At 71.0% G+C, this 109974-nt stretch carries 109 protein-coding genes, 1 tRNA gene and 1 riboswitch (2 of these 111 only partly in view); of the genes, 59 read left to right on the top strand and 51 right to left on the bottom strand.

The genetic code is table 11. The annotated features are described in order from the left end of the window. Together ACFZB3_RS18875 and ACFZB3_RS18880 are read left to right on the top strand one after the other, a co-directional pair. On the top strand, positions 1 to 197 hold the end of the coding sequence (locus tag ACFZB3_RS18875) for a hypothetical protein (protein ID WP_391376750.1). 469 nt of this gene lie to the left of the window's left edge; 197 of the gene's 666 nt are visible here — the last part of the coding sequence; its start codon lies beyond the left edge, outside the window; the stop codon is at positions 195 to 197. Positions 198 to 207: 10 nt separating this feature from the next. Then, positions 208 to 1278 carry a GNAT family N-acetyltransferase gene (locus tag ACFZB3_RS18880; RefSeq protein WP_391376751.1) on the top strand — a complete coding sequence of 357 codons (1071 nt, stop codon included), beginning with the start codon at positions 208 to 210 and terminating at the stop codon, positions 1276 to 1278. A gap of 49 nt (positions 1279 to 1327) precedes the next feature. Here the strand turns inward: ACFZB3_RS18880 and ACFZB3_RS18885 are convergent, their stop codons facing one another. Next, positions 1328 to 1600 carry a DUF4031 domain-containing protein gene (locus ACFZB3_RS18885; RefSeq protein ID WP_391376752.1) on the bottom strand — a complete coding sequence of 91 codons (273 nt, stop codon included), beginning with the start codon at positions 1598 to 1600 and terminating at the stop codon, positions 1328 to 1330. A 50-nt stretch (positions 1601 to 1650) separates the two neighbouring features. After that, complete coding sequence (locus tag ACFZB3_RS18890) at positions 1651 to 2034, bottom strand: hypothetical protein (protein WP_391376753.1); 384 nt, start codon at positions 2032 to 2034, stop codon at positions 1651 to 1653. Positions 2035 to 2089: 55 nt separating this feature from the next. On the opposite strand from ACFZB3_RS18890, the gene ACFZB3_RS18895 reads away from it, so the two are divergent. The 3 genes from ACFZB3_RS18895 to ACFZB3_RS18905 all read left to right on the top strand — a co-directional run bounded on the left by ACFZB3_RS18895 (position 2090) and on the right by ACFZB3_RS18905 (position 5559). After that, a complete protein-coding gene (locus ACFZB3_RS18895) occupies positions 2090 to 3028 on the top strand; it encodes an SIS domain-containing protein (RefSeq protein WP_391376754.1) in 939 nt (312 codons plus the stop codon). 139 nt (positions 3029 to 3167) lie between these two features. Continuing rightward, the gene (gene murQ, locus ACFZB3_RS18900) at positions 3168 to 4097 is read left to right on the top strand and encodes an N-acetylmuramic acid 6-phosphate etherase (protein WP_391376755.1); all 930 of its coding nucleotides are present in this window, start codon (positions 3168 to 3170) and stop codon (positions 4095 to 4097) included. 16 nt (positions 4098 to 4113) lie between these two features. After that, a complete protein-coding gene (locus tag ACFZB3_RS18905) occupies positions 4114 to 5559 on the top strand; it encodes a PTS transporter subunit EIIC (RefSeq protein WP_391376756.1) in 1446 nt (481 codons plus the stop codon). Here the strand turns inward: ACFZB3_RS18905 and ACFZB3_RS18910 are convergent. The 3 genes from ACFZB3_RS18910 to ACFZB3_RS18920 form a co-directional block, all read right to left on the bottom strand. Continuing rightward, on the bottom strand, positions 5510 to 7042 hold the full coding sequence (locus tag ACFZB3_RS18910) for a subtype B tannase (RefSeq protein ID WP_391376953.1): 1533 nt from the start codon (positions 7040 to 7042) through the stop codon (positions 5510 to 5512). The genes ACFZB3_RS18905 and ACFZB3_RS18910 overlap by 50 nt on opposite strands. A gap of 172 nt (positions 7043 to 7214) precedes the next feature. Continuing rightward, positions 7215 to 8132 carry an acyl-CoA thioester hydrolase/BAAT C-terminal domain-containing protein gene (locus ACFZB3_RS18915; RefSeq protein ID WP_391376757.1) on the bottom strand — a complete coding sequence of 306 codons (918 nt, stop codon included), beginning with the start codon at positions 8130 to 8132 and terminating at the stop codon, positions 7215 to 7217. Positions 8133 to 8194: 62 nt separating this feature from the next. Next, entirely contained in the window at positions 8195 to 8587 is a 393-nt protein-coding gene (locus ACFZB3_RS18920) for a hypothetical protein (RefSeq protein ID WP_391376954.1), read from the bottom strand. Positions 8588 to 8704: 117 nt separating this feature from the next. Between ACFZB3_RS18920 and ACFZB3_RS18925 the strand changes: the two genes are divergently transcribed. The 9 genes from ACFZB3_RS18925 (at position 8705) to ACFZB3_RS18965 (ending at position 16055) form a co-directional block, all read left to right on the top strand. Next, a complete protein-coding gene (locus ACFZB3_RS18925; RefSeq protein WP_391376758.1) occupies positions 8705 to 9544 on the top strand; it encodes a Scr1 family TA system antitoxin-like transcriptional regulator in 840 nt (279 codons plus the stop codon). Beyond that, positions 9528 to 9731, top strand: a complete 204-nt coding sequence (locus ACFZB3_RS18930) for a DUF397 domain-containing protein (RefSeq protein ID WP_391376759.1) — start codon at positions 9528 to 9530, stop codon at positions 9729 to 9731. The genes ACFZB3_RS18925 and ACFZB3_RS18930 overlap by 17 nt, the downstream gene beginning before the upstream one ends. Positions 9732 to 9755: 24 nt before the next feature. Beyond that, positions 9756 to 10127 (top strand): nuclear transport factor 2 family protein, encoded by a 372-nt coding sequence (locus ACFZB3_RS18935; protein WP_391376760.1) that lies wholly within the window; start codon positions 9756 to 9758, stop codon positions 10125 to 10127. Between the two features lie 280 nt (positions 10128 to 10407). Beyond that, on the top strand, positions 10408 to 11247 hold the full coding sequence (locus ACFZB3_RS18940) for a hypothetical protein (RefSeq protein WP_391376761.1): 840 nt from the start codon (positions 10408 to 10410) through the stop codon (positions 11245 to 11247). Between the two features lie 58 nt (positions 11248 to 11305). Next, positions 11306 to 11977 (top strand): Uma2 family endonuclease, encoded by a 672-nt coding sequence (locus ACFZB3_RS18945; RefSeq protein WP_391376762.1) that lies wholly within the window; start codon positions 11306 to 11308, stop codon positions 11975 to 11977. A 43-nt stretch (positions 11978 to 12020) separates the two neighbouring features. Further along, the gene (locus ACFZB3_RS18950) at positions 12021 to 12596 is read left to right on the top strand and encodes a hypothetical protein (RefSeq protein ID WP_391376763.1); all 576 of its coding nucleotides are present in this window, start codon (positions 12021 to 12023) and stop codon (positions 12594 to 12596) included. A 42-nt stretch (positions 12597 to 12638) separates the two neighbouring features. Next, the gene (locus ACFZB3_RS18955) at positions 12639 to 13538 is read left to right on the top strand and encodes a GNAT family N-acetyltransferase (protein WP_391376764.1); all 900 of its coding nucleotides are present in this window, start codon (positions 12639 to 12641) and stop codon (positions 13536 to 13538) included. A 58-nt stretch (positions 13539 to 13596) separates the two neighbouring features. Next, positions 13597 to 14214: an NUDIX domain-containing protein gene (locus ACFZB3_RS18960; RefSeq protein WP_391376765.1), complete on the top strand. Its 618-nt coding sequence runs from the start codon at positions 13597 to 13599 to the stop codon at positions 14212 to 14214. A gap of 257 nt (positions 14215 to 14471) precedes the next feature. Next, complete coding sequence (locus ACFZB3_RS18965) at positions 14472 to 16055, top strand: peptidoglycan-binding protein (RefSeq protein WP_391376766.1); 1584 nt, start codon at positions 14472 to 14474, stop codon at positions 16053 to 16055. A 102-nt stretch (positions 16056 to 16157) separates the two neighbouring features. On the opposite strand, the gene ACFZB3_RS18970 is transcribed toward ACFZB3_RS18965, so the two are convergent. The 4 genes from ACFZB3_RS18970 to ACFZB3_RS18985 all read right to left on the bottom strand — a co-directional run bounded on the left by ACFZB3_RS18970 (position 16158) and on the right by ACFZB3_RS18985 (position 20131). Further along, positions 16158 to 16766: a TIGR03086 family metal-binding protein gene (locus ACFZB3_RS18970; protein WP_391376767.1), complete on the bottom strand. Its 609-nt coding sequence runs from the start codon at positions 16764 to 16766 to the stop codon at positions 16158 to 16160. 77 nt (positions 16767 to 16843) lie between these two features. Then, entirely contained in the window at positions 16844 to 17488 is a 645-nt protein-coding gene (locus tag ACFZB3_RS18975; RefSeq protein ID WP_391376955.1) for a TetR family transcriptional regulator C-terminal domain-containing protein, read from the bottom strand. 86 nt (positions 17489 to 17574) lie between these two features. Beyond that, positions 17575 to 19137, bottom strand: coding sequence for a carboxylesterase family protein (locus tag ACFZB3_RS18980; RefSeq protein WP_391376768.1), 1563 nt, complete (start codon positions 19135 to 19137; stop codon positions 17575 to 17577). Between the two features lie 121 nt (positions 19138 to 19258). Further along, a complete protein-coding gene (locus tag ACFZB3_RS18985) occupies positions 19259 to 20131 on the bottom strand; it encodes a metallophosphoesterase (protein WP_391376769.1) in 873 nt (290 codons plus the stop codon). Positions 20132 to 20471: 340 nt separating this feature from the next. Between ACFZB3_RS18985 and ACFZB3_RS18990 the strand changes: the two genes are divergently transcribed. Beyond that, a complete protein-coding gene (locus tag ACFZB3_RS18990; protein WP_391376770.1) occupies positions 20472 to 20936 on the top strand; it encodes a hypothetical protein in 465 nt (154 codons plus the stop codon). Continuing rightward, positions 20927 to 21331: a hypothetical protein gene (locus ACFZB3_RS18995; protein WP_391376771.1), complete on the top strand. Its 405-nt coding sequence runs from the start codon at positions 20927 to 20929 to the stop codon at positions 21329 to 21331. Before ACFZB3_RS18990 ends, ACFZB3_RS18995 begins: the two co-directional genes overlap by 10 nt. 20 nt (positions 21332 to 21351) lie before the next feature. Here ACFZB3_RS18995 and ACFZB3_RS19000 read toward each other — a convergent pair whose 3' ends face one another. Then, positions 21352 to 22479 carry an NADH:flavin oxidoreductase gene (locus ACFZB3_RS19000; protein WP_391376772.1) on the bottom strand — a complete coding sequence of 376 codons (1128 nt, stop codon included), beginning with the start codon at positions 22477 to 22479 and terminating at the stop codon, positions 21352 to 21354. Positions 22480 to 22697: 218 nt separating this feature from the next. On the opposite strand from ACFZB3_RS19000, the gene ACFZB3_RS19005 reads away from it, so the two are divergent. Further along, positions 22698 to 23483 (top strand): alpha/beta fold hydrolase, encoded by a 786-nt coding sequence (locus ACFZB3_RS19005; protein WP_391376773.1) that lies wholly within the window; start codon positions 22698 to 22700, stop codon positions 23481 to 23483. A gap of 108 nt (positions 23484 to 23591) precedes the next feature. Here ACFZB3_RS19005 and groL read toward each other — a convergent pair whose 3' ends face one another. The 4 genes from groL to thrC all read right to left on the bottom strand — a co-directional run bounded on the left by groL (position 23592) and on the right by thrC (position 27813). Further along, positions 23592 to 25214 carry a chaperonin GroEL gene (gene groL / locus ACFZB3_RS19010; RefSeq protein ID WP_391376774.1) on the bottom strand — a complete coding sequence of 541 codons (1623 nt, stop codon included), beginning with the start codon at positions 25212 to 25214 and terminating at the stop codon, positions 23592 to 23594. Positions 25215 to 25535: 321 nt separating this feature from the next. Then, positions 25536 to 25742, bottom strand: a complete 207-nt coding sequence (locus ACFZB3_RS19015; protein WP_019057200.1) for a cold-shock protein — start codon at positions 25740 to 25742, stop codon at positions 25536 to 25538. 468 nt (positions 25743 to 26210) lie between these two features. Further along, positions 26211 to 26486: a ubiquitin-like small modifier protein 1 gene (locus tag ACFZB3_RS19020; RefSeq protein ID WP_362591580.1), complete on the bottom strand. Its 276-nt coding sequence runs from the start codon at positions 26484 to 26486 to the stop codon at positions 26211 to 26213. Positions 26487 to 26529: 43 nt separating this feature from the next. Beyond that, a complete protein-coding gene (gene thrC / locus ACFZB3_RS19025; protein ID WP_391376775.1) occupies positions 26530 to 27813 on the bottom strand; it encodes a threonine synthase in 1284 nt (427 codons plus the stop codon). A gap of 18 nt (positions 27814 to 27831) precedes the next feature. Further along, a riboswitch (SAM riboswitch) is annotated at positions 27832 to 27993 on the bottom strand. A gap of 157 nt (positions 27994 to 28150) precedes the next feature. Here thrC and ACFZB3_RS19030 point away from each other — a divergent pair. Both ACFZB3_RS19030 and ACFZB3_RS19035 read left to right on the top strand, forming a co-directional pair. Then, a complete protein-coding gene (locus tag ACFZB3_RS19030; RefSeq protein WP_361295569.1) occupies positions 28151 to 29095 on the top strand; it encodes a glucosyl-3-phosphoglycerate synthase in 945 nt (314 codons plus the stop codon). Between the two features lie 161 nt (positions 29096 to 29256). Continuing rightward, positions 29257 to 30696, top strand: coding sequence for a trehalose-6-phosphate synthase (locus tag ACFZB3_RS19035; protein WP_391376956.1), 1440 nt, complete (start codon positions 29257 to 29259; stop codon positions 30694 to 30696). A gap of 104 nt (positions 30697 to 30800) precedes the next feature. Here the strand turns inward: ACFZB3_RS19035 and otsB are convergent, their stop codons facing one another. The 3 genes from otsB to ACFZB3_RS19050 all read right to left on the bottom strand — a co-directional run bounded on the left by otsB (position 30801) and on the right by ACFZB3_RS19050 (position 33241). Then, positions 30801 to 31652 carry a trehalose-phosphatase gene (otsB, locus tag ACFZB3_RS19040; protein WP_391376776.1) on the bottom strand — a complete coding sequence of 284 codons (852 nt, stop codon included), beginning with the start codon at positions 31650 to 31652 and terminating at the stop codon, positions 30801 to 30803. A 66-nt stretch (positions 31653 to 31718) separates the two neighbouring features. Continuing rightward, on the bottom strand, positions 31719 to 31952 hold the full coding sequence (locus tag ACFZB3_RS19045; protein WP_391376777.1) for a DUF3263 domain-containing protein: 234 nt from the start codon (positions 31950 to 31952) through the stop codon (positions 31719 to 31721). Between the two features lie 17 nt (positions 31953 to 31969). Next, positions 31970 to 33241 (bottom strand): extracellular solute-binding protein, encoded by a 1272-nt coding sequence (locus tag ACFZB3_RS19050; protein ID WP_391376778.1) that lies wholly within the window; start codon positions 33239 to 33241, stop codon positions 31970 to 31972. Positions 33242 to 33373: 132 nt separating this feature from the next. Here ACFZB3_RS19050 and ACFZB3_RS19055 point away from each other — a divergent pair, with 132 nt between their 5' ends. The 3 genes from ACFZB3_RS19055 (at position 33374) to ACFZB3_RS19065 (ending at position 36577) form a co-directional block, all read left to right on the top strand. Then, positions 33374 to 34315: an ROK family protein gene (locus tag ACFZB3_RS19055; RefSeq protein WP_391376779.1), complete on the top strand. Its 942-nt coding sequence runs from the start codon at positions 33374 to 33376 to the stop codon at positions 34313 to 34315. Then, positions 34315 to 35541 carry an N-acetylglucosamine-6-phosphate deacetylase gene (nagA, locus tag ACFZB3_RS19060; protein WP_391376780.1) on the top strand — a complete coding sequence of 409 codons (1227 nt, stop codon included), beginning with the start codon at positions 34315 to 34317 and terminating at the stop codon, positions 35539 to 35541. The genes ACFZB3_RS19055 and nagA overlap by 1 nt, the downstream gene beginning before the upstream one ends. 106 nt (positions 35542 to 35647) lie before the next feature. Beyond that, on the top strand, positions 35648 to 36577 hold the full coding sequence (locus ACFZB3_RS19065) for a hexose kinase (protein WP_391376781.1): 930 nt from the start codon (positions 35648 to 35650) through the stop codon (positions 36575 to 36577). Positions 36578 to 36582: 5 nt separating this feature from the next. On the opposite strand, the gene ACFZB3_RS19070 is transcribed toward ACFZB3_RS19065, so the two are convergent. Both ACFZB3_RS19070 and cdgB read right to left on the bottom strand, forming a co-directional pair. Next, positions 36583 to 37539 carry a carbohydrate-binding protein gene (locus tag ACFZB3_RS19070; RefSeq protein WP_391376782.1) on the bottom strand — a complete coding sequence of 319 codons (957 nt, stop codon included), beginning with the start codon at positions 37537 to 37539 and terminating at the stop codon, positions 36583 to 36585. A gap of 118 nt (positions 37540 to 37657) precedes the next feature. Continuing rightward, positions 37658 to 39328: a diguanylate cyclase CdgB gene (gene cdgB, locus ACFZB3_RS19075; RefSeq protein ID WP_391376783.1), complete on the bottom strand. Its 1671-nt coding sequence runs from the start codon at positions 39326 to 39328 to the stop codon at positions 37658 to 37660. Between the two features lie 380 nt (positions 39329 to 39708). Between cdgB and ACFZB3_RS19080 the strand changes: the two genes are divergently transcribed. Further along, positions 39709 to 40227, top strand: coding sequence for a flavin reductase (locus ACFZB3_RS19080; protein WP_391376784.1), 519 nt, complete (start codon positions 39709 to 39711; stop codon positions 40225 to 40227). Between the two features lie 65 nt (positions 40228 to 40292). Further along, a complete protein-coding gene (locus tag ACFZB3_RS19085; protein WP_391376785.1) occupies positions 40293 to 40757 on the top strand; it encodes a GNAT family N-acetyltransferase in 465 nt (154 codons plus the stop codon). A gap of 200 nt (positions 40758 to 40957) precedes the next feature. On the opposite strand, the gene ACFZB3_RS19090 is transcribed toward ACFZB3_RS19085, so the two are convergent. The 5 genes from ACFZB3_RS19090 to arfB all read right to left on the bottom strand — a co-directional run bounded on the left by ACFZB3_RS19090 (position 40958) and on the right by arfB (position 46130). After that, positions 40958 to 41572 carry an ATP/GTP-binding protein gene (locus ACFZB3_RS19090; RefSeq protein WP_391376786.1) on the bottom strand — a complete coding sequence of 205 codons (615 nt, stop codon included), beginning with the start codon at positions 41570 to 41572 and terminating at the stop codon, positions 40958 to 40960. Next, positions 41553 to 41951, bottom strand: coding sequence for a DUF742 domain-containing protein (locus ACFZB3_RS19095; protein WP_391376787.1), 399 nt, complete (start codon positions 41949 to 41951; stop codon positions 41553 to 41555). Before ACFZB3_RS19095 ends, ACFZB3_RS19090 begins: the two co-directional genes overlap by 20 nt. Continuing rightward, the gene (locus ACFZB3_RS19100; protein WP_391376788.1) at positions 41948 to 42379 is read right to left on the bottom strand and encodes a roadblock/LC7 domain-containing protein; all 432 of its coding nucleotides are present in this window, start codon (positions 42377 to 42379) and stop codon (positions 41948 to 41950) included. Before ACFZB3_RS19100 ends, ACFZB3_RS19095 begins: the two co-directional genes overlap by 4 nt. Beyond that, positions 42376 to 45111: a nitrate- and nitrite sensing domain-containing protein gene (locus ACFZB3_RS19105; RefSeq protein WP_391376789.1), complete on the bottom strand. Its 2736-nt coding sequence runs from the start codon at positions 45109 to 45111 to the stop codon at positions 42376 to 42378. Before ACFZB3_RS19105 ends, ACFZB3_RS19100 begins: the two co-directional genes overlap by 4 nt. A gap of 590 nt (positions 45112 to 45701) precedes the next feature. Further along, complete coding sequence (gene arfB, locus ACFZB3_RS19110) at positions 45702 to 46130, bottom strand: alternative ribosome rescue aminoacyl-tRNA hydrolase ArfB (RefSeq protein ID WP_351703163.1); 429 nt, start codon at positions 46128 to 46130, stop codon at positions 45702 to 45704. 184 nt (positions 46131 to 46314) lie between these two features. Between arfB and ACFZB3_RS19115 the strand changes: the two genes are divergently transcribed. Further along, positions 46315 to 46890, top strand: coding sequence for a TerD family protein (locus ACFZB3_RS19115; RefSeq protein ID WP_089101822.1), 576 nt, complete (start codon positions 46315 to 46317; stop codon positions 46888 to 46890). Between the two features lie 174 nt (positions 46891 to 47064). Here the strand turns inward: ACFZB3_RS19115 and ACFZB3_RS19120 are convergent, their stop codons facing one another. Further along, entirely contained in the window at positions 47065 to 47904 is an 840-nt protein-coding gene (locus ACFZB3_RS19120) for an NAD(P)H-binding protein (protein WP_391376790.1), read from the bottom strand. 92 nt (positions 47905 to 47996) lie between these two features. On the opposite strand from ACFZB3_RS19120, the gene ACFZB3_RS19125 reads away from it, so the two are divergent. From ACFZB3_RS19125 to ACFZB3_RS19150, 6 genes are all read left to right on the top strand, one after another. Next, positions 47997 to 48368: a winged helix-turn-helix transcriptional regulator gene (locus ACFZB3_RS19125; RefSeq protein ID WP_391376791.1), complete on the top strand. Its 372-nt coding sequence runs from the start codon at positions 47997 to 47999 to the stop codon at positions 48366 to 48368. A gap of 350 nt (positions 48369 to 48718) precedes the next feature. Further along, the gene (locus ACFZB3_RS19130) at positions 48719 to 49576 is read left to right on the top strand and encodes a helix-turn-helix domain-containing protein (protein ID WP_391376792.1); all 858 of its coding nucleotides are present in this window, start codon (positions 48719 to 48721) and stop codon (positions 49574 to 49576) included. A gap of 174 nt (positions 49577 to 49750) precedes the next feature. Then, positions 49751 to 51418, top strand: coding sequence for a hypothetical protein (locus ACFZB3_RS19135; protein ID WP_391376793.1), 1668 nt, complete (start codon positions 49751 to 49753; stop codon positions 51416 to 51418). A gap of 94 nt (positions 51419 to 51512) precedes the next feature. Further along, on the top strand, positions 51513 to 52052 hold the full coding sequence (locus ACFZB3_RS19140; protein WP_391376794.1) for a GNAT family N-acetyltransferase: 540 nt from the start codon (positions 51513 to 51515) through the stop codon (positions 52050 to 52052). A gap of 79 nt (positions 52053 to 52131) precedes the next feature. Then, positions 52132 to 52632 carry a hypothetical protein gene (locus ACFZB3_RS19145; protein WP_391376795.1) on the top strand — a complete coding sequence of 167 codons (501 nt, stop codon included), beginning with the start codon at positions 52132 to 52134 and terminating at the stop codon, positions 52630 to 52632. A 117-nt stretch (positions 52633 to 52749) separates the two neighbouring features. Beyond that, positions 52750 to 57996, top strand: coding sequence for a hypothetical protein (locus ACFZB3_RS19150; protein WP_391376796.1), 5247 nt, complete (start codon positions 52750 to 52752; stop codon positions 57994 to 57996). A gap of 56 nt (positions 57997 to 58052) precedes the next feature. On the opposite strand, the gene ACFZB3_RS19155 is transcribed toward ACFZB3_RS19150, so the two are convergent. Beyond that, positions 58053 to 58739: a pentapeptide repeat-containing protein gene (locus ACFZB3_RS19155; RefSeq protein ID WP_391376797.1), complete on the bottom strand. Its 687-nt coding sequence runs from the start codon at positions 58737 to 58739 to the stop codon at positions 58053 to 58055. Positions 58740 to 58887: 148 nt separating this feature from the next. Here ACFZB3_RS19155 and ACFZB3_RS19160 point away from each other — a divergent pair, with 148 nt between their 5' ends. From ACFZB3_RS19160 to ACFZB3_RS19170, 3 genes are all read left to right on the top strand, one after another. Next, on the top strand, positions 58888 to 59862 hold the full coding sequence (locus tag ACFZB3_RS19160; protein WP_391376798.1) for a zinc-binding dehydrogenase: 975 nt from the start codon (positions 58888 to 58890) through the stop codon (positions 59860 to 59862). 294 nt (positions 59863 to 60156) lie between these two features. Beyond that, a complete protein-coding gene (locus ACFZB3_RS19165; protein ID WP_391376799.1) occupies positions 60157 to 60813 on the top strand; it encodes a rhomboid-like protein in 657 nt (218 codons plus the stop codon). 9 nt (positions 60814 to 60822) lie between these two features. Continuing rightward, a complete protein-coding gene (locus tag ACFZB3_RS19170; RefSeq protein ID WP_391376800.1) occupies positions 60823 to 62241 on the top strand; it encodes an FAD-dependent oxidoreductase in 1419 nt (472 codons plus the stop codon). A gap of 3 nt (positions 62242 to 62244) precedes the next feature. On the opposite strand, the gene ACFZB3_RS19175 is transcribed toward ACFZB3_RS19170, so the two are convergent. Next, positions 62245 to 62318 (bottom strand) — tRNA-Thr (locus tag ACFZB3_RS19175). A gap of 229 nt (positions 62319 to 62547) precedes the next feature. Here ACFZB3_RS19175 and ACFZB3_RS19180 point away from each other — a divergent pair. The 3 genes from ACFZB3_RS19180 (at position 62548) to ACFZB3_RS19190 (ending at position 65224) form a co-directional block, all read left to right on the top strand. After that, positions 62548 to 63684 (top strand): sn-glycerol-3-phosphate ABC transporter ATP-binding protein UgpC, encoded by a 1137-nt coding sequence (locus ACFZB3_RS19180; protein WP_391376801.1) that lies wholly within the window; start codon positions 62548 to 62550, stop codon positions 63682 to 63684. Between the two features lie 261 nt (positions 63685 to 63945). Beyond that, a complete protein-coding gene (locus ACFZB3_RS19185) occupies positions 63946 to 64407 on the top strand; it encodes a hypothetical protein (protein WP_391376802.1) in 462 nt (153 codons plus the stop codon). Between the two features lie 85 nt (positions 64408 to 64492). After that, positions 64493 to 65224 carry a sugar phosphate nucleotidyltransferase gene (locus ACFZB3_RS19190; RefSeq protein WP_391376803.1) on the top strand — a complete coding sequence of 244 codons (732 nt, stop codon included), beginning with the start codon at positions 64493 to 64495 and terminating at the stop codon, positions 65222 to 65224. Between the two features lie 288 nt (positions 65225 to 65512). Here the strand turns inward: ACFZB3_RS19190 and ACFZB3_RS19195 are convergent, their stop codons facing one another. From ACFZB3_RS19195 to ACFZB3_RS19220, 6 genes are all read right to left on the bottom strand, one after another. Next, the gene (locus ACFZB3_RS19195) at positions 65513 to 67180 is read right to left on the bottom strand and encodes a DoxX family membrane protein (RefSeq protein WP_391376804.1); all 1668 of its coding nucleotides are present in this window, start codon (positions 67178 to 67180) and stop codon (positions 65513 to 65515) included. A gap of 117 nt (positions 67181 to 67297) precedes the next feature. Continuing rightward, a complete protein-coding gene (gene rlmB / locus ACFZB3_RS19200) occupies positions 67298 to 68239 on the bottom strand; it encodes a 23S rRNA (guanosine(2251)-2'-O)-methyltransferase RlmB (RefSeq protein ID WP_391376805.1) in 942 nt (313 codons plus the stop codon). A gap of 99 nt (positions 68240 to 68338) precedes the next feature. After that, entirely contained in the window at positions 68339 to 69736 is a 1398-nt protein-coding gene (gene cysS, locus ACFZB3_RS19205) for a cysteine--tRNA ligase (RefSeq protein WP_391376806.1), read from the bottom strand. Positions 69737 to 69853: 117 nt separating this feature from the next. Beyond that, on the bottom strand, positions 69854 to 70348 hold the full coding sequence (gene ispF / locus ACFZB3_RS19210) for a 2-C-methyl-D-erythritol 2,4-cyclodiphosphate synthase (protein ID WP_391376807.1): 495 nt from the start codon (positions 70346 to 70348) through the stop codon (positions 69854 to 69856). Further along, entirely contained in the window at positions 70338 to 71114 is a 777-nt protein-coding gene (ispD, locus tag ACFZB3_RS19215) for a 2-C-methyl-D-erythritol 4-phosphate cytidylyltransferase (RefSeq protein ID WP_391376808.1), read from the bottom strand. Before ispD ends, ispF begins: the two co-directional genes overlap by 11 nt. A gap of 274 nt (positions 71115 to 71388) precedes the next feature. After that, complete coding sequence (locus ACFZB3_RS19220) at positions 71389 to 71871, bottom strand: CarD family transcriptional regulator (protein ID WP_003953493.1); 483 nt, start codon at positions 71869 to 71871, stop codon at positions 71389 to 71391. A gap of 648 nt (positions 71872 to 72519) precedes the next feature. On the opposite strand from ACFZB3_RS19220, the gene ACFZB3_RS19225 reads away from it, so the two are divergent. After that, positions 72520 to 73203: a DUF461 domain-containing protein gene (locus tag ACFZB3_RS19225; protein WP_391376809.1), complete on the top strand. Its 684-nt coding sequence runs from the start codon at positions 72520 to 72522 to the stop codon at positions 73201 to 73203. A gap of 305 nt (positions 73204 to 73508) precedes the next feature. Here ACFZB3_RS19225 and ACFZB3_RS19230 read toward each other — a convergent pair whose 3' ends face one another. Further along, positions 73509 to 74189 carry a response regulator transcription factor gene (locus ACFZB3_RS19230; RefSeq protein WP_010358452.1) on the bottom strand — a complete coding sequence of 227 codons (681 nt, stop codon included), beginning with the start codon at positions 74187 to 74189 and terminating at the stop codon, positions 73509 to 73511. Further along, complete coding sequence (locus ACFZB3_RS19235) at positions 74186 to 75442, bottom strand: ATP-binding protein (protein WP_391376810.1); 1257 nt, start codon at positions 75440 to 75442, stop codon at positions 74186 to 74188. The genes ACFZB3_RS19230 and ACFZB3_RS19235 overlap by 4 nt, the downstream gene beginning before the upstream one ends. 222 nt (positions 75443 to 75664) lie before the next feature. Between ACFZB3_RS19235 and phoU the strand changes: the two genes are divergently transcribed. The 3 genes from phoU (at position 75665) to ACFZB3_RS19250 (ending at position 77064) form a co-directional block, all read left to right on the top strand. Continuing rightward, positions 75665 to 76354 carry a phosphate signaling complex protein PhoU gene (gene phoU / locus ACFZB3_RS19240; RefSeq protein ID WP_351703228.1) on the top strand — a complete coding sequence of 230 codons (690 nt, stop codon included), beginning with the start codon at positions 75665 to 75667 and terminating at the stop codon, positions 76352 to 76354. Between the two features lie 156 nt (positions 76355 to 76510). After that, complete coding sequence (locus ACFZB3_RS19245; protein WP_177233040.1) at positions 76511 to 76666, top strand: hypothetical protein; 156 nt, start codon at positions 76511 to 76513, stop codon at positions 76664 to 76666. 149 nt (positions 76667 to 76815) lie between these two features. After that, positions 76816 to 77064 (top strand): SCO4226 family nickel-binding protein, encoded by a 249-nt coding sequence (locus ACFZB3_RS19250; protein ID WP_391376811.1) that lies wholly within the window; start codon positions 76816 to 76818, stop codon positions 77062 to 77064. Positions 77065 to 77166: 102 nt separating this feature from the next. Here the strand turns inward: ACFZB3_RS19250 and ACFZB3_RS19255 are convergent, their stop codons facing one another. Beyond that, on the bottom strand, positions 77167 to 78168 hold the full coding sequence (locus ACFZB3_RS19255) for an alpha/beta fold hydrolase (protein ID WP_391376812.1): 1002 nt from the start codon (positions 78166 to 78168) through the stop codon (positions 77167 to 77169). 180 nt (positions 78169 to 78348) lie between these two features. Here ACFZB3_RS19255 and ACFZB3_RS19260 point away from each other — a divergent pair, with 180 nt between their 5' ends. Further along, positions 78349 to 79647 (top strand): lanthionine synthetase LanC family protein, encoded by a 1299-nt coding sequence (locus ACFZB3_RS19260; protein ID WP_391376813.1) that lies wholly within the window; start codon positions 78349 to 78351, stop codon positions 79645 to 79647. Here ACFZB3_RS19260 and ACFZB3_RS19265 read toward each other — a convergent pair. The 3 genes from ACFZB3_RS19265 to ACFZB3_RS19275 all read right to left on the bottom strand — a co-directional run bounded on the left by ACFZB3_RS19265 (position 79644) and on the right by ACFZB3_RS19275 (position 82187). After that, positions 79644 to 80009 carry a hypothetical protein gene (locus tag ACFZB3_RS19265; RefSeq protein ID WP_391376814.1) on the bottom strand — a complete coding sequence of 122 codons (366 nt, stop codon included), beginning with the start codon at positions 80007 to 80009 and terminating at the stop codon, positions 79644 to 79646. The genes ACFZB3_RS19260 and ACFZB3_RS19265 overlap by 4 nt on opposite strands. A gap of 186 nt (positions 80010 to 80195) precedes the next feature. After that, complete coding sequence (locus ACFZB3_RS19270; protein ID WP_391376815.1) at positions 80196 to 81377, bottom strand: CapA family protein; 1182 nt, start codon at positions 81375 to 81377, stop codon at positions 80196 to 80198. A 321-nt stretch (positions 81378 to 81698) separates the two neighbouring features. Then, complete coding sequence (locus ACFZB3_RS19275) at positions 81699 to 82187, bottom strand: GIY-YIG nuclease family protein (RefSeq protein WP_391376816.1); 489 nt, start codon at positions 82185 to 82187, stop codon at positions 81699 to 81701. Positions 82188 to 82957: 770 nt separating this feature from the next. On the opposite strand from ACFZB3_RS19275, the gene ACFZB3_RS19280 reads away from it, so the two are divergent. After that, positions 82958 to 84994, top strand: a complete 2037-nt coding sequence (locus ACFZB3_RS19280; protein WP_391376817.1) for an AAA family ATPase — start codon at positions 82958 to 82960, stop codon at positions 84992 to 84994. 274 nt (positions 84995 to 85268) lie between these two features. Here the strand turns inward: ACFZB3_RS19280 and ACFZB3_RS19285 are convergent, their stop codons facing one another. From ACFZB3_RS19285 to ACFZB3_RS19300, 4 genes are all read right to left on the bottom strand, one after another. Continuing rightward, complete coding sequence (locus ACFZB3_RS19285) at positions 85269 to 85847, bottom strand: hypothetical protein (protein WP_391376818.1); 579 nt, start codon at positions 85845 to 85847, stop codon at positions 85269 to 85271. Positions 85848 to 86950: 1103 nt separating this feature from the next. Next, the gene (locus ACFZB3_RS19290) at positions 86951 to 87352 is read right to left on the bottom strand and encodes a hypothetical protein (RefSeq protein ID WP_391376957.1); all 402 of its coding nucleotides are present in this window, start codon (positions 87350 to 87352) and stop codon (positions 86951 to 86953) included. Next, the gene (locus tag ACFZB3_RS19295; protein ID WP_391376958.1) at positions 87352 to 87780 is read right to left on the bottom strand and encodes an ATP-binding protein; all 429 of its coding nucleotides are present in this window, start codon (positions 87778 to 87780) and stop codon (positions 87352 to 87354) included. Before ACFZB3_RS19295 ends, ACFZB3_RS19290 begins: the two co-directional genes overlap by 1 nt. 46 nt (positions 87781 to 87826) lie before the next feature. Then, positions 87827 to 88243 carry an NUDIX domain-containing protein gene (locus ACFZB3_RS19300; RefSeq protein ID WP_391376959.1) on the bottom strand — a complete coding sequence of 139 codons (417 nt, stop codon included), beginning with the start codon at positions 88241 to 88243 and terminating at the stop codon, positions 87827 to 87829. A gap of 107 nt (positions 88244 to 88350) precedes the next feature. On the opposite strand from ACFZB3_RS19300, the gene ACFZB3_RS19305 reads away from it, so the two are divergent. The 11 genes from ACFZB3_RS19305 to ACFZB3_RS19355 all read left to right on the top strand — a co-directional run bounded on the left by ACFZB3_RS19305 (position 88351) and on the right by ACFZB3_RS19355 (position 96280). Beyond that, positions 88351 to 89142 carry a GntR family transcriptional regulator gene (locus ACFZB3_RS19305; RefSeq protein WP_089100239.1) on the top strand — a complete coding sequence of 264 codons (792 nt, stop codon included), beginning with the start codon at positions 88351 to 88353 and terminating at the stop codon, positions 89140 to 89142. A gap of 170 nt (positions 89143 to 89312) precedes the next feature. Further along, positions 89313 to 89669, top strand: coding sequence for a hypothetical protein (locus ACFZB3_RS19310; protein ID WP_031059703.1), 357 nt, complete (start codon positions 89313 to 89315; stop codon positions 89667 to 89669). Beyond that, positions 89669 to 91045: an FtsK/SpoIIIE domain-containing protein gene (locus ACFZB3_RS19315; RefSeq protein ID WP_391376819.1), complete on the top strand. Its 1377-nt coding sequence runs from the start codon at positions 89669 to 89671 to the stop codon at positions 91043 to 91045. Before ACFZB3_RS19310 ends, ACFZB3_RS19315 begins: the two co-directional genes overlap by 1 nt. Before the next feature lie 88 nt (positions 91046 to 91133). After that, entirely contained in the window at positions 91134 to 91766 is a 633-nt protein-coding gene (locus ACFZB3_RS19320) for a DUF2637 domain-containing protein (protein ID WP_391376820.1), read from the top strand. Between the two features lie 264 nt (positions 91767 to 92030). Then, positions 92031 to 92222, top strand: a complete 192-nt coding sequence (locus ACFZB3_RS19325) for a mobile element transfer protein (RefSeq protein WP_391376821.1) — start codon at positions 92031 to 92033, stop codon at positions 92220 to 92222. Between the two features lie 16 nt (positions 92223 to 92238). Next, a complete protein-coding gene (locus tag ACFZB3_RS19330) occupies positions 92239 to 92433 on the top strand; it encodes a hypothetical protein (protein ID WP_132888888.1) in 195 nt (64 codons plus the stop codon). A gap of 24 nt (positions 92434 to 92457) precedes the next feature. Continuing rightward, positions 92458 to 92706, top strand: a complete 249-nt coding sequence (locus ACFZB3_RS19335) for a SpdD protein (RefSeq protein WP_361343408.1) — start codon at positions 92458 to 92460, stop codon at positions 92704 to 92706. 124 nt (positions 92707 to 92830) lie between these two features. Next, positions 92831 to 94147, top strand: a complete 1317-nt coding sequence (locus tag ACFZB3_RS19340) for a replication initiator (RefSeq protein WP_391376960.1) — start codon at positions 92831 to 92833, stop codon at positions 94145 to 94147. Next, the gene (locus ACFZB3_RS19345; protein WP_391376822.1) at positions 94140 to 94379 is read left to right on the top strand and encodes a helix-turn-helix domain-containing protein; all 240 of its coding nucleotides are present in this window, start codon (positions 94140 to 94142) and stop codon (positions 94377 to 94379) included. Before ACFZB3_RS19340 ends, ACFZB3_RS19345 begins: the two co-directional genes overlap by 8 nt. Next, positions 94379 to 95611 carry a tyrosine-type recombinase/integrase gene (locus tag ACFZB3_RS19350; RefSeq protein WP_391376823.1) on the top strand — a complete coding sequence of 411 codons (1233 nt, stop codon included), beginning with the start codon at positions 94379 to 94381 and terminating at the stop codon, positions 95609 to 95611. Before ACFZB3_RS19345 ends, ACFZB3_RS19350 begins: the two co-directional genes overlap by 1 nt. Positions 95612 to 96091: 480 nt before the next feature. Beyond that, complete coding sequence (locus tag ACFZB3_RS19355) at positions 96092 to 96280, top strand: hypothetical protein (RefSeq protein ID WP_391376824.1); 189 nt, start codon at positions 96092 to 96094, stop codon at positions 96278 to 96280. A gap of 86 nt (positions 96281 to 96366) precedes the next feature. Here ACFZB3_RS19355 and ACFZB3_RS19360 read toward each other — a convergent pair whose 3' ends face one another. Next, positions 96367 to 97128 (bottom strand): phosphoglyceromutase, encoded by a 762-nt coding sequence (locus ACFZB3_RS19360; protein ID WP_391376825.1) that lies wholly within the window; start codon positions 97126 to 97128, stop codon positions 96367 to 96369. Between the two features lie 233 nt (positions 97129 to 97361). Between ACFZB3_RS19360 and ACFZB3_RS19365 the strand changes: the two genes are divergently transcribed. Next, positions 97362 to 98669, top strand: a complete 1308-nt coding sequence (locus tag ACFZB3_RS19365; protein ID WP_391376826.1) for an MFS transporter — start codon at positions 97362 to 97364, stop codon at positions 98667 to 98669. Between the two features lie 180 nt (positions 98670 to 98849). Here the strand turns inward: ACFZB3_RS19365 and ACFZB3_RS19370 are convergent, their stop codons facing one another. Next, positions 98850 to 100010 carry a right-handed parallel beta-helix repeat-containing protein gene (locus ACFZB3_RS19370; protein WP_391376827.1) on the bottom strand — a complete coding sequence of 387 codons (1161 nt, stop codon included), beginning with the start codon at positions 100008 to 100010 and terminating at the stop codon, positions 98850 to 98852. A gap of 101 nt (positions 100011 to 100111) precedes the next feature. Next, entirely contained in the window at positions 100112 to 100597 is a 486-nt protein-coding gene (locus ACFZB3_RS19375) for a DUF2000 family protein (RefSeq protein ID WP_391376828.1), read from the bottom strand. On the opposite strand from ACFZB3_RS19375, the gene ACFZB3_RS19380 reads away from it, so the two are divergent. Next, on the top strand, positions 100596 to 101402 hold the full coding sequence (locus ACFZB3_RS19380) for an AraC family ligand binding domain-containing protein (protein ID WP_391376829.1): 807 nt from the start codon (positions 100596 to 100598) through the stop codon (positions 101400 to 101402). The two genes, ACFZB3_RS19375 and ACFZB3_RS19380, sit on opposite strands and share 2 nt — an antisense overlap. Here the strand turns inward: ACFZB3_RS19380 and ACFZB3_RS19385 are convergent. From ACFZB3_RS19385 to mshA, 3 genes are all read right to left on the bottom strand, one after another. Then, positions 101381 to 103048 (bottom strand): glycosyl hydrolase family 28-related protein, encoded by a 1668-nt coding sequence (locus ACFZB3_RS19385; protein WP_391376830.1) that lies wholly within the window; start codon positions 103046 to 103048, stop codon positions 101381 to 101383. The genes ACFZB3_RS19380 and ACFZB3_RS19385 overlap by 22 nt on opposite strands. A gap of 155 nt (positions 103049 to 103203) precedes the next feature. Next, a complete protein-coding gene (locus ACFZB3_RS19390; RefSeq protein WP_391376831.1) occupies positions 103204 to 103713 on the bottom strand; it encodes a YbjN domain-containing protein in 510 nt (169 codons plus the stop codon). Continuing rightward, the gene (gene mshA, locus ACFZB3_RS19395) at positions 103706 to 105043 is read right to left on the bottom strand and encodes a D-inositol-3-phosphate glycosyltransferase (RefSeq protein WP_391376832.1); all 1338 of its coding nucleotides are present in this window, start codon (positions 105041 to 105043) and stop codon (positions 103706 to 103708) included. Before mshA ends, ACFZB3_RS19390 begins: the two co-directional genes overlap by 8 nt. Positions 105044 to 105290: 247 nt before the next feature. On the opposite strand from mshA, the gene ACFZB3_RS19400 reads away from it, so the two are divergent. The 3 genes from ACFZB3_RS19400 (at position 105291) to ACFZB3_RS19410 (ending at position 109070) form a co-directional block, all read left to right on the top strand. Then, positions 105291 to 106085: a class I SAM-dependent methyltransferase gene (locus ACFZB3_RS19400; RefSeq protein WP_391376833.1), complete on the top strand. Its 795-nt coding sequence runs from the start codon at positions 105291 to 105293 to the stop codon at positions 106083 to 106085. A 206-nt stretch (positions 106086 to 106291) separates the two neighbouring features. Further along, positions 106292 to 107416 carry an NlpC/P60 family protein gene (locus ACFZB3_RS19405; RefSeq protein WP_391376834.1) on the top strand — a complete coding sequence of 375 codons (1125 nt, stop codon included), beginning with the start codon at positions 106292 to 106294 and terminating at the stop codon, positions 107414 to 107416. Positions 107417 to 107759: 343 nt separating this feature from the next. Next, a complete protein-coding gene (locus ACFZB3_RS19410) occupies positions 107760 to 109070 on the top strand; it encodes a SpoIIE family protein phosphatase (RefSeq protein ID WP_391376835.1) in 1311 nt (436 codons plus the stop codon). A gap of 119 nt (positions 109071 to 109189) precedes the next feature. On the opposite strand, the gene ACFZB3_RS19415 is transcribed toward ACFZB3_RS19410, so the two are convergent. Together ACFZB3_RS19415 and ACFZB3_RS19420 are read right to left on the bottom strand one after the other, a co-directional pair. Beyond that, complete coding sequence (locus ACFZB3_RS19415) at positions 109190 to 109540, bottom strand: DUF2516 family protein (RefSeq protein ID WP_391376836.1); 351 nt, start codon at positions 109538 to 109540, stop codon at positions 109190 to 109192. Between the two features lie 109 nt (positions 109541 to 109649). Then, on the bottom strand, positions 109650 to 109974 hold the 3' portion of the coding sequence (locus ACFZB3_RS19420; protein ID WP_391376837.1) for a hypothetical protein. The gene runs 308 nt beyond the window's last position; only the last 325 of its 633 coding nucleotides appear in the window; the start codon falls outside the window, past its right edge — the gene reads right to left on this strand; its stop codon occupies positions 109650 to 109652.

The following is a 109974-nucleotide window of genomic DNA, read 5'->3' on the forward strand; positions in this document are numbered from 1 at the left end:
CAGAGGTACGCGAGGAGTACCACTTCGTCCCGAACGACGCCTTCCGTACGGGCCGTTCCGCGATCCTGCGCCAACTCCTCGACCTGCCCCAGCTGTTCAGAACGCCGCACGGCCGGTCCGAGTGGGAGCCGACCGCCCGTTACAACCTCGCCGCGGAGCTGGAAATGCTGTCGACCGCCGAGGATCCGGCGTCCTAGGGTGCGAGCCATGCGGGAAATGGGCGGGGACCAGGTGGAAGAGGCCGTCGCGGGCTGTGTGGCCGCGCTGCGGCCCGCGGTGACGAGGGACTGGACGGCGGTACCGGCCGGCCGGCTGGACTGGAACTGCCACGAGACGGCGGTCCATGTCGCCGACGACCTCGTCGCGTACGCCGCCAATCTGGCCGGACGTGCCCAGGACGCGTACGTGCCCTTCGAGCTCAGGCTCGACGACGGGACCGACAACTCCGGTCTGCTGCACGTGATCGAGACGACCGGCGCCCTGCTCGCCGCCACCGTCCGCACGACTCCCCGCGAGGTCCGCGCCTTCCACCCGTACCCCTTCCGCAGCGCGGACCGCGCCGGGTTCGCCGCGATGGGCATCGCCGAAGTGCTGCTCCACACCCACGACATGGCCACCGGCCTCGGGCTCCCCTACCGGCCCTCCGAGGAGCTCGCCGAGTCCGTCCTGGCCTGGCTGTTCCCGCACGTCCAGCCCGGCCCCGCCGCCTGGCCGACCCTGCTGTGGGCCACCGGCCGCGGCGAGCTGCCCGGCCGCGCCCCGGTCACCGGCTGGCGCTGGCACAACAACCTGGTCATCCCCGCCGAGCGCCTCGACCTCGTCGGCATCCGCCCCGCCGAGGCCCGTGACCTGCGCCTCGGCGGCGACGGCGGCTTCGAGTGGGTCGACGGCGGCCCCTACGAGGGCACCCGGGACGCCGCCGGCTTCCTGCTGAAGGCGTACGAAGGGGGCGTCCACCGGCCGGAGTTCGGCGTCTTCGCCCTGGTCCGCAGGGCGGACGGCCGCGCGGTCGGCGGCATCGGCTTCCACTCCGCCCCGGACGAGGAGGGCCGGGTGGAGATCGGCTACGACCTGGCCGAGGCCGCCCGCGGCCACGGCTACGCGACGGAAGCGCTCCGCGCGCTGGCCGGCTGGGCCCTGGCCCGCGACGACGTACGCACCCTGTTCGCCACCGTCGAGACCGCCAACACCGCCTCCCAGGCGGTCGTCACCCGCGCCGGGTTCGGCAAGGTGAGCGAGGGCGAGAAGGAGCTGGCCTTCGCGCTGCGGGCGGAATAGGGCCGCCGGACCTCAGGAGCCGCCGGACCTCAGGAGCCGTCAGGGGACGTCACCCGCGGGGCACGTGGGTCTTGCGCCGGCGCAGCCCCGCCCCGTGCAGCAGCCGCACCACCTCGCGGCTGCTGACCTCCACGGCACCGGCCCGGACCGCGTCCGGGTAGCGGTGCGAGGGGATGTCGTAGTGGTCGCGCTCGAAGGCGCGGCGCAGCACGCCCATGTCCGCGGCGAAGGCGTGCAGTTCGGCGTACGAGACGTCGCTGACCAGGTGGGACCACATCCGGCCGTGGCCCGGCCAGTTCGGCGGGTCGATGTACACCGTCATGAGAACTCCGTCATGAGAACCCCGTCATGAGTACCCCGTCATGAGCACCGTCACGAGGACGACATCCCGCCCATGGCGCCGCCCAGGGAACCGACGGAGGCAACCTTCACGCCCGCCTTGTGGCACACCCAGTGCGGGTCCGGGCCGAGTTCCGGTTCGACGTCCAGGGCGTGCGGGTCGCCGGAGCCGCACACCGGGCACAGCGGCCAGCGGCCGTACCGCTCCAGGAGCGCGTCCTGTACGTCCTGGGCCACCAGCCCCGCCACGTACCCCGCGCCCTCCGGCCACTGCTCCACCCACCAGCGGCGCTGTACGACGGAGTCCTCGACCAGCGAGACCACGTCCGCCTCGGCGACCTCGCCCGCGACCAGGTCGGCGAGCACGAGGGCGCGGGCTGCGTGCAGCGCCTGTTCCAGGGGGCTTACGGGGTCCATGGTCCTATTGTGCGCGGTCTTGACCGAGTACCCGAAACGAAAATATCTTTCAAGGGTGACCGAGGATGTGAAGGAAATTTTCGGCGGCCGTGGCAGCCGGGGAAGCGGTGACGCGCCGCCGGCCCCCGCCGCCCTCGCGGCGAAGGTGCGGACCCTCGCGCCCTCCATGACCCGTTCCGTGCAGCGCGTCGCCGAGGCCGTCGCGAGCGACCCGGCCGGCTGCGCGGCCCTCACGGTCACCGGCCTCGCGGAACTGACCGGCACCAGCGAGGCGACCGTCGTCCGCACGGCCCGGCTGCTCGGTTATCCCGGCTACCGCGACCTGCGGCTCGCCCTCGCCGGGCTGGCCGCGCAGCAGCAGTCGGGGCGGGCGCCCGCGATCACCACCGACATCGCCGTCGACGACCCGATCGCCGACGTCGTCGCGAAACTGGCCTACGACGAGCAGCAGACCCTCGCGGACACGGCGGCCGGCCTCGACACGGTGCAGTTGGGGGCCGCGGTGAGCGCGCTCGCCGGGGCGCGGCGGACCGATGTGTACGGCATCGGGGCGTCGGGGCTGGTGGCGCAGGACCTCACGCAGAAGCTGCTGCGGATAGGGCTGATAGCGCACGCCCACAGCGATCCGCATCTCGCGGTCACCAACGCGGTGCAGTTGCGGGCCGGGGACGTGGCGATAGCGATCACGCACTCCGGGTCGACCGGGGATGTCATAGAGCCGCTGCGGGTGGCGTTCGAACGGGGGGCCACGACCGTCGCGATCACCGGGCGGCCGGGGTCTTCGGTGACGCAGTACGCCGACCATGTGCTGACGACGTCGACGGCGCGGGAGAGCGAGCTGCGGCCGGCGGCGATGTCGTCGCGGACCGGGCAGTTGCTGGTGGTGGACTGTCTGTTCGTGGGGGTGGCGCAGCGGACGTACGAGGCGGCTGCGCCGGCGTTGGCGGCGTCGTACGAGGCGTTGGCTCATCGGCACCGGAGTGTGCCTCGATAGACCGTAGGGGTGCGTGTGGTCGAGCGGCTGCGGGTCCGTCGTGGCTTGTCGCGCAGTTCCTCCCCCGGCCTTCGGCCGGGGGTACCCCCAGCGCCCCTAAGCAAGTGCACTCGTCCGCGTTGAAAAGAGCCGTATCCGAATGACCACCGAACACCGCTCCCTTCGCAGCGAGCTCGAAACGCTCACCACCGAGGCGTTCCGCCCCGAGCTGGCCGAGATCGACACCCTTCCCACCCTCGACATCGCTCGGCTCATGAACGGCGAGGACGCCGGGGTGGCCGCTGCCGTGGCTCTGCGGTTGCCGGAGATCTCGGCGGCGATCGACGGCATCGCCGCCCGGATGGCCCAGGGCGGCCGGCTGGTCTACGCCGGGGCCGGTACCGCGGGGCGGCTCGGGATCCTGGACGCGTCCGAGTGCCCGCCGACCTTCAACACCCGGCCCGGTCAGGTCGTCGGGGTCATCGCGGGCGGGCCGGCGGCCATGGTCACGTCCGTCGAGGGGGCCGAGGACTCGGCGGAGCTGGCCCGTGCGGACCTCGGCGCGCTCGGGATCGGCGCGGCCGACACCGTCGTCGGCATCTCGGCCTCCGGCCGCACCCCCTACGCCGTCGGCGCCGTCGAGCACGCCCGCGCCCTGGGTGCCCTGACCGTCGGCCTCTCCTGCAACGCGGGCAGCGCGCTCGCGGCCGCGGCCGAGCACGGGATCGAGGTCGTGGTCGGCCCCGAACTGCTCACCGGCTCCACCCGCCTCAAGGCCGGCACCGCCCAGAAGCTCGTCCTCAACATGCTGTCGACGATCACGATGATCCGGCTCGGCAAGACCTACGGGAACCTGATGGTCGACGTCCGCGCCTCGAACGAGAAGCTGCGGGCCCGTTCGCGGCGGATCGTCGCGCTCGCCACGGGCGCCCCGGACGACGAGATCGAGGCGGCGCTCACCGCCACCGACGGCGAGGTGAAGCCCGCCGTCCTGGTGATCCTGGCCGGTGTCGACGGGCCCACCGCAGCCCGCCTTCTGGAGGAGTCCGGCGGTCATCTGCGCGCGGCGCTCACCGCGACGGGCGGCTGACGCGCACGCTCGGGGGGTGCAGAGATCGTCGTACGACACCGCCACCGCGCTGCTGCCCCTGGTCGGCGGCCCCGGGAACGTCACCTCCGTCGCCCACTGCATGACCCGGCTGCGGCTCGGCATCGCCGACCGGGAGAGGGTCGACGCGGAGGCGGTGCGGGCGGTGCCCGGGGTGCTGGGGGTGGTGACCGACGGGGACACCCTCCAGGTGGTGATCGGCCCGGGTGCGGTGGTGGCGGTGACCGCCGAGTTCGAAACGCTGCTGGACGCCGCCGCGACGGCCCGGCGCGCGCCCGGCGACGCCCGGCCGGACGGCTTCGGCGCGGATCTCGCCGCCCGTGGCGCCGAACTGAAAGCTGCCCGTGCCCGGCGCAACGCGACCCCCGTCAAGACGGCCCTGCGCCGCGTCGCCGACATCTTCGTGCCGCTCATCCCCGCGCTGATCGGCTGCGGGGTGCTCGCCGGCCTCAACGGGCTCCTCGTCAATGCCGGTTGGCTGCCCTGGCTGACCCCCGCCCTCGCCGCCGTCGCCTCCGGCTTCATGGCCCTGATCAGCGTCTTCGTCGGGTACAACACGGCGAAGGTGTTCGGCGGGACGCCCGTCCTCGGGGGTGCGGTCGCGGCGGTCGTCGTCTATCCGGGCGTCGCGAAGGTGACGGCGTTCGGGGTGGCGCTGGCGCCCGGTCAGGGCGGGGTCCTCGGGGCGCTGGCGGCGGCGCTGCTCGCCGTCGGCGTCGAGAGGTGGTGCCGGGGGCGCGTCCCGGACGCCCTGGACGTGCTCCTCACCCCCACCGTCACCGTCCTCGTCGCGGGCCTCGCCACCCTCTACGGCCTCATGTACGCGGCCGGTCTCGTCTCCTCCGCCATCGGCACCGCGGCCAACTGGCTGCTCGCCACCACCGGCCCGCTCGCCGGCCTGGTCCTCGGCGGCCTCTTCCTCCCCCTCGTGATGCTGGGCCTGCACCAGGCCCTGATCCCCATCCACACCACCCTCATCCAGCAGCAGGGCTACACGGTCCTGCTCCCCCTCCTCGCCATGGCGGGCGCGGGTCAGGTGGGTGCGGCGATCGCCGTCTACGCCCGCCTCCGCCACGACACCGCACTCCGCACGACCATCAGATCGGCGCTCCCGGCGGGCCTGCTGGGCGTCGGCGAGCCCCTCATCTACGGCGTCTCGCTCCCGCTCGGCCGCCCCTTCCTGACCGCCTGCGCGGGCGGGGCGGCGGGCGGCGCCTTCGTCGGCTTCTTCGCGGTGCTCGGCGACCGGGTGGGCGCCACGGCGATCGGCCCCTCGGGCTGGGCCCTGTTCCCGCTTCTCACGGGGAACAGGGGCCCGACCCTGGCGGCGGCGATCTACGCGGGCGGCCTGCTGACCGGTTACGCGGTCGGCTTCCTGGCCACGTACATCGGGTTCAACGGCTCCGGTACGCCGGGTGACCCGTCACCTCGGCGATCCAGGTGATGAAGTCACCGGGGTCGTCGTCGGCGCCGTGCCCGGCGTCCCAGTAGTACTTGATGTCGACGTCGTCGCCGAGGTTCTTCAGCCTGGCGGCGAAGTTGGCGGCAATGGTGAGCGAGGTGTCGCTGTCCTTCGTGCCGAGCCGGATCCACCAGTGCCGGGCCCGGTGCGGGTTGACCTGCCGCGCCACGTGGTACATGGCGTTCATCTGGTCGAGCTTCTTCGGGATGTCGGCGTCCAGGCGCGCGCTGTCGCCCTCCGCGTGCCGCAGGCTGTAGACGGTGAAGTGGCGGGTGGCGGTGGTGTCGGTGCCGAACTCGTTGCACTCCGGGGTCGACAGGTCGAAGGCGTCGAAGGCGGGCGCGCTCTTCCTGCGGGCGCCGACGTGGGTGAGGAAGTCCGCCCAGGAGAAGGTGGCGCTGGTGCCGTCCCAGGTGATGAAGGTGTTCGCGGCGAGGTAGGCGTCCCGGTCGGTGTCCGACAGGGCCGCCAGGTAGCGGGTGGCGGACGGCTCCAGGTGGGTGGTGACCAGGTACGCGTCGAGGTTCCGGTCGGTCAGCCGCCCGAACCCCGGCGCGGTCAGCCGCAGCGACGCCAGATACTCGGTGAACTGCGCCTTCAGATCGGCCGACACGCTCTGGTCGACACTCGAACCGTCGGCGAGCGGGTTGCCGCCCCAGCACCACTCGTACGACATGTCGGAGTGTTCGAGGTCGGTGATCGGGCACCAGTCGCCGCTCGCGAACACCGCGTCACTGGCGTCGGCCGCGCCGAGCGCCGCCAGTTCCGCCGCGTAGAGGGGGCTGTCGCCGGAGGAGCCGAGCAGGGCGGAGAGCGCACCACCCGCGCTCGTCCCGGCCGAGACGATCCGGTCGACGTTGCCCGGTATCAGCCCCCGGTTGGACTTCACGTACCGCACCGCCGCCTTGAGGTCGACGATGGCGGCGGGCGCACAGCCGTAGTAGACGCCGTTCGCGTCGACGAGGGTACGGCCCCGGGCCCCCGGCTCGACGACGACATACCCGGCGAGCAGCGCCAGCATCGTACGGTTCGGCCCGCTGTCCCCACCGCCGGGCCCACCAGGCCCACCAGGCCCCCCGGGCCCACCGGCTCCCCCGCCTCCCCCGATCCCGGTCGCGCTCGCCACCGACGAGGGCATGTACCCGCCCACGTTGTTGGCGAGCAGCACCGGCGCGTGGGTCGCATCCACGGCGACCCCGTCGACCGACACCGGCACGCTGACGTTGAGCCCCTGGTACGTGGCGTCCACCGGGTTCGCCACATAGCTGCTGACCTTGTAGAAGTGGTACGTCACATCGTGGGCGGTGCCCGCGGTGTCGGTGATGCTGGTGGTCAGCTCGGTGTAGGCGGTGGGGTCGAAGACCAGGGCCGAGTCCGTGTCCGTGCTCTCCTCGCGGGTCGCGGCCTGCGCGACGCCCGATCCGAACCCGACGGCCGGGACCGCAGTGGCCGCGGTGAGCCCCATGACCACAGTTCTGCGCTTCACTCGCTTCACTTCCGTCTCTTCTCTGGGCGGCTCATGCGGGCATGAGTGCAACAGCGGTTACTGAAGAGTTGCTGTGAAGTCGATGAGTTGCCGCCAGGATTGTTGACACCACCTGGTCAGGAGACAGCCGGCACACAGAAGTTGGCCAGTTTCAGCGGTCGCCGGCAGCGGCTCCTCCGGCGCCGAGCGCGTCGAGGATGTGCGGCCAGGCGGCCCTGCCGAGGAGCGCGTCCGCTTCGGGAGTGCCTCCGTACCTGAACCGCGGGGACGCCGTCGCGGGGCTCTCACCGGGAAGGCGTTGCCGGTGGCCGGCGTCGTCGCGGGCGATCAGACGCACGGCCGCCCCGGCCGACCGTCGGCGTTGCGCCAGCTGCTCGGCGAAGGGGAGCGACGGCCACATCGCATCATCGCCGCCCGCCACCAGGAGGAGATCCGCTCTGGCCGTGTCCACGGGGATCTCCGTCGGTGCAAGCGAGTGGGCGAAGGTCCGCTCGCTCAGTTCGTACCATCCCCGGATGGCGACCGGACCGCCGTCCGGCTCCGCGGGAACCCAGGAATCGTCCATCGGGACGAACGGCAGCGGGCGGTCCCGCCAGGTCCACGACGAGCGATACGGGTGCTGCGCTCCGTCGCGGCCCGGGCCGACATTGCACCAGACCCGCGAGGTGGGCGACAGCGCGATGGCCACGTCCACACGCGTGTCACGCACGGCCGTGAGCAGAGCGGCCTCAGCCCCCTTGGAGAAGCCGAGAATCCCGATGCGTCGCGCTCCGCCCTGCCGGAGGAGGTCGACGGCGGCGGTGAAGGTCTCCAGGGGAACCTCGCAGATCCCCGGCGGCTGCCCGGGCCCACCGAACCAGCGGATCGCCAAAGCCGCGAAGCCCTGCTGGGCGAGGATGCGCGCCCGCTCACGCTCGACGCGCCCACTGGACCCCGACAGGACCAGCACGCCGACCTCGCTCCCGTGCGCCGGCGCGATCAGAACCCCTTCCCAGGGACGGGCCAGCTCGCGCTCGGTCAGAGCACCCCCGACACCCTGCCCCCGCGCGGTCGCCGCCTCAACGCTCATGACTACGACACTACAGAGCGGGCTTACTCTCGCGGCGGCGCTCGCGCCGGGCATCCCATACGTCAACAGGGCAACCGCCGCGCCCCGTTGACCCGCCGCACCTGCGCCCGCAGCACCTCCTCGGGCGGCGCCGGCTCCAGCGACTCGGGCGGGCAGTCCCACTCCTTGCCTCCGACGACGGGCCGCACCTGCACGACACCGCCGACATGCCCCCTGACCTCGCCGATCCGCCCGTCCCGCACATCCGTCACGTACGTCCCGAACGGCGGCCGTTCCCCCCGCACCACCGACGCCAGCCGCTCCGCGACCCGCACGTTGCACCGCCCCAGCTCCACCAGGGCGAACGGCTCGTCGCTCGCGCCGGTCACCGGGTCGACACACAGCGACGGCAGCACGACACCGGCGCCCCGCAGGGCCAACCGCAGCGTCTCCACGACTTCTTCGGTGGGTCGCAGCACCATTCCCTACCTCCACGCTGAGTTTTCGGTTCGCCACACAGCGTGTCCGTCACGCCTCTAGCCTGGCTAGATACGGCATCCCAACAACGTCGGCTGTTGGACAGGGGCGTGCACATGGCAGGACCGAAAGACCTGGACCCGTCCTCGTCTCCGCGCGCCCTGCTGGGGGCGGAGTTGCGGCATGCGCGGGAGCGGAAAGGGTTGAGCCAGGCCGAATTGGGTCAGCTGGTGTTCGTCAGCGGGTCGTTCATCGGGCAGTTGGAGGCGGGGACGCGGCGGATGCAGCCGGATCATGCGCGCATGCTGGATGAGGTCCTCGACACAGGAGGCTTCTTCACGCGGAACTGCAAGGCAGCGGCCAAGTCCGAGTACCCGGAGCACTTCGCGGAGGTCGCCGAGTCCGAGGCTCAAGCCACGGCGATCAGGCAGTACACACCGCTACTGATCCCAGGGCTGCTCCAGACGCCCGCGTACGCACGAGCCGTTAACCGTGCACACGACCCGACGATCCCAGACGGGACCATCGAAGAATGGGTGGAAGGCCGGATGACGAGGGCCCGCCTCCTGGACCATCCAACAAAGCCGTTGTTGTGGGTGGTACTTGACGAGGCGGCATTACGCCGGGAGACCGGCGGCCGAGCGGTTATGGCGGAGGCGTTGCAGCACATCACCGAGTTGGCGCGACGGAGCCGGGCCATCGTGCAGGTGCTGCCGTTCAGTGCGGGTGCGCATTCGGCGATGGGAGGTGCTCTCAAGCTGATGGAGTTCGAGGATGCCCCTCCGCTCGTCTACTTCGAGGGAGCACACACCGGACGCTTGGAGGACGCCCCGGCCACCGTCACTCAACTGAGGTTTGTGTTTGATCTCCTCGTTGCCTCGGCACTCTCGCGCGAGAAGTCCCTGGCCCTGGTCGAGGCGTTGGCGGAGGATTACGCCCATGCGGAACATCCCTGACGACGACCTGAGCACGGCCATATGGCACAAGTCGAGCTACAGCGCCGGGGGCGGCGATGACTGCCTCGAAGTCACCCACGCCTTCCCCACCCTCATCCCCGTCCGCGACTCGAAAAATCCCCTCGGCCCGAAGCTCGTGTTTCGGTCGGCTGCCTGGTCGGCCTTCGTGGAGAGTGTCAAGAAGTGACCTCCCCGACCCGAAGGGCCGCCCATGACCAGCACCGTCGCCGACCTGATGCGCCGTAACCTGCTCGACGTCTTCAACGAACCGGACGCCGGGCGCCGCAACGCGGCCATCGCCGAGACGTACGCCGAGGACGTGGTGTGGCACGAGCCCGACCGCGTCGTCCGCGGCCGCGAGGCTCTCGCCGTGCGCGCCGCGGAGCTGCACGCGGAGCAGCCGGGCTGGGTCTTCCGGCCCGAGGGTCCCGTCTCCGTCACCGACGACCTCGGCCACCTCGGCTGGGTGTACGGCCCGGCCGGCGAACCACACGTCGCGACCGGCATGGACAGCGCCCACTGCAAGGACGGCGTCATCGTGGAGCTCTACACACTCATCTCCGGAGCCCCCCAGCCGTCCTGAACCGCCCCCCGAGGCTCAAGCGCCCAGCCCCGAGCCCTCTTTTCAAGGAACGGGTGGAGGGCCTCAACCCACCCTCCCACCCCGCGAGTTGACGGCACGCGTTCGACTTGCCACGCACAGTCACGATCGTCTAGCGTGCCCGCATACCGAACGAAACAGCCCCCGTCAGGCGCTACCAACACCTGCGGGGGCTTGACCAAAGAGATCGGAATCAGCGATCCCCATGGCTGACAGCCAGCTTAGTGCTGCCCCCTCGCCCACGCACGCCACCCCGCACCCCATGGCAAACCCGGGGTACGGAAAGCGGTCCGCGCCCGGCCAACAACGCCGTACCGCGCACGACTTCGCCCACCTCCCACCCCGCGAAGCCGCCATCGCCGCGTACGTCGACCGGCTCCCCAACGGCGCCGACATCTCCGTGAAGACGCTGGCCAAGCAGCTTCCGTACGGCCAGTGCGCCCTCCGGACTGCTCTCAACAACCTCCAGCGGGCCGGGCACTTGAGGCGGGGACGGGAACATCTGGCCGACTCGGGGAGCCGACGCTGGATCACCCGATCGTGGTTCTCCCGTACCGCACGCGACGATGACTGGTGGGCCGCGTTCACGCGAGGCGCCGTAGCGGAGCCGGAGCCGGAGCAGCCTCCCGACCGGGCCCGCCCCGCCGCCCCCACTCGCAGCCGGGCCCACATCCTCCTCGCCGCCCTCGGCCGTACCGCCCCGGCCCTCTCCCTCTCCCAGGCCGACTGCGTCGCGCTCGCCCCGCTGCTCACGGAGTGGTTCGCCCGCGACGCCACCGACGAGTACGCATTCCAGGCCCTCACCAGCGGTCTCCCCTCTCCCGTCCACCACCCGGCCGCCCTGCTCCGCAAACGCCTCACCGACAAGATCCCGCCCGAGCCGGTACGGCCGCCCGCCCGGCCGCCGCTGCGGATCCTGGAGTGCGCGAAGTGCGGGACACCGGGCCGTCCGGAGGCCCTGCCGGGCGGCATCTGCAGCGCATGCCGGGGCGAACGCGCCCCCAGCAGCCCCCACACGCCCCTGTCGCCTTCCGAGGTCCAGTCCCGCGTAGCCAAGATCCGTGGCGCGATGAATCAACGACGAGAGAGGACACCCGCATGACGGCTCCTACGGTCCGCCGACGCCACCCCGGGCACGATGGAGGGAAGGAGGCAACGCCATGACCCCTGGTACCGCTGAACGCCCGCAGATGCCTGTCGAGGACTTCGAAGACCTTGCTGCCGCGGCTCCCGAACACGTGCGGCTCGAATTCGTCGACGGTCGGGTCCGCACGAAGGACCCGCTCAGCGTCGAGGACTTCGAGGAACTGGAGAGCCGGGCTCCGGAGACGGTCCGGCTTGAGTACATCAACGGAAAACTAGAGGTCAAGGCAATGCCGGACGGCAACCACCGCGAGATCTTCATGTGGCTGCTGCGGCAATGCCTACTCCAGCGGCCCGATCTGAACCTCGTTCCCGAGTCCGGCGTCAAGGCAGAGGCCTATCGAAAAGGCCGCGCTCGTACCGACGGGACACTCGCACCTGTCGGCCGATTCAGGGGCGACGGCGAATGGTCAGACCCCGACGGCTCCCTCATGGCGGTGGAAATCACCTCCCACGACCGCGACACCAACAAGCGCGACCGCATCGACAAGCCCGTCGGTTACGCCGAGGCGGTCATCCCCGTCTACCTCCTCATCGACCGCGACGACAACACGGTCGTCGTCCACAGCGAACCGAAGGACGGCCGCTACCAGCAGTCCTCGTCCCACCCGTGGGGCGTGACCGTCGAACTTCCGCCCCCGGTGGGCATCACCCTCGACACCGAGACGCTGAAGGACTACGCCGACTGAACTCACCGCCGCGTTGTCAGCCCCCTGTGCAACCCTGGTCCTCATGAACCACTCCCAGCTCACCGCCCTGGGCCGGGCCCTTCGTCTCCTCGGCGAGCACGGGGAGGCCCTGACCGGGGACACCACCGACGGCAAGTTGCACGAGGTCAAGGACGATCTGCGGCGCGCTCTGGATCTGCTGGAGGAGAGCGTCAGCGGTGCCGCGCCGACCACCCGGTGTGCCGAGCATCCGCAGGGGCCCGTGGACGAGAGCGCACCCGATCTGTGCCTGCTGTGCGAGACGCGGCGGCGGGCCGCGCGGCGGTCGGAGTACGGCGGCGGGCCCCGGCCGGTGCCGGGCGAGGCCGTCAGCGCGTCCATGTCCCGGTACGGGGTGCGGGGCGACCGCCCGCAGCCCCAGCAGCGCTGGCTGCCGGAGGCGTGGAACGGCCGGGAGTGGGAGCTGTGCGGCACCCCCCGGCGCGACCGGCAGGAGGCCGAGCTGTACCTCGCCGCCCAGCGGCGCGGGTCCCGGCCCGCCATGGCCTACCGGCTGGTGCACGAGTTCACCGACTACGAGGTGCTCCGGGTGTGGGGCACGCCGGTGCAGGTGGACATCGAGCCGCTCGGCAACCTGTAGCGACTGCTGGCGCACGCCAGATTCTCTGACTAAAGTCAGAGAATGGATGCGGCGCAGATCGAACAGGTACGACGGTTCAACCGCACCGTCACCGAACGCGTGGGCGTGCTCCACGACCGCTACCTGGGCCGCGACCGGCCGATCGGCGAGGCCCGGCTGCTCTGGGAGATCGGCGAGCAGGGCCAGGACGTCCGGCACCTGCGGGAACGGCTCGGGCTCGACTCCGGGTACGTCAGCCGGCTGCTGCGCTCCCTGGAGGCCGCCGGGCTGGTGGCGGTGGAGCCGCACCCGCAGGACCGGCGGGTGCGTACCGTGCGGCTGACGGAGAAGGGCCGGGCGGAGCGCGCCCTGCTCGACGAGCGCAGCGACGACCTGGCCGGTTCCATGCTCCAGCCGCTCAACGCCGCACAGCGCGCCCGGCTGGTCGCGGCCATGGCCGAGGTCGACCGGCTGCTGACCGCCGGGACGGTCACCCTGGACGTCGTCGACCCCGGCCATCCCGACGCCCGGCACTGCCTGCTGGCCTACTTCGCCGAACTGCAGGAGCGCTTCGACACCGGCTTCGATCCCGCGCGCAGCCTGCTGCCCGACGCGGGCGAACTCCGGCCGCCGCGCGGCCTGTTCCTGGTCGCCCGGCTGCACGGCGAACCCGTCGGCTGTGCGGGGGTGAAGCTGCCGACCGGCGCTCCGGCGGAGATCAAGCGCATGTGGGTCGCCCCCCAGGCCCGCCGGCTCGGCCTCGCCCGCCGGTTCCTGACCGAGCTGGAGACGCGGGCGGCCCGGCACGGCCACGACACCCTGCGTCTGGACACCAACAAGACGCTCAGCGCCGCGATCAGCCTCTACCACTCCTTCGGCTTCCAGGAGGTCGCCGCCTTCAACGACGAGCCCTACGCCCACCACTGGTTCGAGAAGCGGATCACCGCGGCGCCGCCGGAGTGACGCACCCGCCCGAACGGACGGACCGGCACCTGTCAGTGCCCCCTGACAGGATGCGGGGATGACCTCGACCGGCCGCCTGCCGACCGACAACGGCGATCAGCCCCGTGCCCGCCTTCTGGAACTGGTCGCCGCCATCGAACCCTGGGACGGCCTGGAGCGCACCCACCTGAGGACCGCCGCGCGGTGGATCTCCAGCGGAGCCCCGCTCCACCGGGTGCGCAAGCCGGACGTTCCCGCGACGCACTTGGTGAGCTACTTCGTCGTCCTCGACGACACACGCGGGCAACTGCTGCTCGTCGCGCACCGCAAGGCGGGCCTGTGGCTGCCGCCCGGCGGACACGTCGAGCCGGGTGAGGACCCGTGGGCCGCGGTGGTCCGCGAATGCCGTGAGGAGCTGGGCATCGAGGCCACGGCATCGTCGGTCACCGGCGAACTCCCCCTCTTCCTGACCGTCACCGAAACGCGGGGGCCGGGCACCCACACCGACGTCTCGCTCTGGTACCTCCTCACCGCCGGCGCCGACACCATCACCTCCTACGACCGGGACGAGTTCGACGCGATCCGGTGGCTGACCGACGAGCAGGTGCTCGACGAGCCGGCCGAGCTGCTCGACCCCCACATGCACCGCTTCACCCGCAAGCTGCAGCACGCCCGGGCCGGAGGGCCCAGCCGGTAGCCTCTCCCCCGGCCATCCGCGGTGCCGTACGTGCCGGGCCCCGGGCCGGCGGCCGCGCCGGAACTGTCCCGTCCGTCCGTCACGCCGCCGCGGATCCCGGCAGGTCGGTGCCGGTGCCGTCCCGCGATCCCGCCATCTCCCGACTCGCCGTGGACACGGGCCGGACCGGGACCCAAAGATCGCCTGCAGCGCCGCTTCGTCCTCCAGCGGCTCCCGCCTTGCTCACCGCAACCAGATGCCAAGGATTGGAATATGTCATGAACCTGCCTGACGAGAGCCGTCGGATGTCCCGCCGCAGGCTGCTGACGCTCGCCGGCGGCGCCGCGGTGGCCACCGCGGCCGGCATCGGAATCGCCCCGTCGGCTGCCGCGGCGTCCTCGGCGACCGGCTACGGGATCGACTACTCCGACGCGTCGCTCACCGCCGCCTCGGTCGCCGCGGCGGGCTACGGCTTCGCGTGCCGTTACCTCAGCTGGCTGCCGAACTCGAAGGTCCTCACCCTGTCCGAGGCCCAGGCGCTGACCGCCGCGGGTCTGGGCATCGTCTCCAACTGGGAGTCCGACGGACTGCAGTCCTGGCAGAGCAGCGTCCCCTCCGACCCCTACTCCCAGGGGGCCGGGCATGCCACCGAGGCGCAGCGGCAGGCGCTGGCCAACGGGATGCCGTCGTCGCGGCCGATCTACTTCAGCGTCGACTTCGACCTTCAGTCCTCGATGTACTCCGCGCTCAACTCCTACTTCGACGGCGTCGCCTCGGTGATCGGCCGGTCCCGGACCGGTGCGTACGGCGGCTACCACGTGATCCAGGAGCTCTTCAACAACGGGAAGATAGCCTGGGGCTGGCAGACGTACGCGTGGTCCGGCGGGAACTGGGACAGCCGCGCGCAGTTGCGGCAGGTCCAGAACGGCATCACGGTCGCCGGGCACGACGCGGACCTCGACCAGGCGATGGCCGCCGACTTCGGGCAGTGGGGCGGCACGGGCGGCGGCGGTGGCGGTGTCATCCTGCCGTCCTGGCCGAACATCACCGACGGCATGACGGGCCCCAGCGTGCAGGCGGCGCAGTACCTCCTGCGCTACCACGGCGCCTCGATCACCGCCGACGGCCAGTTCGGATCGGCCACCCTCGCCGCGACCAAGAGCTTCCAGTCCGCCCACGGCCTCGGCGTCGACGGCCAGATCGGCCCGCAGACCTGGTCCGCACTGATCGTCCAGGTCCAGCAGGGTTCCAGCGGCGACGACGTCCGGGCCGCCCAGGTGGAGCTGAACCGGTTCGGCTACGGCCTCACTGTCGACGGCAACTTCGGCTCGGGCACCGACAGCGCCGCCCGCGCCTTCCAGTCCGCGCACGGCCTGGGCGTGGACGGGCAGGTGGGGCCGCAGACCTGGCAGATGCTCGTGGGTACCGGGAGCGGCGCCTCGGGCGGCGGCACCGTCGCGCCGCCCTGGCCGAACGTCATCGACGGCGACACCGGGAACAACGTGCTGGCCGCGCAGTACCTCCTGCGCTACCACGGTGCCTCGATCACCGCCGACGGCCAGTTCGGATCGGCCACCCTCGCCGCGACCAAGAGCTTCCAGTCCGCCCACGGCCTCGGCGTCGACGGCCAGATAGGCCCGCAGACCTGGTCCGCACTGATCGTCCAGGTCCAGCAGGGCTCCAGCGGCGACGACGTCCGGGCCGCCCAGGTGGAACTGAACAAGTTCGGCTACGGCCTCACTGTCGACGGCAACTTCGGCTCGGGCACCGACAGCGCCGCCCGCGCCTTCCAGTCCGCGCACGCCCTGGGGGTGGACGGCCAGGTGGGACCGCAGACCTGGCAGATGCTCGTCGGCAGCTGACCGCCGGGAGCCCCTCCGGTGGCGCTTGTGCGGGGCGGGGGGACCGCGACGGTCCGCTCGTCCCGCACAAGCGCACGGGCGCACAAGCCGTGGCCGCGGCCCTCACCCGCGCACCGGCCAGCGCTCCGGTTCCCTCCCCAGCAGCCGCAACGTCTCCTCCAGCGGCCCGGCGCCCGCCGGAACCTCCCCAGCGGGCGCGAAGGCGAACCCCGGCCCCCGCCGCGCCGGGTCGGCCGGCACGAGGCGCGCGACGGCGAGCGCCGCGCCGAGCACGTCGTCCGGCAGTTCCACCGCCGCGCCGAGGGTGGCTGCCACGTCCCAGGCGTGCACCACGTAGTCGACGAAGTGGAAGCTGATCGCCAGCCGTCCGGGAAAGCTCCCGCCGAGCTCCGGCAGTGCGAACTCCCGCTCGCCGGCCCCCGGTTCGCCGAACGCGCCGAGCGCCTCCGCGGCGGCCTCCCGGTGCACCCGCGACGGCTCGCCCATGTCCCGCGGCTCCCGCCACCGGGCTTCGTCCTCCCCGGCACCCCGTGCGGCGGCCGCGAAGCCGTGGTGCTGGGCCGCCATGTGCGCCACCAGCCGGCGCAACGTCCACCCCGCACAGGGGGTGTCCCGCTCCCAGTCCGCTCCGCCCGCCAGATCCACCACCCGCACCGCCTCACGCACGGCGATCCGGTCCAGCCCGACGATGTCCGCTCCGGTGACAGTCATGGCAGCGACCCTAAAACTGTGCGAACGATCGTGCTAGTTGTTTTCGCGCCACCCGCTCCCGTCAATTCGCCGTCGGTTCAGGAGACTTGCGGCACCCGCAGCGGATCCGCCGCAACCGCCCGCAGCCGTGCCGCTATCCCGACGCGGGCCCGCCGGTAGGCGGTCTCCTCGCCGCGCAGCACCGCGACCCCGTTGGCCGCCTCCATCAACGCGATCAGCTCGAAGGCAAGTTGGGGCACGTCGACGTCGGCCCGCAGCTCACCCGCCTCACGCGCCTCGGCGACGGTACGCTCCACGCAGGCCGACCAGTCCTGCTGGGCCCGGACCACGGCGTCGTGCACCGGCCCCGAGCGGGCGTCGAACTCGGCGATGACCTCGTAGAAGAAGCAGCCGCCCGGGAAGACCCGCCCGCGCGAGTACTCAAGCCATGCCTCGCACAGCCGCCAGACCCGCAGGACCCCCGCGGGGTCCGCCGCCAGCGGACGCATCACCCGCTCGGCGAAGACGCGTCCCGCCTCGCGCACGGTGGCGAGCTGCATCTCCTCCTTGGACCCGAAGAGCGCGAACACCCCGCTCTTGCTGAGCCCCAGCTCCGCGGCCAGCCGCCCGACGGACAGGGCCTCCAGCCCCTCCACGGACGCAATCGCGACGGTCCGGTCCAGCACCAGGCGCCGTGTCCGGTTCCCTCGCTCGACCCGTCCGTCCGGCTTTGCCGTGGATATGCCCTCGCCGCCTGTCACGCGGGGAACAGTAGCGCGCGGCATCGGTGATCCGGGGCCCCTCTCCGCCGGCCCCCGGCCCCGGGCCGTCAGCCGAGCAGCGGTGACGGGCTGAAGTCGTACCCCTCCCAGAGCCGGCGGGCCGTCTCCTCCGGATACGCCGTCACCGTCGGCACCGCGTCCAGGACCTGGGTGGCGCGGGCCTCGGTGTCGTAGGCCGGCCAGCCCGGGTCGCCGGTCGCCGCGAAGGACGTCCACGCGGTGCGGAAGCGGGCGGAGAGGGCCTCGGCCTCGGAGGTGACTCCGGTGCCCGCCCAGAGGAGGTTGGCGAGGTCCGCCTCGAAGGTGCCGAACAGGAGCGGGATGTCCAGGCCGTGGCAGGCGCCGAGGAGCCCGCCGTTGCCCGGGGCGCCCCAGGTCAGTTCGTAGAGGTGGGCCCGGCCGCCGCCCGCGGTCTGCGCCTCCGCCAGCCGCAGGGACGGTATGGCGAACAGCCAGTCGGTCTGCACCCGTTCGTACAGGTCGCTCGGCGAGGCGTCGGGGTGGGCCGCGCGGTAGGCGTGCTCGCCCGCCGCGCCGCCCGGTGCGAACAGGCGCAGGGCGCCGGTCGCCTGCTCCTCCGTGATCTTGCCGTACATCCCGCTCATGACCAGGAACAGGCGGAACTCGTCGCGGTTGTGGCCGACGAGGAGGTCCACGTCGCGGGCGGAGCCGGATGCCAGCGCCTGCCAGGGGGTGGTGGGGAGCACCTCGCCGTCGACCACCGGGGAGAAGGGGGTGACCGTCGGCGCGATCTGGCCCCAGCGGTCCACGTACTGGGGCATCTTGGCGCCGAGCGCCTGCCCGGCCTCCGTCAGCCGGCGCGGATCGGTCGTCGCCAGGTCGGCCGCCGTGGGGCGCAGACCGGCCTCGGCGGCGAGGGCCCTGCCGATGTCCTCGGCCAGGTCGGGGGAGAAGAAGGTGCCCGGGACGCTCTGCGCGATCGCCCGCCGGAACAGCCCGCGCGCCCTCGGCATCGCCAGCAGGGAAGCCACCGATCCGGCGCCCGCCGACTCGCCGAAGACCGTGACCCGGCCGGGGTCGCCGCCGAACGCCGTGATGTTCTCCCGCACCCACTCCAGCGCCGCCACCTGGTCCAGCAGGCCCCGGTTGGCGGGCGCCCCCTCGATCTGGGCGAAACCCTCCATGCCGACGCGGTAGTTGAGGGAGACCACGACCACGTCGCCGTCGCGGGCGATGCGCCGGGCGTCGTAGCCCGGGCTGCCGGAGTGGCCCAGTTTGTAGGCGCCGCCGTAGATCCACACCATCACCGGGCGCCGGGCGGCCGGGTCCGGGGCGGGTGTCCACACGTTCACCGTCAGCCAGTCGTCGCCCTCGGGGGCCTCCAGGACACCCGTGCGCCCCTGGATGCCCAGGTCCTGCGGGGGCGGCGGGCCGAAGGCGTACGCCTGACGCGTCCCCTCCCACGCCCGCGCCGGTCGTGGCGCGGCGAACCTGGCCGCTCCCACCGGGGGTTCGGCGAACGGTATCCCCCGGAAGACCGCCAGGCCGTCCTCCCGCAGGCCGCGCACGGCACCGGCGGCGGTGCGCACGACGGGGCCCTCGGCGGTGGAAGCCGGTTCGCGGGGCTCGGGGGACTCGCTCGTGGTCATGATCGCTCGCTTTCGACGGCTGGGTGCTGCCACTTCACGGCCGGTCACTGATGAAACGTCCGGCACTTCGCACTAGTGCCGAACACCCCTCACCCGTTGGAGTGAATCAAGGTCATCCACGTCAGCCGTGCCGGGCCACGAACGCCCTGACCTCCGCCTCGTCGATCTCGTACACCGTCTCATGGGCCCGCGGATCCCGCGCATGGAAGGTGTGGAACATCGGGCTCGCGGGCCCGCCCAGCTCCACCAGTGACGCCGACGCCCCGCGCACCGCCCGCTCACCGCCGGGCGCCACGGCCAGGTCGATCCGGTTGACCACCCCCGGCGTCACCCACACCGGCACCGACTCCAGCATCCCGCAGAGCTGGAGGTGGTAGTGGCCGGTGAGGATCACCCGTACGTCGCTCCCCCGGATCACCGCCGCCAGGTCGCCCGGATCGCGCAGCCCGAACGCCTGCTGGGTCAGCGACATGCCGAGGGCGAGGGGCGGGTGGTGGAGGGCGAGGACCGTGCCTCGCCCGGCCGGGGCGCGCAGCACCTCGCGCAGCCACTCCAGCTGGGACGCGCCGAGCCGGCCGTGGACCTTCCCGGGCACCAGCGAATCCAGGGTGACGAAGCGCCAGCCGCCGACCGTGCTCACGGCGGCGCGCTCCTGCTCGCCGAACACCAGCTCGGCCCGGTCGGTGCCGTCGGCGTCCAGATGCCCGCTGCCCAGCACCTTGGCGAACGCCCCGCGCTCGTCGTGGTTGCCGGTCGTGCACAGGACGGGGATGTTCCGGGCCTGCGCATAGGCGCCGACCAGAGTGCGCAGCGCCGTATAGGCCTCCACCGCGCCGTCGTCGGCGAGGTCACCGGTGACGACGACCGCGTCGAGGCCCTGGAGATGACGGAGTTCGTCGAGCATCAGCCGCAGCGACGCGGTGGCGTTGACGCCGCGTGCGTTGGGGGCGTCGGTGCGGTCCAGGTGGGTGTCCGAGAGATGGAGTATCCGCATGCCGGGACGGTACCGGTGGCCTCGGCGGCCGTCACGAGCGCATAACGAAGTGCGTGCGGCAGGCGGGCTGGTCCCGCACCCGACTTGAGTCGTTTTGGCAGCTCGGAACCGGTCCGCCGGACAGCCGGCGCACGGCCCGTGCATAGAATGCGCACCACTTGGAACGACGGTTTTCGGCCAGGTCAAGGGCCAGGAACACGCACCGGCCGTTCCTTGGGCATCTCGTGACCGTTCCCGGGAGACACCCTCACAGGTTCCTGGCGTCCCATGCCCCGGACAGCCACCGACCGGAGAGCCCAGCCGTGACGACACACACCACCTGCGCGACAGGCGAAGGACGATGAACGGCCTGCTCAGGCAGTTGCGCGTCTCGCTCCTGATCACCCTCGGGTTCGAGGTCTACACCTCGCTGGGGGACCTCGTATCGGGACTGATAGAGGGGAACTTCCTCGCAGCCCTGGGCGACCGGGCCTCGGACGCACTCGTCATCTGCACCCTCGTCGCCGCCATCCACTCGGTGATCTACGGCGCGATGCGCTTCGGCCGGCCGGAGACCCGCGAGGCGCGGGGCGTCCGGGCCGGGATCGGGGTGCTGATGGCGCTCGACGTGGCCCCGCTGTTCGCGACGGGCCATGTCGTCCTGGCCCTCATCCCGCTCCTGGCCGCCGTCGGCGGCTGGGTCTGGGGGAGGGAACAGGGCTCGGAGGCGGACGCCGGGCGCTGGGGCGCCCTGGTCTTCGGCGTCCTGTCCCTGTTCGTGCAGGGCGTGGTCGCCCTGGTCATGAGCATCGCGGGGTGGCTGTGAGCGTCTCCGCGGACACCGGCGCCATGTGGGCCACCCTGCTGCTGCTCGCGGGCCTGCCCGCGATCGGGTACGCGCTCTTCACGAGGCTCACCGGCCGGGGGCGCGGCGGGGCCGCCCCCTGGCGGGTGCAGGACGACCCGACGACCTGGGCCGGGGCGGCCGCGGCGGCCGCGGGCCATGCGCTCGCCGCGGTCGCCGTGGTCGGCGAGTGGGGCAGGGTGTTCGGGTTCCTGTCGACGGCGTACGGCGGCGGGTGCATCGCCGGCGCCCTCGTCTACGTGTACGACACCTGGGTGCGCGGGGGCGAGCAGCGCCGGAGTGCGCTGCGCCCCGCGCTCCTGCTCGTGGTGGCGTACGCGTTCGCCCTCGGGTTCTTCGGCCGGATCGCCGGCTGACCCGAGGGCGAACGGCGGGGTCAGCTCAGGGTCTTGAGCGCCGCCGCGTCGTACGACGCGAGCTCGTCCGTGCGGCCGGCGAGGACCTTCGCCGCCCACTCGGGGTCCTGGAGCAGGGCACGGCCGACGGCGACCATGTCGTACTCGTCGCGCTCCAGGCTGTCGAGGAGGTCCTCGATGCCCCTGGTCGCGGAGCCCTCGCCCGCGAAGGCCCTGATGAAGTCGCCGTCGAGACCGACCGAGCCGACGGTGATGGTGGGCCGGCCGGTGAGCTTCTTGGTCCAGCCGGCCAGGTTCAGGTCGGAGCCGTCGAACTCGGGGAGCCAGTAGCGGCGGGTGGAGGCGTGGAAGACGTCGACGCCGGCGGCGGCCAGCGGGGTGAGGATCGCCTCCAGCTCCTCGGGGGTCTCGGCGAGGCGGGCGTCGTAGTTGTCGGACTTCCACTGCGAGTAGCGGAAGACGATCGGGAACTCCGGGGAGACCGAGTCGCGTACGGCGGCCACGATCTCCGCCGCGAACCGGGTGCGGGCGACCGGGTCGCCGCCGTAGGCGTCGGTGCGGCGGTTGGTGCCGGCCCACAGGAACTGGTCGAGCAGGTAGCCGTGGGCGCCGTGCAGCTCGACGCCGTCGAAGCCGATGCGCTCGGCGGCGGCCGCGGCCTCGGCGAACGCGCGGATGACGTCGTCCAGGTCCTGGGAGGTCATCGCCCGGCCCTCGCCCTCGGTGCCGTCCAGGCGGATGCCGGAGGGGCCGACGGCGGGGGCGTCCGCGTAGGGCGCCTGGCCCTGCTTGCGGACCATGCCGATGTGCCACAGCTGCGGGACGATCGTGCCGCCGGCCGCGTGCACCCCCTCGGCGACCTTCGCCCAGCCCGCCAGCTGCTCCTCGCCGTGGAACCGCGGGACGCGGCTGCTGCCCCCGGCCGAGTCGTGGCCGACGTACGTCCCCTCGGTGACGATCAGACCGACACCCGCGGCGGCCCGGCGGGAGTAGTACGAGACCACGTCCTCGCCGGGAACGCCGCCGGGGCTGAACTGGCGGGTCATCGGCGCCATCACGATCCGGTTGGGGACCGTGAGCCCGTTCAGGGCGATGGGACGGGAGAGGATCTCGGCCGCGCGGGAGGCGGAGGGCGTGGTGACGGTCACGTGGGGGGCTCCTCGTGAGTAGGTCGGGTGCCGGGGGTGGTGGCACCCGAGTGCGTAGACCGAACGGTATGTGCACGCGCATCGAGTGCACGCGTGTGCACAACGATCTGCCCGGACGCGCACATTCCCCGCTCCCGCGCCGAAGCCGTGTGACCCCCGCCACGGAGCCCCGTCCTCATCCGACGACACCCGCACCGGCGTCGTGGGAGCATCCGGGGATGCTGACGCTCGCCGACGATCTCGGCCACCTCTCCTATGCCGTCGACGGTGACGGACCGCCGGTCGTGCTCGTGCACGCCGGTGTGGCGGATCACCGCATGTGGGACGCGGTCGTGCCCGCCCTCGCGGCACGGCACACGGTCGTCCGGTACGACCTGCGCGGCTTCGGCGAGTCCGCGCCCCCGGCCGGGCCGTTCGGCGAGACCGACGACCTGCGCCGCCTCCTCGACCACCTCGGCCTGGCACGGGTCCGGCTGGTCGGCGCCTCCTGGGGCGGCCGGGTGGCCGTGGAATTCGCCCTCGCCCACCCGGACCGGGTGCACTCCCTGGCGCTGCTCGCCCCGCCCTGGCCGGGATACGACTGGTCCGCGGAGATGGTCGCGTACGACGAGGCCGAGACGGCGGCCCTGGCCGCGGGCGACCTGGACGCCGCGGTCCGGGTGAACCTGGACATGTGGCTGCGCGGGCCGGCCCGCGGGTGGCACGAGGTGGCCGCGGGACTGGCCGACGGACTCCGCGGACCGCTGCGGACGTCGCTGGTGAACCAGGACGTCGTGGGCAGGTACTCCCGGGGCACGACGGCCGGGGACATCGGCGCCGTCTCCGTCCCCACCCTGGTGGGGATCGGCAGGCTCGACGTCCCCGACTTCCAGGACATCGCCCGCCGGTACGCCGCCGGGATCCCCGACGCCACCCTGGTCGAGTTCGCCGCCGCCGCGCACCTCGTCGCGCTGGACGCACCCGCCGAACTCACCGCGGTACTGGAGCCGTTCCTCGCGCGCTGACCCGGCGGCCGGGACCGGGGCCCGGCCGGGTACGCCGAAGGGCGGCACCCCCTGCCGAACAGGGGGTACCGCCCTCGGTGCTGCGTCGGAACTGCCGAGCCGTCAGGCTCAGAAGTCCATGTCACCGCCCGGCATGCCGCCCGGAGCGGCCGCGGCGGCCTTCTCCGGCTTGTCGGCGATGACGGCCTCGGTGGTGAGGAACAGCGCGGCGATGGAGGCGGCGTTCTGCAGGGCAGAGCGCGTCACCTTCGCCGGGTCGATGATGCCCTCGGCGATCAGGTCGACGTACTCGCCGGTCGCGGCGTTGAGGCCGTGACCCGGGGTGAGGTTGCGGACCTTCTCCACCACGACGCCGCCTTCGAGGCCGGCGTTGACGGCGATCTGCTTCAGCGGGGCCTCGAGCGCGAGCTTCACGGCCTGTGCGCCGGTCGCCTCGTCACCGTCCAGCTCCAGCTTCTCGAACACCTGGGAGGCCTGCAGCAGGGCCACGCCACCACCGGCGACGATGCCCTCCTCGACGGCCGCCTTGGCGTTGCGCACGGCGTCCTCGATGCGGTGCTTGCGCTCCTTGAGCTCGACCTCGGTCGCGGCACCGGCCTTGATGACGGCGACGCCACCGGCGAGCTTCGCCAGGCGCTCCTGGAGCTTCTCGCGGTCGTAGTCCGAGTCGGACTGCTCGATCTCGGCGCGGATCTGGTTGACCCGGCCGGCGACCTGGTCGGACGAGCCGGCGCCGTCGACGATGGTGGTCTCGTCCTTGGTGATGACCACCTTGCGGGCCTTGCCCAGCAGGTCGAGGGTCGTGTTCTCCAGCTTGAGACCGACCTCCTCGGAGATGACCTCGCCGCCGGTGAGGATGGCGATGTCGTTCAGCATCGCCTTGCGGCGGTCGCCGAAGCCCGGGGCCTTGACCGCGACGGACTTGAAGGTGCCGCGGATCTTGTTGACGACCAGGGTCGACAGGGCCTCGCCCTCGACGTCCTCGGCGATGATCAGCAGCGGCTTGCCCGACTGCATGACCTTCTCCAGGAGCGGGAGCAGGTCCTTGACGGAGCCGATCTTCGAGTTGGCGATCAGGATGTACGGGTCGTCGAGGGACGCCTCCATACGCTCCATGTCGGTGGCGAAGTACGCCGAGATGTAGCCCTTGTCGAAGCGCATACCCTCGGTGAGCTCCAGCTCCAGACCGAAGGTCTGGGACTCCTCGACGGTGATGACGCCTTCCTTGCCGACCTTGTCCATGGCCTCGGCGATGAGCTCGCCGATCTGGGTGTCGGCGGCGGAGATGGAGGCCGTGGAGGCGATCTGCTCCTTGGTCTCGACGTCCTTCGCCTGCTCCAGGAGGGCACCGGAGACAGCCTCGACGGCCTTCTCGATACCGCGCTTCAGGGCCATCGGGTTGGCGCCGGCGGCGACGTTGCGCAGGCCTTCCTTGACCAGGGCCTGGGCGAGGACGGTCGCGGTGGTCGTACCGTCACCGGCGACGTCGTCCGTCTTCTTGGCGACTTCCTTGACCAGCTCGGCGCCGATCTTCTCGTACGGGTCCTCCAGCTCGATCTCCTTGGCGATGGACACACCATCGTTGGTGATCGTGGGGGCGCCCCACTTCTTCTCAAGGACGACGTTGCGGCCCTTGGGGCCGAGGGTGACCTTGACGGCGTCGGCGAGCTGGTTCATACCGCGCTCAAGGCCGCGCCGCGCCTCCTCGTCGAACGCGATGATCTTGGCCATGTGAAGTGGTCCCTCCAGGACTGGGGGTGAGTCTTCAGGACCGCGCCCGCGCCCGCGACGGACGGCTCGCCGACCCGTGGGTTCCTTGCCCCACCCGGCCCGCGGGCCTCACCGACCCGGTCCTTCGTTGTCACTCTCACCTTCAGAGTGCTAACGCCAATGATTAGCACTCGGCCTAGGCGAGTGCAAGCGGCTCTCGCGGACTGGGGGCGCGGGACACGAGGACCGGAGGGTCCGGGACATGCCGAAGGGCCCGTACCCCGGGAGGCACGGGCCCTTCGAACAAGTACAGAAGAACGTCGCTGTCAGTCGGCGCGTGCTTCAGCTGGTCGCCAGCCGGACCATGTCCGCCTGCGGCCCCTTCTGGCCCTGCGAGATCTCGAAATCGACCCGCTGGCCTTCTTCCAGGGTGCGGTAGCCGTCCATCTGAATCGCGCTGTAGTGGACGAAAACATCCGCACCACCGTCGACCGCGATGAAGCCGTACCCCTTCTCCGCGTTGAACCACTTGACGGTGCCCTGAGCCATGCCTAACTCCCCTATTACTGGCCCTTGCACAGATCCACACTTCGCGGATCCGGGTCAGACCTCACCCCCCATTGGTTGGGGGCGTGCGCCGGAACGCGTCGACCGCGGCTGAATGTATCTGTCCAACTGCCGTCTGCAACAGGTCAATCGGACGAGAATTCTGGACGGAAGGGGTCCGGAATGTAGCAAGAATTCGGCCGAATTCAGGGCAAGTCGGGCCCCGTAAAGGTCACAAAAGCCGCATATAACCCGCATACTTTGGCTACTTCTTGCCGGGCTCGCGGTATCGAATACGGGGCTCCCGACCTGGAGATCGGGACCGTGTTCCCCAACTGTACCGCGCTCAACCACACAGAATTGCCCCCTCCGCTTCTCTCACGGAGGGGGCAATCAGATGAACAGTCGGTGATCGGCGTTACCGAAGGTAATGTTCGGTCATTCGATCAGCCTGTCATGCAGGTCAGCAGGTCAGCCGCCGGCGACGGCCGGGATGATGGAGACGCCGGCGCCGTCCGGGGTGGCGGTCTCCAGGCCCTGCTCGAAGCGGACGTCGTCGTCGTTGACGTACACGTTGACGAACCGGCGCAGCTTGCCCTGGTCGTCGAGAACGCGTGCGGAGATCCCGGTGTGCTTCTTCTCCAGGTCCGAGATGACCTCGCCGAGGGTGGCCCCTTCGGCGGCGACTTCGGCCTGACCACCGGTGTAGGTGCGCAGGATGGTGGGGATGCGAACGGTGACGCTCACGTTTTTACCTCCGGTCTGGGCAACGCCCTAATTCTCGGGGGACTCAGGCGAGCCCGGCTTCGCGGAAAGACTCCAGATTCGGGCGAATGGTCGCGGTGAGCCCGGTTCCCGCAACCGCGTCCAGCGTCTTCAGTCCATCACCGGTGTTGAGTACAACGACCGACTTCGCCGGATCAATCAGCCCATTCTCAATGAGCTTTTTGGTGACTCCAACCGTCACCCCGCCGGCCGTTTCCGCGAAGATTCCCTCGGTCCGCGCAAGCAGCTTGATCGCGTCGACGACCTGTTCGTCGTTCACGTCCTCCACCGCACCGCCGGTACGCCGCGCGATGTCGAGCACGTACGGCCCGTCGGCCGGGTTGCCGATGGCGAGGGACTTGGCGATGGTGTTCGGCTTCTGCGGGCGGACCACGTCGTGGCCCTCCTTGTAGGCCACCGACACCGGCGAGCACCCCTCGGCCTGGGCACCGAAGATCTTGTACGGCCTGTCCTCGACCAGCCCGAGCTTGATCAGCTCCTGCAGACCCTTGTCGATCTTCGTGAGCTGCGAGCCGGAGGCGATCGGGATGACCAGCTGGTCCGGGATCCGCCAGCCGAGCTGCTCGCAGATCTCGTACGCCAGGGTCTTGGAGCCCTCCGCGTAGTACGGCCGCAGGTTGACGTTGACGAAGCCCCAGCCCTCGCCGGCCGGGTCGCCGATCAGCTCGGAGCAGAAACGGTTCACGTCGTCGTAGTTGCCCTCGATGCCGACGAGCTCGCCGCCGTAGATCGCGGCCATGACGATCTTGCCCTGCTCCAGGTCGTGCGGGATGAACACACAGGAGCGGAAGCCGGCCCGGGCGGCGGCGGCACCGACCGCGCCGGCCAGGTTGCCGGTGGACGAGCAGGAGAGGGTGGTGTAGCCGAAGGCGCGGGCGGCCTCGACGGCCTGGGCGACGACGCGGTCCTTGAAGGAGTGCGTCGGGTTGCCGGAGTCGTCCTTCACGTACAGCCCGCCGGTGACCCCCAGCTCCTTCGCCAGGTTGTCGGCCTTGACGAGCTTGGTCCAGCCGGGGTTGATGTTCGGCTTGGTCGCCACGTCCGCGGGGACGGGCAGCAGCGGCGCGTAGCGCCAGATGTTCGCGGGACCCGCTTCGATCCGCTTCCGCAGCTCCTCGGTGTCGTAGGCCGAGAAGTCGTACGCGATCTCCAGCGGGCCGAAACACTCCTCGCACGCGAACACCGGACCGAGCGGGACGCGGTGACCGCACTCGCGGCAGCTCAGGGCAGCGGCGGGGCCGAGGTCTACGGTGGATTCCGTGGTGCTTGCAACAGTCTGCACAGCCATGTGAGGCGAGGCCCTTTCTCCTCATCTTCCTCACGACGCATCTCGCCGTGAGACGGATTTGGCACCTTCCCTAGCCGGGAGCCTCGCGAGCGATCGACACTGATCGGCGATCTACGAGAACCGACTGGAGGGTTGCCGGGGCTTCAACGGGCCGTTTCCCTCTGCCCCTCTGGATGAGCGGTATGTGGTTGTCAACGCCGGGTGACCCCAGGACATGCGATGGTCATCGGCGTTGTTCAAGACTGTAACCGAAGGCCAGGACAGTTGAGTGAGTCGTCCGAACCGCGAGATGGATCACACGTCGCCGTGTGGCCGTGACAGTGAGGAGCCGCTGACCGTGCTGGAAGAAGTCGAGCGCTGGCTGGCCACCCGCTCCTGGTCCGTAACCGACCGTCCGCTGCACCGGATCATGGCCGCCAAACGGTCCTCCGGGCAGACGGTCAGCGTCGTGCTGCCCGCGCTCAACGAGGAGGAGACCGTCGGCGACATCGTCGCGATCATCCGCCACGACCTCATGCAGCAGGTGCCGCTCGTCGACGAGATCGTGGTCGTCGACTCCGGCTCCACCGACCGCACCGCGGCCGTCGCCGCGGCGGCCGGCGCCCGCGTCGTGCACCGCGACGCGATCCTGCCCCGCATCCCCGCCGTCCCCGGCAAGGGCGAGGTCCTCTGGCGCTCCCTGCTGGTCACCACCGGGGACGTCGTCTGCTTCATCGACGCCGACCTGCGCGACTTCTCCTCCGACTTCGTCACCGGCATCGTCGGCCCGCTCCTCACCGACCCGGACGTGGACCTGGTCAAGGCGATGTACGACCGCCCGCTCGGCGGCGCCGCCGGACAGGGCGGCCGGGTCACCGAGCTGATGGCCCGCCCGCTGCTGAACATGCACTGGCCGCAGCTGGCCGGCTTCGTCCAGCCGCTCGGCGGCGAGTACGCGGCCCGCCGCTCGCTCCTCGAACAGCTCCCCTTCCCGGTCGGCTACGGCGTCGAGCTGGGCATGCTGGTCGACGCCCTGCACCTGGTCGGCCTCGACGCCCTCGCCCAGGTCGACGTCGGCGTCCGCAAACACCGCCACCAGGACGGCCAGGCCCTCGGCCGGATGTCCGCCGCGATCTACCGCACCGCCCAGCTCCGCCTGGCCCGCGGCCACCTGATCCGCCCCTCCCTCACCCAGTTCGAACGCGGCGAGGACGGCTTCGAACCGCGCACGTACTCCGTGGACACGGAGGAACGGCCGCCGATGGCGGAGATCGCGGAGTACGCCGAACGCAAGGTGGCGTGACGTCGCCGCAGGGCCGCGCACCGAGTGGCGTGACGCCTTCGTACCGGGCGGGCACCGGATGGCGCGTCTTCGCCGTACGGCCGTATACGGCGGCGCGTCGGGCCCGGCCGTACGTTTGAGCGTTTACGGGCCGGGCTAGGTTGACGCGTATGGCTTCCCCCATGGCTTCCACCGGCGGTGCCGAGGTGCTGGTCGCGTCCAACCGCGGCCCGGTCTCGTACGACCTGCGCGAGGACGGTTCGCTGCACGCCAAGCGGGGCGGCGGCGGACTGGTCTCGGGGCTGTCGGCGATCGGGCCGGACGCGAACGCGGTGTGGGTGTGCGCGGCGCTGGGCGACGGCGACCGGGAGGCGGTGCGGCGGGCCGGGGGCGGCCGGCTGCCGGCCGAGGACAGCGGCGGGCAGCAGGTCCGGATGCTCGACATCGACGCGGACGTGTTCTCCGACGCGTACAACGGCATCGCGAACTCGGTCCTGTGGTTCGTCCACCACATGCTCTACCAGACCCCGCTGGAGCCGGTCTTCGACGCGGAGTTCCGGCGCCGGTGGGCGTCCTACCAGGCCTACAACCGCGCCTTCGCGGAAGCGCTGGCGCAGGAGGCGGCCGACGGCGCGGTGGTGGTCATCCAGGACTACCACCTGGCGCTGGCCCCCCGGATGCTCCGCCGGCTCCGCCCCGACCTGCGGATCGGCCACTTCTCCCACACCCCCTGGGCGCCGCCGGACTACTTCCGCCTCCTCCCCGACGACATCGCGGCGGAGCTGCTGACCGGGATCCTGGGCGCGGACCACGCGGCGTTCCTGACGCGGCGGTGGGCGGACGCGTTCGTCGCCTGCTGCCACGCGGTGCTGGGACCGGGGATCCCGGCCGCCGATCCGTCGTCGGGCGGGACCCGGATCGGGGTGCACGGGCTGGGGGCCGACGCGGACTTCCTGCGGAAGCGGTCGCACGAGCCGGACGTCGGCGAGCGGATGGCCGCTCTTCGGGAGGAGATCGGCGGCGAAGGGCGGAAGACGATCGTCCGTGTCGACCGGACGGAGCTGTCGAAGAACATCGTGCGGGGGCTGCTGGCGTACCGGCAGCTGCTCGACGACCACCCCGAGTGGCGGGAGCGGGTGGTGCATGTCGCGTTCGCGTACCCGTCGCGGCAGGACCTGTCGGTGTACCGCGACTACACGGCGGAGGTGCAGCGGGTCGCGGACGAGATCAACTCGGTCTACGGGACGCCCGGTTGGACGCCGGTGGTGCTGCACGTCAAGGACGACTTCGCACGGTCGCTGGCGGCGTACCGGCTGGCCGACGTGGCGCTGGTGAACCCGATCCGGGACGGCATGAACCTGGTGGCGAAGGAGATCCCGGTGGTGTCCGACGAGGGGTGCGTGCTCGTGCTGTCGCGGGAGGCCGGGGCGTACGAGGAGCTGGGCGAGGACGCGGTGGTCGTGAACCCGTACGACATCGGGGGGACGGCGAAGGCGCTGGCGCTGGCGCTGGGCATGCCGGTGGAGGAGCGGGCGGAGCGGTGCAAGAGGTTGGCGGAGGCGGCTACGGGGTTGCCGCCGGCGCGGTGGTTTCTTGAGCAGGTGGAGGCGTTGGGCGGGTAGCCCCGGGTAGTGGTTCGGCTGCGGGCCGGTGGGGGCTGGTCGCGCAGTTCCTCCCCCAGCCTTCGGCCGGGGGTACCCCCAGCGCCCCTGAAGGGGCGCCACGGCTAGGGGGCGCTCAGAGCTGCCAGGCTTCTCAGCAGCCGTACCACTCCTTCCGGGCCCTCCGCCACCACGTCCGCGCGGTCTGCCAGGTCTGTCACCTCTGTGCTGCCGCTGCATACCAGCAGGCCCGGGACGCCTTCCTCGCGGAGTTTCTCTACGGCGGCGAAGGCGGGGATGTCGCCGAGGTCGTCGCCCGCGTAGAGGACCGCGCCCGCGGAGATGTGCCTCGCGTACTCACTGAGCGCCACGCCCTTGTCCATGCCCGGGGGGCGGAGTTCCAGGACCAGGCGGCCCGGTTCGACGATCAGGGCGTGCCGGGTGGCGAGGTCGGTGAGGGGGGTGCGGAGGGTTTCGAAGGTGGCCTGGGGGTCGTCGGCGCGGCGGGTGTGGACCGCGATCGCCCGGCCCTTCTCCTCGATCCAGGTGCCGTGCGAGGCTCCGGCGCGGTGGAGGACGGCGGGGAGTTCGGCGCGGACGGCGGCGATGCCGGGGTGCGGGGGCGGGGCGGTGATCTCGCCGGTGGCCGCGTCCCAGCGTTCGGCGCCGTAGTGGCCGAGGACGACGAGGCGTTCCAGGCCGGGTACGCCCGCGAAGCCGCCGTAGCGGACGGCCACCTCGGCCGGGCGGCCGGTGACGACGGCGACGGCGGCCACCTTCGGCGCGAGCGCCGCCAGCACCGGTACGGCGTCCGGGTGGGCCCGCGCCTGCTCGGGGTCGGCGACGATCGGCGCGAGCGTGCCGTCGAAGTCGAGGCCGACGAGCGCGGAGCCGGGCTGCGCGAGCAGTGCGGCGAGGCCGTCACGCCCGGCGGCGGTGCGGGGCGTCGGAAGGGGTTCCGTGATGTGGGTTCCCATACAGCCGACAGTATCGGCAGCACCCCGTCAACTGCGCGACCAGCCCCCACCGGCCCGCAGGTCAGGTCAGCGCTCCCCCCGCCGCGCGTCCCGCACCCTCCGCAGCCGGTTCACCGTCACCGGGTCATGGGCCAGCGCCCGCTCGTCGTCCAGCAGGGCGTTCAGGAGCTGGTAGTAGCGCACCGGAGCCAGGTCCAGTTCCTCGCGTATCGCGCGTTCCTTCGCGCCGGGGCTCGGGAAGCCCCGGCGTTCGAGGGCGAGGACGGCCCGCTCGCGCTCGCCCAGTTCATGCCGGTCCATGGCGAGAACGGTAGCGCTCAGCCGGTCGCCGCCGCCGTCCGGCTGTCCGCCGTCGCCGCCTCGGCCTGGAGCCGGGTGAGGACGCCGGTGGGGTTGCCGGCCGGGCTCACCGCCGTACCGATCTGCTTCTTGACGTCGGCGCTGATCGCGGCCCAGGAGGTCTTGCCCGCGGGGTAGAGCTCCGAGGTGGGCAGCTGTTCCAGGAAGGGGCGCAGCTGCTTGTCCTCGGCCCGGGTGGAGTCGGTCATCGCCTGGGACGCGGAGGTGGTGACGGGCAGCAGGCCGTACTCGCGGGAGAAGGCGAGGACGTTCTTCTCGCTGTAGACGTAGTTCAGGAAGTCGCCGACCTGCTCGGCGTGGCCGTTCTGCTTGAACGCCGCCATCCAGTCGGCGACGCCCATGGAGGCGGTGCCGGTGCTCTGGCCGGCGCGGGCGGGCATCGGGACCGTGCCGAACTCCACGCCCTTCTTCTCGGCCTGCTTGATGAGCGTGGGGTGGCCGTTGAGCATGCCGACCTGGCCGTCGGCGAAGGCGGCGAACGCGGTCGCGCGGTTCAGCCTGCCGGGGGCCACCGGGCCGGTCAGGTCCTTGCCGACCAGCTCGTCCTTGAGCCAGGTGAGGGTGTCGATGTTCTGCGAGGAGTCGATCGTGTACGTGCCGGTGTCGTCGGTGTAGCCGCTGCCGCCGCTGAGCAGCCACTGCATGGTCTCCGCCTGCGCCTCCTCGGGGCCCAGCGGCAGCGCGTACGGGTACTTCACGCCGTCCGCCTTGAGCGCCTTCGCGTCGGCCGCGAGCTCGTCCCAGGTGGTGGGCGGGGTGGTGATGCCGGCCTGGGCGAAGAGGGTCTTGTTGTAGAAGAGGACGCGCGTGGACGCGGCGAAAGGTATGCCGTACTGCGCGTGGTTCCACTGGCCGGCCTCGGCGAGCTGGGACGGGAAGTCGGCCTGGACCGGGATGGAGAGCAGGTCGCCGGCCTCGTACAGCTTGCCGGCGGCCGCGTAGTCGGCGTACGCGCCGATCTGCGCGAGGTCGGGGGCCTTGCCGGCGGCGACCATGTCCTTGACCTTGCGGTCGACGTCGTTCCACGAGTAGACGGTGACGTCGACCTTCACGCCGGAGTGCTGGGCCTCGTACGCCCTGGCCAGCTTGTCCCAGTACTTCTGGGAGCCGTTGGCGGCGGAGTCCCCGTAGTCGGCGGCGACGAGTCTGAGGGTGACGTCCGAGGATCCCGTCGTCCCGCATCCACCGAGGACCGCCGTCATGCCCGTTGCGGACACCACCGCGATCATTCCTGCCCTACGCCGCCGCACGTGTACTGCCCCTGTTCTCTTACTGTCTCGCCGTTCAATATGTGGACCCATAAGGTCTACACCACGTAAGTGGACTAGACCTCTTGCGGGTCGGAGGGCCACACTGTTCCCGTGAGACATGTCATCGCCCTGGACGTGGGCGGCACCGGAATGAAGGCCGCGCTGGTCGGCCCGGACGGCGAGCTGCTCCACCGGGACCGCCGGGCGACCGGCCGGGACCGCGGCCCCGACGCCGTCGTCACCGCCATCCTCGACTTCGCCGCCGAACTGAAGGCGTACGGCGAGCAGCGCCTCGGCGAGCCGGCGTCCGCGGCCGGGCTCGCGGTCCCCGGAATCGTGGACGAGCGGGCCGGCGTCGCGGTCTACGCGGCCAACCTCGGCTGGCGCGACGTCCCGCTGCGCGCCCTCCTCGCCGACCGCCTCGGCATCCCGGTCGCCCTCGGCCACGACGTCCGCACCGGCGGCCTGGCGGAGGGCAGGCTCGGCGCGGGCCGGGGCGCGGACCGCTTCTTCTTCGTGGCCCTCGGCACCGGGATCGCCGGCGGCTTCGGCCTGGACGGCCGGGTGGAGTCCGGTGCGCACGGCTTCGCGGGCGAGATCGGCCATGTCGTCGTACGGCCGCAGGGTGCCCCCTGTCCGTGCGGGCAGCGCGGCTGCCTGGAGCGGTACGCGTCGGCGGCCGCGGTGAGCGAGGCGTGGTCGAAGGCGGCCGGCGACCCGGACGCGGACGCGGCGGACTGCGCGAAGGCGGTCACGTCCGGTGACCCGAACGCCGTCCGGGTCTGGGGCGAGGCGGTGGCCGCCCTGGCCGACGGCCTGGTCACGGCTCTCACCCTGCTGGACCCGCGGGTGCTCATCGTCGGCGGCGGTCTGGCGGAGGCGGGGAGCGTCCTCTTCGAGCCGCTGCGGGAGGCGGTGGAAGCCCGGGTGACGTTCCAGAAACTGCCGGCGATCGTCCCGGCCGAGCTGGGGGACACGGCGGGTTGTTTGGGGGCGGGCCTGCTCGCCCAGGACTTGTTGAAGACGACGACTACTGCGGAGGTAACCCCCTGATGGCTGCGAAAGAGCCGCACTACAGCGCCCCTTCGGGGGCGCGGGGAACTGCGCGACCAGCCCCCACGGACCCGCAGCCCGCAGACCACGGACTGATCCTCTCCGGTGCCCGGGCCGTCCTCCCCACCGGAGTCGTCGAAGACGCCCGACTCGCCGTCGAGGGCACCCGGATCACCGCGAGCCCCGCTGCGAACGCCCAGGTCGTCGACCTCACCGGCCACTGGCTCCTGCCCGGCTTCGTGGACATCCACAACCACGGCGGCGGCGGAGCCTCCTTCAGCTCCGGCACCGCCGAACAGGTCCTCACCGGCGTCCGCACGCACCGCGCGCACGGCACGACCACCCTGGTCGCGTCCACCGTCACCGACGACATGGACGTCCTCGCCCGCCAGGCCGGTCTCCTCTCCGAGCTCGCCGAGCAGGGCGACATCGCCGGCATCCACTTCGAGGGGCCCTTCATCTCCCCGTGCCGCAAGGGTGCGCACTCCGAGGCGCTGCTGCGGGACCCGGACCCGGCGGAGGTCCGCAAGCTGGTCGACGCGGCGCGCGGGCACGCGAAGATGGTCACGCTCGCCACCGAACTCCCCGGCGGCATCGAGTCGGTACGGCTGCTCGCGGAGCACGGCGTGATCGCCGCCGTCGGCCACACGGACGCGACGTACGAGCAGACGGTGGCGGCGATCGACGCGGGCGCCACGGTCGCCACCCACCTGTACAACGCGATGCCGCAGATCGGCCACCGCGCGCCCGGCCCGATCACCGCGCTCCTGGAGGACGGGCGGGTGACGGTCGAGCTGATCAACGACGGCACGCACCTGCACCCCGCCGCCCTGCAACTCGCCTTCCACCACGCGGGTCCGGACCGGGTCGCGTTCATCACGGACGCGATGGACGCGGCCGGCAGCGGTGACGGCCGCTTCCTCCTCGGCCCCCTGGAGGTCGAGGTCACCGACGGGGTGGCCCGGCTGGTGGACGGCGGTGCCATCGCCGGCTCCACGCTGACGCTGGACCGCGCGCTGCGGCGGGCGGTCACCGTCGACAGGCTCCCCGTCGAGCACGCCGTCGCCGCCCTGTCCGCCAACCCGGCGCGGCTGCTGGGCCTGCAGGACCGCGTCGGCTCCCTGGAGCCCGGCAAGGACGCCGACGTTCTCGTGTTCGACGAGGACTTCACGCTGAAGGGCGTGCTGCGGCAGGGTGCGTGGGTGGTCGCACCGGAACTGTCCTGATCCCTCCCCTCGTTGAGAGACGGCGACCCTAGGCCGGTCGCCGTCTCTTTGGCATGATCGAGGCCCCCCGACCGACGGCACGGGCATGCGCGAGGGAGGTCGCCCGGTGATCCTCACCGTCACACTGAACACCGCCCTGGACATCACCTACCGGGTCGGCGCCCTGCGCCCGCACGCCTCGCACCGCGTCTCCGCCGTGACCGAACGGCCGGGCGGCAAGGGGGTGAACGTGGCCCGGGTGCTGGCCGCGCTGGGCCACGAGACGACGGTGACCGGGTTCGCGGGCGGCGCCACCGGGCGGGCGCTCCAGGAGCACCTCGCGGCCACCCCGGGCGTGCGGGACGCGCTGCTCCCGGTCACCGGTCCGACCCGGCGCACCGTCGCCGTCGTGGACGAACTGACGGGCGACACGACCCAGTTGAACGAGCCGGGCCCGCAGATAGCGCCCGCCGAGTGGGGCGCCTTCCTCGACCACTACGAGGAACTGCTGGCCGGGGCCTCGGCGGTGGCACTGTGCGGCAGCCTGCCGCCGGGAGTGCCGGTGGGTGCGTACGCGGGGCTGATAAAGGCCGCGCGGTCCGCCGCCGTCCCGGTCCTCCTCGACACCAGCGGGGAGCCGCTGCGGCGCGGGGTCGCGGCCCGCCCCGACCTGGTCAAGCCGAACACCGACGAACTGGCCGAACTCACCGGCTCCCACGACCCGGCCCGCGCCACCCAGGACGCCCGCCGGCGCGGCGCCCGCACGGTGGTCGCCTCGCTGGGCGCACAGGGCCTGCTGGCCCTCACCCCGGAGGGCCGCTGGCGTGCCGTCCCGCCCGGCCGCGAACGCGGCAACCCGACGGGCGCCGGCGACTCGGTGGCCGCCGGCCTGCTCTCCGGCCTGGTCGAACAGCTCCCCTGGCCGGACCGCCTGACCCGCGCGGTGGCCCTGTCGGCGGCGACGGTACGGGCCCCGGCGGCGGGTGAGTTCGACCGCCTCGCCTACGAGAAGCTGCTCGGCCGTGTCACGGTGACCACCGACGTGTCAGTGGCGTGACTCCGTCACTCCTTGACCTGGCCCTTCTTCAGCCACAGCTGGTCGAGAAGGACGTTGCACTTGTCGCCGTCCTGGCAGGAGATCGAGATCGTGTTGGTGCCCTTGTTGAGGGTCGGCCACGAGTAGGTCTTCGTCCAGCCCTTGGCGAAGTCACCGTCGGCGGCATGCGCGAAGTTGCCCAGGTTGACCTTGCTGCCGAAGGTCTTGCCGTTGATGGTGAGCGTCATCGACTGGTCCTCGCCGGCCGCGCTGTAGTGCGCGAAGACCGTGTACGTGCCGTCCGAGGGGATGCCGTTGACCGTCCAGGTGACGCCGGCGCCGGTCTGGTTGAGGTTCGTGACGTATATGCCGCCCTCGGCCTGGGCGCCCTTGACGTCCGAGGCCAGGTTCGCGCCGCCGTCCAGCCGCAGCGCCTTCGCGTCGATGGTCGGCAGTTCGCCCGACGCCGACACCGAGCTGGTGCTCGACGGCGACGGCGACGCGCTCTCCGACTGGGTCGGGGAGGTGGAGACGTCGCTGCTTGCCTTGTTGTCGTCGGAGTTGCCGTTGATCATCGCGAAGCTGATGCCGATGACGACGGCGGCGACCACCGCGACGGCGCCGATGAGGAGGCCCTTGGTGTTGGGACCCCGGCCGCGGCCCGCGGGCGGCATCGGCGCGCGGGTGGTCTCGGCGCCGCCCGGGAAGGTCTCCGGGGCCTGGTAGGCCGCGTTCGGCTGCTGGCCGTAGCCGGCGCCGGGCTGCTGCGGGATGGTCTGGCCGCCGTACTGCGACTGCGGTGCCTGCTGCTGGCCGCCGTACGTACGCTCGCCGACCGAGCGCACTCTGCTGACCTGATGCGGGTAGCCGTAGCCACCGGAGCCGGACGGCGGCTGGGCCCCTCGGGCCTGACCATCGGCATAGAGGTAGCCGAACGGGTCGTCGTCCTCGGGCGTGCTCGCGCCGTTGTCGCCGGGCGTCATCCCTTGGTACTCCTCAACAGGTGCGGGCGGATGCAATACAGGTATTGAGTGTCGAGCGTACCCGGTCCGGCTGAGCCAAACGGGTGACTCGGATCGCATCAGCGCGATGACCTGCGGATCATCCGGCGCGGCGATGTGCTTTGGGACGAGATCGTTTCTCTACGTACATCCGCTCGTCGGCGGATTTCAGGACTTCGTCCGCCGTCATGCCGCAGTGCGCCCATCCGATGCCGAAACTGGCGCCCACCCGGACGGCCCGGCCCTCGGCCCGGATCGGCTGGATGATCTCGTTGCGCAGGCGTACGGCCAGGTCCTGGGCGTCGGCCTTGCCGAGGCCGTCGGCGAGGATCACGAACTCGTCGCCGCCGAGCCGGGCCACGGTGTCCCCGTCGCGGACGCCCCTGCTCAGGCGTCTGGCGACCTCGATGAGGACCGCGTCGCCCGCGTTGTGGCCGAACCGGTCGTTGATCGACTTGAAGCCGTCGAGGTCGCAGAAGAGCACCGCGAGCCCCTTGGCACCGTCGTCGCGGCCCTCCTCGGGGGCGACGGTGTGCACGTGGTGGTCGTAGCCGTCGTACGACGTTGATCCGCCCGCCACGCCCGCCGAGCCCGCGAAGTCGAAGCCGTGGCCGTTGGCGTCGTAGGCGGGGTGGCCGTAGGCCGCGTCCAGGGACTCCAGCTCCCCGGCGTGCCCGGCGCGCCGGCAGAGCCGGGAGGAGAGCCGGGAGCGCAGCTCCGCGGAGTTCGGGAGGCCGGTGAGGGAGTCGTGGGAGGCGCGGTGGGCGAGCTGGAGCTCGCGGCGCTTGCGCTCCTCTATGTCCTCGACGTGGGTGAGGAGGAAGCGGGGGCCGTCGGCGGCGTCGGCGACGACGGAGTTGCGGAGCGAGACCCAGACGTAGGTGCCGTCGCGGCGGCCCAGGCGGAGTTCGGCGCGGCCGCCCTCCGCGGAGGTGCGGAGCAGGGTGCCGATGTCCTCGGGGTGGACCAGGTCGGAGAAGGAGTAGCGGCGCATCGCGGAGGCGGGGCGGCCCAGCAGGCGGCACAGGGCGTCGTTGCTGCGCAGTATTCGGCCGTGCTGGTCGCCGCCCATCTCGGCTATCGCCATGCCGGAGGGGGCGTACTCGAAGGCCTGCCGGAAGCTCTCCTCGCTGGCCCGCAGCGCCTGCTGCTCGCGCTCCAGGCGAACCAGGGCGCGCTGCATGTTGGCGCGCAGCCGGGCGTTGCTGATCGCGATCGCGGCCTGGAAGGCGTACATCTGCAGGGCCTCGCGGCCCCAGGCGCCCGGGTGGCGGCCGTTGCGCGGGCGGTCGACGGAGATCACGCCGAGCAGTTCGCCGCAGGAGCTGCCCGATATGCCGGGCGTGTACATCGGGGCGAAGAGCCGGTCCGAGGGGTGCCACTCGTCCTCGAAGCGCGGTGCGGGGCCGTCGGTGTACCACTGCGGGACGTCGTCGTCGTCGAGGACCCAGCCCTCGGTGTGCGGTATGAAGACGAGGTCGCCCCAGTTCTCGCCCATGCCCAGCCGCCGGTCCCAGGAGTCACGGGAGCCGACCCGGCCGGTGATCAGGGCCTCGGCGGCGGAGTTTCCGGAGAAGGCGGCGACCACGAGGTCGCCGTCGGGGCGTACCAGGTTGACGCACGCCATCTCGTAGTTCAGAGCGGTGATCACGCCGTCGGCGACGGTCTGCAGTGTGTCCGCCAGGCTGCGGGCCGTGTTCATGTCGGCCATGACCTGGTGCAGCTGTCGCAGGGACGCAAGACGGACGTAGGGCTCCGAGTCGGCCTCCATGCTCGCCCTCCCCCCGAGACCTCGTAGCGAATCAAGGGTCTGCTTCGGCGCTACTTTTCCCCGCCACTGAATCACAGCGCGCTGCCCACTCGGTACACAGGGTCAACAATTAACGCCCCTTGTGACTCAAGTCACAGGAGAACGTGAACAATTGCGTGGAGATTCCGCGTTTTCCCTGTGCGTTTACTGAACACAGCCTTTGTGGGTGTGCGCACATGATGCACGTTACGGCCTTTCGCCGCGCCGCACCCCGCCGTTGGTCCTAGGACCCGGCTCGGGCCGATGGCCGATGCGGCCGTACCGGGTCCGACACTAGCGTTTCCGGCGTGCTGAAGACTCCCTCCCCCACCGCCGCAGAAGCCACCGGGCATGCTGTGGGGGTGAGCAACGAAGCGTTCAAGGCCGCCCTCTCCCGGCTCGCCGCCGGCGTGGTCCTGGTGACCGCTCAGGAGCCGCCGCTGGACCCGGACGACCCGCTGGCACCGGCCGGCGAGGACGTCGGCATGACCGCCACCGCGTTCCTGTCGGTATCGCTCGACCCGCCGTTGGTGCTGGTCAGCCTGCGTGAGGGCTCCCGGATGGACGACCTCCTCGACGAACAGCCGCGGTGGGCGGTCTCCGTGCTCACCGAGAGCCAGCGCCACATCGCCGGCCGCTTCGCGATGAAGGGCCGGATCAGCGACCGCCTGCTCTTCGAGGACATCCCGTACGTCCGCGGCGAGGCCAGCGGCGCCCCGCTGGTCGGCGGCGCCCTCGCGACCCTGGAGTGCCGCACCGAACAGCGCGTCACGGCCGGCGACCACACCCTCGTCATCGGCCGCGTCCTCACCGCCGAACTGCCGAGTGCGGAAGGCGGGCCGCTGATGTATTTCCGGGGGCGGTACCGGCAGTTGGGATGAGACCGCACGGTCGGTTTTGCAAAATTCCGACGGCGGCCGCCGAATGGGCCTTCTATAGTGCGCGGATGCGTTCTCTGCCCCGCCTCGAAGAATTGACCACCGCAAATTTGACGGCGGCACTACGCATTCGCGTCCGGCCCGAGCAGGAACACAACGTGGAGCCGGTCGCCGAGTCCCTCGCCGAGGCGTACGTCCACGCGCCGGGGGTCGCCTGGCCGCGGCTGATCGTCGACGGAGACCGCACGGTCGGCTTTCTGATGGCCTTCCTCGACATCGACTGGCGCACCGACGGCAGCCTGTTCCGCTCCGGCCTGTGGCGCCTCAACATCGACGCGGCGGAACAGGGCAGGGGCTACGGCCGGTTCGCGGTCGAGGCGGTGGCCGCGGAGATCCGCCGCCGGGGCGGCAAGGAGATGTACGTCACCTGGCATGCGGGTCCGGACGGGCCCGAGGAGTTCTACCTGCGGCTGGGCTTCCGCCGGACCGGCGAGGTCAGCGGGGACCAGCCGGTGGGGGTGCTGGCCCTCTGAGCGGGCCGTAGGGACAGGCCAGGACGGGCCAGGACGGGCCAGGACGGGCCAGGACGGGCCAGGACACGGGCCAGGACGGGCCAGGACACGGGCCAGGACGGGCCAGGACACGGGCCAGGACGGGCCAAGGAGGCAGGCGGCCGGGGGCAGGCCCGGGGAGCAGGCCCAGGCGCCCGGTGCCCGCCCCCCCGCGGACGTGCCTACACGGCGGTGGTGGTGGACTGAGCCGCCATCAAGTGGTCGACGAGCGCCAGCAGCACATCGCGGCCGTCCGCCCGGTCGCGGGCGTCGCAGAGCACCAGCGGCACCTGGGGGTCGAGGGCGAGCGCCGCGCGGATCTCCTCCGCGGTCCGGTCGCGGACCCCGTGGAAGCAGTTGACGCCGACGACGAAGGGGATGCCCCGGCTCTCGAAGAAGTCGATCGAGGCGAAGCTCACCTCCAGCCGCCGGGTGTCGACCAGGACCACCGCGCCCATCGCCCCGTTGACCAGGTCGTTCCACATGAACCAGAAACGCTCCTGGCCGGGGGTGCCGAACAGGTAGACCACGAGGTCGTCGCTGATGGTGATCCGCCCGAAGTCCAGCGCGACGGTGGTGGTGAACTTGCCGTTCACCCCCTCCAGGTCGTCGACACCGACGCTGGCCCGGGTCAGGTACTCCTCGGTGTGCAGCGGGGCGACCTCGCTCACCGCGCCCACCAGAGTCGTCTTCCCGACGCCGAACCCGCCGGCGACCAGGATCTTCACCGCCAGGGGAGCCGCCGGGGGAGCGGTGTCCGTACGGCCCGCCGTGTGGTCAGAGCTTGCGTAGTCCATCTCTCACCGCCTCGAGAACAGTCATGTCGGGATGGCCGCCGGCCGGGGTGAGCGGCTGCGGCGAACGGGCCCACATATAGCCGGAGTCGACCAGATCGCCGATGAGGATCTTGGTCAACGACACCGGGAGGCCCAGCTTGGCGGCGACTTCCACCACCGCCTTGGCCTCCCGGCAGAGCCCGAGGATCGTGCGGTGCTCCGGCTGCATCCTGCGCACCGCGAGCGCCGCCTGTGTGCTGACCTCGGGCAGCGTCGTCACCAGCGTGATCAGCGTCAGATCCGCCCGCTCCGGGGTGGTGCGCCCGCTGGTGATCGTGTACGGACGGACCAGTTGCTCGTCGGCGTCACCGTCGTCGAACCCCTCGGTCCAGTGCCTCATCCGGCTCTCCCCGCGTCATCGGACGGCGGGGTACGCGCGTCGGTGCCCAGCCGCTGGCCGACCTGCTGGACCAGGGTGTGCATCGCGACGCTCATCAGCTCGGCGTCGACCTCCTGGGAGGCGGTCACCGCCAGGTGGGTGCCGCGGCCGGCGGAGATCACGAACAGCCACAGGCCGGCCATCTCGACGATCACCTGGTGCACCGGGCCGCCGCCGAAGAGCTGCCCGGCGCCGCGGGCGAGGCTCTGCTGGCCGGTGGCGATCGCGGCGAGCCGTTCGGCGTCCGAGCGGTCGATGGTCCGCGAACGGCTCATCACCAGGCCGTCGTCCGACAGCACGATGGCGTGCCGGGTGCCCGTGACCTGGTCGACCAGGCCGTCCAGGAGCCAGTCCAGATCCACGTCGGTGGCCGTCGTGCGCTGCGTCATTCTCGATCATCCGTCCTAGGAGAGCCGGAACGGTTCGGCAGGGCGGGCCCTTCGCCCTTGCCGCCGCCGAAGCCGGTACCGTCACCGCTGCCGTCGTTGTCACGGCTGCCGTCGTTGCCGCCGCCGTTGTTGTCGCCGCCACCGCCGTTGTCGCCGCGACCGCCGTCGTCGCCGCGACCGCCGTTGTCGCCGTCGTCGTCGCCGCCGTGGCCGTGGTTGCGGTCGTAACCGTGGCCGCGGCCGTAGCCGTGGTTGCGGCCGGTGCCGTAGCCGGTGGCGCCGCCGCCGGTGCCGTCGTCCGGGTCGCCCTCGCTGCGGGCCAGCCGGGACTGCCGCTGGAACGCGCCGATCGTGGCCCCGGACCGGCCGGGCCGGTCCGGGATCGTCCAGAGCTCGGGCTCATGCGGTTCCGCCGGCTCCGCCGGGGTCTGGAGTTCGGGCGCCAGGCTGGCCTGGCGGACCCGCTGGGGCAGCGGCCGCGCCGTGGCCGACGGGGACGGGGACGGGGACAGAGCTGCCTCGACCTCGTTCACGATCTCGGCCTCGATCTGGGCCTCGATCTGGGCCTCGACCTCGGTCTCGTTCACGTCCGGCGGCTGGAGACCGGAGGCGGTGACGTTCGCCATCGCGTGTCCCCTGGCGCGGGTGGGCAACCGCCCGCCCTCGTACGGCGCCCGCGGACCGGTACCGGCGTCGTGCGGGTGCGGCCGCGGACCGACCGGCTGCGGGAGGGCCTCCGGGAGGACCTCCGGGGGGAGCGCGCCCGGCTGGGACGCCGTGCGGGGCTCCTCCACCACCACCTGTTCCGGCAGCAGTACGACCACCCGGGTGCCGCCGAAGGCGGACGGCCGCAGCTCCACCCGCAGGCCCAGGCCCGCCGACAGCCGGGCGACCACGTACAGGCCGAGCCGTACGTCGTCGGCCTGGGTCATCACGTCGAGCTGCGGCGGCGCCTCCATCAGCGCGTTGGCGGCGGCGTAGTGCTCGGGCTCCATGCCCAGGCCGCGGTCCTCGATCTCGACCGCGACGCCCCGGCCGACCCGCGCGGCCCGTACCTCGACCGGCGTCGGCGGCTTGGAGAAGGCGGCGGCGTTCTCCATCAGCTCGGCCAGGATGTGCACCAGCGTGCCCACCGCCCGCTCGGACACCCACGGCTCGTCCTCGACGTCGATCGAGATCCGGCGGTAGTCCTGCACCTCGCCCTGCGCGGCGCGCAGCACGTCGAGCAGCCGGACCGGCTTGCGCCAGCGGCGCTGCGGCTGGCCGCCGCCGAGGATGACCAGGTTCTCCTCGTAGCGGCGCAGCCGGGCGGTGAGGTGGTCCAGGTCGAACAGGCCCTCCAGAACCTCGGGGTCCTCGTGCCTGCGTTCCAGCTCGTCCAGCTTCCGCAGCTGGAGGCCGATGAGGATCTGGGTGCGCCGGGCGATCCGCTGGAGCAGCCGCTCGAAGCCGCGGTGCTGTTCGGCCTGGCGCACCGCGGTGGCCACGGCGCTGCGGCTGGCCGCGTTCAGGGCTCGCCCGAGCTCGCCTAGCTCGTCGGGGGTGGACTCGACCAGCCGGACCTCGCGGTCCACGTCGACGTTCTCGCCGCGCTCCAGCCGGGACACCACGTCGGGCAGCCGCTGCTGGAGTCCCACGGCTTCCTCGCGCAGGGCGTAGATCCGCCGGCGCAGGAGGACGGTGAGACGCCAGCTGGTGAGGATGACCAGGACCACGGCGAGCAGGCCGACGGCGCTGATGCTGATCAGGATCCACTGGAGCCGGCCGACGCTGTCGGCGGAGACCTTGTCGAGGTGCGCGACCCGGACCAGCACCAGGTTCATCAGCCGTGGGCGGTTGGCGTCCACCGATGCGCGCCACTGGGTGTGGATCTGGCCGAGCACCAGCTCACCCTGCGAGTGGTGGGGGCCGGCGACGATGACCTGCTCCTCCAGGCTCTGCTGGGTCTTCCACGACTTGGCGGACGTCGTCTTCTCGTACGCGTCGCGCTCGGCACCGGTGAGGCCGAGGGCGACCCGCTGGAGCAGGTACTCCTGAGCGCCGACGGCATCGACGAACACGTCGTACTCGTCGACCTGCAGATGCCCGGTCTGCCAGTCGCGGCCGAGCAGGGCGTCCTCGCGTCCGATCCGGTCGATGGCGCCGTAGAGGTCGACCAGGGTGTTCGCCAGCAGGGCGGCCTCGGCGTTGCTGCGGCGGCCGAGCGCGGTGAAGACGGTGATCAGCGAGTCGATGGTGCCGCTGTAGTAGTCGAAGCTCGCCTTCTGACCGGCCGACCCGGCGTCCACCGCCCGGCGCTGCGCGGCGAGCCGGTCGAGATCGCGCACGGCGGCGGACAGGGCCGCGCCGAGTCCCTGCTGCCCGTGCGAGGTGCTCTCGCCCGCCACCGGGCGGAACCCGGTCACCGCCTTGTCGGTCGCCGCCCGCGCCGCGGCCAGCCTGCCGCGGGCCTTGGCGCCGGGGTCGGCCTGCAGCTCCGCGGTGAGCCGCCGCTCCTCGTCGAGGGACTGGAAGAGGACGGACGACGGCCGGCCCAGCGAGGCGGACAGGTCGCTCTGGGCCTTCTCCGACTGCCAGCGGGTGGCCAGCTGATACGTGCTCAGGCCCCACAGGGGCGCCAGCGCGAGGCTCGGTACGACCACGAGGATGATCAGAACGGTGCGCAGGGGCAGTCGGCCGGAGCTGCCGCCCGAGCCGGCCGGCCCGGAGAGAAGGTCGGCTGACGCCGGCACAGCAGCGTCCGATGGCTGGTTCTCGACGGCCGCGACCCTGGCCCGTCTGCCCCCAAACCTGCCAAATCCGGTCACCTTAGGGACACTCCCCCCACCGTTCGGTGCATCCATGAGGAAAAAATCGCCAAAGTCCGGCGACTGGTGGCAGATAGTAGCCACATTGAGTGAAGCCCGTAAGCGTTTTGCCTTCACCCCGCGGATCCACCGGGTGGCGGAGCGGAGTCCTGGCCGGCCGGTCCGGAACCGCCGTCCGGCCGCGACTGCGAACGACGGACAGCGACCGACGGCGACCGACAGGGCCATGACCGGGGCGGCGACGATCCGCCCGGCGCCCGTCCGGTTCTCCGGGCAGCCGTCGCGCCGCGGCCACGAACCAGCCACCTGGCAGGATTTCAGCAGCTCAGACGCGGTTGACGGCGCCTCAGCGGCCCCGTCCGCCACCGCGGCTCCGGATTCCGGCGGCGAGCGGTCCACGGGCAGGCCGGCAGCCTCGCCGCCGGACGCCACGAACAGATCTTCGTTCTCGACTGCGTATACCGGCAGGCGGACCGGCCGGAAGGCCGGAAGGCCGGCAGTCCACGGAGCCGGCGTTACGACCAGTCGCGGCCGGTCCGACCCCGCTTGGTCTCCGAGCGCTGCTTCTTCTCCCGCAGCCGGCGTTCGTTGATCCCGCGCGGGATCCGGGTCGGGCGGCGCGGCTTGGGCGGCGGCGCGGTGGCCTCCGCGAGGAGCGCCGCGAGGCGTACGGCAGCGGTCTCGCGGTTGCGCCACTGGGAACGGTGCTCGGACGCCCGTACGACGATCACCCCGTCGACGAGCCGCCCCGCCAGCCGCTCCAGCGCCCGCTCCTTCCAGACCGGCGGCAGCGCCTCGGTGTTCGCGAGGTCGAAGCGGAGCTCCACCTGCGAGTCACTGGTGTTGACGTGCTGGCCGCCCGGCCCGGAGGACCGCGAGAAACGCCAGTTGAGCTCGGCCTCGGGGAGCGAGACGGAGCCGCGGATGACGTAAGGACCGGACATGTCCCCATGGTCGCGCGCCTGACCGGCACACGTCACGCGAATATCGTCTGTCACCCGTTCGGTAAAGAAAGTAAAGCGAGGTGGAACCTTCGGTACCCCTCGTGGCGTTCATACGGGTAGCTGTAGCTTCAAGCCCGTACGCGCCGCACGGTCGTACGCGAAACGAGGGAAAGGACTCCCGACCATGGCTGTAAGCCTCTCCAAGGGTGGCAACGTCTCACTCACCAAGGAGGCTCCGGGCCTGACCGCCGTCACCGTGGGCCTCGGCTGGGACGTCCGCACCACCACCGGCACGGACTTCGACCTCGACGCCTCGGCGATCGCGGTCAACACCCAGGGCAAGGTCTATTCCGACGCCCACTTCGTCTTCTTCAACAACAAGCAGACCCCGGACAACACGATCGTCCACACCGGCGACAACCGCACGGGCGAGGGCGCCGGCGACGACGAGGCGATCAACGTCAACCTGGCCGGCCTGCCCGCCGACATCGACAAGATCGTCTTCCCGGTCTCGATCTACGACGCGGAGACCCGCTCGCAGAACTTCGGCCAGGTCCGCAACGCCTACATCCGCATCGTCAACCAGGCCGGCGGCGCCGAGATCGCCCGCTACGACCTCTCCGAGGACGCGGCGACCGAGACGGCCATGGTCTTCGGCGAGCTGTACCGCAACGGCGCGGAGTGGAAGTTCCGCGCGGTGGGCCAGGGCTACGCCTCCGGCCTGGTGGGCATCGCCCAGGACTTCGGCGTCAACGTCTGACACACGCGGCACGCTGCGCTGTGCGGGAGCCCCTGGCCGGGTGGTTGCGGCCGGGGGCTCCCGGCTTTCGCCCAGTCCGCGGGCGGGACCGTGCGGGAACGCCGGAGCGGACCGCCGACCCCGCCGGAGCGCCTCGCCGGGCACGCCGAGCGGATCCCGCGGGGCCGCCCGGGCTCAGCGGAACGCGGCGGCGTTGCGGACGGCCCAGTCCGCGAAGGGACGCGGGGCGTTGCCGAGGACCCGCTGGACGTCCGGGCTGACGCGTGTCTCGGCCGGGTTCGGCGAGCCGAGGATGTCGAGGGTGTCCTCGGCCAGCTCCGCCGGCATGCTCTGGACCATGGCGGCCCTGGCCTCGTCGCGGGTGAGGTCGTGAAACCGCACGGGTGAGCCCAGCGCGGCGGCGATGGCCTCCGCCTGCCCGCGCGGGGTGATCACCTCCGGGCCGGTCAGCTCGTAGACGGCGCCCGTGTGCCGGTCGTCCAGCAGGCAGGCCGCCGCGACCTCGGCGATGTCCGCCGGGTCGACGATCGGCACCCCGACGTCGCCGAAGGGTGCGGCGACGACGCGCCGTGCGCGGACGGACCCGGCCCACCACAGGGCGTTGGACGCGAAACCGCCCGGCCGCAGGACGGCCCAGTCGAGGCCGGACCCGCGCAGTGTGTCCTCCAGCGCCCGCATCGCGATCCGCGTCGGCCCGAAGGGCCTGGTCGCCACGCCCTGCGAGGAGAGCAGGACGACCCGGCGCACCCCGTGGGCCGCGGCCAGGCCGATGATGTCGGCCGGGTCGGCCCCGGGGGCGTGCATGTCTCCGGACAACAACAGGAAGAGTGCCTTCGCCCCGGCCAGCGCGGGCTCAAGGCCGGCCGGGTCGGCCAGGTCGGCCGCCAGGTGGCGGACACCGTCCGGCACCGTCGCCGCGTGCCGCGACACAGCCGTCACCTCCTGGCCCGCCTCGGCCAGCGCCCGCGTCAACGGCCGGCCCACATTCCCGGTAGCCCCGGTCACCACGATCATGATCAGCTCCTCGTCGGATTTCCTCTGCGACGTTCACGCTAGGGAGCCGGGCTTACTTTCAGTAAGGACATACCTGAAGGTAAGCTCATCACATGGCGGAAGGCGCGCAGTTCACACGGACCGAGGCCGGCGAGCGGTATGACGTGTTTCACACCGACTGCCCGGCGCGCGACATGGTCGACCATGTGACCAGCAGGTGGGGCATCTGGGTGCTGATCTCCTTGCGGAGCAACGACCTCCGGTTCTATGAGCTGCGCGAGAGCATCCACGGCATCAGCGAGAAGATGCTCGCCCAGACCCTCCGCGCGCTGGTCCAGGACGACCTGGTCTGGCGGAAGGTCGAGCCGACGACACCGCCTCAGGTCACCTACGGGCTGACCGAGTTCGGCCGCGAGGTCAGCGAGCCGCTCACCGAACTGTTCGACCGGATCACACTGCGACTGTCGTCGCCCAGCACGGAGTAGCCCGCCCGCCCGGACAGGCTGCCCGCGTGATCCCCGCCCCCGCCCCCGCCCCCGCGCAAGACGGCACGGGCCGGGACCGGGGTGTCGCCGCAGCCCGGGAACGCGGGCCGCGGCCGCGAGGGACGTCACCGCCAAAGGAACGAAACGGGGAGAAAGAACCCCACCAAGCCCCACCCCTCCCGCCCGTCGCCCAGAGTCACTCCCGCGAGTGAATATGCCCAAGTGGGCTGGATTTGAGGCGGGTTGCGTGCCCTACGCTCAGCGCAACAACCGCAGAAAGACTTCGGCCCCCGCCGGGACGGCAATCCCAGTGCGAGGGCCTGACCACCCAGGAAGCGAAACCCTTCCCGATGGATACCGAAAACCCTAGCGCGCCCTCCTGCGCCCAGCCCCGTGTTGCCACTAAGAAGCACCCGAACCGGGGGTCCGGCGGCGGGCTCATTCACGAGAACACCCGCCACACCTCGCACTTCACAGTCGTCGGCAACGACCTGGCCCAGCACCCCGACCTGTCGGGGCTCGCGGTCGGGATCGGCGTGCACATCCAGTCCCTTCCGGCCGGTGCCCGGGTCGACATCAAGACGCTGGCGGAGCGCCTGAAGGAGGGCAGGACCCGCATCGCGGCCGCGCTGCGCGAGCTGGAGGCCGTCGGGTACCTGCGCCGCGAACGCGTACGCCTGCCCGACGGCCGCATCATCACCCGCACGGTCTTCTGCAACCGGCCCGGCCACAGCAGCCGCGCCCGCCGGACCGAAGCCGCGGCACGGCCGAAGCCACCGCAGAAGCCCGCCCGCAAGGCGCTCCCACCCGTGCCGCGCCCGGCCTGCCCCTCCCCCGTGCTCCTCCAGAAGGCCCTGGACCTGCTCGCGGACCTCCGCCGCCACGACTCTCGGCTGCTGCTGTCGACCGCCGACGCCGACCATCTGGCCCCGGGCGTCGCGGCCTGGCTGGAGCGCGACATCGCCCCCAGCGCCGTACGGCACGCCCTGACCGCGAGCCTGCCGGCCGAACCGCTCCACAGGCCCGCCGCCCTCCTGGCCCACCGCCTGAGGGACCGCCTGCCCGCGCCACCGCCCTTCCGCGCACCGGCTCCGCCACCAGCCGTACCCACCCGGATCCACAACTGCGACAGCTGCGACCGAGGCTTCCGCGCCCCGGCACCCGGCCTCTGCCGCGACTGCCGAACGGATCTCCCGGAGGAGACCTAGCATGAAAGCGACGATCCTTGCCCCTGGGCACAGAAGACGAGGAGCGAGCGCCATGACCATCGCGGCGGACGGTCTGCCCCGCTACGAAAACCTCTGACCGCCGAGGTCACATGTTCGCCACAACTCCCGTGCGCGATCAGGTCATTTGACCGGTCGATGGTCATGATCGTGCGCATGACGAAGACTTCGGTACCGAGGAACCTGACCGCGGCTGTCACTGCCGCGCTCCTTTCCGCGACCGCGGCGACGGCCGCGGCCCCGTCCGCGGCGGCCGTGACGGTGCCCGCCTGTTCCTCGACCGACGACTCCACCAGGCAGAACGGCGACCTCCACAGCCTGCCGAACCAGCGCGGCGTGGTGGTGCTCAAGCTGGACACCAGCGTGAACAGCCTGCCGGCCGAACTGCACGTCGGCTCGTGGACGGTGCCGGTCAGCTGGGTGCCCGGCGGTGCCGCGAACACCTGGCAGACCGACGGACCGATCCACCTCGACGCCTACGGCACCTGGAGCGCCTACGTCGACGCGCCGCTCATCAACCACCCCGGCCTGTCCACCGAGCTGTACGGCGTCGTGGACTACACCGTCCAGCCGGTCGTCCAGGCGGCCCGCACCGACCGGGCCGCGTCCGACGCCGACCACCGCACGGTGACCGTCTCCGGCACGGTGCTCGGCCGCGAGCCCTACACCGGCCGGCTCCAGCCGTACACCGGCCTCGCGACCGTGAGATGGCGGGACGAGACCGAGACGGACCCGGAGACGGCGGATGCCCCGCTGGCCGCCGACGGCACCTTCAGCCGGCCGGTCACCGTGGCGGGCAGCGCCTGGATCACCGTGACCGCCAACCCGGGCACCGATGCCGCGGCGCACGTCACGGGCACCACCACCTGCAAACTGGCGCCCGACCTCGGCCGGATCGACGGCGCCGTCAGCCTCGGCGCCAGGACCTCGGCCTCCCCGGTGGACTCCGGCGCCACGGTCACCCTGTCCGGCAAGGCGACCTGGACCGAGCAGGTCAGCCCGTACACCGTGCATCCCCTGGCGGGCCGCACGATCCAGGTGACCTACAGCGACGGGGGCTCCGCGCCGGCCGTCACCACCAGCACGGTGACCGGCGCCGACGGCTCGTACAGCGTGCAGGTCACCGTCACCCGTCCCGGCTCCTTCTCGCTCAGCACGTCCTCGGAGGCCCCCTACTTCGACAACGCCTGGGGCGACGTCACCCAGCAGGTGCGGATGCCGCTGTCGATCAAGGGCTTCAAGGCCACGCTGGGCGCCGACCACAAGGTCACGGCCGCCGGCACACTGGCGGCGACCGTGAGCCGTTCGCCCGGTCCGGCCGGCCAGGCCGTGGACCTGGAGTACTCGGCGAACGGACGTACCGGATGGACCCGTGTGGCCACCGGCAAGGCCGCGGCCGACGGCTCGTTCTCGATCGCCGCGGCCAACCGTGCCTCCGGCTGGTACCGGGCCCACCACCGCGCCTCCACGGCCTACCAGGACCAGGTCACCAGCGCGGTCAAGAAGTCACGGACCGCCAGCCGGGTCACCTCGCTGAAGATCACCCCGCAGCCGGTCGCCAAGGGGAAGACCCTCACGGTGACGGGGGTTCTGCAGCACGACACCACGGCCTGGAAGGCGTACGGCGGTCAGCGGGTCGCCGTCCTGTTCCGGGCGACCGGCTCCACCACCTGGAAGACCGTGACCACCGCGACCACGAACAGCACGGGCCACTTCACCGCCAAGCCGAAGGCGGCCAAGGACGGCACCTGGGTGATCGACTACGCGGGCAACAGCACCCACTTCGCCAGCCGCTCGGCGCAGGACTTCGTGGACGTCCGCTGAGCCCGTGCCGCCGGTGACCGCCCGAGGGACCCACCCGAACCGCAGGCCGGGCCGAGGCCACGCCCCGGCCTGTTCCGCCGGATAGGTTGCCCGCATGATCCTCGCCCCCGTCCCCCGCACCCCCGACCACGACATCCCGGCCCCGGTCCTCACCGAACTCACCGCCCTGTACGCCGCCGACCGGGAGTTCCACGCACTCGGCGGCGACTTCCCGGACCCGGACGACATCCGGCCGGAACAGGTGGCCGCCGCACTGGCCGACGAGCTGGCGAACCCGGACGCGGAGGTGCTGCTCGCGCGGGCCGAGGGGCGGCTGGTCGGCGTGGTCGTCACGCTGGACCGGCACCCCGACCCGTCCGACCCCGACCCGGCCGACCCGGACCCGTGGATCGGACTGCTGATGGTGGACGCGGGGGCGCAGGGGAAGGGGTACGGGCGGCGGATCGCGGAGGGCGTCGAGGAACGGTTCCGGGCGGCGGGCCGCAGCGCCGTGCGCCTCGCCGTACTGGAGAACAACCCGAAGGGCCTCGCCTTCTGGACCGCCCTGGGATACGAGGTGACCGGCCACCGCCCGGACCGCGGACACGGCCGGCCGTGCGCCGTACTGCGCAAGGAGCTGGCCGAGGGCGCGTAGCCGGCACGCCGGACCGCAACCCCTCGGGGCCGCAAGGAGCTGTGCGACCAGCCCCACGGCGCCATGACACCATCGGTACGTGCTCGACATCGGCTACGCCCTCTCCAACCGCTTCCCCGACCCGCCCCAGACGGACTACCGGCGCGTGGACGTCCACGCGCTGCGTCACGACCTGTTCTGCGGGGACGTCTACCTCGCCGACACCAAGGCGGACCGGGAACTGTCCACAGCCTGGGGATGGGTTCCGGTGCTGGACTTCGCGTGGGCGCTGTGCGACATCGTGGAGCGCATCGACCGCGACCCGGCGGGGTCCCGGGCCGCCCGGCCCCAGCACGCGGAGCTCGACTTCACCGAGTCCACCGACCGCATGCTCTTCGAGCGCCGGTTCGGCTGGGTGGACATCGAGGCGGACTGGATGCCGGCCGAGGAGCCGCCCCTCACCTTCTCCCACGCCGAACTGCGCCGGGAGGCCCGGGACTTCCTGCACGACCTGATCGCCGACCTCACCGACCTGCACGAGGGGCTGGCGGACAACCCGGCGATCTGGACGCTCCAGGCCCGTTTCCCGAGGGTGTCGTAGCCGTCCCGGCCCGTTGAACGACCGTACGGTGTACGGAGGTTGACCACCTGTCGAGGCGGGGGTGACATGTGACGCGGAAGGCGTTCCCGCCGCCCCGGCCGCGCCTACGTTGACTCCGTGCGGACGCAGCAAAAGGCAGGCGACAGCGGAAAGGACGCCTCCTCGGAGGCCTCCCGGGCACCGGCCACCGCCGCGCCCGTCGACTCCGGAGTCCCTGTCGGGCCCACGGAAGACGTGATGCGCGCCCTCCAGGGGAAGGCCGGGAACACGGCCGCCACGCTGGCGCTGCGGGACGCGAAGGGCAAGGGCGTCGCGCGGCCCCCCGCGGTACGCAGCCGGCCGGTGCGGCCCGTGGCGACCGTCGAGGAGGAGAACACCGGCCCCGGCCTCGTACTGCCGCCGTACCTGATGGACTTCCAGGCCGCCGGGCTGTCCACGGCGTACGGGCTGACCGGGCACGAGTTCGTACGGAACGCCGTGGCCGCCGTCGTCGGGCACGGCGACGGCACGGTCGCCGAGATCGGCGCCGAGCTCGCCGGACGCCCCGAGTCGTTCTACGGGCAGGGCCGCGCCTTCGCCGTCAGGGGCAGGACCGGCAAGGAGTGGTACGACGTCACCGTCACCGTCTCCCGCGCCCCCGACGACCGGCCGCCCGTCTTCCACCCCGGGGACCTGCTCGCGAACACCGCGCCGGACCCGGACGGGGCGCCGCTCGCCGCGGTGGACGACACCGAGGGCAAGGACACCAAGGTCGACGTCCAGCACAACACCGCCACCACCGTCGCGACCACCGCGAGCGGCAGCTCCAGCAAGGGCGCCGGCGGCATGGCCTTCGGGCTCGCGCCCGTCGTGCCGGGGCTCTGGCTGGGCGGCGCCGGCCTGCTGAACGCACAGCCCTGGCAGTCCTCACGGGAGTCCCGCAGCCAGCGCAACGTGGCCGAACCCCGGGTGCTGCGCAGCGAGAAGGGCTCGGTCGAGGCACCGCGCAAGGTGCGGTACGGCGTACGGATCAAGAAGCAGGGCACCCAGCAGGCGCAGACCTTCCACGGCTCGGGCGCCCTGACCCAGCGGGTGCCCACCGAACACCTCGTCCCGGCCGGCACCGAGGCGCCCGCCGCCCCGGAGGCCGTCGGCCCGGACACCGCCCGGCGCGTCTCGCTCGCCGACTCCATGGCCCCGGTCGCCGTCACCGACGCCGGTGCCCCGCACCAGGGCGGCGGCGGGCTCTTCGACGCCGTCTCCTCCGTCCTGCACCCCTCGCTGACCGCTGCCGGGGCGCCCGGCCGCGCGCGGCTCTACGAGGCCACCTCCACCGCGACCGTCCTGGAGGACCTGCCCCGGCTGCTGCGCGACGGCGTCACCGGCGAGGACCTCGCCTCCAAGGACGGCAGCAGCGTCGGCAGCTACCGCCTGCACGCCGAGATCACCGGCATGTCCCCCGCCTGGGGCACCGGCGGGACCCAGCTGCGCACCCACCAGCAGACCCAGCACACGGTCACCGAGAGCGCGGGCAAGGGGCGCGCCCTCACCGGCGGCCTGGGCCCGGCCATCGGCGTCGGCGTGGCCGGCAGCGCCGCCGTCCTGCGGGGTACGGCCATGCCGGTCGCGGCGGCCCGCAAGGCGCGGTTCACCGTGGCCGAGCAGACCGTCTCCAGCCGCCAGGGCGCGGAGGTGCGCGGCGACAAGGTGCTCTACCTCGCGACCGTCCGGTTCACCGCGGAGGGCACGGGGCCGCGCTCGGCCGAGATGGTCCTGCGCCCCGGGACACGGGTCGCCACGCACTCGATGCGGGTGTGGATGAGCCTGCGGGCCGACGAGGCGCGGTCGCTCGGGCTCCCGCTGCCGCCCGGCGCCGAGGCCAAAGATGGCAAAGACGCCAAAGAGGGCAAAGAGGGCAAGAAGCCCAAGGAGTTCATCGAGAAGCCGAAGCGGACCGACGAGGACGGCAACGAGACCGACGTCGAACGGCACCTCCCGTTCGGCGCCATGGGCTCCAGCGTCACCCTCAGCCAGCTCGACACCCGCCCCCTGGTGCGGGCCGTGCAGCAGCTGTTCGCGACCGATCCCCAGCTGGCCGGCTACCTGCCCGCCTTCGGCACCGACGCGCGCCCCACACCGCCGTCCAAGGAGGAGGCCGCCCTCCAGCGGCGCAACCACCGCGAGCTGATGGCCGCCCTGTCCGAGACCAACCTGCGGGTCAACAAGGACCAGCTGACCACGACCGGCATCCGGGTGCGGCTGCGCCGCAAGACCACCCTGCACTCCCACGACGTGCAGGTCCACGTCCGCGGGCAGCTCCGCGAGACCGGCTACCTCGGCGACACCGACGACTGGCTGGTGCGCAGCCACTCCGGTGTCACCGCGAACGCGCAGAGCGGACGCGGCAGTTCGCGCTCGATCGGCGGTCTGGTCCTCGGGCAGGCCAGGATCGTCCCCGGCATCCTGACCGGCTCGGCCCGCTACGAGAGGCACAGCACCGGCACCCGCCGCAACCAGGCCGGCCCCACCACCCGCACGGACGTCCTCACCAACGGCTCCGAGAAGGCCGGCACCTTCGGGGCGGCCCTGCGCTTCGACGTCGACGTCACCATGACCTCCCGGCAGCGCAAGCTGGGCCGCGCCCTCACCCCCGGCGCCCCGGGCCGGCACGCGCCCGAGGCGAGGCAGCTGGCGGACCTGCATCTGGACGAGCAGGACGTACGGCTGGTCACGCCCACGGAGTTCACCCTCGACGAGGAGGGCAAGCGGCGGCAGGACGCGGTGGGCGGCCGGCGCCGGGCACAGGCCCCGCGCCCCGAGCACGCCGTCGCCGCCGAGGGCATCGGCGACCTGGCCGGCCTCGTGCCCCGGCCGTCGGTCGGGCAGCCGCTGCGGGACTGGCAGCTGGTGGAGACGGTCGGCGACGGACAGGCCGTCCGGGACCTCGCCTTCCAGCTGCTGTCCAAGGCCGCCGCCCGCAACAAGGGGGTCCGCGAGGATCCCGCGCTGCAGACGGAGGGGCTCGCGCCGCGGCTGGCGATCGAGGAGCGGTTCGGGCCGCAGGCCATCACGGCGTCGCTGCGGCAGGCCGCGTCCTCCGGGTGGGTGGTGAAGAACCTGCGCTATCCGCGGCGGCTCGCCGCGCTGAACGGGGCCGTCGGCACCCGGCTCACGCTGACGAACCCGAAGTTCCTGCACCGGGGCGCGGGTCCCGGCACCGAGACCTTCGTGCTCGGCGGCCACCAGGCGGCCGGCCAGGAGGGGCAGGGCACCACCAGCACATGGCAGTTCGGCGCCACCGGCTCGGAGAACGACGCCGAGTGGCGGCTGGGCCAGGGCCTCTCCGGGAACCGCACCACGAGCCGCGGCGACGCCCGGTCCACGGCGCTGTCCGGCACGGTCGAGCGCAACGCCCACACCCCGAAGAAGGCGCCGCTCTACCTGGTCCAGTGCGACCTGCTCGTCACCATGGTCGCCGAGGTCGCGGTCACCGGCGGCGGCCCCTACGTGGCGACGGCCGCCCGCACCCTGCCGGCCGAGGCGGCGGTGTGGCTGACGGAGGCGCAGCTGCCGGCACCGATCCGCCGGCAGCTGAAGCTCGACCCCGAACCGGCGCCGATGACGTCGTCGTCCCGGCAGCCGGGGCAGCGGCCGGCGGAAAACTCCCGGGCGGCCGAGAGCAGCCGGGCGGGCGCCGAGCGCGAGGCCCGGGAAGGGGCACGGGAAGGGGTACAGACAGGGGGCCGTAGCAAAGGGGACGCGGCCGGATCGACCACGTCCGCGGCGCCGCGCACCGCCGGCCCCTCCTTCGCCCGCACGCTCCCTCTCGGCTTCGGCATGGTCGAGAACCTGCCGAACTTCGTGCCGCTGCTGGCCCGGCTGCGCACCCGCCTCGCGGAGAGCGGGCAGCAGAGCCTCGCCGACGACCTGCTGCCCCGGCAGCAACTGGCCGACCGCAACGACAACGTGCAGCGGCTGCTGCGCGTCCTGGACCGCGACGGCAGCGCGGGACTGCTGTCCGGCGCGATGGACGGCGGGGTCACCGTCGAGCTGTTCGACGGCCGCAAGACCCCGTACTGGGCGGTGTTCAAGGTCAACCGGCTCGCCGACGGCGCCTACGACGGTGCCGCGGACGACGGCCGGGACATGGAGTACATCACCGCGGCCGTCGCCCAGCAGGCCGCCACCCACGACGAGGGTGTGTCGACCGGTGTCGAGGGGATCTTCGCCGGCTCCGGCAAACCGGACGGCGGCGCCGGGCAGCTGAAGAGCACGGGCGGTGCGGCGGGGCTCGGCGTCGGCTCGGGCGGCTCACGGCGCTCCGGCACGGCGAGCCGCGGCCAGCTCGGCATGAAGACGGTCGCGGAGGCGAAGACCGCGAAGTCGTCGAAGATGCGGGTGCCGATCGAGGCGACCCTCGAACTGCACCGCGGCGACCGCCGGCTGGCGCTGGTCTCGCTGGGCCGCCAGGCGGTGACCCACCGCGTACTGGACAAGGACCTCGCCGCCCTCGGCCGGCTGACCGCGCCCCGCCCGCAGCCGGCGGCTCCGGCTCCCGGCCCGGGTGACGCCCGCCCGGCCGCGATCGGCAGCTGGCGCTCCGGCGGTGTGCGGCTGCCGATGGAGGCGCAGGTGAACGGCTTCCAAGGGGCCCCGCAGGTACGGGAGCTGGTCGGCTCCGCGGTCCGCGAGGCGGGCGGCGGCGACCGCTTCCGGTCCAAGGGCCAGGCCGCCGCGTACACCCTGCAGGAGGCCGTCTCCACCGAGTGGCTGCTCGCGGCGCTGCCGCTGCTGACCTCGGCCGGGGCGGAGCTGCCGCCGGTGCACGCCACCGGGGTGGAGGGCCAGGACCTGCGGGCGTCCCTGCACGCGCGGCTGCGGGACGGGCGGGTGCTGGGCGTCGGCGACAAGATGACCTTCGAGACGGTGGGGCAGAGCCACCTGGACGCGCCCCGGCCCACCCAGACGGACGGCCTGAGCGCCGCCGACCACGGCCGGTCGGCGCGCGGCCTCGCGGGCGCGGGGCTGCTCAACGCCGACGAGTTCCGCCTCAACCAGATGATGGGCAACGCCGGTGGTGCGGGCGGCGCGGCCGACACGGCGGTGAACGCGTCCGGCTCGATGCCGCTGCACAAGCCCAAGTCGGCGTCGGTCCTGGTCCAGTTCACGCTGGACGTGCGGGTGGTGGCGCGGGTGACCAACCGCGTCCGCTCGGGCCGTACCGGCACCGCCGTACGGGAGCTGGCCCTGCCCCGGCCGGTGGTGATCCGCATGCCGGAACCGGCGGTCCGCCGCATGCTTGCTGCGCAGCCGGACCGGCTTCAGGACCCGGACGACCATCTGGGGCTGCGGAAGAAGGCGGCGCCGGTGCCGCCGGCGAGCTGAAGGCCGGTTCACGGCTGCGGGCCGGTGGGGGCTGGTCGCGCAGTCCCTGGAGTCCGTCAGTTCTCGACGCGGATCCCCAGCTGTGCCGCCAGTACCGGTGCCAGATCCAGCAGCTGGGACATGCTGATCACCGCCCCAGCCAGCCGTTCCACCCCGGTCGCGATCTCCAGGGACGCGGCGCCCCGCAGATCGACGTCCTTCATCGTCACCCCCCTGAAGTCGGCCCCCTTCACCGTGCAGCCGATGAACTCGACGCGCTCCAGCACGGCGTTGCCGAAGTCCGGTTCCACCAGGACGCAGCCCTCGAAGACCACGTCCCTGAGCTTCGCGGTGCGCAGGTTGAGGTAGTCGATCTTGCCGCCGCGGATCACCACGCGCTCCAGGACGGCACCGTGCAGCTGGGTGCCGCCCAGCCGGGCGTCGACCAGCTCGACGTCGCGCAGGGTCGCGTCGGCCAGATCGGTGCCGACGCCTCTTATCGAGGTGAGGACCGTGTCCAGCACGCGCGCGTGCCGCAGCCCTGTCTCGTCGAAGGCGCACTCCGTCAGCGCACAGTCCATGAAGCGGGCGCCCGCCCCGTCCTGACCGGCGAAGTCCACCTCCCGGAACGCCTGCCCGTCGTAGTCCCCGTCCGGCTCCAGCCCGCCACCGCCCCAGGGCTCCAGCTCGGGCAGCCGCACCTCCGGCCGCCGCGCACCCTTCACCCTGCCTCCGCCGGCCCCACCGGCCGCTGTCCTCGCCATGCCCCCATAGTGCAGGCCGCCACTGACAATCACCGCTGCCCGCGAACCCGGCGACGGCCCGCCCTTGACCTCAAGCGCACTTGAGGCCGAACAGTCGAACCCCCGAACCGCCGAACCGCCGAACCAGCCATCACCTGCGGGAGTCCCTGTGCACGCCATCGTTCTGCACGCCTTCGGCCCTGCCGAGAACCTCGTCCACGAGAAGGTGGCGGACCCGGTGCCGGGTCCTGGCCAGGTGCGGATCGCCGTCGCCGCGGCCGGTGTCCACCTGCTCGACACGGCGCTGCGCCAGGGCCACCAGGGCCCGGCACCCCGGCCGACGGAACTTCCGACGATCCCCGGCCGCGAGGTCGCCGGGGTGGTCGAGGCGCTCGGCGACGGCGTCGACGGGCGGTGGCTCGGGCGGCGCGTCGTCGCCCATCTCGGCTTCGCGCCCGGAGGCTACGCCGAGCTGGCGGTCACCGAGGTCGAACGCCTGCATGAGATCCCGGAGAACCTCGGCTTCCCCGAGGCCGTGGCCATGATCGGCACGGGCCGCACGGCCCTCGGCATCCTGCAGTTCGCCGAGCCGGGGCCGGAGTCGGTGGTCCTCGTCCCGGCGGCCGCCGGCGGCATCGGCACGCTGCTCGTCCAGGCCGCCAAGCACGCGGGCGCCACCGTGATCGGCCTCGCGGGCGGCCCCGGGAAGACCGAGCGGGTCCGGGCCAACGGCGCCGACCTCGCCCTCGACTACACCGACCCCGGCTGGCCCGCCGAGGTCCGGGCCCGCTCCGGACCGGTCACCGTCGTCCTCGACGGCGTCGGCGGCGAGGTCGCCCGGCAGGCCGTCGCCCTGCTCGGCGAGGGCGGCCGGCACCTCGTCTTCGGCTGGTCGGCGGAGGGGATCGCGGCCGGCGGCGGGCACGTCGTCGAAGGGCTGTCGGAGTTCGTCCTCGGCCCCGCGATGCTCCGCCGGACCGGCGGCCCCGACCCGCTCCGCACCCTCGAACTCCGCGCCCTGGCCGAGGCCGCCCAGGGCCGGCTGCGCCCCGCCGTGACCCGCTTCCCGCTGACCGAGGCGGCAGCCGCACACCGTGCCCTGGAGACCCGGGCGACCATCGGAAAGGTGGTCCTGGAACCGTGACGGCGCGCGGGAGCGGCCGTGCCGTGACGGGCCGCTGTAGCGCCGGTCCGATGTGGAGTGCGGGTCGTGGCGGGTTGCTCGCGCAGTTCCCCGCGCCCCTTACGGGGCGCCACGGCAGGCGCCCCTTCAGGGGCGCTGGGGGTACCCCCGGCCGAAGGCTGGGGGAGGAACTGCGCGACCAGCCACGACGGCGCCGCTGCCGCCCGACCGCACGGCCCCCCGACCTCCTCGGCGACCGGCTCATCCGGAATGTCAATCACACACCCGGCGTTGCCGCCGTGCATGAATCGCCTCATGGGATTTCTCCGGGGACTCGGCGGCACGGTGTGGGCATACGTCCGCAGCGCCCCCGGTACGTACATCTGGCTGGCGATCCTCTTCGTGACGGCCTTCGCGCTGCACCGCATGTCACCGGAGTTCGAGCAGCAGTTCCTGCGGCAGCGGTCCACCAACATCCGGGAACTCTCGGACAACCCGGTGCGGGTGCTGGTCGCCAGCGCGATGTGGATCGAGGGCGGGCACTGGGTGCCGTACGCCTTCCTCTACACCGTCTTCCACGCGTCGGCGGAACGCTGGCTGGGTACCGTCCGCTGGCTCGCGGTGTGCGTGATCGCGCACGTCCTGGCCACCCTGATCAGCGAGGGCGCGCTGCTGAAGGGGATCCACGACGGCATCGTCCCGCACTCCGCGGTCAACACCCTGGACATCGGGGTGAGTTACGCGCTGGCCGGGGTGATCGCGGTGCTCGCGTACCGGATCGCGACCCCCTGGCGGTACCCGTACCTCGGGGCCGTCCTCCTCGTCTACGGGCTGCCGCTGACCGAGTCGCCGACCTTCACCGACCTCGGACACTTCGTCGCGGCACTGATCGGTCTCGCCTGCTATCCGCTGGTCAGAGGGCGCGGAAAAGCATGGAATCCGAAGGAGACACTGGCCGCGCTCAAGGGTTAACGTCCGCACATGAGCAGCTCGGCAAGCAGGTCGGCAGGCAGCGTCGTCAACGGCGGCATCTCCTTCTGGTACGCGGACGACGGCCTCCCGGCGGTACGGGAGCCGCTCGCCGGTGACGCCTCGGCGGACGTGGTGATCGTGGGCGGCGGCTACACCGGACTGTGGACCGCGTACTACCTGAAGAAGGCCGCGCCCTTCCTCCGGGTCACCGTCCTGGAGCAGAAGTTCTGCGGCTACGGCGCCTCCGGCCGCAACGGCGGCTGGCTCTACAACGGCATCGCCGGCCGCGACCGGTACGCCGCGCTGCACGGCCACGAGGCCGCCGTACGCCTCCAGAAGGCCATGAACGAGACCGTCAACGAGGTCGTGGCGGTCGCCGCCGCCGAGGGCATCGACGCCGACCTGCACAAGGGCGGGGTCCTTGAGGTCGCCACCACCCCGGCCCAGCTGGCCCGCCTGAAGGCGTTCCACGAGCACGAGCTGTCGTACGGCGAGAAGGACCGCGAGCTGTACGGCGCCGGGGAGGCCAGGGAGCGGATCCGCGTCGCCGACGCGGTGGGCGGCACCTGGACCCCGCACGGCGCCCGCCTGCACCCGGTGAAGCTGGTGAAGGGCCTGGTGGCGGCCGTGGCGGCACTCGGCGTGGACATCCACGAGTCCACCCCGGTGACCGAGATCCGGCCCCGGCACGCCGTCACGCCGTACGGCACGGTCCGCGCCCCCTACATCCTGCGCTGCACCGAGGGTTTCACCGCGAACCTGAAGGGCCAGAAGCGCACCTGGCTGCCGATGAACTCCTCGATGATCGCCACCGAGCCGCTCACGGCGGAGCAGTGGGCGTCGGTGGGCTGGGAGGGCCGGGAGACGCTGGGCGACATGGCGCACGCGTACATGTACGCGCAGCGCACGGCCGACGGGCGGATCGCGCTCGGCGGGCGCGGGGTGCCGTACCGGTTCGGCTCGCGGACGGACAACGACGGCCGCACGCAGGACGCGACGATCGAGGCGCTGCGCGAGATCCTCGTCCGGTTCTTCCCGTCCCTGGCGGCTGTCGCGGTCGAGCACGCCTGGTCGGGGGTGCTCGGGGTGCCGCGGGACTGGTGCGCGACCGTCACCCTGGACCGTACGACGGGGCTCGGCTGGGCCGGCGGCTACGTCGGTTCCGGGGTCGCCACCACCAACCTGGCCGCCCGCACCCTGCGCGACCTCGTCCAGCTCGACTCCGGCCAGGCCGGCCGCACCGCCCTCACCGAACTCCCCTGGGTGAACCACAAGGTCCGCAAATGGGAGCCGGAGCCCTTCCGCTGGCTCGGCGTCCAGGGCATGTACGCCACCTACCGCGCGGCCGACCAGCGCGAACGCCTCCACCCGAGCACCGAGTCGTCCCGACTGGCCCGAGTGGCGGACCGGGTGGCGGGGAGGCACTGAAAGAGCCCCCTGTCGGATTCGAACCGACGACCTTCGCTTTACAAGAGCGGCGCTCTGACCAGCTGAGCTAAGGAGGCGTGCGCGCACCCGGGGTGCGTGCCAGTGCAGTGTACCCAGGTCCCGGGTGCGGCCTGTCGAAAATTTCCGCGAAGTTCACAGGCCTCCAGGTACTGACATACAGGGTGAACGCCAGGTACCGTCCTGATCCAGTTCACTCGCGTGGACTACCCGAGTGGACTACACCAACCACCTTCCTACAACGGATCGTCCGGCACGTTCCTGCCGGTAGAAGGGGGCCTCTGAGCCATGGCCACTGTCACGTTCGACAAGGCGACCCGGATCTACCCGGGCTCCACCAAGCCCGCCGTCGACGGCCTCGACATCGCGATCGAGGACGGCGAGTTCCTCGTCCTGGTCGGCCCGTCGGGTTGCGGCAAGTCCACCTCGCTGCGGATGCTCGCGGGCCTGGAGGACGTCAACGGCGGCGCCATCCGCATCGGTGACCGCGACGTCACGCACCTGCCGCCGAAGGACCGGGACATCGCCATGGTGTTCCAGAACTACGCGCTCTACCCGCACATGAGCGTCGCCGACAACATGGGCTTCGCGCTCAAGATCGCCGGCGTCAACAAGGCGGAGATCCGGCAGAAGGTCGAGGAGGCCGCGAAGATCCTCGACCTCACCGAGTACCTGGACCGCAAGCCGAAGGCGCTCTCCGGCGGTCAGCGCCAGCGTGTCGCGATGGGCCGCGCCATCGTCCGTGAGCCGCAGGTCTTCCTCATGGACGAGCCGCTGTCCAACCTGGACGCCAAGCTCCGTGTCTCGACCCGTACGCAGATCGCGTCGCTGCAGCGCCGCCTCGGCATCACCACCGTCTACGTCACCCACGACCAGGTCGAGGCCATGACGATGGGCGACCGCGTCGCGGTCCTCAAGGACGGTCTGCTCCAGCAGGTCGACTCGCCGCGCAACATGTACGACCGCCCGGCCAACCTCTTCGTCGCCGGCTTCATCGGCTCCCCCGCCATGAACCTGGTCGAGGTCCCGATCACCGACGGCGGTGTGAAGTTCGGCAACAGCGTGGTGCCGGTGAGCCGTGAGGCGCTGCAGGCCGCCGCCGACAAGGGTGACCGCACGGTGACCGTCGGCGTCCGCCCCGAGCACTTCGACGTCGTCGAGCACAACGGCGAGGCCGCCTCCGCCCTGTCCAAGGACACCGAGGACGCCCCGGCCGGCCTCGCGGTCTCCGTGAACGTCGTCGAGGAGCTCGGCGCCGACGGCTACGTCTACGGCAGCGCCAAGGTCGGCGACGACCTCAAGGACCTGGTCGTCCGCGTCAGCGGCCGCGCGGTCCCGGAGAAGGGCGCCACGCTGCACGTCGTGCCGCGGCCGGGCGAGACCCACGTGTTCTCCACGTCCACGGGTGAGCGTCTCTCCGACTGAGCGATCCGACTGAGCGATCCGACCGGTCGATCAGGCGTCGATCAAGCAGAGAAACCTGTGACCAGGGTGAATTCACCCAGGTTGACGGAAAGGGCCCCGCGACCTGCTGCGGGGCCCTTTCCGTTGCCCCGATTTACCCCGGCAAGCGGGTGGTTTTCGAGCAGTGTGCGTCAACCCCGTACCCAAAACACGGGGCTTCTCCATCCCCCGAACCGGTGACTAAATGTCGCCAAATCATTACCGCACGCTACCCTCACACGCGTGAAGCACTCCACCACCCCACAGACACGACGCGGCCACCGGGGCGGCCCTGCCCGCCGGATCGGCCGCACTCTCGCCCTTGTCCTGCCCGTCGTCCTGGTGCTCTCCGGGACCCTCGCGGTCACCCGCGTCAACTGGACCGGGTCCCCGCGGAGCTCGGTGCTCACCGCGACCGACGTGACCGACGCGCAGGTCTCCTCCAAGGCCGTCGCCCAGGCCCCGCAGGACGTGCTGCGCGAGCAGCTGATGACCGAGCTCCAGGACAAGAACCCGGGCCAGGTCCTCACCCACCTCCAGCAGGCGGTCAACGGCCACCCGTCGCTGGCGCGGCACTGCACGTCCATCGCCCGCGCGCTGGGCCGGGCCGCGGTGCGGATGTACGGCGCCTCGCGCGCCCAGTCGTACGCCCGCCCGGTCTGCGACACGTCCTTCGCGTCGGGCGTGCTGGCCGCGCACAGCTGAGTGCCGGTCGGTAAGCAGGTAATGGCTCCCTAAGAGGACCCCTGCGGCTGGAAGCCGGCCCCGGGGCGCCACGTACAGTTCGGGCATGACCCATCCGAACGCCGCGTTGCGCCCCACTCAAGCCGTGGTCCTGGCAGGTGGCCAGGGCTCACGGCTTCGTCCGTACACCGACGACCGGCCCAAGCCGATGGTCGAGATCCCGGGTACGGGCACGCCGATCATCGGCCACCAGCTGACCTGGCTCGCCGAGGAGGGCGTCACCGACGTGGTGGTCTCCTGCGGCCATCTCGCCGAGGTCCTGCAGAAGTGGCTGGCGACGGCCGACCTGCCGCTCTCCGTCACCACGGTGGTGGAGACCGAGCCGCTGGGCCGGGGCGGCGGCCTCAAGTACGCGGCCGCGCACCTTCCCCACTCCGACCGGCCCTGGTACGCCACGAACGGCGACATCTGGACGCGGTTCTCGCTGCGCGACATGGCCGACTTCCACACGGAGCGGGACGCGGTGGCGACGCTGGCGCTGGCCAGGCCGCGGATCCCGTGGGGCGCCGTGCAGACCGACGGATTCGGCCACATCACGGACTTCATCGAGTCACCGCCGTCGACGTTCGAGATCAACGCCGGCGTCTACGTCTTCTCTCCCGAGTTCGCCGCGATGCTGCCGGAGCGGGGGGACCACGAGCGCACCACGTTCCCGCACCTGGCACGGAGCCGGCAGCTGGCCGGGTTCCCGATCCCGCAGGGGGCGTACTGGCGGGCGATCGACACCGCGAAGGACCTGACGGAGGCAGCGAAGGAACTGGCCGCGCTCGGGCGGTAGGCCGAAGGGGAGGTGCGGCCGGCTCGTCGGCTGCGGGGTTCCCCGCGCCCCTTAGGGGGGTGTGACCGGCAGTTCGTCGGCTGCGGGTACGTGGGAGCTGTTCGCGCAGTTCCCCGCGCCCCTTGAAGGGGGCGGTTCGGTGGTGCCCCGTAAGGGGCGCGGGGAACTGCGCGACAAGCCACGACGGTGCCGCGGTCGGCAGACGGCGCAGCGCGCCCCTTCGGTACGCCCGGTACGCCGCAGCCCCGCGCCTCTCCAGCGCGGGGCTGCGTCAGCAGGAAGCGGCCGTCAGCCGAGGAGGCCGCCCACCAGGCCCGGCTGGCCCGAGGAGGAGGCGCCGCCGGAGGTTCCGGTGCCGGTGCCGCTGCCGCCGGTCGTGGTGGACGAGCCGCCGGTCGCGGCGCCGCCCGAGGTCGGGCCCGCGGTCGTCGGCGCGGGAGCGGTGTGCTGGGGCGGGGCCTGGCCCGTGGTGCCCTGGGTCTCGCTGGGCGTCGTGGTGGTGGCGCCGCTCGTGGTGCGGTCGGCACCCGGGGTGGTCGCCGCCTGCGAGGGGCTCGCCGTGACACCCCCGGAGGGAGCCGTGGACGCCGACGGAGCCTTCTGCCGGGACTTGGCCGACTCACCGGGCAGCGGGGAACCGGGGAGGTTGTTGCGGGGCGCCTCGCCGGGCCCGGGGACGACCACCCGGCTGGAGTCGCGGACCGCGCCGCCCAGGAGCGAGCCGACGAGGAGGGTGAGGCCGATGGTGATGCCCGTGATCAGGGCGCCGCGACGGAGTACGAAGGCGCGCAGCTCCCAGATGTCGGAGTGCGGGCCGAGCCGTCGCCAGGCGCTGCCCGCGAGGCGGCCGTCCACGGAGTAGACGGGGGCGCCCGCGATGATCAGCGGGGACCAGGCGGCGAGGTAGATGATGTCGGGGGCGTCGTAGGCGGGGACGGTCTTCCAGCTGACGGTGACGATGAGCGCGGCGGAGAGCAGCGCGCCGACCACCGCGGCGACCCGCTGCCAGCAGCCGAGGACGGTCAGGACGCCGACGATCACCTGGAAGAAAGCGATGACGAGCCCGGAGCCGACCGGATGCTGGAGGGCGAACTGGCGCAGCGGCTCGGCGACCTCCCAGGGGTGCAGCGTGTTGAGCCAGGTGACCATGGAGCCGCGCTTGCCGCCGTCGAAGTAGACGGGGTCGCAGAGCTTGCCCATGCCGGCGTAGATGGAGATGAAGCCGAGGAAGATGCGGAGCGGGAGGAGGACCACCCCGAGGTTCATCCGGCGGCCGGGGTAGTAGGCGTGCCGGGCCGGGTCGCCGTCGCCGGCCCGGCGGGCCGACCGCGTCTCCTCGAAGTCCTCGAACTCGTCGTCGCCGTAGGGCGGTTCGCCGTACGCCGGATCGCCGTAGGCCGGGTCGTCGTAGGCGCTGCCCACCGCCGGCATGTTCGGGAGCAGCCGGTTCTCGCCGGAGGCCGGGGAGCGCGGGTGGCCGACCATCGGCGTCTCGACGGTCTGTTCGAGAACGTCGTAGCGGTCGTCGACGCGCGGGATGACCTGGGTCGCGCCCGCCGGTTCGGCGGGCTCCTCGGCGTGCCGGACGCTGCCGCCCCGGACGGCCTGGAGCAGCCGGTGGGCGCCGGTGTCGTCGGGCGCGGACTTGCCGCTCCAGACGACCGGGCGGCGCCGGCCGGGCGCCGCCCCCGCTCTGCCCGCCGTGCCGACGACCGGGATGCGCGCGGTGTCCTCGGTGGCGCTCAGGTGCCGTGCGACCCGGGGGGATTGGGTACGCCGTGTCGATACGCCCAACTGCACGCGGAAACTCGCGTGGTTGACGATGACCTGCGCCGGATCGCTCGGCACCTTCACCATGCTCAGCGCGGGAGCGTCGTCGAGCCCGGAGTCGAATCCGGAGCGGAATCCCGACGAGCGGCCCGTGGGTGTGCGGGGTGTTCTGGTGTCCACACTCATCTAACCGAGTGACGTGGAGTTAGGACACTGCTTTGACCGGCCGGATGTGTCCGGACCCCGTCAAGGATGTCCCGGACGCCCGAATTAACCCGTGCAGGTGAGGTTACGGACGTCTGTTCACCCGCGTCGGCGCGCCGCCTCGTACAGCACGATCCCCGCCGCCACACCCGCGTTGAGCGACTCGGCACCGCCCGGCATCGGGATCCGGACCCGGAAGTCGCAGGTTTCGCCGACCAGCCGGGACAGGCCCTTGCCCTCGCTGCCGACGACGATGACGACGGGCCCGCCGAGGGCCTCCAGGTCGCCGATCTCGCGCTCGCCGTCCGCGGCGAGGCCGACCACCACGATGCCGGCCTTCTTGTACGCCTCCAGGGCCCGGGTCAGGTTGGTGGCGCGGGCGACGGGCGTACGGGCCGCCGTACCGGCCGACGTCTTCCAGGCACCGGCGGTCATGCCGGCCGCGCGCCGCTCGGGGACGACCACGCCGTGGCCGCCGAAGGCGGAGACCGAGCGGACGACGGCGCCCAGGTTGCGCGGGTCGGTGACCCCGTCGAGGGCGACGATCAGCGGGTCCTCGCCGTCGTCGTAGGCCGCCTCGGCCAGGTCCTCGGGGTGCGCGTACTCGTACGGCGGGACCTGGAGGACCAGGCCCTGGTGGTTGAGGCCGTTGGTCATGCGGTCCAGCTCGGGGCGCGGGGCCTCCATGAGGTTGATGCCGCCGCGCTCGGCCACGAGCTGCAGGGCCTCGCGGACCCGCTCGTCGTTGTCGATGAACTGCTGCACGTAGAGGGTGGAGGCGGGGACGCCCTCGCGCAGCGCCTCCACGACCGGGTTGCGGCCGACGACCATCTCGGACGTGCCCTTGCCGCCCCGGCCGCGCGCCACCGGACGGCGCTGGACCTGCTTGGCCTTGGCCGTGGCGATGCGGTTCTTCTTGTGTCCCTTGCGCATCTCGGCGGGCGGGGTCGGCCCCTTGCCCTCCAGGCCCCGGCGCCGCTGGCCGCCACTGCCGATCTGCGCGCCCTTCTTGCCGGACATGCGGCGGTTGTTGGCTGCCATGAGTTACCCGTCTCCGTGAGCTTCGTTTCGTACGTACGTCTTATGCAGTGTGCCGCCCGGGGGGCCGGGCGGCACAGTTGATCTTCAGATCCGGGGCGGCTAGGACTTGAGGGTCCAGCGCGGGCCGGACGGACTGTCCTCGATCGCGAGGCCGGACTGGTTCAGCTGGTCGCGGATGGCGTCGGCGGTCGCCCAGTCCTTGCGGCCGCGGGCGGACTCGCGCTGGTCGAGGACGAGGCGCACCAGCGCGTCGACGACCCCGTGCAGGTCCTCGCCCTTCTCGGCGCCGCCGGACCAGTGCGGGGCCAGCGGGTCCAGGCCGAGGACGCCGAGCATGGCGCGGACCTCGGCGAGGCGGGCGACGGCGGCTTCCTTGTCGTCGGCGGCGAGGGCGGAGTTGCCCTGCCGGACGGTGGTGTGCACGACCGCGAGGGCCTGCGGGACGCCCAGGTCGTCGTCCATCGCCTCGGCGAAGGCCGGCGGGACCTCGGGCGAGGGCTCGACGGTTCCCCCGGCCAGCTCCACCACGCGCTGCGCGAACCCGTCGATCCGCGCGAACGCCTGCTCGGCCTCGCGCAGCGACTCCTCGCTGTACTCGATCATCGAGCGGTAGTGCGGGGTGCCCAGGTAGTAGCGCAGCACGATCGGGCGCCAGTGCTTGACCATCTCCGAGACGAGCACCGAGTTCCCGAGGGACTTCGACATCTTCTCGCCGCTCATGGTGACCCAGGCGTTGTGCACCCAGTACTGGGCGAAGTCGTCGCCGAACGCCTTGGCCTGGGCGATCTCGTTCTCGTGGTGCGGGAAGATCAGGTCGAGGCCGCCGCCGTGGATGTCGAAGGCCTCGCCGAGGTACTTGTGGGCCATCGCCGAGCACTCCAGGTGCCAGCCGGGCCGGCCGCGCCCCCACGGCGTCTCCCAGCTGGGCTCGCCCGGCTTGACGGCCTTCCAGAGCGCGAAGTCCCGCTGGTCCCGCTTGCCGGTCTCGCCCTCGCCCTCGGGCTGGCGGAGGTTGTCCAGCTCCTGGTTGGAGAGCTGGAGGTAGTCCGGGTAGGAGCGCACGTCGAAGTAGACGTTGCCGTCGGCCTCGTAGGCGTGCCCGCGCTCGATCAGCCCGCGCATCATCTCGATCATCTCCGGCACGTGCCCGGTCGCCCGGGGCTCGTACGTCGGCGGGAGGCAGCCGAGCGCGGTGTAGCCGTCGTTGAACGCGCGCTCGTTCTCGTAGCCGATCGCCCACCAGGGGCGGCCCTGGTCGGCGGACTTGGCGATGATCTTGTCGTCGATGTCCGTGACGTTCCGGACGAACGTCACGTCGTAGCCGCGGTATTCGAACCAGCGGCGCATGATGTCGAAGTTCAGGCCGGACCGGATGTGCCCGATGTGGGGCGCCGCCTGCACGGTGGCACCACAGAGGTAGATCGAGACACAACCCGGCGTGAGCGGGGCGAAGTCACGGATCTGCCGGGCGTTGGTGTCGTACAGGCGAATAGTCACGGGACCTAGGGTAGTGGGCCGACAGTAGTGGGTGGGACCGGTATGTGCAGTGCCGTGGGCGTGTGCGGGCAGTGGGGGTCGAGTGCGCAGTTTCCCGCGCCCCTTGAGTGGGACCGCTTACGCCCGCTTGACGACCAATGCCGTTGCGACAGCCATGAGGCCCTCTCCCCTGCCGGGGAATCCGAGGCCGTCCGTCGTGGCCCCCGAGACGGAAACCGGGGCCCCCGCCGCGTCGGAAAGGATCTTTTCGGCCTCGTCCCGCCGCTTGCCGATCTTCGGACGCTCCCCCACGACCTGCACGGCGACGTTCCCGATGGTGAAACCGGCGGCCCGGACGATACGGGCGGCCTCCGTCAGGAGGGTCACCCCGGACGCACCCGACCACTCCGGGCGACCGGTGCCGAAGTGCTGCCCCAGGTCACCCAGCCCCGCCGCCGAGAACAGGGCGTTGCACGCCGCATGGGCGACGACGTCCGCGTCCGAGTGGCCGGCGAGCCCCGGGCCCTCGCCCTCCCACTTCAGGCCGGCGCACCACAGGTCGCGGCCCTCCTCGAAGGCGTGGATGTCGGTGCCGATGCCCACGCGGGGCAGCAGCGGCAGCTCAGAAGCCATCGTTCAGCCTCCTGCGGGCCAGGACCGCCTCCGCGAGGACCAGGTCGAGGGGGCGGGTGACCTTGAAGGCCTCCTCGTGGCCGGGGACGACCACGACCCGGTCGCCGAGCTGCTCGACCATGCCGGCGTCGTCGGTGACGCTCTCGGTGACCGTCTCGTGGGCGCGCACCAGGGTGCGGCGGTCGAAGCCCTGGGGGGTCTGGACGGCACGCAGACGGGCGCGCTCGGGGGTGGCGAGCACCGGCTCCGGGTCGCCGGGGGTGGTGGCCGGCTCGACCTCCTTCACCGTGTCGGCGAGCGGAAGGGCCGGGACCACGGCCGGGGCGCCGTCGCGGACCGCCTGGATCACCGCGTCGACCGTGTCGACGGGGACGAGCGGGCGGGCGGCGTCGTGGACGAGGACGATGTCGTAGTCCGGGGGCAGCGCGTCCAGGCCGAGCCTGACCGACTCCTGGCGGGACTCGCCGCCGGGGACGACGAGGAAGTCGGTGCGGTCGGGAAGCGCATGGGCGTCGAGGAGGGACTTGACCTCGGGCGCGCCGTCGGGCGGGGCCACCACGACGACCAGGGAGACGGCGCGGGAGGCGGCGAGGGCGCGTACGGCGTGGATGAGCATCGGCGTGCCGTTCAGCGCGCGTAGCGCCTTGGGGGCGCCCGGGCCGAGCCGTACACCCCGGCCGGCGGCGGGAATCACGGCTGCCGTGCGCAGTGCGGTACGGGGTTCCGCACCCGGTTCCGTACGCGAAGGACGCGAATCGTCAGACATCGGTTCCTGTCAGGTTTGTGTGCGGGCCTGGCGTGGGTATGGCCTGGGAAGTGCCGGGCGCGACGCCTTGACCGGACCCTTCCGTGACACTGGTCGAGCCAGCAGCCCGGGCCCGGCACGCCTAGTATCCGGGGTTCCCCGGACTGGTACCGGGGACATCCCCGAAGGCGTACGCAAACATGCCGCAGCGCCCGGCGACAGGGAAAGTGTCATCGGGCACCGCGGCATATCGGGTGTGCGGAGCTTCAGCGTGCCGAGCCGGACAGCGTCTGCGTCAGGACGCGAGGACCTCGTCGAGCAGGGCCTCGGCCTTGTCCTCGTTGGTGTTCTCCGCGAGGGCGAGCTCGCTCACCAGGATCTGGCGGGCCTTGGCGAGCATGCGCTTCTCACCGGCGGAGAGTCCGCGCTCGCGCTCACGACGCCACAGGTCACGCACGACTTCCGCGACCTTGATGACATCGCCGGAGGCGAGCTTCTCCAGGTTTGCCTTGTAACGACGGGACCAGTTCGTGGGCTCCTCGGCGTACGGCGCGCGCAGCACCTCGAAGACCCGGTCCAGCCCGTCCTGACCGACCACATCACGCACGCCGACGAACTCCGCATTGTCCGCTGGCACACGTACCGTCAGGTCACCCTGGGCGACCTTCAGCACCAAGTAGGTCTTGTCCACGCCTTTGATCTGGCGAGTTTCGATGGCCTCGATCAGCGCGGCCCCGTGATGGGGATAGACCACGGTGTCGCCAACCTTGAACGTCATGTGACAGGTACCCCTTCCGTGGCTATCCAGGGTAACACGGAAACCGGCGGTTCTGAATGGCGTTTTCGCAGGTCAGGGCATATCTCGGGGCTTGACAACAGCAACAGGAACGTGCTTCGCGAGCTGTCCGGAAGCAGGTATTCGCAGGTGGGAGCGGCTCTCCGGGCGAGGTGAAACGCGCACGTTACACACATCCGGACGCCCGCCCGAGCGGCCGAACGTCCCCATATGTCCACTTCCAAGCGTACGACTTCCGCTACTCCGTTCGGTTGCCGGAGCCGGATCCCGGCCGTTTCCGGAATTGATCACGGGGTCCGGCCGAACGTCCGACTGAACGGTACGTGAAGCCGTACCCGAAGCAGTGCGTGATCAATTTCCCAGGTGGCCGCGCATTCCTTCACGGAAATTTTGCGCGCGGTGTTGTGGACGGGTTATGTGAATGCCGGACGCGCGTCGCTCCAGCCGCTCCAAAGTGGCCGAAGGGGCACTTGTGGATGCCCGTGCGTACCCCCTGCCAGGGGGAAGCGCGGGGCTTGGGGAGGGTCGGGTGCGGTCGAGCGGGAACGGCTCGGTAACCTAAGGCCGCTGACAGACACTTAGGGCGGCTTTATAGGGGGCCGCCCGTGCGTTCAAGGAGTTGCCGCCGCCGTGAGCAGCAGCCTTCGACGCGGCGCCCTCGCCGCCTCCACCATCGCCTTCTCCGTCGCCGCGCTCTCCGCCTGCGGCGCGGGCAACAACTCCCAGACGCTGGAGGTCAAGCCGGACAACGCGGCGGCAACTGTCGGCGACATCAAGGTCCAGAACGCGACCGTGATCACCCAGCCCGACCTCACGTCGACCGGCCCGGCCGTGGTCTCCGCGACCATCTTCAACACCGGCACCGAGCCGGAGACGCTGCAGTCGATCGTGGTCGCCGGCACCGGCAAGACCGCCGAGCTGCACGCCACCAAGACCCAGCCGCTGACCATCCCCGGCGGTGGCCGGCTGATCCTGGGCGGCAAGGACAACGCCTCGGCGGTGCTGGGCAGCAGCCGCGAGGCGGTCCAGGACGGCAACGCCCAGAAGATCACGTTCACCTTCAGCAAGACCGGTGACGTCAGCCTGCGCGCGTTCGTCGTGCCGGCCGAGAGCTTCTTCACGGGCTGGGGCCCGAGCGCGGTCCCGTCCGCCTCGGCGTCCGCGTCCGCCTCCTCGTCGGCCTCCGCCACCGGCTCCGGCGCCCCGGCCGCGGGCTCGACCGCGAGCGAGAGCGCCAAGGCGGGCAAGAAGAACAAGGAGTCCGAGAGCGCCACCCCGAGCGACTCGGCCTCGGAGTCGACGAACGCGGGCTGAGCAGCCACCCCGAAGCACACAGGAGGGCGGCACCCCGAGGGGTGCCGCCCTTCAGCACTGAGGAGAACGCTCCGAGGCCGGAGTGCGCGCCCCCGCAGGGACGCTGGGGGTACCCCCGGCCGAAGGCTGGGGGAGGAACTGCGCGGCCCGCCCCCGCCGGCCCGCAGATCGTCTCTACGGACGACGGCACGGGCAGTGGGCCACCGCGGTCCGGCCGAACCCCGTCCTCGCACCCCTCGCACCGCCACGCGGGCATCGGGGCGCTGCGCCGGACTCCGGTCGCCGGCCGGCCGCAAGGCCGGTGTTTACGGCTCGAACTTGTAGCCGAGACCACGCACCGTCACCAGATACCGCGGCGCGCCCGGGTCCGGCTCGATCTTCGCGCGCAGGCGCTTGACGTGGACGTCGAGGGTCTTGGTGTCACCGACGTAGTCGGCGCCCCAGACCCGGTCGATGAGCTGCATACGGGTGAGCACGCGGCCGGCGTTGCGCAGCAGCATCTCCAGGAGGTCGAACTCCTTGAGGGGGAGGTCGACCTTGGAGCCGGAGACCGTCACGACGTGGCGGTCGACGTCCATGCGGACCGGGCCCGCTTCGAGGGCGGCCGGCGTGACCTCCTCCGGCTCGCCGCGGCGGCGCAGGACGGCCCGGATACGGGCGACCAGTTCGCGGGAGGAGAAGGGCTTGGTGACGTAGTCATCGGCTCCTATTTCGAGCCCGACAACCTTGTCGATCTCGCTGTCCTTGGCCGTCACCATGATGACGGGGACGTTGGAGCGGCCGCGCAGCTGGCGGCAGACCTCGGTGCCCGGCAGGCCGGGCAGCATCAGGTCGAGGAGGACGAGGTCGGCGCCGTTGCGCTCGAACTCGTCGAGTCCGTCGGGGCCCGTGGCCGCCACAGCGACCTCGAAGCCCTCCTTGCGGAGCATGTACGACAGGGCGTCGGAGAAGGACTCCTCGTCCTCGACGACAAGCACTCGGGTCACGGAAGGACCTCCGGGGCGGGAAGCGGTTCGTACGGGGATGACTCGGTGGTACCGGCCTCGTCGTCGAGGTCGGGGTCGGGGTGCTGCGACGCGCGGTCGCGGGCCACGCCCGCCTCCGGCAGCCTGAGGGTGAACGTGGAGCCCTGGTTCTCGGCGCTCCACACCGTGACCTCCCCGCCGTGCGAGGCGACCACGTGCTTGACGATGGCGAGGCCGAGACCGGTGCCACCGGTGGCCCGCGAGCGGGCCGGGTCGACGCGGTAGAAGCGCTCGAAGATGCGCTCCTTGTCCTTGTCGGTGATGCCGATGCCCTGGTCGGTCACGGCAAGCTCGATCATGTCCCCGCCGGTCGCGCTGACCCGGCGGGCTGCTATCCCGACCCGGGTGCGGGCCGGGGAGTAGTTCACGGCGTTCTCGACCAGGTTGCCGAGGGCGGCGGCGAGCTGGCCGCGGTTGCCCCAGACATGCAGGTCGGCGGTGCCGCCCGCGGCCATGGTGATCTGCTTGGTGCCGGCCTGGTGCCGGCACCGGTCGATCGCCTCGGCGACCAGCTCGTCGACCCGGACGGGCTCGGCGTCCTCCAGCGGGTCGTCGTTCTGCACTCTCGACAGGTCGATGAGCTCCTGGACCAGGTTGGTCAGGCGCGTGGCCTCGATCTGCATGCGACCGGCGAAGCGCTGCACGGCCTCCGGATCGTCCGAGGCGTCCATGACGGCCTCGGAGAGCAGGGAGAGCGCGCCGACCGGGGTCTTCAGCTCGTGACTGACATTCGCCACGAAGTCCCGCCGTACCGCCTCGATGCGGCGGGCCTCGGTGAGGTCCTCCACGAGGAGCAGCACGAGCCGGGAGCCGAGGGGTGCCACCCGTGCGGAGACGGCCAGGGCCTCGCCCCGTCCGGTCCCCCGCCTCGGGAGGTCCAGCTCGACCTGTCGTATCTCGCCGTCCCGCCTGGTGTCGCGGGCCATCCCGAGCATCGGCTCGATGGCGAGTTTGCCACCGCGCACGAGTCCGAGGGCGTATGCCGCCGAGCTGGCCTTGACGACCGTGTCCGCCTCGTCGAGGACGACCGCGGAGGAGCGCAGCACGCTCAGTACGGTGTCCACACCCGGGGGCAGCACGGGGTCGGTGTGCAGAGAAGTCCTGGTCGGTCGCTTCTGGTCGCGTTCGCTCCAGCGGAACGCCAGCATGGCGATGACACCGGTAAGCACCCCGGCGATCGCTGCCGCTGCGGCGACCGCCGCGTTCACGTCCATGCAAACAGGTTAAGCAGGGGGTACGACATCCCCACAGTCCGCGAGGTGTCAGCTCGAACACTCGTCGCCCAGAGTTCACCTTGGAGCCAGTATTGGTTCATTTGGGGTGGCAGAAACGGACGCGTAGGGACCGGAACGTGGGAGCGTGGGGTTCGCAGCTGGTTTCGGCCACGGCCCCCGGCCCCCGGAACCCCTGGACCACGCATACGAGAGGGAACCCTGATGCGGGACGCGTACCACGAGGAACTCGATTCGATCGGCGACAGCCTGGTCGACATGGCCCGCCTGGTCGGATCGGCGATCGGACGCGCCACGACGGCGATCCTCGACGGCGACCTCAAGCTCGCCGAGAGCGTCATCGAGGCCGACCAGAAGGTGGACGAACTCCACCACGACCTGGAGGCGCGCGCGATAGCCCTGCTCGCCCGCCAGCAGCCGGTGGCGACGGACCTGCGGATCGTCGTCACCTCGCTCCGTATGTCCGCCGACCTGGAGCGCTCCGGCGACCTCGCCCAGCACGTGGCGAAGCTGGCCCGGCTGCGCTACCCGGCCAACGCCATCCCGCACGACCTGCACGCCACCATCCTGGAGATGGGCCAGCTCGCCCAGCGCCTGATGGCCAAGGCCGCCGAGGTCATCATCACCAAGGACGTCGACCTGGCCCTCCAGCTGGAGCAGGACGACGACGAGATGGACCTGCTGCACCGCACGATCTTCCAGCACCTGCTGGACGACCGCTGGAAGCACGGCATCGAGACCGCCGTCGACGTGACCCTCCTCGGCCGCTACTACGAGCGGTACGCCGACCACGCGGTCGCCGTCGCCAAGCGCGTCGTCTTCCTGGTCACCGGCGAGCACGCGGACGAACTGCAGCCCGACATCCAGCCGGTGACGGGCGCCGAGGGGGCGTAACCGCCCGGGCGGGCGGGGCTCGCGAGGTGCGGGGCGGGCGCGAGGCACCACCATGCGCCGCCGTGCGCTGTTGATGCGCCCAGTGAAACGGGCATGGAATGGGCAAAGGCACCACGCCCTGCATCCAGGGCACCTAGGGACCTCTAGGAGGGATCCATGGCCGAATCCCCCAGCACCACGCCCGACCCCACGCAGCAGCACGAGACCGACCAGCCCGCCGAGATCAAGAACCTGCTGGTCATCGGCGCCTGCGGGTGCGGTTCGGGCTGCGGCTGCGGCTGCCAGTCGGGCAGCCCCTGCCAGTGCGGCTGAGCGGACACGTCAGCACACGTCGGCGCACGTGAGCGCACGTGCGCCACGGCGAAGGGCCCCGGACTCCGGTCCGGGGCCCTTCGCATGCCGTGCCGCGACGGCGGGCGCAGCATGGAGGTGGGACCGACACCGCGAAGGAGGTGGCAGCCATGCCGCAGTACATGGACGTCCACCACGGGATGAAGGGCATCACCGCCGACGAGCTGAAGAAGGCCCACGAGGCCGACCTCGCCGTCGAGAAGGAGGAAGGCGTCCACTTCGAACGCGCCTGGGCCGACCCCGGCTCCGGCAAGGTCTACTGCCTCTCCGAGGCCCCCTCGGCCGAGGCGGTCAAACGCGTCCACGAACGCGCGGGCCATCCGGCGGACGAGATCCACCAGGTGCCGTTGTCGATCTGATGAATACCGCGGACCGACATCCAGCCGCTTCGGTCGCTTCGGTCGCTGCAGCCGCCTCGATCGCTGCGATCGCCTCCGTCGCTTCAGCCGCCTCGGTCGCTTTCAGGCGGAGGGCAGCGCGGCCAGCCAGTCGACGAGCAGCCGGTTGACCTCGTCGGGCCGTTCCTGCTGGATCCAGTGCCCGCAGCCGTCGAGGATGTGGGAGGAGACCAGGCCCGGGAGGGTGACCGGGTACGCCTCGATGGCATCGGCCAGCCAGGTCGTGGAGGCGTCGAGGCCGCCGCCGACGAACAGGGACGGCTGGGTGATCGGGGCGCCGTCGTAGGCCGCGAGGTCCTCCCAGTCGCGGTCCATGTTCCGGTACCGGTTGAGTGCCCCGGTCAGTCCGGTGCGCTCGAACTCCCCGGCGTAGACGTCGAGGTCCCGCTCACCGAGCCACTCGGGCAGCCGTCCGGCGGGGAACCGCTCCCGGAGCGTGCCCCCTCGGCCGACGAAGTGCGGGTCGGGGGCGCCGGGTCCGGGCATGGTGTCGCCGGACAGCGCGCCGTAGAACCCCGCGAGCCAGCCCCGCACATCGGGTTCGATCTCGGCCTCGGCACGCCCGGGCTCCTGGAAGTACGAGACGTAGAACTCCTCGCCCCCGCCCCCGCCCTCGTCCCCGTCCCCGTCCGTCCCTCTCATCCCCGCGAAGATGTCACTGGGCCGCGGCCCGCCACGCGGCGTGTACGGGACACTCAGCAGTCCCACGGCCCGGAACACCTCCGGCCTCAGCAGCGCGGAGTTCGCGGCGACGGCCGCGCCCCAGTCGTGCCCGACGACCACCGCCGACTCCTCGCCGAGAGCCCGTACGACCTCGACGTTGTCCGCCACGAGTTCGACCATCCGGTACGCGTCCGGCGCGGCCGGCCCGGACGAGCGCCCGTACCCCCGCACGTCGACGGCGACCGCCCGGTACCCCGCCGCGGCGAGCGCCGGCAGCTGGTGCCGCCAGGAGTACCAGCTCTCGGGAAACCCGTGCACGAGCAGCACGAGAGGCCCGCTCCCCTGCTCGACGAGATGGATCCGCCGTCCGTCCGCGAAGACCACCCGATGCTGCGCTGCCATACGCCCTCGCCTCCCTTGCCCTTCTGCCTCACCGATCCGCCGACGTGACCGCCGGCCCTCCACAGATCATGCGAAGCCACCCGTCAGGAGGCCGAGCCCGTTTGCCGATTCGGCAAACCACGACCTCACGCGGCCGGTCGGCCCCTGGGCACGCTCCGGGGATCATGCGAGGGTGACCCCATGACGCCGGCACCGGAAGCGATCGACGAGGTCGAGGAACTCGCGGTGGACGGGCTGCGATGGCTGACCGGGGCGGCGCGGGAGACTCCCGAGGGCGGCCTGGCCTGGACCACGAGGCCCTCCGACGACACCCTCAACCCGACGCTCTACACCGGTACGGCCGGAGTCGTCCCCGTACTCCTCGACGCCTGGCGCCACTTCGACGACGACTCCTACGCCGACGCCGCCCTGCGCGCGGCCCGCAGCCTCGCGGACTCCGTCGACGGCTTCGACGACGACTCCCTGTACTTCGGCCGTACCGGAATGGCGCTCGTCCTGCGGGCCGTGCACGAGGAACTCGGCGACGCGGCCGCCGGCGCCGCGGCCGACCGCGCGTTGCACATCGTGCGGTCGCGCTTCGACGGCACCCGCTGGGGCGACCTGTTCGAGCTGATGGGCGGCAACGCGGGCATCGGCCTGGGCGCCCTGCTGTCCGGCGACCCCGAGCTGGCCGTGCTCGCCCTGGAGCCCTATCTCCGCACGGCGGAACGGACTGCGGCCGGCGTCCACTGGCCCCACCGCACGGGTACCGACTCCCGGCTGCACCATATCTCGCACGGCACGCTCGGCATCGTCCTGGCGCTCGCCCGCGTCGGCGACGCCACCGGACGGACGGACCTGCTCGAACTGGCCCTGGCCGGCGCCGCGGACGTCGTATCGCGCGACGAAGCGGGGCCGGAGGGGTTCCTGGTACGGCACTCCACCCCTCAGTACCGCCCCGAACTGATCGAGCCGATCAGCTACGGCTGGTGCCACGGCCCGGCCGGGGACGCGCAGGTCTTCCGGCTGCTGCGGGACCTCACCGCCGACCCCGCCTGGACCGCCCTCGCCGACCGCTGCTGGCACACGGTCACCCACTCCGGCCTGCCCCGGCGGCTGCGCCCCGGCTTCTGGGACAACAACGGCCGCTGCTGCGGCACCGCGGGCATCCTCGCCCTGGCCTGCGACCGGATCGCCGAGCAGCAGGACGCCGAGCAGCAGGACGGGAACGGGGACGGCTTCGCCGGCCTCCTCGTCACGGACCTCACCACCCACGCGACCCGCGACAGCGCCGGCGCCCGCTGGTCCAACACCGAACACCGGGCCGCCCCCACCGCCCTCGAACCCTGCACCGGCTGGGCCATGGGCAACGCCGGCATCGTCCGCGAACTCCTCCGCTTCGTACGCCTGCACCGCACCCCAGCCGACCCCGACTACACGTTCACCTGGCCGGACCACGCTCCGCCCAGGAGAAGTCCCTCCCCCGACGGCGTGAACTAGGTGGCGGGCAGGTCCTCGGCCTTGACGACCGGGGCGGCGAACATGGCGCCGAGGTTGTTCCACTCGAAGCCCTCCCGCCAGCCCGGCTTCCCGGCCGCCCAGTCCACGAGAGCCTCACACGCCTTCTCCCGGGAGGCGGTCACGGTCTGGTAGTGCTCCGCGGGAACACCGTCCCGGTACTCCAGCTGGTAGGTGCCGTCGTCACGGAACAGCACCTGGACATACCAGTCACCGTCACGCTCCTCGTCCTTCCGCTCAAGAATCATGTAGTCGCCCTGCCGCAGCTCGGCGAGCATCGTGTCCATAGCCGGCGCCGAGGGCCACTCCACCACGCGCCCCCTGCCGTTCCTCGCAATCAGCATGGGCAGAGCATGCCGGATGGGTCTGACAACGGCGGCTCCCGGGAACTCCCGGCGTCCGTGGTGCGCACGTCTGCGACCGGCCGATCGACCGCAGTCAGGCATGGGTGCCCTGCAACCCGGCCAGTCCCGCGATCAGTTCAGGGACGGGCCGCGGGAACGCCCGGTAGGCATGGCTGGGCCGCCCGCCTAAGGCCGCCGGATAATCCCGTCATCCGAGATGTGCGCGGCGTTCGGGCCGAAGTCCTCCTCCGACATGGTGGAGACGAGGTCGATCGCATCGCCGCCCGGCTCCGGCGTGCCGGGGGCCACGATCCGGGTCGGGTTCAGGCGCCCGGACACGTAGGTGCCGTCGGCGCCGAGGGTGACCTGGAGGACGCCGCTGGTCGAGAGAGTGCCGCCGAGGCCGAGCACCTTGTAGCCGGAGAAGTTCCCCAGGCTGTAGGCGATCAGCCGGCCCTTGTAGAACTCCATTCCCCGCATCACGTGCGGGCCGCTGCCCACGACGAGGTCGGCGCCGGCGTCGATCACCGCGCGGCTGAAGCGGTAGCTGTCGCCGCGGTCCTCGCCGAGGAAGTACTCGGTGCCGGGTTCCACGTGGGTGCGGTCCGAACCCTCGGCGCCGGCGTGCATGGTGACGATCACGACGTCCGCCATCGCCGCGGCGCGGGCGGTGAGTCGCTGTGCGGCGGGAATGTCGGTGAGGTCGTTCGCCCCTCGGTCGGGAGCGAACCCGATCAGTGCGACCCTGATGCCGTGTACCCGCTGGACGGTGATCTGGCCCAGGCGGCCGGTGAACGGCAGGTCCACGGAGCGCAGCGCGGCGAACGTGTCGCGCCGCCCCTCCGCCCCGAAGTCGTCGATGTGGTTGTTCGCGGTGTTCAGGACGGTGAACCCGGCGTCCTTGAGCCGACGGCCGTAGGACGGCGGGGCGTGGAACGCGAAGCAGTTCGGGCCGTCGATGTACTCGCACTTGCTGTCACCGCTGGTGGTGAGCGTGCCCTCCAGGTTCCCGAGCACCACATCGCCCGTGAGCAGGCCCTCGACCGGGTCGAAGAACGAGGCGCCGTCATCCGGTGGCAGGTCGTCCGGCAGCGAGCCCATGACGATGTCTCCCACGGCGGCGATCCGCACGTTGCCGGCCGGGCGGTGCGGCGGCGCCGGAGCACCGGACGGCGCGGTCCTCGTCGTCAGCGGGACGGGTTGGGCGGCACCACCGGAGGTCGCATCCTCGGAGCCGCCGCGGAGCACGCACGCCGCGACAGCCACCGCGCCGACCCCGACCAGACCGAGGGCGAACAGGCGGCGCCGGCGCACCGTCTGCTGCCGCTCGCGCCGCGGCCGGGGACGCCATCCGACTGACCTGATCATTTGGTCATATTACGAAGCGTGCATCTCTATTTGACGGAGGGTTATCGACGGCGTGTTCCGGAGGCGGACTGCAGCAACCGGCCCACGACACCAAGAAGCCCCCACCCTGCCGGAACACAGCAGGTCGGGGGCTTGTCGGCGTCGGGTTACTTCTTCTTGCCCTGGGTCTTGTCCGGGATCTTGGTGAGCTGGGTTTTTGCTGGTCAGGAGTGGTGGGCTCGTCCTTCTGTTGGTCGTCGTTGGTCGTCCTTGGCTACTGTCGAGCGGCCTCGGACGGCCCAGGGACGGCCCAGACAAGGGCGCGGCGGCCCGTTCGGCGGCCTACGCGCTGATGGGCAACTCTCGGGCTCGATGGCGTGCTTGGGCCCGTAGCTCCTTCAGGCGACTGTGAAACGCGTTGCGGCGGTTCTGGTCGAGGTTCAACGGTAGGTCGAGCTGAGAGATGAGCTGGGACTCCAGGTCCCATGGTTCGCTCTGCTCGATCCAGCACACTCGCGCGTTGTCCGCCATCCACTGGCTCAGGCTGGCTTCGCCGGACTTGCCGAAGGTCATCCGCTTACCGCTGCCCACGCGACGCAGCTCAAGTCCGAGCAGACATCCGAGGGTGAGCCGCAGCGTTGAGCCGGCCGCGTTACCCCGGTAGTGGTAACGCACGCGCTTGCGCAGGTTCTGGGTGCTGGCGCGGTTCGCCATGTGCCGCGGGGCTATCCCGACATACAGAAGGCGCCCGGCGTCCAGGCCTGTATAGGGAGACTGTTTGAAGTGCCACCCGTAGACTCCTGCCGCCGCTGGGACAGGGCTCGGGCGCATCAAGACCTCCTGCGCTGACCACAACCGATCAGGACTGACGAGAGCGGTAGCTTCCACGAAGCCTCCAGGCGTGCCACGGCTGATCGTTGCAGGCTACTGGTCGGCCGCTGACAGGACATCTCTGACCGGTACAGCTACTTGACATCAGCTTGGGAGGCTTGGGTGCCGCAGTTGCGGAAGCCCTGCCGAACTGCACGGTAACAGCGTGTCTTGCTGGGTACCTCTCTACAGCGGCAACTCCGCTTCAGGGCACCAACAGCATCAAACTTCCGCTCCTGAGTGCTTGGTGCAGTGTTCGCCGGACACAGCATCTTCGATCATGCAATATCGACACAGAGGGCCTTGGCGAGCCACTGCGGGAAGTCGTGTCCTCACAGAGACGTTGGATAGGGCGAATCGGAGAGTCTGTGCAAAATCGGAACACTAATGCGGATAATTCCGAAAAAGATGTCGCTGCATTGACAGAGGTGACCAATCGGCTACTTTCAATTATCCGATCACGCAAAAGAATATCTCCGATTCCGCGGCCCCTCATCACACAATGGGAAAATGTCGAAGATGAAGCCATTCGAACGGCAATCAGGAAGCGGAAGGTACAGGGACGAGACCAGGTTCAGCTGCTTTTCTTTCATGCCGATCGCCTAGCGAACGATGCCGTAAAACTTCGTGATCCACATAGATTGATTGAGTCAATGACTCAAATGTGTTTTGCGTGCTTCTATGTCGCCCGGAGTCGCACTTACGCTACACCGGAAGTCAGGCGCGCCGCTTTGGAGCTGGCCGAAAAATGTTGCGAAGGCGTCAGGATTCCCCGTTTCATTCGTGGCGAGATTCAAAGAATACTGGAAGAAACCAAAACGGACTCGCCGGACTGGTTGCACTTTCTTGGTCCTGGCTTTGATGCATCCAGGGTCGGCAACATCCTTAAGGATGCCAGGGTGATGGGATCCAGGAAGGATCTATTTATACTTCCAGAGTTCGCCCCGCTGGAGGATGGTGAGTCGGCTGCGGACCTCCTTGCTGTCGCAGCCAGCGAGCAACAGAAACAGGCCAATCGCCTAAGTCTTCAGGTCGCCTACGATCGCTCAGACAGCGAAGTAAGAATTAGAGGAGTTGAGCTTTTCGGAATCAGAGGTGCTCCGGGATCTCTGAAAATCCCCTTCCTGCTGAAGAGGGAACCCGTTTCCTCCTTGATTTTTGGCGAGAATGGAACTGGTAAATCCACCATTGTGGATTCGATTGAGTTCGCCCTTCAAGGAAGAATCGGACGTTCGACACTTTATGACTCGCCCGTTTCGCCAGCGTTGCGGTCTTTCTCTAGTGACTCCAGTAATTGGGCCCTGGTGGAACTTTCGGATGGCACTCAAGTGCGACGAGAAGTTGTAACCAACGTCGGCGGCACCACTGCAGCTGACCCGCTGACGGTACGGCCGGGATTTCGCCTTGCTCCCATTACTATTCAGAGGGCCGACATTCTTCGCTTCCTCGACACGGGAGCGCTAAGTCGAGGCACCATCCTGTTGGACTACTTTCCCGCAAGCGCCGAGACCTTGGCGATCCGTCCAGATGAAGCCGCACATCGCTTGGAATCTACTCTGACGGAGCTTCGCATCAAGCGAACCGCCTATGCGGAGCGCCTTGCGCCCCTCCTGGGAGTCAAGCCCGATGATGTCGATAGTCGAGAAGGTTTCAGCAAGGTGGTACAGGAGAAAATCTACAAAGAGCAGACACCGCACAAATTCCAACAGAATCGCGGCTGGGAAAGGTTGGATCCAGAGCTTGCTCGCGCGATTAGGAGCCTATTTCAGGTTCACTCGGAAATGCGAAGCATAAAGAAGCAGGTAGCGGCAAAAGATAATCTACTCAACCCTGCCCTCCATCGAGATCAAGTTGATTTGCTGAAGGTGGCCTTGCAAGGGGTTGCGGACGAGATAACTCAGGCCTTCAAGGAGATATGTCGAGAGCATCCTGTTGAACGGATTGACATCTTGTTTGGCAGGTCTGGACCGCTCTCGCTCGATATCCGTGTGGGGCTAAGCGACGGGCGAAGCTGTTTCCCGCAACAAATCTTTTCAGAGGCCTATAGAGACCTCTTGGCCTTGCTCTTCTTTACCTCTGTCGCGAAAAAAGCTGCTGAGCACGGACAGGCAAGGATCCTCATTCTTGATGATGTCCTTCAAAGCGTGGACGCAGGCGTACGGCAGGACTTCGTTAACCACCTCTTGGGCAATTTGCATGACTGGCAGCTAATTTTTACTGTCCACGACAGGCTCTGGATGGAACGGTTGCGATCTCTATTCAATGCACATGGACATAGGTTCGTTGAGCATCAGATTAGATCGTGGGATTCCGTCGAGGGGCCGATTTTTCAACCTCCGGGCGTGGATGTGCTCTCAAAAGACCTCCTATTTATGCTAGACCACGGCGAACCGGAGGGAATTGTTGGTCGTGCGGGCCCACTCCTAGAAAATCTCTGCAGAGAGCTGTGCGCGCGGTTCAGTCTTATGGTCCCGTACAAGAGGGACGGTCGACACATGCTTGCCGACCTTTGGTCTGCTACAGAGGCTTCGCTGCGAACTACGCGCCTTGAGCCGCAAATCAAGAACCTGGCAGCTGATCGGTCTCTGCGGAATTTGGCGGCGCATTCTGACCCGAAGGTGCTTGAGTTGAGCATGAATGAAGCTCAGCATTTCGGTAAGGCGGTTTTGGATCTCTATTCTGCTATTCGCTGCCCGAACTGCCGGAGGTGGGTCAATGAGGGGAAAGAGTGCGGATTGCAAAGCTGTATATCCAATATCAAGCTGTAGCCCGCTCTTTTGAGAACCCGCTTAGTTGGCGAAGTCTTGATGATTCAGTCTGGTCGACGGTGCGCCGCCCATCACTAGGAACGGCGCACCGTGCCCGATGCAGGCTCTGAGTTCTGGCCTCATCCTTATCAGGTCGATCATGGGGGATCGTCGACTTCGGTCAACCGGGCCTGCGCCTCGGTCAATCGTTCGTCGAGGTCCGGCACCGACCGCTGCTGTTCGTGCCTGTTGGTTCAGCCGCTGGTGTCAGCGCTGCGCTGTCCTCTTGACAAATCTACTCGCTCGTTGGCTGAGGCTTCCTGCGGCGGCGCGGCAAGACCTTGTGTAGTTGATCAAACGGGTCAAGCGCATACCCTCGGCGCCGGCGGATGCAGCGGCTGCGAGTCTCGCGTACTTCGTCCTCGTTGTCGTACGTCCCCGGATTCAGTTCCGCACTCCTCAGGTAGTCCCCCATCCTGAGATACTGGTCTTCCAGGGCCCGAGCCCGCTCAGGAGTCGGCCACGCGCCGAAGCGCTTCTGAACGGCCGTCCTGCCGACGCCGAAGGGCTGCGCAATTCTTCCCCAGGAGTACCGCTGCGTACGGGCTTCGGCCACGACATCAGCAGCAACTCGCTTCGCCGCATCCTCCACCAGGGCTGCCGCTTCAACGGTCCTGAAGTCCCCGCCCCCGACGATGTAGCGGATTGCGAAGCGCACCGCCGCATCAGCGAGGTCTTCGTCGGACATGACCTCCCAGGGCTCCTCCGCCCATGCCGGATCCTCGTACGACACCCACGGCCAGGGCTTAGCGGGCTCGAAGGGTGTCTTTGGCGGCTCGGCGAGCGATGAATTTTCTACAGCTTCCTGCGTCACGCGTCCACGATAGGTGGACAGTTAAGCCCCGGTGTACCCACCTGCTGTCGATGTCGCCGGATATGCTTCGGCTGTCCACTTCCAGTCCTTCCAGGCTTCGGACTCAAGAGCCGGAGGCCCCGAACACATCGGGGTTGCGCACCACCTGACGGGAAGTGAGACATGGCAGGGAAGCGAGAGCCTGAAGAGACGGAGAACGATCAGGGCAACGGGCCGACCAAGGCCCAGATTCTGATCGCGATTCTCACGGCTGTGACGGCGATCGCAAGCTGTGTGGAGCAACTAGCGCGTTAGCGCTAGCGGAAGTGGTGCCGGAAGGCAAGGTCAACCCCAAGCGGGTCCGACCGCCTGAAAACCGGCCGGACCCGCTTCGGTATCTCCACGCACGAGCCCGGTCCTGGTCTAGGCCCCAGGGCCGGGCCTCTGCGCTGGAGGCTTGTGTGAAAATTTCAGGGTTGCCTGGCCAACCTCGCTTGGACAAACCGGCTGGGACAAACCGACTTAGCCAAACCGACTTGGCCAAACACAGTAGGCCTACCCTGTTGGCCACTATAACGGTCCTAACCTCAGCCAGTTCCAGTTGGTTCTAGCGGTATCTGGCGGTTTCTAGCGGCATCTCAAGATCCCTGGCTTTCCGTTTGGCCTGGTCAGACACTTCACTGCCCACCTCAACCACCACTCACCCCAGCTCTCATCCCGTACGCCGTCGACCCACACACTGTGGAGCGGGCGTGGTCCGTGGCGTCCAGGTGGAGTGCGCCACTGTACGAACGACCTGGACGCCATGGGCCGCGTCTGCTCGGCTCTGCCTGGGGCGACGGTGTGCGGGATGAGAGCACCCCACGCACGCCAGTACGGACCCACAGTCGGGAACGGCGCCCCCTCCACCCCGGTGCCGGCCGATCCCCCGCCGGAGGCATCGTTCTGACCGTAGCCGCTCCCGGTGGCACTCGCTTTGTGGTCTTCGGCTCGCTGCTATGCGCGCGGCACGGGCGCCGGCCGGGCTGGAGCGGGGCGAAGACAGGAGCGCAGGCCCGGCCGGGGGCCGGGCCGCGCGCGGGGAGCGGAGCGAGCCGCCTTGAACCTGTAAGGAAGGTTGTAACTCAGTCGGTTGTGTGGGGCGCCTGAGGTGCTGTGTGCGGTTTGAAGTCGTCTGTGCAGAGAGGGAGTTCAACGCCTTCGCGGTGTGCCAGCGGCAGGAAGATCACGGGCCGGATCGCCCATGTGATGCGGGTGCTGGCCTGCGTGACTGTCACCGTGCAGGGCTCGGCTCGCAGGAGAGCTTTCCTCGTCGCTATGCGGCCGTCGTACAGCCACTCCCACGCTTCCTGAGACGCGTCGGGGTCGAGTGCCGGTGAGATGGTGCGGAGTGCGATGGCGACCCATCTGTCTGCCTGGGGCGCGGAGTAGGCGTCGAAAGATGCCCGGAGCGCCGGCCATCCCGTCCCGTCAGTGATGTCCTCGGTCCAGCACTCGCACCAGTAGCCCCGCTGCGGCTTGTCCATCAGCACGGGTGACCTCCGATCGGTCGGCCCGCGAACAGCTCCGCGGTGACCGTGTAGCCTCCGTCGCTCTCGTGGACGACGACGCGATGAGCGATTGCGCTGACCATGCCCAGGCCTCGGCCGTGCTCGGCCTGCTGGTCCTGGCGCTTGATCTTCGGTGCTGTGCCGGCGGCTCCGTCGTCCGTGACCGACAACGCGATCACCTGTGCCGACACCGCAAGGGCCAGATGGAAGCTGCCCGACTCCTGACCGCTGGCCGTGTGGAGGATCGCGTTCGCGCTCAGCTCGCTCACGATCAGTTCGGCGTCTTCGGCTAAAGGGGAGCCGCGCAGGATGTCGCGGGTCCAGCGGCGGGCCCGGCTGACCTCTTCCGGGAAACCTGGGCAACTGAGCCCCCAGACCCGGGCTGTACTCGTATACTCGTGCATACAAGTTCCTTCGTACTGGTAGGCCGCCATGTACAGCGGGTTCGGGCTAGACGAGTTTCACGCCATCGTGGGCGCGGATCGCCGGTGGAGACGCCGCGTCCATCGCGTCCATCGCGTCCAGGACGCGGATGGCGTACGCCTCGTCGGCAAGCTCGGAGACTTCTTCACGGGTGGCCCAGCGCAGGGCGCGGGTCTCGTCGCCAGTGGTGGGCGTGCCGTCGGCGGCCTGGCAGCGGAAGACCAGAGAGACGATCAGGCCCGTCATGTTCTTGTAGACACCGGTCAGGGTCGCCGGAAGGGCGATCTTGATTCCAGTCTCTTCGAGGACTTCGCGTTGCAGGGCCTCGGGGATGGTCTCCTCGCGTTCGAGGACACCTCCCGGCGGTTCCCACTTGCCGTTGTCGCGGCGCTGGATCAGGAGGGCTCGGCCGCGGGTGTCTATGACGACCCCGGCGACGCTCACGGAGTGCGGGCGTTCTGTGCTCACGTTCCTCGGCCCTCTCGGCTGGCTAGGCTCTCCACCGTAGCAACAACACTCGCCCACTCGTCTAGATACCTAAAGGAGTACAAGTGAGCCCTGCTCTTCCTTCGGGCCTCCTCGGAGATCTCGACCCCACGAGCGATCGTGCGGTCTTCCGGCAGATCGCCGACCAGCTGCGCGAAGCCATCGACCGTGGGCGATTCGGCGAGGGTGAGAAACTGCCCTCAGAGGCTGAGCTTGTCGAGCACTACGGAGTGTCCCGGATGACGGTCCGGAACTCCTTCTCCATCCTCCAGGGGGAAGGGCTCGTGCATGCCGAGCACGGGAAGGGTGTGTTCGTGCGGCCCCGGCCTCCCGTGCGGCGGCTCGCCTCCGACCGGTTCGCCCGGCGGCACCGGGAGCAGGGGAAGTCTGCGTTCATCGTGGAAGCGGATGCGGCCGGCAGTCACCCGCAGGTCGACAGCCTTGAGGTCAAGGAAGAGAAGGCCAGCCAGGACGTCTCCACGCGGCTCGGGTCCGTGCGGCGGGTGCTCGCCCGGCGGCGCCGGTATCTCCTCGACGGCCGGCCGGTCGAGTTCGCCACCTCCTACCTCCCCCTCGACATCGCGCGCGGTACGCAGATCGCCGAGCCCAACCCCGGGCCTGGTGGTATCTACGCCCGCCTCGAAGAGCTGGGGCACCGCCTCGACCACTTCGAGGAGGAGATCCGCGCGCGGATGCCTTCGCCCGACGAGGTGAAGACGCTCCGGCTGGCCTCCGGCGTGCCGGTCATTCATCTGATCCGGACCGCCTTCGACACCGAGGGGCGGCCGGTCGAAGTCTGCGACACGGTCATGGCGGCGGACGCCTACGTGCTGTCGTACCAGCTCCCGGCGACCTGATCGTCATGATTTGCGGTGGTGCGCGGGCACAGCTCTCCGAACTCGTACACCCCAACACGCATACTCGTATAGACGAGTGGGCAAGTTGTGTGGCAGGGTGATCGTCGTGAGCCCGGGAGATCGGGTTCACGGATCGCTACATGTATAGACGAGTAGATAGGAAGTGTGCTGTGCGCACCATCCGTGTTGAGACCTCCGCCGCCACGATCCTCCTCACCGAGGCTCCTGAGCCCAAGGTCCGCGACCGGCAGACCGGCGAGATCGCCAAGGACGCGGTGAGCGGTGAGGCGCTGATGACCATCGGCGTCGTCTACATCGAGGACGGGGAGTCCTCCCTGATCAAGGTCACCGTGCCGGAGGGCGGCGTTTCAGAGGGGCTGAACCTCGGTGCGCCGGTCTCGCTCCCCGGCCTCGTTGCCCGGCCGTGGGAGTCCGTATTCAACGGGCAGCAGCGCCACGGCATCGCCTATCGGGCCGCCGCCGTCACACCGGCCGCGTTCCCGGCCGCCATGGGGGCCACCGCCTGATGTCCGACCTGACAACGCTCCTGGAGGTGGGTGGACCTGTCGCCGCGCTCGGCGGCGGGGCCGCCTACACCCGGGCCAAGCACCCGGCGCTCTACTGGTCCGCCGTCGGCGGCCCGATATCCACGGTCCGCCTGCTCAGCTCGTACGGCTCCGTCATGGAAGCCTGCGGACTGACCGTCGCGCCCTCCCGGCTGCGGGTTCTGGCCGTCAAAGCCACCACCCGGCGGGAGGTCCGGGCGGTCCCGCCGCGCCGGGGCATCCTCCGTCCCACCTCGACCGGGCTACGGCTTCGCCTCCGGCTCGCTCCCGGGCAGGAACCCGCCGACGTCGCCGCCTCGGCCGAACGGCTGCGGCACGCCTGGGGAGTGCATGCCGTCTACGTCACCACGGTGAAGCCGGGTGTCGTGGAACTACGGCTCGTCGGCTACGACGTCCTGCGGCGGGTACGCATGCCCCGCAAGACCGGCGGCGGGTTCCTCAAGGTGCCGGTGGCGCTGCGCGAGGACGCCATGCCCTTCGTACGCGACTACCGCACCGTTCCCCACCAACTCACCCTCGGCGCAACCCTGTCCGGCAAGTCCATGTACCTCCGGCACCTCATCACCGGACTCGCCCCTCAGCCCGTCGCACTCGTCGGAATCGACTGCAAGCGGGGCGTCGAACTGGCGCCGTTCGCAGCAAGGCTCTCGGCGCTCGCCACCGACCCGGACGAAGCCGCCGAGCTGCTGCCCGCCCTGGTCAAGGAAATGGAGGATCGATACGACCTGATCAAGGAACGGCAGGGCATCGCACCCGGCACCCCGGACGAGGAGATCACTTCCGACATCTGGGGCCTGCCGGAGAGCGAACGCCCCGTGCCCATCGTCCTGTTCGTTGACGAGGTGGCCGAACTCTTCCTCACCGCGACCCGCAAGGACGAGGAACGGCGGGACGAGATGGTCACCCAGCTCATCCGTCTCGCCCAGCTCGGCCGCGCCGCCGGCATCTACCTGGAGGTGTGCGGGCAGCGCTTCGGCGCCGAACTCGGCAAGGGCGCCACCATGCTCCGCGCCCAGCTCACCGGCCGCGTGTGCCACCGCGTCAACGACGAGGCCTCCGCCAAGATGGCCCTCGGCGACATCGCCCCCGAAGCGGTCTTCGCCGCCTGTGCCATCGCTCCTGAGCTGCCCGGTCTCGCCGTCGCGGGCGACACCTCCGGCGGCTGGTCCCGCATCCGCACCCCGTACCTCTCCCTCGGTGATGCCGCCGGGTCCTGCCGGGAGACGGCGGACCTGGTGCCCGACCTGCCTTCACTCAAGCCCTTCCGGCCTCACGTGCCCGTACACCCGGTCGAGACTCCGGCCCCGGTCGTCCGGCCGCGTCCGGTGACCGACTGACCGTCGTCCCTTCCTCGCAACGGTCGGCGTGACCGCCTCGCGCCATGTCCCTACCCCTGCCATGCCCGAAACCGAAAGGAGCCGGACCGTGCGCGCCCACCTCGGCCGTGTCGACGCGGTGTTGGTCCAGGCGCTCATTGCTGCCGCGCTGTCCTTCGCCCACCTCCATGACGTAGCCGTGGCGGCCGGACAGGACGGGTGGAAAGCCTGGGCCTACCCGATCAGCGTTGACCTGCTGCTCGTCGCCGCATGGCGTCGACTCCGCTCCGGGACGGCCAAAGCGGCGGCCTGGTGTTGGTTCGTCATCGCCCTCGTCGCATCCCTCGGAGCGAACGTCGCCACCGCCGGCCTCCTCGACCTGGACGACGTCCCCGCCTGGCTACGAATCCTCGTCGCCGGATGGCCCGCCGTCGCCTTCCTCGGCGGCACCCTCCTCGCCCACTCAGCGCCGAAAGCAGCCACCGAAGAGATCGGCGCCGACGTCATCGAGGACCAGGAGCACGAGCCCGAAGCCACACCGGCCCCGCCGCCTGTCCAACCCGCCATCGAGGCGCTGCCGGAACAGCCGCCCGTCCCGGTCCCGGCCGCCCTGGTCGACCACGCCCGAAAGGTCGCCGCTGAACACCACTCCCGCACTGGTACCCCGATCGACACACCGACCCTCCGCGCCCGCCTCGGCGTCCCAGCACCCATGGCCGAAGCCGTTGCTGCGCAGCTCTGAGGCGCATGCCGATGAGGGGGTTATCGCTTCCGCAGCACTCGCCGCGTTCCGACAACGGCCGAAATGATCATGACCTCAAGGCAGCACGTGGTGATCACGGTGGCCCAGGACTCGCCCACCCACCACCTTCCCCCGACACACGCGAGCCCAAGTACCAACGCGGCCGTACCGAAGGCGGCCAGCTGCCGTGCCCCTTGTGACATGCCGCCTATCTACACGCCGTCACGCCCAACAGGCAAGCGATCAAAGGGAAGGACACCTCTCTTGCCAGCCAACCGCCGCTTCCGCAACGTCATCCGGATCGGCCCCGTCCAGGTCGGCACCGCCTACGACGACCGGGGCCGCGAGAAGCACACCTCCGCCTGCACCGCCCCGCGTTGTGGCTTCTCCGCCGACTACGACAGCCGCGCCGCCGCCGAACTCGCCGCCCGCACCCACCGCTGCCCCGTCCGCTGAAAGGACCCTGCGCCCCGTGACCCTCAACCTTCCGCTCGTCGTCGTCCTCGGTTTCTTCGCCTGGGCGGCCGTCAAGTACCTCGGCGTCCGCACCTGGATCGTCGTCCTGGTCGCCCTCTTCGGCTTCTGGCTCTCCCACACCTTCCTCGCCCCCGCCATCGAATCCGGCACGCGTTCCGGCGTGACCGTCATAAACGGCTCACATGCCTAGACGAGTAGATAAGGAGTCTTGACCGTGTTCCTGCCCAAGTACCCCGACAGCCCCACCCCGCCGCCCGCACACACCCACACCCCGACCGACCCGGCCCCCACCCGGCGCTCCGCACTCCCGGCCGTCTCCGTCAGCACCGGCGCCGTCGTCGCCGTGCTCACGGGCGGCGTGGTCCTCACCGCGCTACTGACCGCCGTCGCCGTCTCGGCCATCTCCGTGGCCATCGCCGCCGTGGTCCTGCGCTCCCTGCTGCGCGAACACAACCGGCGCTGAACCGTGCCCGACCCCTGGGGCGGCCACGACACCGCCAAGCATCCGGCCGCCCCGGGGCCCGTCACCCCCTGACCGAGCCAGCCAGAAGGAGCCCGCCATCTTCACCCGCACCACCCCGCCCCCGCTGCGCGAACTCACCAACCTCGCCGCAGGCGGCACCCTGCCCGGTATCCTCCGCCAACTCTCCGGCCTCGGCGGCTGCACCAACCCCATCCGCCTCGACGGCCACCGCACCGAGTACGACGTCGACACCACCACCGGCGAGATCGGCCGCATCCTCCAGCACCTCGACTCCACCGACCTGCCCGCCGGCCAACTCCTCGTCCGCTGCAACAACCGCCGCACCACCCGCTGCCCGGCCTGCGCAGAGGTCTACCGCCGCGACACCTTCCACCTGATCACCACCGGACTCCGGGGCGGCAAGGGCACCCCTGAACACGTCGCCACCCACCCCCGCGTCTTCGCCACCTTCACCGCCCCCGGCTTCGGCCCAGTCCACAACCGCCGCACCGACGGTCGCGCCTGTCGCTGCGGCACCCACCACGAACAAAACGACGACGCCCTCGGCACTCCGCTCGACCCCGACACCTACGACTACGAAGCGGCCGTGCTCTGGAACGCCCACGCTGGCGCCCTCTGGCGGCGCTTCTCGATCTACCTCCGCCGGGAGGTCGCCAAGCGCGCTGGCCTCTCCCAGCGCCGCCTACGCGACCATGCCCGCGTCTCTTTCGCCAAGGTCGCCGAATACCAGAAGCGCGGCGCCGTCCACTTCCACGCGGTCATCCGCCTCGACGGCCCGAACGGCGGCGACACCCCGCCCCCGCCCTGGGCCACCGCAGAACTCCTCACCGACGCCATCCAAGCGGCCACCGCCAAGGTCCGGGTTGACGGCCCGACCCTCGACGGTCGCACCCACACCTTCACCTTCGGCCGCCAACTCGACGTCCGCACCATCCGATCCGCCGACTTCAACGACGGCCAGGAGCTGACCGAAAGGGCCGTAGCGGCGTACATCGCGAAGTACGCCACCAAGGGTGCCGAGACCGCCACGGGAGCCCTCGACCGGCCGCTGAAGTTCGCCGCCGAACTCGCCCAGCTCGACATCAGCGACCACGCCCGACGACTCATCCGAACCGCCTGGACCCTCGGCGCCCGCAAGAGCCTCGAACACCTCCGCCTCCGCGCATGGGCCCACATGCTCGGCTTCCGCGGCCACTTCTCCACCAAATCCCGCCGCTACTCCACCACCCTCGGCGCCCTCCGCGACGCCCGCGCCGAATGGCGCCGAGCACAAGCGGCAACAGCCGACCCTCGGCCGGACACGACGTACGTCCTCGCGCACTGGGTCTTCGCCGGCACCGGCCTCTCCGACGCCGAAGCCTGGCTGTCCGTATCCCTCGAACCAGCCCCCGGAACCGAAGGAGAACCCACCCGTGGCTAGCCGCCGCCTCGCCCTGGCCGACGTGGCCACCGAACCGCGCGCCCTGCCCGCGCGGTACCTGACCCCCGAGGACCTGGTGGAGATGTTCGAGCTGCCCAGCGTCGAGACGGTCTACCAGTGGCGCCGCAAGCGCACTGGGCCTCGTGGCTTCCGTGTCGGTCGGCACCTGCGCTTCGACCCGGCCGACGTTCGGGCCTGGGTGGACTCGCAGCGTGAGGGGGCGGCTGCCTGATGGCCGGACACATCCAAGACCGCTGGTACAGAACCGAGGTCGGACAGGACGGCAAGGACCGCAAGGTCAAGGCCGAGCGCTACGGCACCGGCATGCGCTACCGAGCCCGGTACGTCGGTCCGGACGGCACGGAGAAGTCCAAGAGCTTCCCTGACCGACAAAAGCGACTCGCCGAGCAGTGGCTCGCCCACATCGAGGCGGACATGGCGCGCGGGCAGTACATCGACCCGCGCGCGGCACGGATCACCTTCCAGCAGTACGCGGAAGCCTGGGTGGAGACGCAGGGAGCGGACCCCAACACACGGGCCTCGATGGAGTCGCAACTCCGCCTGCACGCCTTCCCTCACCTGGGATCGCGTCCGCTCGGTTCCTTCCAGCCCGCCCATATCCGCGACTGGGTGCGGAAGCTCCAGGAGAACGGTGTCCGGGGCTCGTACGCCCGGACGATCTACTCCAACGTTCGTGCCGCCCTGAGTGCGGCGGTGGACGACGGACACCTTCCGCGCAACCCGTGCGCAGCCCGCTCGGTCCGGCCACCCACAGTCGACACGAAGCGGGTCACCCCCTGGACAACGGAACGGCTCTTCGCCGTCCGGGCCGGCATGCCCGAGCGCTTCCAAGCCATGGTCGACCTGGGTGGCGGCTGCGGGCTCCGCCAAGGCGAGATCCTCGGCGTCGCCGTCGACGCCATCGACTTCGGTTCGGACACGCTTCACGTGGTCCAGCAACTCAAGCTGAGTCGGAGCAAGGCGGTGTTCGCTCCGCCGAAGGGCGGCAAGCTGCGGGACGTACCGCTTCCCGCACCGGTCGCCGATGCACTGCGGGCTCACATGAAGCGGTTCCCGCCGGTCGAGATCACCTTGCCGTGGAAGGTGGCCGACGGGCCTCCGGTGACCAAGCGGCTGATCTTCACCGGGCCGCGGGGCGGGCACGTCTGGCGCACGTCGCTCAACGAGGAGGTGTGGAAGCGGGCGCTGGCCTCGGCCGGTGTGATCCCCGAGCGAGAGCCAGGTGGGGCGTACGCGGAGTCGCGCGAGAACGGCATGCACGCACTCCGCCACTTCTACGCCTCGGTGCTCCTGGACGCGGGCGAGAACATCAAGGCCCTGGCCGAGTACCTCGGCCACTCGGACCCCGGCTTGACGCTGCGGGTGTACGCACACCTGATGCCCTCCAGCCAGGAGCGCACCCGCAAGGCGATCGCTGCCACTTGGGGCGATTCGGGGAGCTAACTTTCAGCTCAATCTCCACGCGAATCACGGCGACAGATTCATTTGAAACCGGATTCACGTTACGCGATTTCGCGACTCTCGAATCACACATCATGATTACGCGTTTCCGATTACGGCTTTGGCATCCGGCATCGTTTCACGTTCACCAATCCTGAATCCTGTCCACGTGAACTGCCTACCAAAGTTCGTCGCTACATTTGGCTCCAGCAGGCCAGCCAGTCCAGCCGTGTCGCGGCGCGTGCCGCACCTCAGGGGAGGCCGTTCGGCGACGCCCGACCAAGCGCCACAAGGTTCTACATCCGCCCAGCCCCTGATACGGACGGCTAGTTAATAGGGTAGATATAGCGCTGAGCTGAGCCTTTGGTTAATCACCAGCTGAGGCAGTATGGTCCTGCTACCCAAATAGCGGAGAGGCCGCCCATGCAGGGGCGGCCTCTCCTCTCCATGGGCTTGTTCATTGACCCAGCGATAGGACAACACATGACTCACATGGAGAAGGCCATAGTGCCACGGCGGGGCCTGCGCATCGACCTCGCCCTCCGCGAGAAGCCGTTCACCTTCATTGGCCTCGGCGGTGCCGGCCTGGGCCTGCAGTCTGGAACCGGCCCCGTTGCCGCTTCCCTGTTCGCCCTCGTCGTGGCAGTCCGCGTGCAGATCAGTCGCATCTAAGTCCCACGGCCCCAAGACGGCCCCAGCACACCAACGAGCCCCCTACCAGCGGCGAACCCGCAGGTAGGGGGCTTGATCAGTCAGGCTTACTTCTTCTTGCCCTGGTTCTTGACCGCCTCGATGGCCGCCGCGGCCGCGTCCGGGTCGAGGTACTGGCCGCCCGGGATCACCGGCTTGAAGTCGGCGTCGAGTTCGTAGGCGAGGGGGATGCCCGTGGGGATGTTCAGGCCGGCGATGTCGGCGTCCGAGATGCCGTCGAGGTGCTTGACCAGGGCGCGCAGGCTGTTGCCGTGGGCGGCGACCAGGACCGTGCGGCCGGTCAGGAGGTCGGGGACGATGCCGTCGTACCAGTAGGGGAGCATCCGGTTGACGACGTCCTTGAGGCACTCCGTGCGGGGCCGCAGCTCCGGGGGGATGGAGGCGTAGCGGGGGTCGGAGGCCTGGGAGAACTCGGAGTCGTCCGGGAGCGGCGGGGGCGGGGTGTCGTACGAGCGGCGCCAGAGCATGAACTGCTCCTCGCCGAACTCGGCCAGCGTCGCCGCCTTGTCCTTGCCCTGGAGGGCGCCGTAGTGGCGCTCGTTCAGGCGCCAGCTGCGGTGGACCGGGATCCAGTGGCGGTCGGCCGCTTCGAGGGCGAGCTGCGCCGTGCGGATCGCGCGCTTCTGGAGGGACGTGTGGACCACGTCGGGGAGCAGGTCGGCGTCCTTCAGGAGCTCACCGCCGCGGACTGCCTCCTTCTCGCCCTTCTCGTTGAGGTTGACGTCCACCCAGCCGGTGAACAGGTTCTTCGCGTTCCACTCGCTCTCGCCGTGGCGGAGGAGGATCAGCTTGTACGGTGCGTCGGCCATGGGTCAGAGCGTAATCCACGGATTCGGGGCGGCGGGCGGGCGCCCACAGGGCGTCCCAGGGGGCGGACAGTTGACTGCATTTGTTAATTGACTGGCTCAGGCGAGCGGTAGGTAAGTAAGTTCCGGACGGTGGATGTGTCACTTACATCCGCGTCGCCCGCATCCGCCGCGTCCTTACTCGCTGCATCTGTATCCGCTGCATCTGCACCGCTCACGCCTGCCCTGGGGGAACCATGCCGTCCGCCGCCCTGCGCCGCGCCGTCCGGGAGACCGTCTCCGGTCTGCCCAGGGAGTTCTGGTGGCTGTGGACCAGCACCCTCGTCAACCGGCTGGGCGCCTTCGTGGCCACGTACATGGCCCTGTACCTGACCCTCGACCGGGGGTACAGCGCGTCGTACGCCGGGCTCGTCGCCTCGCTGCACGGGCTCGGCGGGGTCGTGTCCTCGCTGGCGGGCGGGGTGATGGCGGACCGGCTGGGGCGGCGGCCGACGCTGCTCGTCGCGCAGGGGTCCACCGCCGCGGCCGTCGCGCTGCTCGGCTTCGTCCGCGATCCCGTCGCCATCGCCGCCGTCGCCTTCCTCGTCGGCGTGGCCTCCAACGCCTCCCGGCCGGCCGTGCAGGCGATGATGGCCGACATCGTGCGGCCCGAGGACCGGGTGCGGGCCTTCTCGCTCAACTACTGGGCGATCAATCTGGGCTTCGCCGTGTCCTCCATGGGGGCCGGGTTCATCGCCGAGGTGAGCTACCGCGCCGGGTTCCTGATCGAGGCCGGGATGACCGCCGTCTGCGCCGTTCTCGTCTTCCTCCGGCTGCCCGAGTCGCGGCCTCGGCGCGGGGCCGCGGAGGTCGCCGGGGACCGAGAGGTCAGCCTGGGGACCGTGGTGCGCGACGGGCGGTACATGAGCGTCGTCGGGCTGTCGTTCCTCGTCGCCCTGATCTTCCAGCAGGGGTCGGTCGGGCTGCCGGTGGCGATGGGGGAGGCCGGGTTCTCACCCGCCGACTACGGGATGGCCATCGCCGTGAACGGCATCCTCATCGTGGTCCTGCAGATTCCGGTGACCCGGGTCATCCAGCACCGGGATCCGCGGTCCCTGCTCGTCGTCTCGTCCCTGCTCGCGGGGTACGGGTTCGGGCTCACCGCGTTCGCCGGGTCGGTCGGGGTGTTCGCGCTCACCGTCTGCGTGTGGACGCTCGCCGAGATCGTCAACGCGCCGACCCAGACAGGGCTGGTGGTACAGCTCTCGCCGGTGCACGGCAGGGGCCGGTACCAGGGGATGTACACGCTGTCCTGGTCGGCCGCCGCGCTCATCGCGCCGCTGCTGTCCGGGGTCGTCATCGACCGGTTCGGGGCGCGGTGGCTGTGGGGGGTGTGCGCGGTCGTGGGGACGGTGGCGGCGCTCGGGTACGGGGTGCTGATGCGGCGGCTGCCGGTGGAGCAGAGGGCCGCCGGTACCGAGACCGCGGAGGCGGCGGAGGCGGCGGAGGCGGAGGGAGCCGCGGAGGCCGGTAAAGAGGCGGACGGGGCCGGGGCGCGCCGCTGACGGTTGCGGGGGGGGAGGGGAACCGAGGAACCGAGGTCACACGGTCGGCCCCTGTCCCGGTCGGCCGGAGACCGGCAGTCAGGGAACCCGAAGGCAGGAGACCGGCAGTCAGGGAACCCGAAGGCAGGGGACCGGAAGTCAGGAGACCGGAAGTCAGGGGCAGGACCGCTGAGCCGCGTGTCAGTTCGTGCAGCCCGTGACCACCGTGGGGCTTCCCGCGCAGTTCGTCGGGTTGTTGCGGGTGATGGCCGAGTCGGTGACCGTGAACGTCCTGTTCGTGAAGACGCCTCCGGGTGCCACCGTGGCGGAGTTGTTGCGGACGTTGCTGTGGTCGAGGGTGACCGGGCCGCCGTCGTTGTAGATACCGCCGCCCTGCGCCGAATCGGTGCCGGTGGTCGGGCCGTTCGCGCTGTTGCCGAGGACGTTGCTGCCTTTGAGGACGAGCACGCCGCTCGCCGTGGCGTTGTAGATGCCGCCGCCGTCGCCCCCCGGGGCTGCGGCGACGTTGCCGCTGACTTCCGTCTTCTCCAGCGTCAGCTGCACCGTGTTCGCGATGCCGCCGCCCAGGGAGCCGGTCGTGTTGTTCGCGATCTTGCTGTCGTCGATCTGCGCCGTGCCGCCGACGATGCCGACACCGCCGCCGGCGGCGGCCGACGTGTTGCGTCTGATGAGGGTCGCCTGGACGTAGGTGCTGCCGCTCGCCTGGGCGATTCCACCGCCGATGGACTGGGCGTGGTTGCGGCTGATCTCGGCGTCCTCCAGGCCCAGCGTCCCCTCGTTGAACAGCCCGCCGCCGTTGGCCCCGTTGTTGAACGCCACCCAGCCGCGCCGGATGATCGCCGTGCCACTGGTGGACACCGCCACACCGCCCCCGTTCCCCGAGGCGGTGCTCTGGAGCACGTCGACACCGGTCAGTCTGAGCGTGCCGGCGCTGACGAGGATGCCTCCGCCGTCGCCGTTGGCCCTGCCGCCACGGAGAGTGAGGTCCTCCAGGCGGAGCCGGCCGCCGGAGACGACCTCGAAGATCCGGAAGGTGGCGGTCGGGTTACCGGTGCGGACGATCGTCGCGCCGTTGCCCCGGATCGTGAGGTCCCGGTCGATGCGCGGCAAACCGTCACCGGTGGCGCCGACGGGGGCGGTCAGCTGGTAGACGCAATCGCGGGAGAGGGACAGGGTCTCGCCCGGGGACGCGCCGAGGATTGCGGTGGTCAGCGCCATCGTGTTGCAGGCGACCGGTGTCGAGGAGTCGTCGCCGCCACCGGCGGCCGCCGGTCCCGCCGTCACACATGTGACGACCGCTGCCGCCACCGCGGCCGAGCTGGAGAGTCTGGTGTATCGCATGACTCTGAGATGCGACATTCACAAAGATCATGTTCAGATACGATGATCCGCTCACTCGATCACGCCGCGTGAATCCTCCTACCGGCTCAGCCGGTCCGCGCTCACGGATGCATCCGCGCCCCCTTCAGCACCTTGTCCACCCCGTTCCGCGGTCCGTACACCGCGAGCCCCACCAGGTCCAGCTCCGCCGTGGGCACGGCACGCACCGCCGCCCGGTTGTCGCGGTCGTTTCCGGTCGAGAACAGGTCCGCGGTGAAGACGGCCCGGGGCAGGGCGCGGCTCAGTGCCCGCTCGTGCGCGGCCTTCAGGGTCTCCTTGCCGCCCTCGAAGACCAGTACCGGCTGCCGGAACATCGGCAGGTAGGCGACGCCGTCGGCGTCCTCGTAGGGCTCCCCCACCACCTCGGGGAGCGTCGCGCCCAGGCCGCTGACCAGGAACGCGGTCACGTTCAGGCGCTGCCAGGGCTCCAGGTCGTCCCGCAGCAGCACGGCGATCTTCGTGTCGAAACGGACGGCGTCCGTACTGGAAGTGCTCATGCCCCGAGACTGCCGGGCGCCGTTCATCCGGGTCTTGTACGTTCTTTGCATGGCCGCCCGGCAGTCCGTCGCACAGGAAGTAACCGCCTGGCGCCCCCGCGTCCCGGGCGTCACCGAGGTCTTCCACGCCCGTTTCACCGAGTACGCCTACCCGATGCACGTCCACGACGCCTGGACGCTGCTCATCGTCGACGCCGGCGCCGTACGGTACGACCTCGAACGGCACGAGCACGGCACCCCGGGCGACACGGTCTCGCTGCTGCCCCCGCATGTGCCGCACAACGGCTCCCCCGCCACCGCGGACGGCTTCCGCAAACGCGTGGTCTACCTGGACGAGAGCATCCTCGGGCAGGACCTGATCGGGCCGGCCGTCGACGGGCCCGACCTGCGCGATCCCCTGCTGCGGCAGCGGGTCGGACTGCTGCACGCCGCGCTCGCCCGCCCCGGTGACGAACTGGAGGCCGAGAGCCGGCTCACCCTGATCGGCGAACGGCTGCGGGACCTGCTCCGCCCCCGGCCCGTGACCCCCGACCCCCCGGACCCGGCCCTCGCCCGCACCCTGCGCGAACTCCTCGACGAGCGGGTCGCCGACGGGCTCGCCCTGGAGGAGGCGGCCCGGCTGCTGCACGCCCATCCCGCCCACCTGGTACGGGCGTTCAGCGGCGCGTACGGCATCGCCCCGCACCAGTACCTGATGTCCCGCCGGGTCGGCCGGGCCCGCCGGCTGCTGCTCGACGGCGTACCGCCCGGCGAGACGGCCACCGCCACCGGCTTCTACGACCAGGCCCATCTCACCCGGCACTTCAAGCGGCTGGTCGGGGTGACGCCGGGGCGCTACCGGAGCAGCGCGCGCTGAGCCTCGTACAGGTTCCGCGGCCGTACCGCGTCCCAGGTGCCGTACAGCTCCAGGCGGGAGTTCAGGTCGCCGGTGAAGTCAGGTACGTCGATCTGGTCGAAGTCGGTGACCGTGTTGAGGCCGACCGTCGCGGAGTACGGGGCCAGGCCGTCGAGGCGCATCAGACCCGCGCGGCCGTTGGTCACTCGAACGTTCCAGTGGGTGAAGCGGGCGCCGAACAGCGGTCCGGCGTTGGCGTCGCCGCCGTGCCGGCCGTTGTTGTCCACGGTGATGTCGGTGCGGACGTTGGCGAACGGCAGGCCGCGGTGGGAGTCGAAGGTGCCCATCTGCATCTCGCCGCGCGACCAGACGTTGTAGGAGGACAGCCCCTCGACGTTGATGCCGTGGAGTTGGGTGTCGGACGGGGCGGGGACCGTGCGCTGCTCGACGGTGAAGTCCTCGACGAGGTTGTCGTGCGAGCCCTCGCGGCAGAAGTAAGGGTGGTGCTCGCCCCGGCCGCCGACCCGGGTGCGGCGCAGGGTGCAGGCGGAGGCGGCGACCAGGCCGAAGCCGTTGTCGACGTTGCGGACGGTGACGTCGTCCACCCAGCAGTCGTAGGCGCACTGCAGGACGACCCCGTTGTAGCCCTTGTCGAGGAGGTGCGGGGACTGCGGGGTCTCCATGACGTCGAGGGTGAGGCCCTCGACCCCGGAGCCGGTCAGTTCGCGGACGTGGGTGGTGAACTGGGGGTTCCACTCCGGGCGGAGGTCCAGCGGGAGCGGGCGTTCCAGGGTCACCCTGCGGCCGCGGACGGCGGTGACCCGGACGGGCCACTCGTAGGGGACGTACGACAGGAGCTTGGTCTTGTCCTCCCAGTAGTACGACGCCGGTCCCGGGCCGCCGCCGGACATGTGCTGGAGGAGGGTGTGGGCGGTGTCGTCGGCGACCCGCAGCAGGACCAGGCGGCCGGGGCGCAGGCGGGAGGGGTCGGCGACGGTGACCGTCCGGTCGCCCTGCCGGGCCGGTTCGACGGGGGTCAGCTGCTCCCACTCGTCGCGCCTGTTGCCGGTCCAGCCCTCGAAGGGCCAGGCCTGCGCCTTGATCGCGGCCACCAGCGAGTCCCAACGGGGCTTCGGCGCCAGCCAGATGAGCCCGCCCGCCCAGGACCACGCCGACTTCGTGCCGCCGTAGCGGGAGCCGTACGGGCCGATCAGCTCGGTGAGGTTCTTCGTCGCGTACAGGGTCGTACGGCCGCTGCCGGCGCCGCGCAGCACCACGTTGTCGTAGCCGATCAGGACCATGCCGTCGATGCGGAAGGTGCCGGGCGGGATGGTGACCGTGCCACCGCCGGCCCGTCCGGCAGCGGCGATGGCACGGTTGATCGCGGGGGCGCAGTCGGTGACGCCGTCGGCGACGGCACCGTACGCGCGGATGTCGGCGACGACGGGGAGGCGGCGGACGCGGGCCGCTCCGGCCCGGCCGACGTAGGGGATCTGCGGGTGGGTGAAGGGGGTGCGGGTGAACTCCCGCCAGAGGGAGGGGACCTGGCCGTCGGAGGCGTGGGCCGTGCCGCCCGTCACGGCGGCCGCGGCCACCGCAGTGGCGCCGGCGAGCAGGGTCCGTCTGGTCATACCGGCGGCGGTCACGCCGTGGTGCGTGGTGCTCATTCCGTACGTCCTTCCCATGGCGGCTTTCATGGTTGTGAACGACGTTCATATTTGCGTCGGCGGTGAGCATGCCACGACGACCCGGCACCTCGAAAGAGGCGTGCAGGTCTTAATCGGGTACGGGCTCAGGTACGGGTTCGGGTGCGGAGCTGAAGTCAGTCAGCGGGACGGTCGATCAGATGTGTGAACGCGTCCAGGTTGCGCGTCGACTCGCCCCGGGACACCCGCCACGCGTACTCCTTGCGGATCGCGGAGGCGAAGCCCAGCTCCAGGAGGGTGTTGAAGGCGCCGTCCGCGGCCTCCAGGACCTGGCCGAGGAGCCGGTCGAGGTCGGGGGCGGTGACGGAGGAGAGCGGGAGGCGGGCGGTGACGTAGACGTCGCCGAGGCGGTCGACCGCGTAACTCACGCCGTACAGCTTGAGGTTGCGCTCCAGGAGCCAGCGGTGGACGGCCGGTTCGTTCTCGTCCGGGTGGCGGATGACGAAGGCGTTCAGGGAGAGGGAGTGGCGGCCCGCGATGAGGGAGACCGTCGTCTTCAGCTTGCGGGTGCCGGGGAGTTGCACGACGTAGGTGCCGGACTCGGGGCTCTCCCACTCCAGTTCGGCGTCCTTCAGGACACCCTCGATGACCTGCGCCGCCTGCCGTTCCTGTGAAGCATCACCCATGGGCCGAGCGTACGCGACGGCGGTGGGACTGGGTCGCGGCCAGGTAGACGTCGGCGGTGGCGGCGGCCGCCGTGTCCCAGCCGAAGCACTGGGCGTGCCGGGCGGCGGCGCTGCCGAAACGGTCCGCCAGAGAAGCGTCGTCGGCGAAGCGGCTCAGCACGCGCGCGTACTCGGCGGGATCGTGACCGCGCACCAGGAAACCGGTCTCGCCGTCCCGTACGGCCACCGGCAGACCGCCGACCGAGGCGGCGAGGACGGGGGTGCCCGCCGCCTGGGCCTCTATGGCCACCAGGCCGAAGGACTCGCTGTAGGAGGGCATGACGAGGACGGAGGCCGCCCGGAACCAGTCCGCGAGCTGCTCCTGGCCGACCGGCGGGCGGAACCGGACGACGTCCGCGATGCCGAGCCGCGCGGCCAGCTTCTGCAGGCCCTCCGGCTTGGCGAGACCGCTGCCGCTGGGGCCGCCGACGATCGGCACGACGATCCGGGAGCGGAGTTCGGGGCGCTGGTCGAGGAGCACGGCCACGGCGCGGAGCAGCACGTCGGGGGCCTTGAGGGGCTGGATGCGGCCCGCGAAGAGCGGGATCAGGGCGTCCTGCGGGAGGCCCAGGCGGGCGCGGGCCGCCCTTCGGCCGTCCGCCGGGCGGAACCGGTCGAGGTTCACGCCGGGGTGGACGACGGCGACCTTCGCGGGGTCGGCGCTGTAGTGCCGTACGAGTTCGTCGGCCTCTTCGGAGGTGTTCGCGATGAGGCGGTCGGCCGCGGCCACGATCTGGGTCTCCCCGATGACCCGGGCGGCGGGTTCGGGGGTGTCGCCGTCGGCCAGGCTGGCGTTCTTGACCTTCGCCATGGTGTGCATGGCGTGCACCAGGGGGACGCCCCAGCGCTGGGCGGCGAGCCAGCCGACGTGGCCGGAGAGCCAGTAGTGCGAGTGGACAAGGTCGTAGTGGCCGGGGCGGTGGCCGGCCCAGGCCTGCATCACGCCGTGCGTGAAGGCGCACAGCTGGGCCGGGAGGTCCTCCTTGGCGAGGCCCTCGTAGGGGCCGGCGTCGATGTGCCGGACGAGGACGCCGGGGGCGAGTTCGACGGTGGGCGGGAGGCCGCCGGAGGTGGCCCGGGTGAAGATCTCGACCTCGATGTCGATCGCGGCGAGGCGCTGCGCGAGCTCGACGATGTAGACGTTCATGCCGCCGGCGTCGCCGGTGCCGGGCTGGTGGAGCGGTGAGGTGTGCACGGAGAGCATGGCGACGCGGCGCGGCCGGCGGGCCCGGCGGAGCCGGGAGGGAGCCGACGGGGAGCGGCGCCCGAGCCTGCTGACGTACTGGCTCACGTGGCGGTCCTCTCTCGGTGCGGGCATGCCGGTGGGAGGGCATCGACTGCCCTCCAACGGGGTGCAACGCGGAGGGGTGGGTTCCCATTCCGGGGGTGGTTGATTTTGCCGACACATTGCCTGTTGTCGCTCAACCGTTCGAGGGCGGGATGCGTAGGGGTGGTTCGCGTACCAGTTCGGGTGCGGGTGGGTGGGGGCTGGTCGCGCAGTTCCCCGCGCCCCTTACGGGGCGCTTACCCTCGTAGGCATGACAGCCCGCGCCGCCTCCCGCCCCGTGGGAAACGTGACGCGCGGGACCACCAACCCCAACCGTCTGCGCCGGATGGACCGGTGGATCGCCGCCACGCACGGTGCCGCGTTGCGTCGCGCCGCCGACCCCGTCGCCGTCGACCTCGGCTACGGCGCCGCCCCCTGGACCGCCGTGGAGTTGCTCGGCCGGCTGCGTACCGTCGCGCCACGCGCGCGTGTCGTCGGGGTCGAGATCGAGCCCGCGCGGGTCGCCGCGGCCCGGCCGTACGAGCGCGAGGGGCTCACCTTCCGGCACGGCGGGTTCGAGATCCCCCTCCCCGTGCGGCCGTTGCTCATCCGCGCGGCCAACGTGCTGCGGCAGTACGACGAGGGCGAGGTCGCCGAGGTGTGGGGGCGGCTGTGCGGGCGGCTCGCGCCGGACGGGCTGCTGGTCGAGGGGACCTGTGACGAGATCGGGCGGCGGCACGTGTGGGTCGCGCTCGGGACGGAGGGGCCGCGGACGGTCACCTTCGCGACCCGGCTCGGGTCCCTGGACCGCCCGTCCGACCTCGCGGAACGGCTGCCGAAGGCGCTTATCCACCGCAACGTGCCGGGCGAGCCGGTGCACGCGTTCCTGCGGGACTTCGACCGCGCGTGGGCGGCGGCCGCGCCCTACGCGTCGTACGGCGCCCGGCAGCGGTGGCTGCGGGCGGTGCGGGACCTGACGGCCGACTGGCCGGTGACGGACTCGGCGGCGCGCTGGCGGCAGGGCGAAGTGACGGTGGCGTGGGGGGCATTGGCGCCGAGGGCCTGACGGGGCGAGGTGGGAACGATCTCGGTGAGTCGTTCGTCACAAAGGCGGGGAGATCGTCATGCTCGGGGGGAAACCGGGGAGGAACCCACCTGCCGTCACCTCTGTCGCTTTGCGGCGCGTACCTCTGTCGCTTTGCAGCGCGCCGTGGCACGATCCTCCACGTGCCATAAGTTACTGACGGTTAATCAGTTTTGGAGGGTCGGGTCATGGGACCGGACAAGCACACCGTCCGGCCGGGCGGGCGCGGGATCCTGGCGACGGCGGTGACCGTGGTCTGCGCGGTGACGGTGCTGGCGGCGCCGGGCACGGCGTTCGCGGCACCCGCTCCGACACCCTCCCCCAGCGCCTCAACCTCCGCCGGCGCCTCCACCGGCGCCTCCGTGACCGTGCCGCCGGACAGGAACCTTGAGGCCGTACAGGAGAAGCTGGACAAGCTCTACCACGACGCGGCCGTCGCCACCGACGCGTACAACGCCGCCGAGGAGGCGGCCCGGAAGCAGTCCGCCGAGATCGTCGGCCTGGCCAAGAAGATCGTCAAGGGGCAGCAGAAGCTCGACGGGCTGAAGGAGCGGGCGGGCCGGGCGGCCGCCGCCCAGTACCGCACCGGCGGACTGCCGGACAGCGCCCAGCTGATGCTGAGCGACAACCCCTCCGAGTTCCTGGACGGGGCCGGGCGGGTGCTCCAGGGCGAGCGCGCGACCAGGGCGCTGATCAGGGAACTGACCCGGACCCAGCAGGACCTGAAGCAGTACGCGGCGGACGCGGCCGCCCAGTGGAACAGGCTGGAGGCCGGCCGCAGGGCGAAGGCCGCCGCCAAGAAGAAGATCACGCAGCGGATCGCCGCCGCCGAGAAGCTCCAGTCGACGCTGCAGAAGAAACAGCGGGAGCGCCTCGCCGAGCTGGAGCGGGAGTCGGCCTACAAGGCGCAGACCGCCTGGCTGGACACCGGGATACTCGACGAGATCCACAGCAAGGCGTCCGCGGCGGGCAAGAAGGCGGTCGCGTTCGCCACCGCCCAGCTCGGCAAGCCGTACGTGTGGGGTGCCGAGGGCCCGGACTCCTACGACTGCTCCGGGCTGACCTCGCAGGCCTGGGCGAGCGCCGGGAAGCCGATCCCGCGCACCTCCGAGGAGCAGTGGAAGCAGCTCAGGCACATCGACGTGAAGGACATGCGGCCCGGCGACCTGATCATCTACTACGACGACGCCAGCCATGTCGCGATGTACGTCGGGGACGGCGCGATCATCCAGGCCCCGCGCCCGGGGCGGACGGTGTCGATCGGCGGCGCGGGATCGATGCCGATCCTCGGGGTGGTACGACCGGACTCCTGACCCGACCTGACCGGTCCAGGCCCTGTCCCGACCGGTCGTGACCGGACCTGGCCGCCATCCCCAGGCGCTTTAGGCGTGATGTCCCTTTCGTGAGCTGCGTCATGTGACTCAGTGCACCGCAACACCCGCTCAAACTCAGGCGGCACGTGACCTTCGTCATCCCCGTCGGGCGGCCTTCTTGTCCAACTGCGGTACGGCACGCGGCATATGCCAATGGCCTGAGACAGAGCGACGCGCCTCACACCATTCCGTTGCGGTGGCCAGTACCGCTATGGTCCCCGTCGGGTGGGTCGAGGTCCCTCGCCCCGCCATGCCCTCGGGGGGAGGGAAGGAACCCAACACGATGCCCGTACCCGTACCGCGGCAGAGAGCGATCCCGGCCGTGGAGAGTGGTCAGGCGCCGGCCGCCGCGCCCGCACAGGGCGGCGGCCCCCTCAAGGAAGAGGCCAACCGCACGGAAGCCGCCACCCAGAACACCGGCGGCACCACTCTCACCCTGCTGCTGATCGAGGACGATCCGGCCGGTTCACCGGTCCTGCCCGAGTTGCAGGACGCGTCCGGCACCTCGATCCGCGTCCGCACCGCCCGCAACCTCACCGAGGCCGAGCGGCTGCTGACCGACGACGTCCACTGCATCCTGCTGGACCTGGCGCTGCCGGCGCCGGGCGGCAAGGGCACGGAGGGCGAGCTCGGCGTGCTCAAGCACGTGCTGGAACTCGCGCCCCGGCACGCCGTGCTGGCCCTCACCGCCTCCGGTGACGCCGAGCGCGGCACCGAGGCCGTGCGCGTCGGCGCGCAGGACTACCTCTTCCGGGACGAACTGGACGGACGGCTGCTGAGCCGCGCCATCCGGTACGCCGTCGAGCGCAAGCGTTCCCTCACGACCGAGCGCAAGCTCGCGGAGGGACGGCTGCGCGCACAGGAGAACCGCCGGCTGGAGCGGGGCCTGCTGCCCACGCCCCTCCTCGACGGCTCCTCGCTGCGCTTCGCCGCCCGCTACCGCCCCGGCCGCTCCCGTGCGCTGCTCGGCGGCGACTTCTACGACACCGTGCGCACGCCCGACGGGACCGTGCACGCGATGATCGGCGACGTGTGCGGGCACGGCCCGGACGAGGCCGCGCTCGGCGTGGAGCTGCGGATCGCCTGGCGGGCGCTGACCCTGGCGGGGCTGAGCGGCGACGATTTGCTGAGCACTCTGCAGGAGGTCCTTGAGCACGAGCGTTCCGACGAGGAGATCTTCGCGACGCTCTGCACCGTCGACATAGCGCCGGACGGACGCCGGGCCGGGCTCTGCCTGGCCGGGCACCCGGCGCCGCTGGTGGCCCGGCCCGGGCGGCCGGCGGAGCTGCTGCCGTACGAGAACAACGGCCCGGCGCTGGGGCTGCTGAAGGGTGCCCGGTGGCCGCGGATGCAGGTGAAGCTGGGCGCCGAGTGGAGCCTGATGCTCTACACCGACGGCCTGATCGAGGGCCGGGTGGGCTCGGGCGGCGAGCGGCTGGGGCAGGAGGGGATGGTCGAGATGGTCCGGCGACAGCTGGCCGCCGGCCTGACCGGGGAGGCGTTGCTGCGGGCGGCGGTGAACGAGGTGCGGCAGCTCAATGGGGGCGAGCTGACGGATGACGTGGCCGTTGTGCTGCTGGATCGAGGGGTTTGAGCGGCTGCTCGCCGTTTCCGGTTCGGTGGTCGGCCGCCGGCAGGTGCGTGGGTGGCTGGTCGCGCAGTTCCTCCCCCAGCCTTCGGCCGGGGGAACCCCCGGCCGCCCCTACGGGGCGCCTAGCGGCCGCCGTTGTACGGGCCGTACGGGCCGTCGCTGCTGCTGCCGCCGCGGCGGCCTCGCCAGCCGCCGCCACCGCCGGACACCTGCTTGACCGCGGGCCGGACGTCGACGAGGTAGACGATGCTCGCCACCACGCCCGCGATCGGGAGGATGGAGAGGATCGAGAAGAGGTAGCTGACGACCAGCGCGATGGCCAGGATGATCAGCCAGAACATCTTGTTCTGCTTGTTGGCGGCGCGGAACGCGTCCTCGCGCCGGAACACGGCGTCGACCAGCCCGAACGCGGCCAGGGCCATCAGGACGATCTTCAGCAGTCCCAGGAACCCTGCGAATCCCAGCATCAGCATGCCGTCACCACCCGCTCTCTCCCGATCCCTACGCGGCCACCGTACCCGTAGAACGGGCCGGGCACCCTTATGGTGCCCGGCCCGTACGTTCTCCTGATGCGGGCGCCGCTTACTTGGCCGGCGGAGTGGTCTTCCTGGCCGGGGTGGCCTTGCGCGGGGCCGGGGTCTTCTTGGCGGCCGGGGCCTTCTTCGCCGCGGCCGGCTTGGCCTCGGCGGCCTTCGGCTCGTCCGCCTTCTTCTCGTCCTCCTTGACCGCGACCGCCTCGGGCTTGCCCTCGACGGCGATGGCCAGGTCCTCGATCTCGTCGGCGGCCTCGCCGCGCCAGGTCTTCACGGCCTGCTCACCGTGCTCGGCGACCTTCTCGTAGGTCTCGCGGGCCTTGACGGCGTACTCGGCGGCCACGCCGACCTGGCGCAGCGCGAAGTCCTGGGCG

This window comes from Streptomyces sp. NPDC008092, from assembly GCF_042957285.1.
Lineage (GTDB): Bacteria > Actinomycetota > Actinomycetes > Streptomycetales > Streptomycetaceae > Streptomyces.

Excerpts from the sequence above, each read along its gene's own strand:
- ACFZB3_RS18880 (WP_391376751.1), top strand. The coding sequence starts at position 208 with ATGCGGGAAATGGGCGGGGACCAGGTGGAAGAGGCCGTCGCGGGCTGT.
- ACFZB3_RS18885 (WP_391376752.1), bottom strand. The coding sequence starts at position 1,600 with ATGACGGTGTACATCGACCCGCCGAACTGGCCGGGCCACGGCCGGATG.
- ACFZB3_RS18890 (WP_391376753.1), bottom strand. The coding sequence starts at position 2,034 with ATGGACCCCGTAAGCCCCCTGGAACAGGCGCTGCACGCAGCCCGCGCC.
- murQ (WP_391376755.1), top strand. The coding sequence starts at position 3,168 with ATGACCACCGAACACCGCTCCCTTCGCAGCGAGCTCGAAACGCTCACC.
- ACFZB3_RS18910 (WP_391376953.1), bottom strand. The coding sequence starts at position 7,042 with ATGGGGCTCACCGCGGCCACTGCGGTCCCGGCCGTCGGGTTCGGATCG.
- ACFZB3_RS18915 (WP_391376757.1), bottom strand. The coding sequence starts at position 8,132 with ATGAGCGTTGAGGCGGCGACCGCGCGGGGGCAGGGTGTCGGGGGTGCT.
- ACFZB3_RS18925 (WP_391376758.1), top strand. The coding sequence starts at position 8,705 with ATGGCAGGACCGAAAGACCTGGACCCGTCCTCGTCTCCGCGCGCCCTG.
- ACFZB3_RS18930 (WP_391376759.1), top strand. The coding sequence starts at position 9,528 with ATGCGGAACATCCCTGACGACGACCTGAGCACGGCCATATGGCACAAG.
- ACFZB3_RS18935 (WP_391376760.1), top strand. The coding sequence starts at position 9,756 with ATGACCAGCACCGTCGCCGACCTGATGCGCCGTAACCTGCTCGACGTC.
- ACFZB3_RS18940 (WP_391376761.1), top strand. The coding sequence starts at position 10,408 with ATGGCAAACCCGGGGTACGGAAAGCGGTCCGCGCCCGGCCAACAACGC.
- ACFZB3_RS18945 (WP_391376762.1), top strand. The coding sequence starts at position 11,306 with ATGACCCCTGGTACCGCTGAACGCCCGCAGATGCCTGTCGAGGACTTC.
- ACFZB3_RS18950 (WP_391376763.1), top strand. The coding sequence starts at position 12,021 with ATGAACCACTCCCAGCTCACCGCCCTGGGCCGGGCCCTTCGTCTCCTC.
- ACFZB3_RS18955 (WP_391376764.1), top strand. The coding sequence starts at position 12,639 with ATGGATGCGGCGCAGATCGAACAGGTACGACGGTTCAACCGCACCGTC.
- ACFZB3_RS18960 (WP_391376765.1), top strand. The coding sequence starts at position 13,597 with ATGACCTCGACCGGCCGCCTGCCGACCGACAACGGCGATCAGCCCCGT.
- ACFZB3_RS18965 (WP_391376766.1), top strand. The coding sequence starts at position 14,472 with ATGAACCTGCCTGACGAGAGCCGTCGGATGTCCCGCCGCAGGCTGCTG.
- ACFZB3_RS18970 (WP_391376767.1), bottom strand. The coding sequence starts at position 16,766 with ATGACTGTCACCGGAGCGGACATCGTCGGGCTGGACCGGATCGCCGTG.
- ACFZB3_RS18980 (WP_391376768.1), bottom strand. The coding sequence starts at position 19,137 with ATGACCACGAGCGAGTCCCCCGAGCCCCGCGAACCGGCTTCCACCGCC.
- ACFZB3_RS18985 (WP_391376769.1), bottom strand. The coding sequence starts at position 20,131 with ATGCGGATACTCCATCTCTCGGACACCCACCTGGACCGCACCGACGCC.
- ACFZB3_RS18990 (WP_391376770.1), top strand. The coding sequence starts at position 20,472 with ATGAACGGCCTGCTCAGGCAGTTGCGCGTCTCGCTCCTGATCACCCTC.
- ACFZB3_RS19005 (WP_391376773.1), top strand. The coding sequence starts at position 22,698 with ATGCTGACGCTCGCCGACGATCTCGGCCACCTCTCCTATGCCGTCGAC.
- groL (WP_391376774.1), bottom strand. The coding sequence starts at position 25,214 with ATGGCCAAGATCATCGCGTTCGACGAGGAGGCGCGGCGCGGCCTTGAG.
- ACFZB3_RS19015 (WP_019057200.1), bottom strand. The coding sequence starts at position 25,742 with ATGGCTCAGGGCACCGTCAAGTGGTTCAACGCGGAGAAGGGGTACGGC.
- thrC (WP_391376775.1), bottom strand. The coding sequence starts at position 27,813 with ATGGCTGTGCAGACTGTTGCAAGCACCACGGAATCCACCGTAGACCTC.
- ACFZB3_RS19035 (WP_391376956.1), top strand. The coding sequence starts at position 29,257 with ATGGCTTCCACCGGCGGTGCCGAGGTGCTGGTCGCGTCCAACCGCGGC.
- otsB (WP_391376776.1), bottom strand. The coding sequence starts at position 31,652 with ATGGGAACCCACATCACGGAACCCCTTCCGACGCCCCGCACCGCCGCC.
- ACFZB3_RS19045 (WP_391376777.1), bottom strand. The coding sequence starts at position 31,952 with ATGGACCGGCATGAACTGGGCGAGCGCGAGCGGGCCGTCCTCGCCCTC.
- ACFZB3_RS19050 (WP_391376778.1), bottom strand. The coding sequence starts at position 33,241 with ATGATCGCGGTGGTGTCCGCAACGGGCATGACGGCGGTCCTCGGTGGA.
- nagA (WP_391376780.1), top strand. The coding sequence starts at position 34,315 with ATGGCTGCGAAAGAGCCGCACTACAGCGCCCCTTCGGGGGCGCGGGGA.
- ACFZB3_RS19070 (WP_391376782.1), bottom strand. The coding sequence starts at position 37,539 with ATGACGCCCGGCGACAACGGCGCGAGCACGCCCGAGGACGACGACCCG.
- cdgB (WP_391376783.1), bottom strand. The coding sequence starts at position 39,328 with ATGGAGGCCGACTCGGAGCCCTACGTCCGTCTTGCGTCCCTGCGACAG.
- ACFZB3_RS19085 (WP_391376785.1), top strand. The coding sequence starts at position 40,293 with ATGCGTTCTCTGCCCCGCCTCGAAGAATTGACCACCGCAAATTTGACG.
- ACFZB3_RS19090 (WP_391376786.1), bottom strand. The coding sequence starts at position 41,572 with ATGGACTACGCAAGCTCTGACCACACGGCGGGCCGTACGGACACCGCT.
- ACFZB3_RS19095 (WP_391376787.1), bottom strand. The coding sequence starts at position 41,951 with ATGAGGCACTGGACCGAGGGGTTCGACGACGGTGACGCCGACGAGCAA.
- ACFZB3_RS19100 (WP_391376788.1), bottom strand. The coding sequence starts at position 42,379 with ATGACGCAGCGCACGACGGCCACCGACGTGGATCTGGACTGGCTCCTG.
- arfB (WP_351703163.1), bottom strand. The coding sequence starts at position 46,130 with ATGTCCGGTCCTTACGTCATCCGCGGCTCCGTCTCGCTCCCCGAGGCC.
- ACFZB3_RS19115 (WP_089101822.1), top strand. The coding sequence starts at position 46,315 with ATGGCTGTAAGCCTCTCCAAGGGTGGCAACGTCTCACTCACCAAGGAG.
- ACFZB3_RS19120 (WP_391376790.1), bottom strand. The coding sequence starts at position 47,904 with ATGATCGTGGTGACCGGGGCTACCGGGAATGTGGGCCGGCCGTTGACG.
- ACFZB3_RS19125 (WP_391376791.1), top strand. The coding sequence starts at position 47,997 with ATGGCGGAAGGCGCGCAGTTCACACGGACCGAGGCCGGCGAGCGGTAT.
- ACFZB3_RS19130 (WP_391376792.1), top strand. The coding sequence starts at position 48,719 with ATGGATACCGAAAACCCTAGCGCGCCCTCCTGCGCCCAGCCCCGTGTT.
- ACFZB3_RS19135 (WP_391376793.1), top strand. The coding sequence starts at position 49,751 with ATGACGAAGACTTCGGTACCGAGGAACCTGACCGCGGCTGTCACTGCC.
- ACFZB3_RS19140 (WP_391376794.1), top strand. The coding sequence starts at position 51,513 with ATGATCCTCGCCCCCGTCCCCCGCACCCCCGACCACGACATCCCGGCC.
- ACFZB3_RS19155 (WP_391376797.1), bottom strand. The coding sequence starts at position 58,739 with ATGGCGAGGACAGCGGCCGGTGGGGCCGGCGGAGGCAGGGTGAAGGGT.
- ACFZB3_RS19165 (WP_391376799.1), top strand. The coding sequence starts at position 60,157 with ATGGGATTTCTCCGGGGACTCGGCGGCACGGTGTGGGCATACGTCCGC.
- ACFZB3_RS19170 (WP_391376800.1), top strand. The coding sequence starts at position 60,823 with ATGAGCAGCTCGGCAAGCAGGTCGGCAGGCAGCGTCGTCAACGGCGGC.
- ACFZB3_RS19180 (WP_391376801.1), top strand. The coding sequence starts at position 62,548 with ATGGCCACTGTCACGTTCGACAAGGCGACCCGGATCTACCCGGGCTCC.
- ACFZB3_RS19190 (WP_391376803.1), top strand. The coding sequence starts at position 64,493 with ATGACCCATCCGAACGCCGCGTTGCGCCCCACTCAAGCCGTGGTCCTG.
- ACFZB3_RS19195 (WP_391376804.1), bottom strand. The coding sequence starts at position 67,180 with ATGAGTGTGGACACCAGAACACCCCGCACACCCACGGGCCGCTCGTCG.
- rlmB (WP_391376805.1), bottom strand. The coding sequence starts at position 68,239 with ATGGCAGCCAACAACCGCCGCATGTCCGGCAAGAAGGGCGCGCAGATC.
- ispF (WP_391376807.1), bottom strand. The coding sequence starts at position 70,348 with ATGGCTTCTGAGCTGCCGCTGCTGCCCCGCGTGGGCATCGGCACCGAC.
- ispD (WP_391376808.1), bottom strand. The coding sequence starts at position 71,114 with ATGTCTGACGATTCGCGTCCTTCGCGTACGGAACCGGGTGCGGAACCC.
- ACFZB3_RS19220 (WP_003953493.1), bottom strand. The coding sequence starts at position 71,871 with ATGACGTTCAAGGTTGGCGACACCGTGGTCTATCCCCATCACGGGGCC.
- ACFZB3_RS19235 (WP_391376810.1), bottom strand. The coding sequence starts at position 75,442 with ATGGACGTGAACGCGGCGGTCGCCGCAGCGGCAGCGATCGCCGGGGTG.
- phoU (WP_351703228.1), top strand. The coding sequence starts at position 75,665 with ATGCGGGACGCGTACCACGAGGAACTCGATTCGATCGGCGACAGCCTG.
- ACFZB3_RS19245 (WP_177233040.1), top strand. The coding sequence starts at position 76,511 with ATGGCCGAATCCCCCAGCACCACGCCCGACCCCACGCAGCAGCACGAG.
- ACFZB3_RS19250 (WP_391376811.1), top strand. The coding sequence starts at position 76,816 with ATGCCGCAGTACATGGACGTCCACCACGGGATGAAGGGCATCACCGCC.
- ACFZB3_RS19255 (WP_391376812.1), bottom strand. The coding sequence starts at position 78,168 with ATGGCAGCGCAGCATCGGGTGGTCTTCGCGGACGGACGGCGGATCCAT.
- ACFZB3_RS19260 (WP_391376813.1), top strand. The coding sequence starts at position 78,349 with ATGACGCCGGCACCGGAAGCGATCGACGAGGTCGAGGAACTCGCGGTG.
- ACFZB3_RS19265 (WP_391376814.1), bottom strand. The coding sequence starts at position 80,009 with ATGCTGATTGCGAGGAACGGCAGGGGGCGCGTGGTGGAGTGGCCCTCG.
- ACFZB3_RS19270 (WP_391376815.1), bottom strand. The coding sequence starts at position 81,377 with ATGATCAGGTCAGTCGGATGGCGTCCCCGGCCGCGGCGCGAGCGGCAG.
- ACFZB3_RS19275 (WP_391376816.1), bottom strand. The coding sequence starts at position 82,187 with ATGCGCCCGAGCCCTGTCCCAGCGGCGGCAGGAGTCTACGGGTGGCAC.
- ACFZB3_RS19290 (WP_391376957.1), bottom strand. The coding sequence starts at position 87,352 with ATGGACAAGCCGCAGCGGGGCTACTGGTGCGAGTGCTGGACCGAGGAC.
- ACFZB3_RS19295 (WP_391376958.1), bottom strand. The coding sequence starts at position 87,780 with ATGCACGAGTATACGAGTACAGCCCGGGTCTGGGGGCTCAGTTGCCCA.
- ACFZB3_RS19315 (WP_391376819.1), top strand. The coding sequence starts at position 89,669 with ATGTCCGACCTGACAACGCTCCTGGAGGTGGGTGGACCTGTCGCCGCG.
- ACFZB3_RS19350 (WP_391376823.1), top strand. The coding sequence starts at position 94,379 with ATGGCCGGACACATCCAAGACCGCTGGTACAGAACCGAGGTCGGACAG.
- ACFZB3_RS19355 (WP_391376824.1), top strand. The coding sequence starts at position 96,092 with ATGACTCACATGGAGAAGGCCATAGTGCCACGGCGGGGCCTGCGCATC.
- ACFZB3_RS19360 (WP_391376825.1), bottom strand. The coding sequence starts at position 97,128 with ATGGCCGACGCACCGTACAAGCTGATCCTCCTCCGCCACGGCGAGAGC.
- ACFZB3_RS19365 (WP_391376826.1), top strand. The coding sequence starts at position 97,362 with ATGCCGTCCGCCGCCCTGCGCCGCGCCGTCCGGGAGACCGTCTCCGGT.
- ACFZB3_RS19370 (WP_391376827.1), bottom strand. The coding sequence starts at position 100,010 with ATGCGATACACCAGACTCTCCAGCTCGGCCGCGGTGGCGGCAGCGGTC.
- ACFZB3_RS19380 (WP_391376829.1), top strand. The coding sequence starts at position 100,596 with ATGGCCGCCCGGCAGTCCGTCGCACAGGAAGTAACCGCCTGGCGCCCC.
- ACFZB3_RS19375 (WP_391376828.1), bottom strand. The coding sequence starts at position 100,597 with ATGCAAAGAACGTACAAGACCCGGATGAACGGCGCCCGGCAGTCTCGG.
- ACFZB3_RS19385 (WP_391376830.1), bottom strand. The coding sequence starts at position 103,048 with ATGAGCACCACGCACCACGGCGTGACCGCCGCCGGTATGACCAGACGG.
- ACFZB3_RS19390 (WP_391376831.1), bottom strand. The coding sequence starts at position 103,713 with ATGGGTGATGCTTCACAGGAACGGCAGGCGGCGCAGGTCATCGAGGGT.
- ACFZB3_RS19400 (WP_391376833.1), top strand. The coding sequence starts at position 105,291 with ATGACAGCCCGCGCCGCCTCCCGCCCCGTGGGAAACGTGACGCGCGGG.
- ACFZB3_RS19405 (WP_391376834.1), top strand. The coding sequence starts at position 106,292 with ATGGGACCGGACAAGCACACCGTCCGGCCGGGCGGGCGCGGGATCCTG.
- ACFZB3_RS19410 (WP_391376835.1), top strand. The coding sequence starts at position 107,760 with ATGCCCGTACCCGTACCGCGGCAGAGAGCGATCCCGGCCGTGGAGAGT.
- ACFZB3_RS19415 (WP_391376836.1), bottom strand. The coding sequence starts at position 109,540 with ATGCTGATGCTGGGATTCGCAGGGTTCCTGGGACTGCTGAAGATCGTC.